General features: G+C 65.9%; 124 protein-coding genes, 1 tRNA gene and 2 pseudogenes (1 of these 127 running past the window's edge). 58 read left to right on the top strand and 69 right to left on the bottom strand.

Translation table 11 applies throughout. From position 1 onward, the window contains the following. The 4 genes in view from ectA to thpD are tightly spaced (at most 22 nt apart) and all read left to right on the top strand, a layout consistent with a single transcriptional unit that may run on beyond the window. Positions 1-445 carry the 3' portion of a diaminobutyrate acetyltransferase gene (ectA, locus tag AB0N05_RS07645; RefSeq protein ID WP_364688747.1) on the top strand. Its footprint begins 89 nt before the window's first position, so 445 of the gene's 534 nt are visible here — the last part of the coding sequence; its start codon lies off the left edge, out of view; the stop codon is at positions 443-445. Further along, positions 442-1,716, top strand: coding sequence for a diaminobutyrate--2-oxoglutarate transaminase (gene ectB / locus AB0N05_RS07640; protein WP_364688745.1), 1,275 nt, complete (start codon positions 442-444; stop codon positions 1,714-1,716). The genes ectA and ectB overlap by 4 nt, the downstream gene beginning before the upstream one ends. A 1-nt stretch (position 1,717) precedes the next feature. Continuing rightward, entirely contained in the window at positions 1,718-2,113 is a 396-nt protein-coding gene (locus AB0N05_RS07635; RefSeq protein WP_364688742.1) for an ectoine synthase, read from the top strand. Positions 2,114-2,135: 22 nt separating this feature from the next. Beyond that, positions 2,136-3,020: an ectoine hydroxylase gene (gene thpD, locus AB0N05_RS07630; protein ID WP_364688739.1), complete on the top strand. Its 885-nt coding sequence runs from the start codon at positions 2,136-2,138 to the stop codon at positions 3,018-3,020. A gap of 204 nt (positions 3,021-3,224) precedes the next feature. On the opposite strand, the gene AB0N05_RS07625 is transcribed toward thpD, so the two are convergent. Continuing rightward, the gene (locus tag AB0N05_RS07625) at positions 3,225-3,401 is read right to left on the bottom strand and encodes a hypothetical protein (RefSeq protein WP_364689640.1); all 177 of its coding nucleotides are present in this window, start codon (positions 3,399-3,401) and stop codon (positions 3,225-3,227) included. Here AB0N05_RS07625 and AB0N05_RS07620 point away from each other — a divergent pair. Together AB0N05_RS07620 and AB0N05_RS07615 are read left to right on the top strand one after the other, a co-directional pair. Further along, positions 3,322-3,966 (top strand): STAS domain-containing protein, encoded by a 645-nt coding sequence (locus AB0N05_RS07620; RefSeq protein WP_364688736.1) that lies wholly within the window; start codon positions 3,322-3,324, stop codon positions 3,964-3,966. The genes AB0N05_RS07625 and AB0N05_RS07620 overlap by 80 nt on opposite strands. Positions 3,967-4,058: 92 nt before the next feature. Next, the gene (locus tag AB0N05_RS07615) at positions 4,059-4,352 is read left to right on the top strand and encodes a hypothetical protein (protein ID WP_364688733.1); all 294 of its coding nucleotides are present in this window, start codon (positions 4,059-4,061) and stop codon (positions 4,350-4,352) included. A gap of 19 nt (positions 4,353-4,371) precedes the next feature. On the opposite strand, the gene AB0N05_RS07610 is transcribed toward AB0N05_RS07615, so the two are convergent. Then, positions 4,372-5,229 (bottom strand): LysR family transcriptional regulator, encoded by an 858-nt coding sequence (locus AB0N05_RS07610; protein ID WP_364688730.1) that lies wholly within the window; start codon positions 5,227-5,229, stop codon positions 4,372-4,374. Between the two features lie 83 nt (positions 5,230-5,312). Here AB0N05_RS07610 and AB0N05_RS07605 point away from each other — a divergent pair, with 83 nt between their 5' ends. From AB0N05_RS07605 to AB0N05_RS07575, 7 genes are all read left to right on the top strand, one after another. Then, positions 5,313-6,311: a bile acid:sodium symporter family protein gene (locus AB0N05_RS07605; protein ID WP_364688727.1), complete on the top strand. Its 999-nt coding sequence runs from the start codon at positions 5,313-5,315 to the stop codon at positions 6,309-6,311. 117 nt (positions 6,312-6,428) lie between these two features. Beyond that, positions 6,429-7,574: a TDT family transporter gene (locus AB0N05_RS07600; RefSeq protein ID WP_364688723.1), complete on the top strand. Its 1,146-nt coding sequence runs from the start codon at positions 6,429-6,431 to the stop codon at positions 7,572-7,574. A gap of 298 nt (positions 7,575-7,872) precedes the next feature. Continuing rightward, complete coding sequence (locus tag AB0N05_RS07595; protein ID WP_364688720.1) at positions 7,873-8,448, top strand: RNA polymerase sigma factor; 576 nt, start codon at positions 7,873-7,875, stop codon at positions 8,446-8,448. Further along, positions 8,445-9,143 carry a Rieske (2Fe-2S) protein gene (locus AB0N05_RS07590; protein WP_364688717.1) on the top strand — a complete coding sequence of 233 codons (699 nt, stop codon included), beginning with the start codon at positions 8,445-8,447 and terminating at the stop codon, positions 9,141-9,143. Before AB0N05_RS07595 ends, AB0N05_RS07590 begins: the two co-directional genes overlap by 4 nt. 113 nt (positions 9,144-9,256) lie before the next feature. Then, complete coding sequence (locus AB0N05_RS07585) at positions 9,257-9,751, top strand: cupredoxin family copper-binding protein (RefSeq protein WP_364688715.1); 495 nt, start codon at positions 9,257-9,259, stop codon at positions 9,749-9,751. Positions 9,752-9,765: 14 nt separating this feature from the next. Next, entirely contained in the window at positions 9,766-10,713 is a 948-nt protein-coding gene (locus tag AB0N05_RS07580) for a metallophosphoesterase (RefSeq protein WP_364689602.1), read from the top strand. Between the two features lie 169 nt (positions 10,714-10,882). After that, positions 10,883-12,106, top strand: coding sequence for an Ig-like domain-containing protein (locus AB0N05_RS07575; RefSeq protein WP_364688712.1), 1,224 nt, complete (start codon positions 10,883-10,885; stop codon positions 12,104-12,106). A 19-nt stretch (positions 12,107-12,125) separates the two neighbouring features. Here AB0N05_RS07575 and AB0N05_RS07570 read toward each other — a convergent pair whose 3' ends face one another. Next, positions 12,126-13,109, bottom strand: a complete 984-nt coding sequence (locus tag AB0N05_RS07570) for an oxygenase MpaB family protein (protein ID WP_364688709.1) — start codon at positions 13,107-13,109, stop codon at positions 12,126-12,128. A gap of 111 nt (positions 13,110-13,220) precedes the next feature. Here AB0N05_RS07570 and AB0N05_RS07565 point away from each other — a divergent pair, with 111 nt between their 5' ends. Together AB0N05_RS07565 and AB0N05_RS07560 are read left to right on the top strand one after the other, a co-directional pair. After that, complete coding sequence (locus AB0N05_RS07565; RefSeq protein ID WP_364688706.1) at positions 13,221-13,871, top strand: TetR/AcrR family transcriptional regulator; 651 nt, start codon at positions 13,221-13,223, stop codon at positions 13,869-13,871. A 152-nt stretch (positions 13,872-14,023) separates the two neighbouring features. Continuing rightward, positions 14,024-15,037, top strand: a complete 1,014-nt coding sequence (locus tag AB0N05_RS07560; RefSeq protein WP_364688704.1) for an NADP-dependent oxidoreductase — start codon at positions 14,024-14,026, stop codon at positions 15,035-15,037. An 85-nt stretch (positions 15,038-15,122) separates the two neighbouring features. Here the strand turns inward: AB0N05_RS07560 and AB0N05_RS07555 are convergent, their stop codons facing one another. The 3 genes from AB0N05_RS07555 to AB0N05_RS07545 form a co-directional block, all read right to left on the bottom strand. Further along, positions 15,123-15,755: a hypothetical protein gene (locus AB0N05_RS07555; RefSeq protein ID WP_364688701.1), complete on the bottom strand. Its 633-nt coding sequence runs from the start codon at positions 15,753-15,755 to the stop codon at positions 15,123-15,125. Positions 15,756-15,790: 35 nt separating this feature from the next. Then, a complete protein-coding gene (locus tag AB0N05_RS07550; RefSeq protein ID WP_364688699.1) occupies positions 15,791-16,447 on the bottom strand; it encodes a hypothetical protein in 657 nt (218 codons plus the stop codon). 71 nt (positions 16,448-16,518) lie between these two features. Beyond that, positions 16,519-17,037, bottom strand: coding sequence for a hypothetical protein (locus AB0N05_RS07545; protein ID WP_364688696.1), 519 nt, complete (start codon positions 17,035-17,037; stop codon positions 16,519-16,521). A 261-nt stretch (positions 17,038-17,298) separates the two neighbouring features. Between AB0N05_RS07545 and AB0N05_RS07540 the strand changes: the two genes are divergently transcribed. Beyond that, on the top strand, positions 17,299-17,700 hold the full coding sequence (locus AB0N05_RS07540; protein ID WP_364688693.1) for a hypothetical protein: 402 nt from the start codon (positions 17,299-17,301) through the stop codon (positions 17,698-17,700). Between the two features lie 45 nt (positions 17,701-17,745). Beyond that, complete coding sequence (locus AB0N05_RS07535) at positions 17,746-17,868, top strand: hypothetical protein (protein ID WP_364688690.1); 123 nt, start codon at positions 17,746-17,748, stop codon at positions 17,866-17,868. Positions 17,869-17,889: 21 nt separating this feature from the next. Here the strand turns inward: AB0N05_RS07535 and AB0N05_RS07530 are convergent, their stop codons facing one another. Beyond that, a complete protein-coding gene (locus AB0N05_RS07530; protein WP_364688687.1) occupies positions 17,890-18,387 on the bottom strand; it encodes a hypothetical protein in 498 nt (165 codons plus the stop codon). A gap of 250 nt (positions 18,388-18,637) precedes the next feature. On the opposite strand from AB0N05_RS07530, the gene AB0N05_RS07525 reads away from it, so the two are divergent. Then, on the top strand, positions 18,638-19,591 hold the full coding sequence (locus AB0N05_RS07525) for a serine hydrolase (RefSeq protein WP_364688684.1): 954 nt from the start codon (positions 18,638-18,640) through the stop codon (positions 19,589-19,591). Here the strand turns inward: AB0N05_RS07525 and AB0N05_RS07520 are convergent. From AB0N05_RS07520 to AB0N05_RS07510, 3 genes are read right to left on the bottom strand one after another with little or no spacing between them, the layout of a single operon-like run. Beyond that, positions 19,581-20,189 (bottom strand): TetR/AcrR family transcriptional regulator, encoded by a 609-nt coding sequence (locus AB0N05_RS07520; RefSeq protein WP_364688681.1) that lies wholly within the window; start codon positions 20,187-20,189, stop codon positions 19,581-19,583. The two genes, AB0N05_RS07525 and AB0N05_RS07520, sit on opposite strands and share 11 nt — an antisense overlap. Beyond that, positions 20,179-20,598, bottom strand: coding sequence for a hypothetical protein (locus AB0N05_RS07515; RefSeq protein ID WP_364688677.1), 420 nt, complete (start codon positions 20,596-20,598; stop codon positions 20,179-20,181). The genes AB0N05_RS07520 and AB0N05_RS07515 overlap by 11 nt, the downstream gene beginning before the upstream one ends. Then, entirely contained in the window at positions 20,595-20,897 is a 303-nt protein-coding gene (locus AB0N05_RS07510; protein WP_364688674.1) for a hypothetical protein, read from the bottom strand. The genes AB0N05_RS07515 and AB0N05_RS07510 overlap by 4 nt, the downstream gene beginning before the upstream one ends. Positions 20,898-21,162: 265 nt before the next feature. Here AB0N05_RS07510 and aguA point away from each other — a divergent pair, with 265 nt between their 5' ends. Together aguA and AB0N05_RS07500 are read left to right on the top strand one after the other, a co-directional pair. Beyond that, complete coding sequence (gene aguA, locus AB0N05_RS07505; protein ID WP_364688671.1) at positions 21,163-22,257, top strand: agmatine deiminase; 1,095 nt, start codon at positions 21,163-21,165, stop codon at positions 22,255-22,257. Further along, on the top strand, positions 22,254-22,904 hold the full coding sequence (locus AB0N05_RS07500; RefSeq protein WP_364688669.1) for a VC0807 family protein: 651 nt from the start codon (positions 22,254-22,256) through the stop codon (positions 22,902-22,904). Before aguA ends, AB0N05_RS07500 begins: the two co-directional genes overlap by 4 nt. Here AB0N05_RS07500 and AB0N05_RS07495 read toward each other — a convergent pair. The 3 genes from AB0N05_RS07495 to AB0N05_RS07485 all read right to left on the bottom strand — a co-directional run bounded on the left by AB0N05_RS07495 (position 22,883) and on the right by AB0N05_RS07485 (position 25,734). Beyond that, positions 22,883-24,643, bottom strand: a complete 1,761-nt coding sequence (locus AB0N05_RS07495; RefSeq protein WP_364688666.1) for a glycoside hydrolase family 9 protein — start codon at positions 24,641-24,643, stop codon at positions 22,883-22,885. The genes AB0N05_RS07500 and AB0N05_RS07495 overlap by 22 nt on opposite strands. A gap of 42 nt (positions 24,644-24,685) precedes the next feature. Continuing rightward, the gene (locus tag AB0N05_RS07490) at positions 24,686-25,036 is read right to left on the bottom strand and encodes a nitroreductase/quinone reductase family protein (protein ID WP_364688663.1); all 351 of its coding nucleotides are present in this window, start codon (positions 25,034-25,036) and stop codon (positions 24,686-24,688) included. 362 nt (positions 25,037-25,398) lie between these two features. Next, positions 25,399-25,734: a hypothetical protein gene (locus AB0N05_RS07485; protein WP_364688660.1), complete on the bottom strand. Its 336-nt coding sequence runs from the start codon at positions 25,732-25,734 to the stop codon at positions 25,399-25,401. Between the two features lie 272 nt (positions 25,735-26,006). On the opposite strand from AB0N05_RS07485, the gene AB0N05_RS07480 reads away from it, so the two are divergent. After that, positions 26,007-27,164, top strand: coding sequence for an acyl-CoA dehydrogenase family protein (locus tag AB0N05_RS07480; protein WP_364688657.1), 1,158 nt, complete (start codon positions 26,007-26,009; stop codon positions 27,162-27,164). A 56-nt stretch (positions 27,165-27,220) separates the two neighbouring features. Here AB0N05_RS07480 and AB0N05_RS07475 read toward each other — a convergent pair whose 3' ends face one another. The 3 genes from AB0N05_RS07475 to AB0N05_RS07465 are packed head-to-tail and all read right to left on the bottom strand — an operon-like array spanning position 27,221 to position 30,623. Beyond that, the gene (locus tag AB0N05_RS07475; RefSeq protein WP_364688654.1) at positions 27,221-28,528 is read right to left on the bottom strand and encodes an NAD(P)-binding protein; all 1,308 of its coding nucleotides are present in this window, start codon (positions 28,526-28,528) and stop codon (positions 27,221-27,223) included. Between the two features lie 30 nt (positions 28,529-28,558). Next, the gene (locus tag AB0N05_RS07470) at positions 28,559-29,422 is read right to left on the bottom strand and encodes an SDR family NAD(P)-dependent oxidoreductase (protein WP_364688651.1); all 864 of its coding nucleotides are present in this window, start codon (positions 29,420-29,422) and stop codon (positions 28,559-28,561) included. Positions 29,423-29,462: 40 nt separating this feature from the next. Further along, positions 29,463-30,623, bottom strand: a complete 1,161-nt coding sequence (locus AB0N05_RS07465) for an acyl-CoA dehydrogenase family protein (protein WP_364688648.1) — start codon at positions 30,621-30,623, stop codon at positions 29,463-29,465. A gap of 136 nt (positions 30,624-30,759) precedes the next feature. Here AB0N05_RS07465 and AB0N05_RS07460 point away from each other — a divergent pair, with 136 nt between their 5' ends. Then, entirely contained in the window at positions 30,760-31,623 is an 864-nt protein-coding gene (locus AB0N05_RS07460; RefSeq protein ID WP_364688645.1) for a hypothetical protein, read from the top strand. A 115-nt stretch (positions 31,624-31,738) separates the two neighbouring features. After that, positions 31,739-33,238, top strand: coding sequence for a DUF222 domain-containing protein (locus AB0N05_RS07455; RefSeq protein WP_364688642.1), 1,500 nt, complete (start codon positions 31,739-31,741; stop codon positions 33,236-33,238). A 79-nt stretch (positions 33,239-33,317) separates the two neighbouring features. Here AB0N05_RS07455 and AB0N05_RS07450 read toward each other — a convergent pair whose 3' ends face one another. The 14 genes from AB0N05_RS07450 to AB0N05_RS07385 all read right to left on the bottom strand — a co-directional run bounded on the left by AB0N05_RS07450 (position 33,318) and on the right by AB0N05_RS07385 (position 45,989). Next, positions 33,318-34,511 carry an acetyl-CoA acetyltransferase gene (locus AB0N05_RS07450; protein ID WP_364688639.1) on the bottom strand — a complete coding sequence of 398 codons (1,194 nt, stop codon included), beginning with the start codon at positions 34,509-34,511 and terminating at the stop codon, positions 33,318-33,320. Further along, positions 34,508-35,965: an OB-fold domain-containing protein gene (locus AB0N05_RS07445; protein WP_364688636.1), complete on the bottom strand. Its 1,458-nt coding sequence runs from the start codon at positions 35,963-35,965 to the stop codon at positions 34,508-34,510. The genes AB0N05_RS07450 and AB0N05_RS07445 overlap by 4 nt, the downstream gene beginning before the upstream one ends. Then, on the bottom strand, positions 35,965-37,161 hold the full coding sequence (locus AB0N05_RS07440; RefSeq protein WP_364689599.1) for an acetyl-CoA C-acetyltransferase: 1,197 nt from the start codon (positions 37,159-37,161) through the stop codon (positions 35,965-35,967). Before AB0N05_RS07440 ends, AB0N05_RS07445 begins: the two co-directional genes overlap by 1 nt. A gap of 138 nt (positions 37,162-37,299) precedes the next feature. Then, positions 37,300-38,550: an acetyl-CoA hydrolase/transferase C-terminal domain-containing protein gene (locus AB0N05_RS07435; protein ID WP_364688633.1), complete on the bottom strand. Its 1,251-nt coding sequence runs from the start codon at positions 38,548-38,550 to the stop codon at positions 37,300-37,302. 1 nt (position 38,551) lies between these two features. Further along, positions 38,552-38,758 (bottom strand): hypothetical protein, encoded by a 207-nt coding sequence (locus AB0N05_RS07430; protein WP_364689596.1) that lies wholly within the window; start codon positions 38,756-38,758, stop codon positions 38,552-38,554. 10 nt (positions 38,759-38,768) lie between these two features. Beyond that, a complete protein-coding gene (locus AB0N05_RS07425) occupies positions 38,769-39,254 on the bottom strand; it encodes an aromatic-ring-hydroxylating dioxygenase subunit beta (RefSeq protein WP_364688630.1) in 486 nt (161 codons plus the stop codon). After that, entirely contained in the window at positions 39,251-40,504 is a 1,254-nt protein-coding gene (locus tag AB0N05_RS07420) for an aromatic ring-hydroxylating dioxygenase subunit alpha (RefSeq protein ID WP_364689593.1), read from the bottom strand. Before AB0N05_RS07420 ends, AB0N05_RS07425 begins: the two co-directional genes overlap by 4 nt. 26 nt (positions 40,505-40,530) lie before the next feature. After that, positions 40,531-42,228 (bottom strand): AMP-binding protein, encoded by a 1,698-nt coding sequence (locus tag AB0N05_RS07415; protein WP_364688627.1) that lies wholly within the window; start codon positions 42,226-42,228, stop codon positions 40,531-40,533. A gap of 5 nt (positions 42,229-42,233) precedes the next feature. Next, positions 42,234-42,362 carry a hypothetical protein gene (locus AB0N05_RS07410; protein WP_364688625.1) on the bottom strand — a complete coding sequence of 43 codons (129 nt, stop codon included), beginning with the start codon at positions 42,360-42,362 and terminating at the stop codon, positions 42,234-42,236. 14 nt (positions 42,363-42,376) lie between these two features. Continuing rightward, complete coding sequence (locus tag AB0N05_RS07405; protein ID WP_364689590.1) at positions 42,377-43,159, bottom strand: enoyl-CoA hydratase-related protein; 783 nt, start codon at positions 43,157-43,159, stop codon at positions 42,377-42,379. Between the two features lie 17 nt (positions 43,160-43,176). Then, positions 43,177-43,968 (bottom strand): enoyl-CoA hydratase-related protein, encoded by a 792-nt coding sequence (locus AB0N05_RS07400; protein WP_364688622.1) that lies wholly within the window; start codon positions 43,966-43,968, stop codon positions 43,177-43,179. Next, positions 43,968-44,735 carry an enoyl-CoA hydratase/isomerase family protein gene (locus AB0N05_RS07395; protein WP_364688619.1) on the bottom strand — a complete coding sequence of 256 codons (768 nt, stop codon included), beginning with the start codon at positions 44,733-44,735 and terminating at the stop codon, positions 43,968-43,970. The genes AB0N05_RS07400 and AB0N05_RS07395 overlap by 1 nt, the downstream gene beginning before the upstream one ends. A 64-nt stretch (positions 44,736-44,799) precedes the next feature. Next, positions 44,800-45,540, bottom strand: a complete 741-nt coding sequence (gene fabG / locus AB0N05_RS07390; RefSeq protein WP_364688616.1) for a 3-oxoacyl-ACP reductase FabG — start codon at positions 45,538-45,540, stop codon at positions 44,800-44,802. After that, positions 45,537-45,989 carry a MaoC family dehydratase gene (locus AB0N05_RS07385; protein ID WP_364688613.1) on the bottom strand — a complete coding sequence of 151 codons (453 nt, stop codon included), beginning with the start codon at positions 45,987-45,989 and terminating at the stop codon, positions 45,537-45,539. The genes fabG and AB0N05_RS07385 overlap by 4 nt, the downstream gene beginning before the upstream one ends. 125 nt (positions 45,990-46,114) lie before the next feature. On the opposite strand from AB0N05_RS07385, the gene AB0N05_RS07380 reads away from it, so the two are divergent. Beyond that, on the top strand, positions 46,115-46,756 hold the full coding sequence (locus tag AB0N05_RS07380; RefSeq protein WP_364688610.1) for a TetR/AcrR family transcriptional regulator: 642 nt from the start codon (positions 46,115-46,117) through the stop codon (positions 46,754-46,756). A 26-nt stretch (positions 46,757-46,782) separates the two neighbouring features. Here the strand turns inward: AB0N05_RS07380 and AB0N05_RS07375 are convergent, their stop codons facing one another. After that, positions 46,783-47,592 carry an enoyl-CoA hydratase-related protein gene (locus tag AB0N05_RS07375; RefSeq protein ID WP_364688608.1) on the bottom strand — a complete coding sequence of 270 codons (810 nt, stop codon included), beginning with the start codon at positions 47,590-47,592 and terminating at the stop codon, positions 46,783-46,785. Positions 47,593-47,679: 87 nt separating this feature from the next. On the opposite strand from AB0N05_RS07375, the gene AB0N05_RS07370 reads away from it, so the two are divergent. The 4 genes from AB0N05_RS07370 to AB0N05_RS07355 all read left to right on the top strand — a co-directional run bounded on the left by AB0N05_RS07370 (position 47,680) and on the right by AB0N05_RS07355 (position 50,767). Further along, entirely contained in the window at positions 47,680-48,477 is a 798-nt protein-coding gene (locus tag AB0N05_RS07370) for an SDR family oxidoreductase (RefSeq protein ID WP_364688605.1), read from the top strand. A gap of 4 nt (positions 48,478-48,481) precedes the next feature. Then, positions 48,482-49,084 (top strand): TetR/AcrR family transcriptional regulator, encoded by a 603-nt coding sequence (locus AB0N05_RS07365; RefSeq protein WP_364688601.1) that lies wholly within the window; start codon positions 48,482-48,484, stop codon positions 49,082-49,084. Positions 49,085-49,218: 134 nt separating this feature from the next. Beyond that, a complete protein-coding gene (locus tag AB0N05_RS07360; protein ID WP_364688598.1) occupies positions 49,219-50,382 on the top strand; it encodes an acyl-CoA dehydrogenase family protein in 1,164 nt (387 codons plus the stop codon). Then, positions 50,375-50,767 carry a nuclear transport factor 2 family protein gene (locus AB0N05_RS07355; RefSeq protein ID WP_364688595.1) on the top strand — a complete coding sequence of 131 codons (393 nt, stop codon included), beginning with the start codon at positions 50,375-50,377 and terminating at the stop codon, positions 50,765-50,767. Before AB0N05_RS07360 ends, AB0N05_RS07355 begins: the two co-directional genes overlap by 8 nt. A gap of 97 nt (positions 50,768-50,864) precedes the next feature. On the opposite strand, the gene AB0N05_RS07350 is transcribed toward AB0N05_RS07355, so the two are convergent. The 7 genes from AB0N05_RS07350 to AB0N05_RS07320 form a co-directional block, all read right to left on the bottom strand. Then, a complete protein-coding gene (locus tag AB0N05_RS07350; RefSeq protein WP_364688592.1) occupies positions 50,865-52,010 on the bottom strand; it encodes an acyl-CoA dehydrogenase family protein in 1,146 nt (381 codons plus the stop codon). Between the two features lie 165 nt (positions 52,011-52,175). After that, on the bottom strand, positions 52,176-53,063 hold the full coding sequence (locus AB0N05_RS07345) for a lysophospholipid acyltransferase family protein (protein ID WP_364688589.1): 888 nt from the start codon (positions 53,061-53,063) through the stop codon (positions 52,176-52,178). Positions 53,064-53,135: 72 nt separating this feature from the next. Further along, the gene (hflX, locus tag AB0N05_RS07340) at positions 53,136-54,632 is read right to left on the bottom strand and encodes a GTPase HflX (RefSeq protein ID WP_364688586.1); all 1,497 of its coding nucleotides are present in this window, start codon (positions 54,630-54,632) and stop codon (positions 53,136-53,138) included. A 188-nt stretch (positions 54,633-54,820) separates the two neighbouring features. Then, positions 54,821-55,738 (bottom strand): diaminopimelate epimerase, encoded by a 918-nt coding sequence (gene dapF / locus AB0N05_RS07335; protein ID WP_364688583.1) that lies wholly within the window; start codon positions 55,736-55,738, stop codon positions 54,821-54,823. 5 nt (positions 55,739-55,743) lie between these two features. Further along, positions 55,744-56,565, bottom strand: a complete 822-nt coding sequence (locus AB0N05_RS07330; protein ID WP_364688579.1) for a TrmH family RNA methyltransferase — start codon at positions 56,563-56,565, stop codon at positions 55,744-55,746. A gap of 10 nt (positions 56,566-56,575) precedes the next feature. Then, positions 56,576-57,493: a tRNA (adenosine(37)-N6)-dimethylallyltransferase MiaA gene (gene miaA, locus AB0N05_RS07325; RefSeq protein WP_364688577.1), complete on the bottom strand. Its 918-nt coding sequence runs from the start codon at positions 57,491-57,493 to the stop codon at positions 56,576-56,578. Then, complete coding sequence (locus AB0N05_RS07320) at positions 57,490-58,233, bottom strand: hypothetical protein (RefSeq protein ID WP_364688574.1); 744 nt, start codon at positions 58,231-58,233, stop codon at positions 57,490-57,492. The genes miaA and AB0N05_RS07320 overlap by 4 nt, the downstream gene beginning before the upstream one ends. A 175-nt stretch (positions 58,234-58,408) precedes the next feature. Between AB0N05_RS07320 and AB0N05_RS07315 the strand changes: the two genes are divergently transcribed. Together AB0N05_RS07315 and AB0N05_RS07310 are read left to right on the top strand one after the other, a co-directional pair. Next, the gene (locus AB0N05_RS07315) at positions 58,409-59,833 is read left to right on the top strand and encodes a DUF349 domain-containing protein (protein ID WP_364688571.1); all 1,425 of its coding nucleotides are present in this window, start codon (positions 58,409-58,411) and stop codon (positions 59,831-59,833) included. 314 nt (positions 59,834-60,147) lie between these two features. Next, positions 60,148-60,933, top strand: a complete 786-nt coding sequence (locus AB0N05_RS07310; RefSeq protein WP_364688568.1) for a phosphatase — start codon at positions 60,148-60,150, stop codon at positions 60,931-60,933. Positions 60,934-61,647: 714 nt separating this feature from the next. Here AB0N05_RS07310 and AB0N05_RS07305 read toward each other — a convergent pair. Next, positions 61,648-62,229, bottom strand: a complete 582-nt coding sequence (locus tag AB0N05_RS07305; protein WP_364689588.1) for a hypothetical protein — start codon at positions 62,227-62,229, stop codon at positions 61,648-61,650. A gap of 427 nt (positions 62,230-62,656) precedes the next feature. Next, complete coding sequence (gene miaB, locus AB0N05_RS07300) at positions 62,657-64,228, bottom strand: tRNA (N6-isopentenyl adenosine(37)-C2)-methylthiotransferase MiaB (protein ID WP_364689585.1); 1,572 nt, start codon at positions 64,226-64,228, stop codon at positions 62,657-62,659. A gap of 252 nt (positions 64,229-64,480) precedes the next feature. Here miaB and AB0N05_RS07295 point away from each other — a divergent pair, with 252 nt between their 5' ends. The 5 genes from AB0N05_RS07295 to AB0N05_RS07275 all read left to right on the top strand — a co-directional run bounded on the left by AB0N05_RS07295 (position 64,481) and on the right by AB0N05_RS07275 (position 68,147). Beyond that, positions 64,481-65,209: an amino acid ABC transporter ATP-binding protein gene (locus AB0N05_RS07295; protein WP_364689582.1), complete on the top strand. Its 729-nt coding sequence runs from the start codon at positions 64,481-64,483 to the stop codon at positions 65,207-65,209. A gap of 40 nt (positions 65,210-65,249) precedes the next feature. Then, positions 65,250-66,083: a glutamate ABC transporter substrate-binding protein gene (locus AB0N05_RS07290; RefSeq protein WP_364688565.1), complete on the top strand. Its 834-nt coding sequence runs from the start codon at positions 65,250-65,252 to the stop codon at positions 66,081-66,083. 71 nt (positions 66,084-66,154) lie between these two features. Beyond that, positions 66,155-66,835, top strand: a complete 681-nt coding sequence (locus AB0N05_RS07285; protein WP_364688562.1) for an amino acid ABC transporter permease — start codon at positions 66,155-66,157, stop codon at positions 66,833-66,835. Beyond that, entirely contained in the window at positions 66,832-67,722 is an 891-nt protein-coding gene (locus AB0N05_RS07280) for an amino acid ABC transporter permease (RefSeq protein WP_364688559.1), read from the top strand. Before AB0N05_RS07285 ends, AB0N05_RS07280 begins: the two co-directional genes overlap by 4 nt. Before the next feature lie 125 nt (positions 67,723-67,847). After that, entirely contained in the window at positions 67,848-68,147 is a 300-nt protein-coding gene (locus AB0N05_RS07275) for a hypothetical protein (RefSeq protein ID WP_364688556.1), read from the top strand. Here the strand turns inward: AB0N05_RS07275 and AB0N05_RS07270 are convergent. The 5 genes and pseudogenes from AB0N05_RS07270 to AB0N05_RS07250 all read right to left on the bottom strand — a co-directional run bounded on the left by AB0N05_RS07270 (position 68,123) and on the right by AB0N05_RS07250 (position 73,509). Further along, a complete protein-coding gene (locus tag AB0N05_RS07270) occupies positions 68,123-68,767 on the bottom strand; it encodes a hypothetical protein (protein ID WP_364688554.1) in 645 nt (214 codons plus the stop codon). The genes AB0N05_RS07275 and AB0N05_RS07270 overlap by 25 nt on opposite strands. A gap of 114 nt (positions 68,768-68,881) precedes the next feature. Further along, a complete protein-coding gene (locus tag AB0N05_RS07265; RefSeq protein WP_364688551.1) occupies positions 68,882-69,646 on the bottom strand; it encodes an LLM class flavin-dependent oxidoreductase in 765 nt (254 codons plus the stop codon). Between the two features lie 301 nt (positions 69,647-69,947). After that, positions 69,948-70,433: pseudogene (gene recX, locus AB0N05_RS07260) on the bottom strand (recombination regulator RecX); the annotation flags it as partial. 842 nt (positions 70,434-71,275) lie between these two features. Beyond that, the gene (gene recA, locus AB0N05_RS07255; RefSeq protein WP_364688548.1) at positions 71,276-72,316 is read right to left on the bottom strand and encodes a recombinase RecA; all 1,041 of its coding nucleotides are present in this window, start codon (positions 72,314-72,316) and stop codon (positions 71,276-71,278) included. A 170-nt stretch (positions 72,317-72,486) separates the two neighbouring features. Next, positions 72,487-73,509: an AsnC family transcriptional regulator gene (locus AB0N05_RS07250; RefSeq protein ID WP_364688546.1), complete on the bottom strand. Its 1,023-nt coding sequence runs from the start codon at positions 73,507-73,509 to the stop codon at positions 72,487-72,489. Between the two features lie 94 nt (positions 73,510-73,603). Here AB0N05_RS07250 and AB0N05_RS07245 point away from each other — a divergent pair, with 94 nt between their 5' ends. Then, positions 73,604-75,010, top strand: a complete 1,407-nt coding sequence (locus tag AB0N05_RS07245; protein ID WP_364688544.1) for an MFS transporter — start codon at positions 73,604-73,606, stop codon at positions 75,008-75,010. 221 nt (positions 75,011-75,231) lie between these two features. Here the strand turns inward: AB0N05_RS07245 and AB0N05_RS07240 are convergent, their stop codons facing one another. Next, positions 75,232-75,684 (bottom strand): nuclear transport factor 2 family protein, encoded by a 453-nt coding sequence (locus tag AB0N05_RS07240; RefSeq protein WP_364688542.1) that lies wholly within the window; start codon positions 75,682-75,684, stop codon positions 75,232-75,234. Positions 75,685-75,858: 174 nt separating this feature from the next. On the opposite strand from AB0N05_RS07240, the gene AB0N05_RS07235 reads away from it, so the two are divergent. Continuing rightward, positions 75,859-76,380 carry a CGNR zinc finger domain-containing protein gene (locus tag AB0N05_RS07235; RefSeq protein ID WP_364689579.1) on the top strand — a complete coding sequence of 174 codons (522 nt, stop codon included), beginning with the start codon at positions 75,859-75,861 and terminating at the stop codon, positions 76,378-76,380. A gap of 91 nt (positions 76,381-76,471) precedes the next feature. Here AB0N05_RS07235 and AB0N05_RS07230 read toward each other — a convergent pair whose 3' ends face one another. From AB0N05_RS07230 to pgsA, 14 genes are all read right to left on the bottom strand, one after another. Next, the gene (locus AB0N05_RS07230; RefSeq protein WP_364688540.1) at positions 76,472-76,663 is read right to left on the bottom strand and encodes a DUF3046 domain-containing protein; all 192 of its coding nucleotides are present in this window, start codon (positions 76,661-76,663) and stop codon (positions 76,472-76,474) included. A gap of 355 nt (positions 76,664-77,018) precedes the next feature. Continuing rightward, positions 77,019-78,182: a nucleotide disphospho-sugar-binding domain-containing protein gene (locus AB0N05_RS07225; protein ID WP_364688538.1), complete on the bottom strand. Its 1,164-nt coding sequence runs from the start codon at positions 78,180-78,182 to the stop codon at positions 77,019-77,021. A gap of 138 nt (positions 78,183-78,320) precedes the next feature. Continuing rightward, positions 78,321-79,031: a PIG-L deacetylase family protein gene (locus tag AB0N05_RS07220; protein ID WP_364688536.1), complete on the bottom strand. Its 711-nt coding sequence runs from the start codon at positions 79,029-79,031 to the stop codon at positions 78,321-78,323. A 52-nt stretch (positions 79,032-79,083) separates the two neighbouring features. Further along, a complete protein-coding gene (locus AB0N05_RS07215; RefSeq protein ID WP_364688534.1) occupies positions 79,084-80,235 on the bottom strand; it encodes an ROK family protein in 1,152 nt (383 codons plus the stop codon). A 25-nt stretch (positions 80,236-80,260) separates the two neighbouring features. Further along, positions 80,261-81,691 (bottom strand): ABC transporter permease, encoded by a 1,431-nt coding sequence (locus AB0N05_RS07210; protein ID WP_364688532.1) that lies wholly within the window; start codon positions 81,689-81,691, stop codon positions 80,261-80,263. A 53-nt stretch (positions 81,692-81,744) separates the two neighbouring features. Further along, positions 81,745-82,518 carry an ATP-binding cassette domain-containing protein gene (locus tag AB0N05_RS07205; RefSeq protein ID WP_364688530.1) on the bottom strand — a complete coding sequence of 258 codons (774 nt, stop codon included), beginning with the start codon at positions 82,516-82,518 and terminating at the stop codon, positions 81,745-81,747. A gap of 13 nt (positions 82,519-82,531) precedes the next feature. After that, the gene (locus AB0N05_RS07200) at positions 82,532-83,701 is read right to left on the bottom strand and encodes a substrate-binding domain-containing protein (protein ID WP_364688528.1); all 1,170 of its coding nucleotides are present in this window, start codon (positions 83,699-83,701) and stop codon (positions 82,532-82,534) included. A gap of 138 nt (positions 83,702-83,839) precedes the next feature. After that, positions 83,840-84,784 (bottom strand): NADP-dependent oxidoreductase, encoded by a 945-nt coding sequence (locus AB0N05_RS07195; RefSeq protein ID WP_364688526.1) that lies wholly within the window; start codon positions 84,782-84,784, stop codon positions 83,840-83,842. Between the two features lie 119 nt (positions 84,785-84,903). Continuing rightward, positions 84,904-85,077: a hypothetical protein gene (locus AB0N05_RS07190; RefSeq protein ID WP_364688524.1), complete on the bottom strand. Its 174-nt coding sequence runs from the start codon at positions 85,075-85,077 to the stop codon at positions 84,904-84,906. Positions 85,078-85,396: 319 nt separating this feature from the next. Beyond that, positions 85,397-86,218, bottom strand: a complete 822-nt coding sequence (locus AB0N05_RS07185; RefSeq protein ID WP_364688522.1) for a hypothetical protein — start codon at positions 86,216-86,218, stop codon at positions 85,397-85,399. Positions 86,219-87,051: 833 nt separating this feature from the next. Further along, on the bottom strand, positions 87,052-87,867 hold the full coding sequence (locus tag AB0N05_RS07180; RefSeq protein ID WP_364688520.1) for a PspA/IM30 family protein: 816 nt from the start codon (positions 87,865-87,867) through the stop codon (positions 87,052-87,054). Between the two features lie 218 nt (positions 87,868-88,085). Continuing rightward, a complete protein-coding gene (locus AB0N05_RS07175; RefSeq protein WP_364688518.1) occupies positions 88,086-88,553 on the bottom strand; it encodes a helix-turn-helix transcriptional regulator in 468 nt (155 codons plus the stop codon). A gap of 81 nt (positions 88,554-88,634) precedes the next feature. Then, a complete protein-coding gene (locus AB0N05_RS07170) occupies positions 88,635-89,123 on the bottom strand; it encodes a CinA family protein (RefSeq protein ID WP_364688516.1) in 489 nt (162 codons plus the stop codon). Between the two features lie 85 nt (positions 89,124-89,208). Further along, entirely contained in the window at positions 89,209-89,766 is a 558-nt protein-coding gene (pgsA, locus tag AB0N05_RS07165) for a CDP-diacylglycerol--glycerol-3-phosphate 3-phosphatidyltransferase (RefSeq protein WP_364689576.1), read from the bottom strand. 240 nt (positions 89,767-90,006) lie between these two features. Between pgsA and AB0N05_RS07160 the strand changes: the two genes are divergently transcribed. Together AB0N05_RS07160 and AB0N05_RS07155 are read left to right on the top strand one after the other, a co-directional pair. Beyond that, positions 90,007-90,549 carry an amino-acid N-acetyltransferase gene (locus tag AB0N05_RS07160; RefSeq protein WP_364688514.1) on the top strand — a complete coding sequence of 181 codons (543 nt, stop codon included), beginning with the start codon at positions 90,007-90,009 and terminating at the stop codon, positions 90,547-90,549. Between the two features lie 40 nt (positions 90,550-90,589). Then, positions 90,590-90,874, top strand: coding sequence for a YciI family protein (locus tag AB0N05_RS07155; protein ID WP_364688512.1), 285 nt, complete (start codon positions 90,590-90,592; stop codon positions 90,872-90,874). 35 nt (positions 90,875-90,909) lie between these two features. Here the strand turns inward: AB0N05_RS07155 and AB0N05_RS07150 are convergent, their stop codons facing one another. Continuing rightward, on the bottom strand, positions 90,910-92,112 hold the full coding sequence (locus AB0N05_RS07150; protein ID WP_364688510.1) for a Gfo/Idh/MocA family oxidoreductase: 1,203 nt from the start codon (positions 92,110-92,112) through the stop codon (positions 90,910-90,912). A 92-nt stretch (positions 92,113-92,204) separates the two neighbouring features. On the opposite strand from AB0N05_RS07150, the gene AB0N05_RS07145 reads away from it, so the two are divergent. Genes AB0N05_RS07145 through AB0N05_RS07135 form a run of 3 tightly spaced genes read left to right on the top strand, consistent with a single transcriptional unit; the run spans position 92,205 to position 93,771 of the window. Next, on the top strand, positions 92,205-92,798 hold the full coding sequence (locus AB0N05_RS07145) for a TetR/AcrR family transcriptional regulator (protein WP_364688508.1): 594 nt from the start codon (positions 92,205-92,207) through the stop codon (positions 92,796-92,798). Between the two features lie 26 nt (positions 92,799-92,824). After that, on the top strand, positions 92,825-93,256 hold the full coding sequence (locus AB0N05_RS07140; RefSeq protein WP_364688506.1) for a TIGR03668 family PPOX class F420-dependent oxidoreductase: 432 nt from the start codon (positions 92,825-92,827) through the stop codon (positions 93,254-93,256). 53 nt (positions 93,257-93,309) lie between these two features. Then, positions 93,310-93,771 (top strand): MarR family transcriptional regulator, encoded by a 462-nt coding sequence (locus AB0N05_RS07135; protein WP_364688504.1) that lies wholly within the window; start codon positions 93,310-93,312, stop codon positions 93,769-93,771. Positions 93,772-93,901: 130 nt separating this feature from the next. On the opposite strand, the gene AB0N05_RS07130 is transcribed toward AB0N05_RS07135, so the two are convergent. From AB0N05_RS07130 to prpD, 3 genes are read right to left on the bottom strand one after another with little or no spacing between them, the layout of a single operon-like run. Then, the gene (locus tag AB0N05_RS07130; protein WP_364688502.1) at positions 93,902-95,002 is read right to left on the bottom strand and encodes a bifunctional 2-methylcitrate synthase/citrate synthase; all 1,101 of its coding nucleotides are present in this window, start codon (positions 95,000-95,002) and stop codon (positions 93,902-93,904) included. Next, positions 94,999-95,913, bottom strand: a complete 915-nt coding sequence (gene prpB / locus AB0N05_RS07125) for a methylisocitrate lyase (RefSeq protein ID WP_364688500.1) — start codon at positions 95,911-95,913, stop codon at positions 94,999-95,001. Before prpB ends, AB0N05_RS07130 begins: the two co-directional genes overlap by 4 nt. Continuing rightward, positions 95,913-97,415 (bottom strand): 2-methylcitrate dehydratase PrpD, encoded by a 1,503-nt coding sequence (gene prpD / locus AB0N05_RS07120; RefSeq protein WP_364688498.1) that lies wholly within the window; start codon positions 97,413-97,415, stop codon positions 95,913-95,915. The genes prpB and prpD overlap by 1 nt, the downstream gene beginning before the upstream one ends. A gap of 206 nt (positions 97,416-97,621) precedes the next feature. Here prpD and AB0N05_RS07115 point away from each other — a divergent pair. From AB0N05_RS07115 to AB0N05_RS07105, 3 genes and pseudogenes are all read left to right on the top strand, one after another. Then, a pseudogene (locus AB0N05_RS07115) lies at positions 97,622-98,539 on the top strand (sigma factor); the annotation flags it as partial. 79 nt (positions 98,540-98,618) lie between these two features. Further along, complete coding sequence (locus AB0N05_RS07110; RefSeq protein WP_364689573.1) at positions 98,619-98,990, top strand: nuclear transport factor 2 family protein; 372 nt, start codon at positions 98,619-98,621, stop codon at positions 98,988-98,990. 418 nt (positions 98,991-99,408) lie between these two features. Continuing rightward, positions 99,409-99,765 (top strand): hypothetical protein, encoded by a 357-nt coding sequence (locus AB0N05_RS07105; RefSeq protein WP_364688496.1) that lies wholly within the window; start codon positions 99,409-99,411, stop codon positions 99,763-99,765. Between the two features lie 70 nt (positions 99,766-99,835). Here AB0N05_RS07105 and AB0N05_RS07100 read toward each other — a convergent pair whose 3' ends face one another. From AB0N05_RS07100 to AB0N05_RS07090, 3 genes are all read right to left on the bottom strand, one after another. After that, positions 99,836-100,642 (bottom strand): HEAT repeat domain-containing protein, encoded by an 807-nt coding sequence (locus AB0N05_RS07100; protein ID WP_364688494.1) that lies wholly within the window; start codon positions 100,640-100,642, stop codon positions 99,836-99,838. A 24-nt stretch (positions 100,643-100,666) separates the two neighbouring features. Continuing rightward, positions 100,667-101,242, bottom strand: a complete 576-nt coding sequence (locus AB0N05_RS07095; RefSeq protein WP_364688491.1) for a TetR/AcrR family transcriptional regulator — start codon at positions 101,240-101,242, stop codon at positions 100,667-100,669. Between the two features lie 115 nt (positions 101,243-101,357). Then, positions 101,358-102,029 carry a molybdopterin-dependent oxidoreductase gene (locus tag AB0N05_RS07090; protein WP_364688489.1) on the bottom strand — a complete coding sequence of 224 codons (672 nt, stop codon included), beginning with the start codon at positions 102,027-102,029 and terminating at the stop codon, positions 101,358-101,360. A gap of 145 nt (positions 102,030-102,174) precedes the next feature. Here AB0N05_RS07090 and AB0N05_RS07085 point away from each other — a divergent pair, with 145 nt between their 5' ends. The 6 genes from AB0N05_RS07085 to AB0N05_RS07060 all read left to right on the top strand — a co-directional run bounded on the left by AB0N05_RS07085 (position 102,175) and on the right by AB0N05_RS07060 (position 106,057). Further along, entirely contained in the window at positions 102,175-102,639 is a 465-nt protein-coding gene (locus AB0N05_RS07085) for a hypothetical protein (protein WP_364688487.1), read from the top strand. Next, complete coding sequence (locus tag AB0N05_RS07080) at positions 102,636-102,953, top strand: transcriptional regulator (RefSeq protein WP_364688485.1); 318 nt, start codon at positions 102,636-102,638, stop codon at positions 102,951-102,953. Before AB0N05_RS07085 ends, AB0N05_RS07080 begins: the two co-directional genes overlap by 4 nt. 69 nt (positions 102,954-103,022) lie before the next feature. After that, entirely contained in the window at positions 103,023-103,175 is a 153-nt protein-coding gene (locus AB0N05_RS07075) for a hypothetical protein (protein WP_364688483.1), read from the top strand. Between the two features lie 28 nt (positions 103,176-103,203). Next, complete coding sequence (locus AB0N05_RS07070) at positions 103,204-103,410, top strand: hypothetical protein (protein WP_364688481.1); 207 nt, start codon at positions 103,204-103,206, stop codon at positions 103,408-103,410. Between the two features lie 207 nt (positions 103,411-103,617). Continuing rightward, positions 103,618-104,715 carry a ferredoxin reductase gene (locus AB0N05_RS07065; RefSeq protein WP_364688479.1) on the top strand — a complete coding sequence of 366 codons (1,098 nt, stop codon included), beginning with the start codon at positions 103,618-103,620 and terminating at the stop codon, positions 104,713-104,715. A 10-nt stretch (positions 104,716-104,725) separates the two neighbouring features. Beyond that, positions 104,726-106,057, top strand: coding sequence for an acyl-CoA desaturase (locus tag AB0N05_RS07060; RefSeq protein ID WP_364688477.1), 1,332 nt, complete (start codon positions 104,726-104,728; stop codon positions 106,055-106,057). A gap of 122 nt (positions 106,058-106,179) precedes the next feature. On the opposite strand, the gene AB0N05_RS07055 is transcribed toward AB0N05_RS07060, so the two are convergent. Continuing rightward, positions 106,180-106,332 (bottom strand): hypothetical protein, encoded by a 153-nt coding sequence (locus AB0N05_RS07055; protein WP_364688475.1) that lies wholly within the window; start codon positions 106,330-106,332, stop codon positions 106,180-106,182. A gap of 541 nt (positions 106,333-106,873) precedes the next feature. Between AB0N05_RS07055 and AB0N05_RS07050 the strand changes: the two genes are divergently transcribed. The 3 genes from AB0N05_RS07050 to AB0N05_RS07040 all read left to right on the top strand — a co-directional run bounded on the left by AB0N05_RS07050 (position 106,874) and on the right by AB0N05_RS07040 (position 108,697). Next, a tRNA-Arg gene (locus AB0N05_RS07050) sits at positions 106,874-106,947 on the top strand. 659 nt (positions 106,948-107,606) lie between these two features. Continuing rightward, positions 107,607-108,494: a helix-turn-helix transcriptional regulator gene (locus AB0N05_RS07045; RefSeq protein ID WP_364688473.1), complete on the top strand. Its 888-nt coding sequence runs from the start codon at positions 107,607-107,609 to the stop codon at positions 108,492-108,494. Then, positions 108,491-108,697, top strand: coding sequence for a DUF397 domain-containing protein (locus AB0N05_RS07040; protein ID WP_364688471.1), 207 nt, complete (start codon positions 108,491-108,493; stop codon positions 108,695-108,697). Before AB0N05_RS07045 ends, AB0N05_RS07040 begins: the two co-directional genes overlap by 4 nt. Positions 108,698-108,820: 123 nt before the next feature. Here the strand turns inward: AB0N05_RS07040 and AB0N05_RS07035 are convergent, their stop codons facing one another. Then, complete coding sequence (locus AB0N05_RS07035; RefSeq protein ID WP_364688469.1) at positions 108,821-109,552, bottom strand: hypothetical protein; 732 nt, start codon at positions 109,550-109,552, stop codon at positions 108,821-108,823. A 487-nt stretch (positions 109,553-110,039) separates the two neighbouring features. On the opposite strand from AB0N05_RS07035, the gene AB0N05_RS07030 reads away from it, so the two are divergent. From AB0N05_RS07030 to AB0N05_RS07015, 4 genes are all read left to right on the top strand, one after another. Beyond that, positions 110,040-110,348, top strand: coding sequence for a PadR family transcriptional regulator (locus AB0N05_RS07030; RefSeq protein WP_364688467.1), 309 nt, complete (start codon positions 110,040-110,042; stop codon positions 110,346-110,348). Then, on the top strand, positions 110,345-110,701 hold the full coding sequence (locus AB0N05_RS07025) for a DUF1048 domain-containing protein (protein ID WP_364688465.1): 357 nt from the start codon (positions 110,345-110,347) through the stop codon (positions 110,699-110,701). The genes AB0N05_RS07030 and AB0N05_RS07025 overlap by 4 nt, the downstream gene beginning before the upstream one ends. A 2-nt stretch (positions 110,702-110,703) precedes the next feature. Further along, a complete protein-coding gene (locus AB0N05_RS07020) occupies positions 110,704-111,030 on the top strand; it encodes a DUF1048 domain-containing protein (protein ID WP_364688463.1) in 327 nt (108 codons plus the stop codon). A 78-nt stretch (positions 111,031-111,108) separates the two neighbouring features. Then, on the top strand, positions 111,109-111,317 hold a 209-nt coding region (locus tag AB0N05_RS07015; protein WP_364688461.1), incomplete at its 3' end, for a hypothetical protein.

Here is a 111,317-nt window from a genome sequence, read left to right as displayed (position 1 = left end):
GATAGCCAAGGACTCCCAGGTCCTCGACGCCAATTCCAGCTATGCCTACCTGTTGTGGTGTCGGGATTTTGCCGATACCTCGATGGTCGCCGAAATCGACGGCGAGGTAGCCGGATTCGTCATCGGATACACCAGACCGCAAGCACCGCAGACACTTTTCGTCTGGCAGGTAGCGGTGGATCACGCCCATCGCGGGCGCGGTCTGGGCGTGGCCATGCTCGACGCACTGCTGGAATACGGCGCCGAACAGGATATTTCCCTGCTGGAGACCACGATCTCGCCGGACAATCCGGCGTCGATCGCCATGTTCTCCGCACTGGCCCGCCGCCGGGGCGCGCAGATGACGCGCTCCGAACTGTTCGCCGCCGGCCAGTTCCCCGACGGGCATGAGCCCGAAGACCTCTACCGCATCGCACCAGTCACCCCCCAGGAGGAATGGCGATGAACATGCCCGATATGACGGTATTCGCGGAAACCGAATCGAATGTGCGCGGCTACTGCCGCTCCTGGCCCACGGTGTTCGACACCGCGTCGGGCTCATGGCTGCGCGACGAATCCGGACGGGAATACCTGGACTTCTTCGCGGGCGCGGGCGCGCTCAACTACGGGCACAACAATCCGGTGCTCAAGCAGTCGCTGCTGGACTACATCGGCGGGGACGGCATCACGCACGCCCTGGACATGTCCACCGTCGCCAAGCGCGACCTGCTGGAAACCCTGCGCGATACCGTCCTGCGGCCGCGCGGGCTGGATTACAAGGTGCAGTTCCCCGGACCGACCGGCGCCAATGCCGTCGAGGCGGCGCTCAAGCTGGCGCGCAAGGTGACCGGGCGCACCGAGATCCTCAACTTCACCAATGCCTTTCACGGTATGACGCTGGGCGCGCTGTCGGTCACCGGCAATGCCGCCAAGCGGGCGGGCGCGGGCGTGCCGCTGCAACATGCCACGTCCATGCCGTATGACGGCTACCTGTCCGATATCGAGGCGGACTCGTTCACCTGGATGGAACGCGTCCTGGACGACGCCTCCTCGGGGCTGGATCAGCCCGCGGCCGTCATCGTGGAGACGGTGCAGGGCGAGGGCGGCGTGAATATCGCGAGCGCGCAATGGCTGCGCCAGCTGGCCGAATTGTGCTCCGCGCGTGAGATTCTGCTGATCGTCGATGATGTGCAGATGGGTTGCGGGCGCACCGGGCCGTTCTTCTCCTTCGAGGTGGCGGGCATCACACCGGATATCGTGACGCTATCCAAATCCATTGGCGGGTATGGTCTTCCGATGGCTCTGGTGCTGTTCAAGCCGGAACTGGATGTCTGGGCTCCGGGTGAGCACAATGGCACCTTCCGCGGCAATAACCCCGCGTTCGTGACGGCTCGCGTTGCGCTGGAACACTATTGGTCCGATGACGCGCTGGAAACGGCCACGCTGGCGAAGGGGGAGCGAATCGAACGCGCCCTGACCGGCATGGTCGCCACGTTCGACGGCCTGTCGACCCGCGGCCGCGGCCTCGTGCACGGCGTGGTCTTCGACGACGCCTCGCTTGCCAGCAAGGTGTGCGAAACCGCCTTCGACCGCGGCCTGCTGGTGGAGACCTCCGGCCCCGAGGACGAGGTGGTGAAACTGCTTCCGGCACTGACGATCACGGAAGCGGAGCTGGATCACGGACTGGAACTGCTCGCCGGATCCATGGATGCGGTGTGCAGCGGACGGGGCCGCTGACATGATCGTGCGCACCACCTCCGAAATCACCGGCACCGACCGCGATGTCGAGGGCCCCGGCTGGCGCAGCAAGCGCATTGTGCTGGCCGGGGACGGCGTCGGATTCTCCTTCCACGAGACCACCATCGAGGCCTCGACGGTCCACGAGTTCCACTACCAGAACCACATCGAGGCCGTCTGGCTGATCGAAGGCGACGGCACCCTGGCCGACCTCGACAATGGCGTCACCTACGAGCTCGCCCCCGGCTCGATGTACCTGCTCGACGGCAATGAGCGGCACCGCCTGTTCGCCCGCACCCGGATGCGCATGATGTGCGTGTTCAATCCGCCGGTGACCGGGCAGGAGGTCCACGACGAGAACGGCGTCTATCCCGCACTCGCGGTGGCCGCCGACTAGCGAGAATCAGGAGCTTCACCGAATGTCGTTGTCCGACAACACCAGAATCGATCGCTACCGGACACGCACCACCGTGGGCACCCCGCACCTGGAGCGCAGCGACCCCACCGTGTGGGGCGAGATCGGCACCCCGTCCCTCAGCAATTTCGATTCCGATGGATTCGCGGTCGTGGACGCCCTCCTCGACCCCTTCGAGGTGAGCGACTTCGCCACCGAAATCGACCGTCTGACAGCCGATCCCGAACTCCTGCTCGATGAGCGGGTGATCGTCGAGCGCGCCTCCAACCAGGTTCGCTCGATCTTCGAGGTCCACCGCATCAGCCATATGATCGCCGAGCTGGTGCGGGAATCCCGCATTGCGGGCCTGGCCCGCCAAATCCTCGGATCGGACGTCTACCTGCATCAGTCCCGGGTGAACCTGATGCCCGGCTTCCAGGGCACCGGCTTCTACTGGCACTCGGACTTCGAAACCTGGCACGCCGAAGACGGCATGCCCACCCCCCGAGCGGTCAGCCTCTCCATCGCCCTGACCGACAACTATCCCTTCAACGGCAGCCTCATGCTCATGCCCGGCTCGCACCGCACCTTCGTCCCCTGCCAGGGCGAAACCCCCGCCGAGCATTACCGAGACTCCTTGCAGGACCAGCAGATCGGCGTCCCCACCCAGGCGGACATCACCGAACTGGCGAGCAAGTACGGCATCACCCAGTTCACCGCCCCGGCCGGGTCGGCCCTGCTGTTCGACTCGAACATCATGCACGGCTCCTCCGCCAACATCACCCCGTTCCCTCGCTCGAACATCTTCCTGGTGTTCAACAGCGTCGAGAACACCCTGGGCACCCCCTTCGCCGCCCAACAGCCCCGCCCGGAGTACATCGCCAGCCGCGACTTCACCCCGGTCCACTGAGATGTGGCGCATCGAGGACCGGACCCGAGAGGTCAAGCGAGAGAAGAAGAAACTGTCCGGAGCAGAAGAGAACAAAAAGGAAACCCGAGACACCTCGGTACTGCGCCGCAGTAGGTGAGGGAGCACTGGTGGCGGGAATTCACCCGATTTCCCGCCACCACAGCTCCCTCGGGGATGAGGGTCGCGCTATTCGAGTGCGGCCGATCAGAATCCGATCAAGGCCGTGGCGAGGTCGGGAACCTGTAAGGCCTGGATGGCCGACTCACGGACCTCTGGGCAGGTCTCGCGGGTGACCTTGTCGATGACGGCGCGGTCGCGCATGACCGCGACATTCACGCCATTCTTGGCAGCCCAGTTCTGCACGGTGCCGTTGAAGCTCAACTTCCCCGCTCCGGCCCGTCATCACATGAGAATTCCTGTGACCTGGGAGAAGTGTGCCTACCTTCCGGCATTGCCGGTGTACAGACGGCCAAACCTGGCCGGTGGAAGGTTTCGGCATGGTCACGATGGGTACCCGAAGGAGAGGTTGAGACTACAGCCGAGCGGTCCGAATTCCTGCGACCACACGGTGCGTGCGCGGATTCGGGCGATCCCTCCTGGAGGTCCTCGAATGTCAGCAATAGCCGTTGTACGAAATCGCGTCGACCACTTGGTAATTCGTCTGGATTGCGAACTGGACGCGGTCGTACTGCCGGAGTTCCGGCGAACCCTCACCCGGGCGGTGACCGGCGATTCCGACACGGTGGTGCTCGATTTCCGGCATACCCCATTCCTGAGCATCGGCAATGCCGCGGTGCTGGCCTGCGCGGCCGGTGCGGCATCCACGGCAGGCGTCGATCTACGCGTCGTCCTGGGCAACCGGGCGGTCGAGCGCACGCTCGACGTGACCGGCGTGCGCGGACTACTGCGCTGCTATCCGACCTTGCAGGCCGCGCTGGCGGAATGAGCGCGACACGCCCGGCCCCGGTTTCGATGCGGGCCACAACGGGAATCCCTCACAAGCATGCAAGCGCACCGCGCGGAGGAGGCATGGCCCCAATGAGTTCGACGAAAACTCTGCCGATCGATCCGGAATCACTGCAGCCGGAGTCATTGCACGCGGAGTCATTGCACGAAGCTGTCTACACCGAACCCACTCCCCCACCGAAATCCATTCTCGACAGCGTCGATTGGCCGGGTCTCGCACTATTGTTCGTCGGCATCGTCACGCTCGGGCTGGCCATCACCCTCGGCGGCAGCGGATCGATCATCTGGTCGGTGATCGGCGTCGGCGCCATGTGCGCGGGCGCGGCCGAGGTGCTCCTGGAGTGCCGCCGCCATCTGACGGACTGAGGCGCACCCCATTGATTATCTAGCGCCCGTGCCCGTGCAGGCGGTGCGCGTTGGCGAGAATCGCATCGCGCAGCGCCTGTTCGGGAGCGGACAGCGCGCTGCGGCGATGCATGAGGACGAATTCGAGTTCACCGAGGTCGGGCAGGTGCGGGTCGTCGATCACGACCAGCCCGTCCGGCAGCAGGCTTTCCGCATGGACGATATAGCCCAGACCTGCGAGCGAGGCGGCACGCAGGCCCAGTTGGCTGTCGCTGACACAGGTGGTGCGGCAGATTCGCCCCTCACGTTTCAAGGCGCGCAAGGCGATTCGGCGAGTGAGGCTGGGGGCCGGGTAGGTCACCAACGGCACCGGTCCGTCGGAGACGAGGCTTCCGGGCGGGCCCGCCCACACGAGGCGATCGCGCCAGACGACTTCGCCGTGCCGCTCGCCGGGCAGGCGCTTGCCGAACACCAGGTCCAGATCACCGGCCTCCATACCGGTTTTGAGGGTCTCGCTCAGACCGACGGTGAGCTGTAGATCGACGCCCGGATGACTGCGGCGGAACTCCAGCAGCACCTCGGGCAGATCATTGGCCGCCAGATCCTCCGAGACACCGAGCCGGAGCAGCCCGGTGAGCGTCGAGTTCGAGAAGAACTGTTCGGCCTGTCCATTGGCCGCCAGAATGCTCCGCGCGAAGCCGACCATGGCCACGCCATCCGCGGTGAGCGCGAGATTGCGGGTATCGCGGCGCAGCAGACTGCGCCCGGCGGCCTTCTCCAGCCGGGCGATATGACCGCTGATCGTGGATTGCCGCAGGCCGAGCAGCTTGCCCGCCGCGGTGAACCCACCGGCCCGCTCGACGGCCAGAAACGTGCGCAGGAGCTCGGGATCGAACACGGCTCAAATTATCACGGTATACGTTTACAGATATCCGATTGAGCGCCTATCGCGATCAACCCCGCGCCCATAGCGTTGACCGCATGAAGTACCTGAACAGGATCTACATCGACGGCTTCATGCTCTCCATCGTGGGCAGCGCCGCCTTGGCCAGCCTCTTCCCGGCGCAGGGTGCGATGGCGGACGTGGTGGACAAGGGCACGAAGGTCGCCATCGCGCTGCTGTTCTTCCTCTACGGCGCGCGCCTCGAGCCCCGGGAAGCGATTGCGGGACTGCGTCATTGGCGTCTGCACACCGCGGTCCTGGCGACCACCTTCGTGGTGTTCCCCCTGCTCGGCTTCGCCTTGCGGGTGCTCGCCCCCTCCGTGCTCACCGAGGATCTCTATATCGGCGTCCTGTTCCTCTGCCTGGTCCCGTCCACCGTGCAATCCTCGATCGCGTTCACCTCGATCGCCCGGGGCAATGTCGCGGGCGCGGTCGTGAGCGCCTCCCTCTCGAACCTGATCGGCGTCTTCGCGACCCCGCTGCTGGTGGTCCTGCTCATGGACACCACGGGCAAGGCCGAGGTGAAGGCCTCGACGGTACTGGTCATCATGGCGCAATTGCTGTTGCCATTCCTGCTCGGACAGGTGCTGCGCTCGCGCCTGACCTGGCTGCTCGAACGTCCGGCACCCTTGAAGGCCGTCGACCGCGGTTCGGTCCTGCTGGTCGTGTACGCGGCGTTCAGTGCCGGTATGGCCGAACACATTTGGACCGGACTGTCCCCGCTCCGAGTGTTCGCCACCGCCGCGGTCTGCGCCTGCCTGCTCGCGACCGTGCTGACCTTCACCAGCGTGCTCGGCAGACTCGTCGGCTTCTCGACCCCGGACCGGATCGTCCTGGTCTTCTGCGGTTCGAAGAAGGCCCTGTCCACGGGCCTGCCCATGGCCTCGGTCCTGTTCGCCGGTCACCAGGTCGGCCTGATCGTCTTGCCGCTCATGATCTTTCACCAGATCCAGCTCTTCACCTGCGCGGTGCTCGCCCAGCGCTACGCCCGCAAGACCGCGGCCGAACCCCGGCTCGCCGCCGCCGCATCCGCCTAGTACCGAGAGAACGCACAGCCGCGGTGTAAGTCCAGTGAGCTGGTCATAGAACTGTTCTATGCATGCATCGGTTCATGGCCGGTACCGGGGGATCCTCCAGGAACCGATGCTGGATTCATGACCACATTGATGTCCCGAAACACCGCAGAGGAATCGCAGTCGCGTACCGAAGCCGGGACCTCTGCGGTCCCGAAACGCCACGAGCCCAGCGAGCCCCTGCGGCACCTGGCCCCCAACTGGTTCGCCGCCGTAATGGGCACCGGCATTGTCGCCAATGCCGCCGCCACCCTCCCCTTGCAGTTCCCCGGCCTGCACGATGCCGCCACCGTGGTGTGGGGCCTGGCCTCCGCCCTGCTGATCGTGCTCGCCGGTGTGTGGGTGGCCCATTGGAAGCGCTACCCCGACGCCGCCCGCGCGCACGGCGCGAATCCCGTCATGATGCAGTTCTATGGCGCTCCCCCCATGGCCCTGCTGACCGTCGGCGCGGGCACCCTGATTCTGGGCAAGGACGTGATCGGCCTGTCCGCCGCCCTGACCATCGACTGGATGCTCTGGTCGGCCGGCACCGTGCTCGGACTGCTGAGCGCCGCCGTCATCCCCTACCGGATGATCACCCGGCACAGCTTCGATGCCGATTCAGCCTTCGGCGGCTGGCTCATGCCCGTGGTGCCTCCCATGGTCTCGGCCGCCACCGGCGCGCTGCTGATCCCCTATGCCGCCGCCGGTCAGGTCCGGATGACCATGATGTTCGCCTGTCTGGCCATGTTCGGGCTGAGCCTGATCGCCGCCATCGTCACCATCACCATGATCTGGTCGAAGCTGCTGCACCACGGGTTGCCCGCCGCCGGGATGGTGGCCACCGTGTGGATCGTGCTCGGCCCCCTGGGCCAGTCGGTGACCGCCGCCGGGCAGCTGGCCAATGCCGCTCCCAGCGCCCTGCCCGCCCAGGATGCCGCCGGATTGAAGGTCTTCGCCCTGGTATTCGGTGTTCCCACTTGGGGATTCGCCATGCTGTGGCTGGCCCTGGCCATTGCCGTGACCTATCACGCCCGCAAGTCGATGAAGTTCAATATGACCTGGTGGGGCTTCACCTTCCCCGTCGGCACCTGCGTCACCGGGAGCACCGTGCTCTACGCCCACACCGGAGCCGTGCTGTTCGCAGTGGTCGCGGTGGCCATGTTCGCCCTGCTGGTGACCGCCTGGGCCGTGGTGGCCGGGCGGACCATCCGTGGTGTGCTGCACGGAGAGCTGTTGCCCCGCTAGCTCGAATACGAACAATCGAATAGCCGAACAAAGCTGGAGCGTGCCGATGAGGGTGACACGCTCCAGCTTTTTCGGTCCGTCACCCCGAGCGGTGACGCCCGCGCCGAGGTGGTCACTCGGCGCAAGTATTTGATCTACTATCTACGTCCGTAGATAGTAGATAAGTCATTTGCTCCGTGCAACACCGGAGGTCAGAACCCCGAAAACCCCACGCTGAAAACCCCACGCTGTAACCCCGCTCGCTATCTACTTACAGGCGTGAACACGCGTCGGCGATGGCATCGGGAAGCGGCGGTTCATGGTTCGACGTGCGGAATCCGGGCTCCGGCCCGGGACGAACGCGGAATCCGGCTCTGGTCGGGAGCTGCGGCTGGTGTCCGGTGACAGATATCCCGGCTGGGAAGCGGTGTACCGGGACAATGCCGGGTGGGTGTACGCGCTGATGTTCGGCAAGGTCGGAAACCGGCCCGACGCAGAGGATCTCACGGCCGAGGTGTTCACGGCCGCGCTCGAACCGATGCGCCTGTCGGCCAGCATCCCGGAGGTGCGCGCCTATCTGCGCGCCACCGCGCGCACGGCCCTGGCCGGGTACTGGCGCGTGCGCATGGGACGCGAGATCACCACCATCGACGACGATATCGCCGATGATCCCCCGGAAGCGGCGGACGAAAATCCACTGGCCGCCGCGCGGGCGCGAGCCGTACTGGCCCGGCTGCCCGAACGCTATCGGCAGATCCTGGAACTGCGCTTCCTGCAAGGATTATCGGTGAAGGACGCGGCGCAGGAACTGGGTGTGAGTGTGGCGAACGCGAAGGTATTGCAGCATCGGGCCTTACAGGCGGCGGCCCGGATCAATGAGCGGGGTGCGCGGTGAGCGGGCGGGAAGTACGGCGCTATGTCGAGGAGCTGCTCACCGGGCGGCGGCCACAGGGCTTCCGGCCGGACGAGGCGGATGCCGAGGAAATGCGCACGGCCATCGAATTGCGGGCCGCACGGCTCGGAAGTGATACGCCCAGTGAGGAATTCCTGACCGGGCTGCATCAGCGGCTCGCGGCGCAGAGGGCGGGCGAGAGCCCCGAACCCGCACACGGCGGCGGGACCAATCGCCGCCGGATCCTGCTCGGCACGTCCGCCGCCGCAGCGGCCGCCGCTGCCGCCACCGTCGGCGCGGCCGTCGATCGCACGATCCTGCACGGGACACACGGCGAGACCCCGGCCGCGGAGCCCACCCTGGAGCCGAACAATGGCGTCTGGCGGGCCGTCGCCGCATCCACCGACCTTCCCGAGGGTGCGACCGTATCCTTCGATGTCGGCACTCTGAATGGATTCGTGCGGCGCGACAAGGGAATTCCGGTCGCGGTCTCGGGCGTGTGCACCCACCAGGGTTGCAAACTCTGGCTGGACGCACCCGCCGACCGATTGCGCTGCCCCTGCCATTCGACCTCGTTCGCCACGGACGGTGTGGTGGTGACCCATCAGCTGCCCATCGCGCCCGCGCCGCTGCCCCATCTTCAGGTCCGCGAGCACAATGGCATGATCGAGGTTTTCGCGCCGACCGAGCCAGCGTGAGCCGAATCGACGGTGGTACACGGCTTTTCGGCGATCGTGTAACCCGGGGCGCTACCTCTTGGTGACCGATCCGCAGCAGCGGACCGACTCACCCGGATGGAGGACCCGGACCCATGAGAGCTATTCGAAGCCGACGGCGAGCGAGCGCCACGCTCATCGCTGCCGCGGCCACGCTGCTGACGCTCAGCGCGTGCGGCGGCGGCAGCCCGGGGAACAAGGCCCCGGACACTGCCGCGCCCACCCCCGTCTTCGCCTCCGGCACCGAGACGCCCGGCCTGGTGCCGGACGGTGGATCGGCCATGCCCGGAATGCCGAATATGTCCACATCAGTCTCGGCCGCCGCGGCCGCACCGACCGGTCCGAATGCCATCGATATCAATAACTTCGCCTTCTCCCCCGCCACCCTCACCGTCAAGGTCGGCACCACCGTGACCTGGACCAATCGCGATGAGGAACCGCACACCGTCGCCGCCGACAATGACGGGCCCCGCTCCTCCGGCCTGGGCACCGGCGCGACCTACACCTTCACCTTCAGCAAGGCGGGCACCTTCGCGTATGTATGCACGATCCACCCGTTCATGCACGGCACCGTGGTGGTGACCCAGTGAGCGCCCGGCATCCCATGAACGACGGCGACCAAGTCCCGCACGATCCGCAGACCATGAGCCGACGTCAGCTCATGCGGCACAGCGCCTGGTTCGGCGCGGCCGTCGGATTGGCCGTGGTGGGCGGCGAGGTGGTCTCGCAGATCGCGGGCACCGCACCGGCCCTGGCCGACGACACCCGGCCGACCCTGCGATTCGCGCAGGTCAGCGATAGCCACATCGGTTTCACCGGTACCGCGAACGCGAGCGTGACCGACACCTTCACCGAGGCCATCGGCCAGGTGAACGCGCTCGGCTACACTCCCGACTTCATCATCCACACCGGCGATCTCACGCACCTGGCCACTCAGGAGCAGTTCGATCAGGTCAAGCAGATGATGATGGGCTTCAAGACCCCGCACGTGTTCACCGTTCCGGGCGAACATGATTCGACCGATGACGCCGGGCAGCGCTACCGCTCGGTCTTCGGCAAGGGCACCCGCGGCGACGGCTGGTACTCCTTCGATATCGCGGGCGTGCACGTGATCGGGCTGGTCAATACGCTGAATCTGAGGAGTCTCGGCCACCTCGGGCAGGATCAGCTGGATTTCGTCAAGAACGATGTGGCCGGATTGTCCAGCGACACACCGATCATCGTGTTCAGCCATATCCCCCTGTTCGCCATGTACCCCCAATGGGGCTGGGGCACAGACGATGCCACCGAGGCGCTCGGCTATCTGCGCCGCTTCTCCTCGGTGACCTGCCTCAATGGCCATGTGCACCAGCTGTTCACGAAGACCGAAGGCAATATCACCTTCTACAGCGGCACCACCACCGCCTATCCACTGCCGAAACCCGGTGACGGTCCCGCCCCGAAATCCGTGACCCTGCCTGCCGGAAAACTGCATGACGCGCTCGGAATTCGGGAGGTGAGCTTTCAGCGGGGACAGCAGATGTTGGCAATCAAGGATCAGCCGCTGAAGTGACCGATCTACCAGTGGTATCCGTAACGAATTGGTCGCAACTGCGAGGCTCGGTGAGCGCCTCGCAGGCGCGCGGGTAAAGATCGGAACCAGCAGGTAATCTACTAGGTTGAGCAGTAACAAGAGGCTGTGCAGCAGTGCGGCGCATGGCGATTATGGGGAGGGAGGGCCTATGCAACCCCGCCGTTTTCGATCGAAAGCCGCCGCCGGTTGGTTAGTGGCATTGATCTTCGTGCTGGTGGCGTGCTCGTCGTCACCGTCGCTGAGCGGGGATCCCGCCTCCCCCACGCCCGCCGCCCCGGTCATCACCATCACGCCGCAGCAGGGCACGGATGGGGTGGATCCGGCGGCACCGGTCAAGGTGAGCACCTCCAGCGGCATTCTCACCACGGTGACCCTCACCAATGAGGACGGCCGGGTCATCGAGGGCACGCTGACGCCGGACAAGACGGCGTGGAAGCCGAACGAGCAGCTCGGCTACGGCCGCACCTACACGATCAAGGCCGAGGGCCTGGCCGTCACGGGCGCGACCGGGCCGGTCACCTCCACGTTCACCACCATCTCCCCGAAGAATCAGACCAAGGTGTACCTGAACACCACGGGTGGTCAATCGCTCGCGGACGGCGGCACCTACGGGGTCGGCACGGTGATCGTCGCGCACTTCGACGAGATCATCGCGAATCGGGCCGCCGCGGAGAAGCGCCTGGTCGTCACCACCGATCCGAAGGTGGACGGGGCCTGGTACTGGATGGACGGCCAGAACGCGCACTGGCGGCCGAAGGAGTACTACAAGCCGGGCACCAAGGTCAGCGTGGCGGCCAGCATCTACGGCGTCGAGCTGGGGAATGGGCTGTTCGGGCAGGAGGACAGCAAGACCTCCTTCGTCATCGGCAATTCGCATGTGTCCATCGCCGATGACAACACCCATCAGGTCGAGGTCTACGAGAACGGCACGCTCATCCGCACCATGCCCACCTCCATGGGCCGCGGCGGCAGCGAAACCATTGCGGGCCGGACGATTACGTTCTGGACCCAGCCGGGCGTGTACACCGTCATGGACAAGGCGAATCCGGTGATCATGGACTCCTCCACCTATGGGCTGCCGATCAATTCGCGGCTCGGGTACAAGGAGGCCATCGGCTGGGCCACCCGGATCAGCAGCGACGGCATTTATCTGCACGCGCTGGACTCCACCATCTGGGCGCAGGGCAGCCAGGACGTCTCGCACGGCTGCCTCAACCTCAGCTCCGAAAACGCGCGCTGGTTCTTCGATTTCTCGGTGTCGGGGGATGTGGTGGAGGTGCGGAACACCGGCGGTGCGCCGCTCGAGGTGTGGCAGAACGGCGATTGGGGGATGCCGTGGGATCAGTGGGTGGCGGGGAGCGCCGTGCACTGAGTTCTGCGCTGAGTCCTCGCTATGCGGCGCTCGCCTGAAGTCGGCGGGCGTGCGCGGCCAGCGCCAACGCGTCCGGTCCGCCGATGCCGCGTTCGACCGCATCGGCGAAGCGATGCACGTTGAAGGCCAGCATGATCGGCCGCGTCATCCGCAGCGACAGGTTCAGCAGCGGATCGAAAAGCGCTGGCACGCCGAGGTTTCGGCGTGCGGGGCGCGGCAGCATGGCCATCATCTGCGGAGTGAACAGGCCGGATAGCGCAAGCGGCGCGAGCTCATGCACTTGCGCGAATTCGAATCCGCGGGCCATTGCCACGAAGGGCGCTACCGCGAGGTCGGTGCCGAAGTTCTCGGCCACCCCGTAGCGATGAGCGATGCCCGCGTAGTACTGCGCCACTTCTCGGCACGTGGTGGGGATTTCCTCGGGCGTAGCGCCCATGAGCAGGCCGAATTGCTTGGCCTCCAACCAGAATTGGTCCCGATCCCGGGGTTCGAGTCGGCGCGGGCGACGCAGGCCCTCGTAGGCGAAATTCTCATAGACCAGCAGGGCCGCCTGCATGATCGTGACGTGCGCGAAGAGCACGAGTTCGGGGCCCTGCGCGGCATAGGGCTCGTCGGTGCCGGGAATCGTTCCCGTCATCGGCGAATGGTATTTGCGCAGGTGGGCGGCGATGCGATCCGCGGTTTCCTTATCGCCCAGGATGATCGGGACCGGGACGCCGACCGTGCGCTGGGCGCGGCGCACCGCCATGATCGGGCTCATGCTGCGGCGTTTGCGCGCGACGACCGCGAGCGGGTCGTGATCGACGAGCACGGATTGCAGGGGAATATGCGGGAGTTCCAGGAGCGCGGTCACCGGGGCGATGAATGGCGTCACCACCGGATGCAGCAGGACTCGCCAGACTTGCGATCCCGGACCGAAATACCCGTAGTCGGGAGTGTCGCCCGATCCGGCGGGTGTGGGGGCCGGACCGCGTCGCCAGATCCGGACATCATTGCTGGCCATGGATGATCACCTCGTCGTGCTCCATATCGGCTGTGTACCAAGCGTATTGACCAGTCGGATGACTTTACAAGTCTTATGACTTGTTCGTTGCGGGACCGGTATCGTGGGCGAGTGTCGGTCACGACGGGAGAACCCAGACGAAGCGGGCCGGAAGCCAAGCGCAGCAGGGCCGAACAACGCGAGGACACCCGCACCGCGATACTCGACGCCACCATCGCGAGCCTGGTCGAGAACGGGCATGCCGCCACGACCACGCGCGGGGTCGCCGAACTCGCCGGATTGAGTCAGGGCGCGGTGCAGCACTATTACCCCACCCGGGCGGCGCTGCTCGATGCGGCGATCCGGCGGCTGGCCGATATCACCGCGCAGGCGGTTGTCGAAACCTATTCCTCCGTAACAGGAACCGATCGCGAGCGGGTGGGGGTGCTGGTCGACGAGCTGTGGACGCTCGCGCACGTGGCACCCGTGAGCGTGGGATTCGAATTCCTGGCCGCCGCCCGCACCGATCCCGAGATGGCCGTCACCGTGGCGCATCTCGTCGAGCACATCGAATCCACCGTGTTCACCGTGGCTCGGCGGGTGCTCGGCGAACTGGCCGACCGGCCCGGCGCGCGGGATTGGATGCAGATCACCGTCATCACCGTCGCGGGTGTCCTGCTCACCGCCTCGGTGCCCGCGGCCTCGAGCCTGGTCCCGGACTGGAGCGTCGTGCGCCGCCACATCATGACCAGCTTCGACACCTGGCGTGGCGAACACCGCTGAGTGGGCTGTGTTTATGGAAAGGTTCGCCGGAGGGACCGGGAAGCGCGGGCGGCCATCGACACCGCTGAGTGGGACACGCCGGGAGAACCGGGTATAGCGGGACGGCCGTGTTCCACAATGGGACCGTCGCCCATCGAAAGGTCGTGCCGCCGATGAAGACCACCAGAATCGTCCTGGCCTCCCGCCCGACGGGTATGCCGGAAGACGAGAACTTCCGCACCGAGACCGTCGAATTGGAAGGCCCCGGCCCCGGCCAGGCCCTGCTCCAAACCCTGTATCTCTCGCTCGACCCGTACATGCGCGGGCGCATGAGCGATGCCCCGTCCTACGCCCCGCCCGTCGAAGTCGGCGAAACCATGTGCGGCGCGACCGTCTCCCGCGTCCTCGAATCCACCGATCCCGCCCTGCAACCCGGCGATATCGTGCTCGGCTACGGCGGCTGGCAGACCCATTCGGTCGAGGCCATCGGCTACCTCCGCAAGCTCGACCCGTCGACCGCGCCCGTGACCACGGCCCTCGGCGTACTCGGCATGCCCGGCTTCACCGCGTACTCCGGCCTGCTCACCATCGGCCGCCCCCAGGAGGGCGAAACCGTCGTGGTCGCCGCCGCCACCGGCCCGGTCGGCGCAACCGTCGGCCAGATCGCCAAGATCAAAGGTGCCCGCGCGGTAGGCATTGCGGGCGGCCCCAAGAAGGTGGCCCTGCTCCGTGATTACTTCGGCTTCGATGCCGCCCTCGACCACCGAGCCCCCGACTTCGCCGACCAACTGGCCGCCGCCACCCCGGACGGCATCGACGTCTACTTCGAAAACGTAGGCGGCCCAGTCTTCGACGCCGTCCTCCCCCGCCTCAATAAATTCGCCCGAATCCCCGTCTGCGGCCTCATCGCCAACTACAACGACACCGAACTCCCGCCCGGCCCCGACCGCCTCCCCCTCCTGACCTCCCTGATCCTCCGCAAAAGCCTCACCCTCCGAGGCTTCATCCAAACCGAATTCCAGAACCAAGCAGGCGAGTTCTACCCCGCAGCCGCCGAATGGCTTTCGGAGGGCCGCCTGAAGTACTTGGAAGACATAGTCGAAGGCCTCGACAACGCCGTCGAAGCCTTCCAGGGCCTCCTGACCGGCAAGAACCTCGGCAAACTAGTCATCAAGATCGCCGACTGAACCAGCGTCATCGCATCAACAAGGGGTGAGGGAGCTGTGGTGGTGGGAATTCGAATGATTTCCCACCACCACAGCTCCCTCGGTCCTACTTCTCTTGCGATGCCAGGCGCATGCCCTCGGTGAAGAAGTCGAGTACCGCTGCGGCGGTGGATAGTTCGGTGAGCGGGCGGGCCGCGCCGAAGGACTGGTTCCAGAAGGGGCCGGTGCGTGGGGTCCAGGGGCCGACGTAAGCGTAGGGCTCGGGGATCGAGGAGTCGCCGGGAGAGACGCCGTAGTTGACCTCATCTACGACGATGGCCAAGTCGAAGTGCTCCGGCCAGAGTGCGGGGGTTTGGTCGGGAGCCAGTTCCTTCAGGGCGTGGTTACCCATTTCGAAGGCCCGGGCGAGGGTTGCGGCGTGGGTGGGGTCTATGCGAAGGATTTCGTCGGGGGTGATGACGGTGGCCTGGGGGTAAACGCCTTCGGGAGCACCGGGGGTGAAGCCCGCCGCCTTGGCCAGGCCGGAAATTGTTGCGCCATCCAGGTTTCCGACCGGGAGACCGTCGACGAGCAGTTGGCCCCCGCGCACCGCGATCCGCGGCTCGCCGATGGTGGCGAAGCCGGACTCGGAGGGCTTCAAGCGGATGGTGCCGCTGGCTCGGAATTGCGGCCCGGCCAGCAGTTGTTCCGCGATGGCATGCAGGGCGAGGCGGGTTCGGATGTACGCGGAGGAATCCATGGGTCCATCCTGGCCGCATTCCGTTGGCGGAGTGGCTATTTCATGACCGAGGTGTAGGGGCGCAGGCCCAGTGCGATATCCGTGCATGCGCCGAGGAGGACGTCGCGCTCGACCGGGTCGAGTTGGTGGTGGGTGATCAGGCGGGTACCGAGAATGGGGACGGGCATGGGCTGACCCGCTTGGTCCCACCAGATGTAGGTCTCGTACAGGTCATTGGCCACGCGACCGAGGGTCCAGCCGCCGGTTCGGCGGACCACGTCGAGGCGGCCGGTCTCCTGCCCCATGCGGTCGAGGATGATGAGGCGGAAGAGTTCGGGGGATTTCGGCTCGTCCGGATCGGGGACGAAATGGAAGAGAGTTCCGGCCGTGGAGCCCACGGCGGTCGAGGTATCGGCGCGATTGATGGTGGCGATGGAGGTGCCGTCGCCGCGGCTGAGGGTGGTGGGGGCGGCGTCCTTGGATTCGACCCAGACGATCGAACCGTCGGCATAGGTGAGGCGGTGTTTGCCGGTGCCGCCGTTCTTGAAGCCGAACAGGATCGCGGCCTTCGCGCCCATTCCGTTCCCGGCGCCCTGCACTCCGACCGCGAGTGGGTCGCCGGGGCCATTGCGGAAGGTGATGCGCAGAGCGTTGGACACCTTGTGAACTACCCGGCCCTCGATCATCAGCGAGCCGTCCTGCGGGCCTGACATCCACTGAGGATAGGCGCGAGGTCAGTGACGCATTGGCGGTTTCTCCGAGGTGCGCCGGGGCGACACGGCGGTCACTTGCCGTCCGGGTGGCCGACGGTGGCGAGGGCGACGGTCCAATCGGTGGCTATGGCGGACTGCGCGTCGGACAGCGCGACCTTGCCATTGCAGATCAGGGAATGCAGCTTGCTCTCGATGCCGTCCTTCGGATTGTTCACCCCTTCTCCGGCCTTGTGGCCCGGTGAGGGTGGTTCCACCCACAGGTTGCGCGCGTCGTTCGGATCGCCGCCGAGTTCGAGGGAGATGAGGTGGTCGTATTCGGCGTCGCTCGGGTCTCCGGTGAAGTCGTAGGACTTGATATTGGCCTTCTTCTCCGGGCCGGTAATGCTCTGGTTGGGCCGAATCGACTGTGTGTAACCGGATTTGCAGATGGTGGAGGCCAGATTGGCCGAGGTCACCTTGGGATTCACGGCTCCGGGGGTGCAGGTCGTATCGGGGAGCGGCTGACCGTCCGCGGCTTTGCGATAGTGGCAGCTGCCCGCGGCGGGCTGGGGCTGCACGGTGTACTCCACCGGTCCCGGACCGACCGGCACGTTCGATTGTTGTTTGGCCGGTGGCTGCGAAACCTCGTGTGCCACAGTGTTCGCGGGGTGAGCCGAGCAACCCGCCGTGAAACCAATGGCCAGCAGGGCTATCGCAAGCCCTTTGTGCGCCTTCATAACAATCCCCACTCGAGCCCGATAGCACCCCAATTGTGCGCTATCCCTTGGCGATCGGCCATCGGTGCGGCGCGTCGCTATTCGGGCCTGTCACCCATACCGGACAGCTACCGCCCGCCCGGTTATGCTGCGGGAATGACAGAAGACGTGTCGCTCTCTCGCAGCACGACAACCCGGACCCCGGCGAAGGCCCTCGCCGCCCTCCTCTTCGGCGCGGGCACGATGCACTTCGTCGTACCCAAGCAATTCGATGCCATTGTCCCGCCCCAACTTCCGGGCGAACCCCGCACCTACACCACCGTCTCCGGCGCGGCCGAACTGACGATCGCGACCCTGCTGCTCGCGCCCCGCACCCGCCGCCTCGGCGGCCGCCTCGCCCTGCTGCTGTTCCTCATCGTCTGGCCCGGCAATTTCCAAATGGCCTACAACTGGGTGCGCAGCGATCGCCCCATACCGCTCAAGGCAGGCGCGATTGCCCGCCTGCCACTTCAAATCCCCCTGATCACCGCGGCCCGCAAGGTGTATCGCAACTCGTAACCCCTTCGCGGGCAACGTGGCCAATCGAGTTTCGGCACCACAGACGTGGGCGTCGGCACGCGGCGTCGGCACCCCGCCGATACCGCCTCGGCCGCCCTGCGGGCCATCGCCAACTCATTCCTCACCGGCACCACATTGCACGTCGACGGCGGCGGCCGACTGGCGTGAAACCTCGTGTCGTGTTGCGGCTCAGGCGAGTATGAAGCTCAGCATCTGGTTCGCCCCGCCGCCCTCACGCCACCAGGAGTAGCCGAACCAGACGCCCGGGGTGACCTCGCGGATCTCGTCGTAGACCTGTGGGAACGGCGAGGGTGCGTAGTCGAGGGCCCAGGTAGGGCCGCCGTCCATGATCGCGGGGGCGGTATAGACGTCGGCGCGAATGCCTTCTATCCCGGCGGGGGTGAGGCGGTTCATCAGGAATCCGCCTTCGGGGCCGGTATAGAAGGTCTTGCCGATCCACAGCGCCGGGGCGATGGCCACCATATTCGGCGGGCTGGCGACCCAGCCGTTCTTGACGCCCATCGGTATCGCGCCGCGCGAAGCATCACGAAAGATGCCGTCCAGTTGCTCTGGACCGCATCGGAAGCGGAGCGAATCCACCGTCGCGGCACGGTCATTGGTGTAGAGGACGCATCCGCCGCCATAACCCGCGTCGGCGTTCGCGGACGACAGACCGAGCGGGCTCACTGCAAATACCGCGCTCAGGCCGCTCAGGGCGAGCAATCGCCCGAGAGTTCTTCGGAGATTTTCACGGTTTGTGTGCATCACTGTCTCCACCGGGGGATGAGCCCCGACCCACCTGTGATGCTAGTTCGCTATCAGTTAGCCACACCCGAGTGACGCCAAAACGAGACAAAGGACAACAAAACGACACAGTTAACAGGCAATTGACAGCAAGGGTTGTATTGCATCACAGGTTCATGGCGATGCTTTGTTCATGACCCAGTTTCAGGCTCGTACACCGCGGTCGCGGTGGTTGTGGGTCGCCACCGGATGCCTTGTCGCTCTGATCTTCGCGGCGCTCGGCACTGCGCCGCACGCGGTGGCCACCGGCCATCGGCAAATCGGCGTGGCACAGCGGCCGAGCCCGGTCGCGCCCACGGACGGGAATCGGGCGCACGGCGCCGTCGCGACCACGCCCGCCCCGCCGCCGCAACTCTCGGCGATCACCCTCGCCCAGCAGATGCAGGCGGCGATTCAGCTCGCCTCACCCGGCACCACCGTCGGTATCGATGTCGTCGACACCAGTACGGGCGGCACGCTCGCCAGCCTGAACTCCGATCAGCAGTTCTACACCGCTTCCGTGGTCAAGCTGCTCATCGCCCTCGACGAGCTCAGAACCACTGGCTGGCAAGCCGATTCGGATACCGCGGAGGATCTCACCGAGATGCTGTCGACCAGCGATGACGAGGTCGCCGACGTCCTCTGGGACGAGGGCGGCGCGGAGGCGATCGTGTCCCGGATGGCGGACCTGATCGGCCTCACCGACACCGTGCCACCGGAAGACCCGGCCCAGTGGGGCGAAACGCTCATGTCACCGCGCGATGTGGTCAAGGTATTCGAGTTCCTCGGCACCGCGGTACCCGAACCGGCCCGCACCCTGGTCATGAACGCGCTGCGCGGCACCACTCGGATCTCGGCCGACGGCACCGATCAGTACTTCGGCATTCCCGATGGATTATCCGGCCTCGATTGGGCGGTCAAACAGGGCTGGATGGCCCTGGACGACTCCATCACGCTGGACTCCACCGGCATGGTCGGAGCGGGTCCGGGGCTTCCCCTGCATTACGCGGTGGTGGTGCTGACCGCACAGCCCGCCGACACCAGCTGGGCCGCGGGCGGTTCCGCGCTGACGGCGGGAATCAGCCTGCTGCACACCGTCATCGGGTAGCGGGGGCGTCCTCGCCGAGCCAGCGCCGCACCCAGGCGCGCGCGAGCCGCCGGGCCCGTTCGGGCGAGACCCGGTCGGGTTCGGTCACGACAGCGATCGACAACCCATCCAGGAGCCCGAGCAATTCGGTTGCGGCGTCCCGGGATTCGTCCGTGCGCGCCGGATTCGCGTTGGTGAGTACCCGAGCCAGTGTGTCCTCGGTGTCCTGCCACTGCTCCCGGTGCAACTCGGCGATCCGCGGATCGTGCGCCGCCCGGGCCACCAGCGCCAGCCACATGCGCGAGAGCCGATGCTCGGGAGTGGGAGTGACCAGCAGTTCGGTGAAGCCGAGCAGCAGTTCACCGGGCGGCAACTCGTCGATTCCGGACTGATGGAAGCGCGCGATGGCCTGATCCCGCACGTGATACCAGGCGGCAATGAGCAGATCCGTCTTGGTCGAGAAGTAGTACTGCACCGTGCCGATCGAGACGCCTGCCCGCGCGGCCAGATCGCGAATGCTCACGCCCTCGATGCCGTTCTCGGCGATCGCGTCGGCCAGCCGCTCCATCAGCTGATGACGGCGGTCGGTGCCATCGCTGACCGTCTTGCTAGCGGCCATATCTCCCCCTCTGATCGCGGCTGTTGTAGTAGCGCCAGGCCTCGCCGAGCACCCGCCGGGCCAGCACCCCCGGCTCGGGACGCTGATCCTCGCGCGGGGCGCGGTCGGCCACCGCCGCGAAGAACAACAGCAGTATGCCGATACCGCCGACCCCGAAATACACCGCCTCGCCGAGCATCGTGACGAGCACGCGCGCGAAGTCGTGCTCCTCCCCCTCCACCCGGGGCATGATCACCTCGGCCTGAATCCAGTGCGCGCCTTCGGCAATCAACCACGCCGCCGCGCCCGCGACCGCCGCCCAGCCCGCGCCGGGATGGCGGCGGGCCAATCGCACACCAAAGGCCATGGTGCCGACCGCCAGTGCGACGATGGCGACCTCGCTCGCCTCGAACAAGATCGGCGCGCTCACTGCGGCACCCCGCTATTCCGGGACCGGCCGATGGCCACCAGCAGAAGAACCCAGGCCCCGATCAGAAACACATTGCGCAGGCCGGAACCGATTTCCATGTGCTCGACGATGCCCTCGGAGTCACCGCCGAACCAGCGCACATGGTCGGAGACCACGGCCACCCCCGACCCGATCAGCGCGAGCGCGGCGGCCGCCATCGCATAGGGGAACGCTCCGCCCAGACGCCGCCGGTAGTACAGCGCCAGCCCCGCCCCGACGAGCGGGGCACACAACCCCAGCAGCTCGAGTACTCGAAACATCTCCACCACCGTTCATACAGATGTATTTCAGTGAACGTTCTCCAGTGCTCACAGCCTAATACGTTCGTATGGTCGTGCGCCAGTACCGGCCCACTCGACCCGAGTCATGCACGATCGGCATATTTCCGGCGTGGAAATGCCCGCGATCCTGCGATCGCGGGCGTTTTTTCGTGCCGGAGCCGCTGCGACCAGGTCGGATCCAGCTCTCATACGATCGTATTATTTTCTATTGTTTTATGCGCTCGATCAGTCATACACTCGTATGGTGAACGCAGAACTCCGCACCATCCCGGCCACCGACGGATATCGAATGCCCGCCGAGTGGGAGCCACACGGCGGCTGCTACCTGGCCTGGCCCGAGAACACCTACTTCTGGAGGCAGGGCGCGAAGCCCGTCCAGCACACCGTGGTGGCCATCGCCGATGCGATCGCGGCGACCGGCGAGCAGGTGACGGTGACCGTGTCGAGCAGCCAGTACCTGCACGCGCGACTGCTGCTGCCCGACGCGGTCCGGGTCGTGGAGATCTCGACCTTCAATGCCTGGGCGCGCGATATCGCGCCCAGCTTCCTGGTGGATGATCACGGTGGGCTGCGCGGCGTGGACTGGCGGTTCGACGGCTACGGAAACCGGTCCCCGTACTGGCATCTCGATAATGGCTATGCCGCGCGGATCCTCGACCTGGAACGCCTCGACCGCTATGCGGGACCGATCGTCTTCGAAGGCGGCATGATCGATGTCGACGGACTGGGTACCGGAATCGTGGCGGCGGAATGCCTGCTCGACCCGGTGCGGTACCGAAACCCCAACCGCGACACCATTATCGACGCCGTCCGCGACTACCTCGGCGTGCGCAAGTTGATTTGGCTGCCCTTCGGCCTGGTCGACGACGACACCGCCGGGCATATGGACAATATGGCGCGCTTCGTCTCCCCCGGCACGGTGGCGCTCGCCTGGACCGGCAATGAACGCGACCCACAGTTCGAACGCAGTGCCGCCGCATGGGAACTACTCACCGCCGAGACCGATGCGGACGGAAAACCCTTGACCGTCCACAAGATTCCCATCCCCGGCCCGCTGCATATGACGGCCGAGGAGAGCCTCGGCACCGATATCGGCGCACGGATCGACCGGACCGGGCAGCGGCTCGCCGGTTCCTACCTCAACTTCTATATCTCCAATGGCGCGGTCCTGATCCCCGCCCTGGACCCGGCCACCGACGATGAAGCGGCCGCCATTCTCAGCGGCTTACTCCCCGGACGTGAGCCGATCCAGCTCCCGAGCCGGGAACTGCTCCTGGGCGGCGGCAATATCCATTGCGCGACAAGACAAATCCCCGCGACCACCCGGAGGCAGTCATGACTCCCGCACCCCGCAAGTGGACCCGATTGTTCTGGCTGGCTTGCGATATCGGAATCTCCCCCGCCACCTTCTTCCTCTCCCAGGCCGTGGGCGTCGGCACGGTCCGCGCGCTGGTGTTCGCGACTGTGGTTGCCGCAATATGGTTCGCCCTCAGCATGATTCGACGCCGCCAACTGGATGGCCTGTCTCTCACCATGCTCGCCACGTACGCCGTCATGCTCGCCATGGCGCTGACCATCCACGATCCGCGCCTGATGCTATTGCGCGATCCGGTCGTCAGCGCCATCGCCGGTCTGCTGTTCCTCGTCAGCTGCCTGACCGCGCTCCCGGCCACCGCGGACCTGGCCGAACGCTTCCACGGCACCGCGCCGACTCCCGAACTACTCCCCGTCTACCGCGTCAGCTCCCTGGTCTGGGGCATCGCCCTCACCGCCGAGGCGGCGGGGCGCGCCGCCCTGGTCTTCGTGCTCCCCATCTCGATGACCGTTGCCTTCTCCTCGGTCGCCGAGCTGGTCATCGTCGCCATGCTGATCGCGTGGACGATGTGGTACCGAAAGCGGCGGTCCGTGGCGAAATCCTTTTCAGAAGAGTTGATTTCATCACCACCGATGCCCTCCCGATCGGACTACTTCGCCAATGCGAAATAGAGCAGCGCGATGGCAGTGAAGTCATCGGCGGGTTCGACGGTCTGCCACGCACCGACATCGTCGACGTACCGCGCTCCTTGTCCGTCGAAGGATTCGAAACCTGGTGTCGCACAGGAGCGCATCGTCGGAAACCGATTGAGCTCCTCGAGCTTGTCCGCCCCGTTCGGGCCATTCACCACCGCGCCCGTGAGGATCTGCCCGGACAGATTGGCGATCTGATGCTCCGGGCAGCGCGGGAACACCGATCCGACACCGATGACGAACGACGAACCCCAGGCATTCGCCCCGAGCACCCAATTCCGCTGCCGAGTGGCGAACGCATCATAGGTGCCCTCGCCGGTCACACTCCGATACAGCAGAGCGGTGACGGCAAGTCCGAATGTATGTGGCACAGAATCGAACTCGGTGTACTCCGCACCGGCGCCGAAGGGATCCGCCGCAGCGCGCGACACACCGTCATCGAGCTGCCGGGCAAGATCACCGACAAGTTCGGCGCGGCTCACCCCACCGGAATCCATTCCGGCATCGATCAGCCGAACGAGGTCAGCATGCGCCAGCGCACTGACATCCCCGAGACCGAGGGTGCCGCGCGCGTCCGAACGCAGATACGCCGCTGCCCACTCCCCCGCATCCCGCGCGAACTCCGCCGCCCGCGAATCACCCAAAGCCCGTGCCGCAAGCGATAGTTCGGCCGCAGCGAACTCCATATCGTCCTGCCACGAGGCTTCCGGATAGAAGGCGTGCGGGTACGCAGTAACCAACTCCCCGACGGGCCGCCGCTCCGCCTGCCGGTACAGCACCACAGCCTTATCGAACTTCCGCCGAGCCGACTCTCCCGAATCCACCTGCGCGGCAAGCGCAAAGGCCGCCGTCACCTTCCCCGCCAGATTAGGGCTGATCGGCTTCCCAGGATCAGCAGCCCGAAACACCGGCCGCCGAGCCAGCGCGGCATCACTCCCCCGCGCCTCATCCGCTTCCGGCAGCCTCCACGAATCATGGTCGGAGACAGTGGATTCATTCCCGATCCCAATCCCGACCTGCGCATACAGCGTGCCGGACCGGTCATCCCACATGCGCTCCAGCCACTCCATCCCCCACTTCGCCTCGGCCGCAACCCCTACCCCCGAGTCCCGCTGCGCCACCAGCATGGCCCCCACCGAATACGCGGCCGTATGCGTGAACTTCAAATAGTCCCCCGCATCGGCCCATCCCCCCGAAACATCCACCGGCCCACCATCCGCGATCAGATTCTCCCCGGCAATCCCGGCCTCTCCATAAACCGGCGGCCGATACACGGTGGCCTGCCTGTCATTGCGATGCGCGGTATCGCGCTGCATATGAAAGAACCCGGCATTAGCCGAGATCAAGGGCGCGAAGATATCGCTGCCAACCCAGAACGGAGCCGAAGCCGCAGCCCCCGCCACCTCGATCCGATAAGTCCCCGCCTGAGTAACCGCCGACAAATCAAGCACCCGAACGTCGCGAAACTCATCGTTCCAAGCCCCGGTCCGCCCCCCAGCAGTCCCGACAAACGCGGTCCGCCCCGAACCATCGACAACCCGAAACTCGACACTCCCGCGATCCCTAGCAGACATCAAATACGCCAGCTTGGCCTCGGACGGCAAGAATCCGACCTGATCAACCCGCACATAGGCGGCATCCGACCGAGTCTGCGCCCCGCTCGCACATCCACCGGCGACCAGCGCACCACACAACACGAAACCCACGACCTTCTTCACAAGGCCCGAGTCTCACCGATCGACCATGAGTGTTCGATTAGGTCAGTTCGGCTCATCCAGGCGAACCTTGACGGTGACCCTTCCTCGATCATCCCGCCGAGCAGTGGCGTGGCCGGTCCGGTCAACTCCCCCGAACCGAATCGAAATAGCCCCACCCTCATCCAAAAAGTTCCGCCACCACGCCTTCTTATCCGGCATCGCAACCCCGATCAAAATGCCGTCCCCCGACCGCCGATAGTTGACCGGCGTACTGAAGCTCTTGCCGGACCGCCGCCCCGTATACGTGATCACCGCAAACCCCCGCCCCATAAGCCCCCCAAGCAAACTCGACTCCGTCAGAGCCACCACCCCCGCATTGAGCCCCCGCACAATCGTTCCCGCAAACCCAGCCATAACCCACATCCTCCAGCCGACGTACCAAGATCACTCCAACCCTAACGCCGAAGTACGATCCATGCGCTCGGCGCCATCGGCCGAGCGCTGAGTTCCTTCTGGGGGTATCGACCGGTCGACATGAGAGCATGGCCGACGGCAAACCCGCGATCACAGCCCGTCTGGCCTGGAGAACCGGATCGCAGCCGACCGCAAGAAGGCCGCGGCGGTCATGTGGGCCGAACGGCAGGCGGACATCTTGGCCGACCGGCTCGCCCAACGGCAAGTGGCGGTCGAATTCACTGACAGCTGAGTCGAATCGGCCCCAGGTCGGTGGCCTGGGGCTGATTCGGGTCCGAGATCGGGGGCCCGGGTAGCTCGATTTATCGGGGTGGCTCCCAGCAGGCCAGTGGGGGGCCTGGCGGGTAGAGGAGGGACCAGCCGATCAATGCGCCGATGCCCGCGCCGATCGCCGCGCCGGGGAGGGCGCTCAAGGTGCCGCCGATGAGGCCGCCGGCGAGTGCGCCGAGGATGGCGTTGCACTGGTGCATCGTCACGTCCGGGTCGGGGTCGGCGACGGGGGCGGGAGATTCAGATTCCTGGACGGTGATCCCCGATGGTTCCGGCCCGGTGGTCGTGTCCGCACCGGCCGTGCCTGCCGCGAGCACCGTGACTCCGATCGAGATCACTGCGGTGGCTATTAGCCGTTTGATTTTCATCGCGCCTTCTTCCCGTGCTGGTAGAAGCGGCTGTACGAATCAATTTCGGCAACTGGATAGCTCACACATGCGTACCAGGTCAGATCTGGTCTTTACGTCGTTTCGGAGATTTTGTAACCGCCAAGCTATTCGGCTGTGATCGGCGAGTCACCGGCACATTCGGCGCTCTGCGTGCTAAAGGAGTCCGCCACCGGCGCGTGAGATGGCCGGGTATCCTCGGTTCAGATTTTAATCTATATTAAAGTAAACAGATACGGCCCTGGAGGACAGCGATGTCAAGGCTTTCCGATGACGAGCAGATCGTCGTCAAGACCGTTCAGGAATTCGTCGACCGCGAGGTCCGGCCCGTCGCGCACGATCTCGAGAAGAACGACACCTACCCCGAGGCGCTCATCGAGCAGATGAAACAGCTCGGTATCTACGGCCTCGCCGTGCCCGAATCCTTTGGTGGATCACCGGTTTCGATGCCGTGCTACGTCGGTGTCACCGAGGAACTCGCCCGGGGCTGGATGAGTCTCGCGGGTGCGATGGGCGGGCATACCGTAGTCGCCAAGCTGATCCTCACCTTCGGAACCGAGGAGCAGCGGCAGCGCTACCTGCCCGCGATGGCGACCGGGGAGATCCGGGCGACCATGGCGCTGACCGAACCCGGCGGTGGATCCGACCTCCAAGCCATGACCACGGTGGCGCGCAAGGAGAGCGACGAGTACATCGTCTCCGGCGCGAAGACCTGGATCAGCAATGCGCGGCATTCGAAACTGATTGCGCTGCTGTGCAAGACCGATCCCAAGGCGGAACCCCGGCACGAAGGCGTCAGCATTCTGCTGATCGAGCACGGGCCCGGCCTCACCGTGTCGCGCGATCTGCCGAAGCTGGGTTACAAGGGTGTCGAGAGCTGCGAGCTGTCGTTCGACGGCTACCGCACACCCTCGGATTCGGTGCTCGGCGGCGTCGAGGGCAAGGGTTTCGCGCAGATGATGAAAGGCCTGGAAACCGGTCGCATCCAAGTCGCCTCGCGCGCACTCGGTGTCGCCCAGGCCGCATTCGACGACGCCCTCCGGTACGCCCAGGACCGGCAGTCGTTCGGCAAGCCGATCTGGAAGCATCAATCGATCGGCAACTACCTCGCGAATATGGCCACCAAGCTCACAGCCGCAAGGCAATTGGTGCTGCACGCGGCGGACCGCTTCGAGTCCGGTGAGCGCTGCGATATGGAGGCGGGGATGGCCAAGCTGTATGCCTCCGAGGTCGCCATGGAGATCGCGCTCGATGCCGTGCGCATCCACGGCGGCTACGGCTATTCCACCGAATACGACGTCGAGCGCTACTTCCGCGACGCGCCCCTGATGATCGTCGGCGAGGGAACCAACGAGATTCAGCGCAATGTGATCGTCAATCAGCTCATCAGCCGCGGCGGACTGTCCCGCTGACCAATTGCGAATCGCCCCTGGCCCGTTCGGACCAGGGGCGATTCGCACGAGAAAGGTCAGCGGCCGTCGGGCGGGTAAGCCTCGCGGATCTTGTCCACGACGATCTTCGCGGTCTCCGCGCAGGCGGTGGTGCCGCCATTGGCGTATTCCTTCACCGCGTCACCCACGTTCCACAGGTTCGTGATGGGGGTGTCGTGTGGCAGGTCGAAACCGGCCACAGCGCGCTGGGGCGGCCAGGCGTCCCGGGTGACGTTGATCGAGAGGATGCGGGCCTCATCGAAGCCCTCGACCTCATTGCGCAGATCTTGGAGCAGGAGTGCGGTTTCGGACTTCTCGTCGAAATCGCCGACCGCCGGTTTCGGTACCGCGGTGCCCTGGTAGAGGTACCAGCCCTCGGGGGACATTTCGGGGCACAGTTCGCTGAAATTCGCGATATAGCAGAGTCTTTGGGTCTGGGCGAAGCTGAGCAATCCCGGTGCCGCCACCAGTTTGCGCTGAGAGGCGAAGTTGACCGAGATCATGCCGCAGGGCTTATTCGCCTGATCCACACCGGTCACGTACTCGACGGGCAGGTGGTCGCGGCCGACGAGATCGAGGGTGGCGAAGGGGCCGATGTCACTCACGGTGAAACGGCTGGCGATCTCCACGGTTTCACCACCGCGTTCGATGACCGCGCCGCTGATCACACCGTCGGTGAGGGTCAGCGCCTTGACCTCGCTGTCGAGCCAGACTGCGCCGCCATTGTTTTCGATCACATCGGCGAGGGACTTCCATACCCCGATCGTGCCGTCCGGGCTGAATCCGAACTTCTTGAACGCGCTCTTGCGGGTGAAGTAGGTGAGGAAGACGCGGGCCGGAAGTTCCTCCGAGCCGACAGCGAACACCGACCCGCACATATTGCGGAAGATGCCATGTACGGATTCGTTTTTCGTGTACTTGGCGACCCAGTCGGCGGTGGACAGTTCGCCCTCCGGCAGGCCGCTGTCATTGCGCGCAGCACCGAGGCCCTGCACCAGTTTCGCGCCCTGGCGGGTGAGCTTGGACAGCAGGAATCCCCAACCGCCACCGGTGACGTCGACGTCCTTGCCACTGATGCGGTACAGGATCGGCGGCTCGGGGCGGCGGATATCGAACTTCGCGCCGACCTCGTCGAAGGTGTCCTCGGTGATGCCGCCGAGTTCGATCACGATGGCACCGTTATTGACCTTGAATCCATCGATATCGTCGGTCGAGGCCCGGCCGCCGACCTTGTCCAGCCGTTCGACCACCAGCGTCTTGTAGCCCAGATGCGATAGCCGCGCCGCGGCGAAGAGGCCGCCCGCGCCCGCACCGATAACCAGTGCATCCCAGGTGTTTTCGGTCATGTCAGTCCTCGCGTCCTTGATTTCTCGCCGTCAGCCGAGCGGATTTGCGCCGAGCTCCGCGCTCGACAGGTCGGTGATCCGGTCCCATTGCGCGGCAACCTCGTCGATGCTCGGTGGCGTCACGAAGACCGCGCCCTTGTTCTGGAACTGGGCAACCCGATACACGCGCCCGGCCCCGGCGACGACAACCGTTGCGGTGTCGGCGCATTCATCGCTCATCAGGTAGCCGACAACCCCGGCGACGTGAGCGGGCGGCATGGCGTCGAGCACTTCCTGCGGCGCGATGTCCGAGGTCATGCGGGTCGCGGCCAGCGGCGCAACGGCATTGGCGAGAATATTGTTCCTGGCCCCTTCGATGGCCAGGGTATTGATCATGCCGACCAGGCCGAGCTTGGCCGCACCGTAGTTGACCTGGCCGAAATTGCCGAAGATGCCGCTGGTGGAGGTGGCCACGACCACACGGCCGTGGTTCTGTTCGCGGAAGTACGGCCACGCGGCGCGGCTGACGAAGTACCCGCCCCACAGGTGCACGCGCTGCACCGATTCCCAGTTGTCGGCAGTCATCTTGGCAAAGGAGCCGTCCCGCAGAATTCCGGCATTGTTGACCACACCGTGCACCGTGCCGAACTCGTCGACCGCGGTCTTGATCAGGGCGGCCGCACCCTCTTCGGTCGCGATGCTGTCGTAGTTGGCGATGGCGATGCCACCCGCGTCGCGGATCTCCTGGACGACGGCGTCGGCCATCGAATGACCGGCCCCCGAGCCGTCGCGGGCCCCGCCGAGGTCGTTCACCACCACCAGTGCACCCTCGCGGGCCAGCAGCAGCGCGTATTCGCGGCCGAGTCCGCCACCGGCTCCCGTGACGACGATGACACGATCGGTAACTCCGGGCATTGTGTTGTCTCCCTTGATGAATCAGTAGGCCGCGGTCGAATCAGTACGAGGCGGGCAGACCCAGGCTGGTCTGAGCGACGAAGTTGAGCACCATCTCCCGACTGACCGGGGCGGTCTTGAGCAGGCGCGCGGAGAACCAGAGTTCGGCCAGGCCGTATTCCTTGGACAGACCGTTGCCGCCATGCGTCTGAATGGACTGGTCCAGCGCCTTCAGCGAGGCATCGGCGGCGGCGAGCTTGGCCATATTCGCCGCTTCGGCCGCAGGCTGACCCGCATCGAACAGCTCTGCCGCGCGGTAGGTGGCCAGGCGCGCCAACTCGACGGCGATATGAGCTTCGGCCAGCGGGTGCGAAATGCCTTGGTGCGCACCGATCGGCGTATTCCACACCTTCCGGTCGCGGGCATATTCGACCGCCTTCGCGATGGCGTAGCGGCCGATGCCGTTGCTGATACCCGCGGCGAGAATGCGTTCCGGATTGAGTCCCGCGAACACCTGCCGTAAACCATTGCCCGCCAACCCGATCAGCGCTTCTGGACCTACCCGGACCTGGTCCAGGAATACCGTGAACTGGCCGTCCGGTGAAACCACCGCCGTGGGTAGCGGTTGCAGAGTCAGGCCCGGGGAATCGGTGGGCACCACGAACATCGACAGCGGCGAGCGCGAAGTGCCGACGAATTCCTGGTCACGCGCCACGATCAACACGGCATCGGCTTCGTCGATCGCCGAGATGAAGTACTTGCCGCCGCTGATCACCCAGCCGTCGCCGTCGCGGCGCGCGGTGGTGCTCACATTGTGGCTATTGGAACCCGCATCCGGCTCGGTGAGGCCGAAGGCCATCTTCTTACTGCCGTCGGCAATGCCGGGCAGCCAGGCGGCCTGCATCTCTTCCGAACCGTGCTCGGCCAGGATCGACCCGCAGATCGCGGGCGAGATGACCGTCAGTAGCAAGGGAATGCCGTGCGCGGCAAGCTCTTCGACGACGATCAACAGCTCCGACATGCCCGCGCCGCCACCGCCGTGGGTCTCGGGTAGGTGCACGCCGAGCAGCCCGGCGCGGCCGAGTTCGGACCAAAGTTCGTCGACCTTCGCCTCCGCGCGCGAGCGCTCCAGAAAGTACCGCTGACCGTACTTGTCGGCAATCTTGCCCACGCTCTCGCGAAGCAGCTTGTGCTCGTCGGTGTCTACGACGTATGCGGACACGGGTGTGCTCACTTTCCGGTGAAGATCGGCTGCCGCTTTGCGAGGAAGCTTTCGATCAACCTCGCACCTCACTTTCGAATTTAATATAAATTAAGTAGATTGGCACGGTCAAGGTATCGAGCCACGATGGAGCGTGATGAGCGACTTGGAGAGCTACCTCGCGGGCTGGCGACCGGACCCCGTCGTCGAGTCCGACGAGATGTCCGCGGTCCCTGCCGCACGCTTCGCCGCGCTGCTGAACCAGCCGGAACCGCCCGGCGCGGGCAGCCCCCTCCCCCCGCTGTGGCACTGGTTCCACTTCCTGGACTGGCCCGCCCAGCATGTCCTGCACGCGGACGGCCATCCCGCGAATCATCGCTTCCTGCCGCCGATTCCGGACCGCCGCCGCATGTTCGCCGGTGGCCGCGTCGAGATCACCCGGCCCCTCGACATCGGCACACCGGCCCAGCGATCCTCACGAGTATCCGCGGCCACCGTGAAGCAGGGGCAATCCGGCGAACTGGCCTTCGTCACGGTCCGCAGCGAGTACCGGCAAGCCGATACCTTGCGACTGATCGAAGAGCAGGATCTCGTCTATCGCAGCGGTCCCGGCACGCCCCGCACGTACACCGCTCCACCGGATTCGCAACCAGCAACGGCAGCATGGCAATTCGAGCCGCACTTCTCGCCGACGCTGCTGTTCCGCTTCAGCGCGCTCACCGCCAACGCGCACCGAATCCACTACGACGAGCCGTATACCCGTGAGATCGAGGGCTATCCAGCGCTCGTCGTCCATGGACCGCTGCTGACCCTGCTGCTACTCGAGCTGCTGCGCGAACACCAGCCGGGCCGACAGGTCGAGGCGGTGACATACCGGCTCCAGCATCCGGTCTTCCTCACCGACCGAGTGCTGATCACCGGCGACACCACAGGCCCCGACACCGCCACCCTGGCCGCCGTCACACCAGGCGGCACTCGCAATGCCATTGCCACCGTGCGGTTCGCGACAGACCGCCCCTGATCTTGCCCCGCGCGGAGAGCGCCGTCGAATTGCGACTTACCGGATGTTCTGAATATCCGCAGTTCACAATGCATTTCGGGTTACACAGGCGGACTGCGGGCTATAGAATTAGCACATGCGTTCGAACAGTGGGCCGTTCATCACAATGGAGACCAGACAACTGGCCGCCACGGTGACCGAGCTGCTCGACGCACCCCTTGCCCCGCTCTCCGATGATGAGGTCATCGAGGTGATGCGTGAGGTCGAAAGCAGCACACGACAGTTGGCGGCGGTTTTTCACCGGCTGATCGTGGCCGTCGTGGAACGCTCCATCCCTGCCCGCGCGGGGGCGAAGGATGCGGTGCGGTTCCTGGAGGAGGCCTTGCGCCTGGCTCATGGAGACGCCTATGCGCGGGTGAAGGCCGCGAAACTGCTGGGTGTGTGGCACGACATGAGCGGGAACGATCTCGAACCGCCATTGCCCCGGACCGCGCAAGGGCAACGGAACGGGGAGATTTCGGTCGAGCACGCCCGCGCGATCGCGAAGGTCATGGACGACCTCCCGCACGGTGTGCCGATGAAGGCTCGCGAGCAGGCCGAACACCTCCTGGCCGAGCACGCATGTGGCGGTTCTCCTGATGATCTGCCCAGGATCCGTGAGCAACTGGTGGCGCATCTGGACCCCGACGGGACACTGACCGATGACATCGACCGTCAGCGCAGGCGTGGGGTGACGATCAGCCGCCAGGGCGTGGATGGCATGTCCGCGATCACGGGCGCGCTCACCCCGACCCTGCGGGCCCTGTTCGATCCAATACTCGCCAAGCTCGCGCGGCCTGGCATGTGCAACCCCGCCGACCCCGAAAGCCCATGGGCAGCTGACGATTCAGTGATCCGCGAGGTGGTAGACGCGGCCGCCGCACGCGATACCCGCACCCCCGCACAACGCAATCACGATGCGCTGCTGGCATTTCTGCGTCCCGAACTCGGCCCCGCCAAACTCGGTTCCCATCGTGGCCTGCCGGTCGCGGTGATCTTCACAATGAGCGTCACCGAGCTGGAGCAGGCCGCTGGAGTGGTGACCACGGCGTCCGGTGGAACAGTGCCGATTCCGGAGGCATTGAAGCTGGCGGAGCACGCCCGCCCATTCCTCGCACTGTTCGACCATGCGGGAATGCCCCTGCACCTCGGCCGCTCTCACCGATTGGCGAGCCCCGCGCAACGCCTGGCACTGATCGCCGCCGAACGTGGCTGCACTCGTCCCGGGTGTAATGCACCAGCGACTTTGGCTGCGGTGCATCACATCACCGAGTACGCCAAGGGCGGAAATACCGACATCTCGAATTTGACCTTGGCATGTGATCACTGCCATGCCCTGGTGCACGACGGCCCCGGCGGCTGGAAGACCGTTGTCCTCGGAAATGACTCGGAGTTCCCGGGCCGGACCGGGTGGATCGCGCCGCCGCATATCGATCCGAGGGGGACACCGCGGGTCAACAACCGTCACCATCCCGGAGAGTTACTGGCGCAGGCCCGGTCACGGATCCGTGCCCGCGATGAGCATGAGGCGCAACGGCATCAGGAGTGGCTCGCGAAACGAGCCACCGCCTCCGGCTCCGCCACCGCACACCCGTGAATGTCACTGCCCGTGACGCCGACGACCCACACCGTCGGCGTCACAGGGATGCGCTTCTCCACCCACGGCAGGCTCGTAATCAATCTAGTTCGCGGCCGACTACCGCGACGAAGGATACGCATGCGCCGGGGCGGCCACCCAGGTTGTGGGTGAGCGCTGTGTGCGGGTCGGAGAGCTGACGTTGCCCGGCCTCGCCTCGGAATTGGAGCCAGCACTCGTAGAGCATGCGGAGTCCGCTGGCTCCTACCGGGTGGCCGAAGGATTTCAGCCCGCCGTCCGGGTTGATGGGTAGGCGGCCGGTGAGGTCGAAATCGCCTGCGAGGCTGTCTTTCCAGGCGTGGCCGCGGGGGGTGAAGCCGAGGTCTTCCATCAGGATCAGTTCGGTGGGGGTGAAGCAGTCGTGGACTTCGGCGAAGGAGAGTTCCGTGCGGGGGTCGGTGATGCCCGCTTGGGCGTAGGCGTCTGTGGCGGAGGCGACCACTTCGGGGAAGGTGGTGTAGTCGTAGGCCGGATCGACTGCACCGAGACCTGCGCCGGCGGTGAGGGACAGGCCCTTTACGTAGAGCGGGGTGTCGGTGTAGTTCAGTGCATCTTCCGCGCGGACGAGCATCGCGCATGCGGCGCCGTCGGAGACGCCTGAGCAGTCGAAGACGCCGAGTCGGCCCGCGACCAGTGGGGCATTGGCGATCTTCCCCTTGGCGACTTCGGAGCGGAACTGTGCCTTGGGGTTTCGGGCACCGTTGTAGTGGTTCTTCCAGGCGACATGTGTCATGGCGTCCCGCATCGCGGCGGGATCTACTCCGTAATTCGCGCAATAGGCGGGGTCGAGCAGGGAGAAGGCGGCGGGGGCCGTGAGGGACAGTTCCGACGCGGTGCCGTCGCTGGGTGGGTCGCCGCGCAGGAGACCGGAGAAGCCCGAGTCCTTCAGTTTCTCGACACCGATCGCGACCACCCGGTCGTACGCTCCGGATGCCACGGCATAACAGGCATTGCGGAAAGCATCGGAGCCACTGGCGCAATAGTTTTCGACACGGGTGACAGGGATGTTGGCGAGACCGAGCGGCTTGCTGACCGTGAGACCGCTCTGGCCGGTGCCGAGTGTGCCGAGCCAGTAGGCGTCGATGTCGGTGCGGTCCAGGTTCGGGTTCGTGTCGAAGCAGTCGGCCATGGCGTCCACGAGCAGATCGTCCGCGGAGCTGTCCCAGCGTTCCCCGAATCGGGTACAGCCCATGCCGACAATGGCGACCTTGTCCCGGATTCCATTGCTGCTCATATCAATCGCGCTTTCCAGAAGTAGTTGTGCACTCCCCCGGCACTGTGCAGGCGGCGAAAGGTGGTTTCCACTCGCGATCCGACGGCCAGCCGGTCGGCGGCACCGTCTGCGACTTCGAGGGTGTAGCGCCCGCCACCCGCGAAGTCGACCACCGCCTCTACTACCGGGGGTGCCAGTGAGAACGCCAGGCGGTCTACGGTGAAAGTGGCGACGGTTGCTTGCCGGTGCGCCATGGACACATCCGTCATCGAATCACGAGAACCACAGCGCTTACAGACCCGAGCGGGTGGTAGATGCACCAGCCTGCAAGCCGTACAACGACTTCCGGTGAAGGAGAACTTCCAGCGAGCGGCGCGCGCCGACGGCGGTGCGGCCACACGATCGGGTTCCGGCCGCCGTGGCGGTTCCCGGTCGAGGATTCCGCGCCAGCCGAGATAGGTCGCATACGACACCGGATGTCCGGCCGCGAGCTGCGCGCTGACCGGAATCGACTGTCTGCCTTCCACAATGCGGTCGGTCGTGCGCAGGACGAATGCATCGCACCCGTCCGCGGCCGACATCACGAACACCGTCTCCCCCGGCTCCGCGATATCCAGGACCGCCGCCAGCGCGACACCTACATCGGCAGCTCCTGCATGACCGATGACGGAAGTCCTGGTGCTGAGCTTGCCGGTCACCTGATGAGCCGCGCGCTTTGCCACGGCCGAATTCGGTGAAATCAGCACAACATGATCGGCCTCCGCGATCCCGGCCTGCGCCAATGCCGCAGCGACGGCCCGATCGATCAGCGGCTGGTACTGCTCGACGCCGAAACGCTCCTCCCACTGGCTGCCGGTCACCGACGCCGGATCCCGCCAGCGATCCAGAAACTCTGCCGTGCAACTCGATTCGGCAATAATCTCGGCAATCGGATCGCCGCCGAACAGAAACGCCGCCGCACCATCCCCGCCGCCACGCTCATCCGCCGAGCCTGGGCGGCCCACGCGCACGTCAGCCAGTATCGCGAGCCCACTCGAACGAGCGGCCGCGCGTAATGCGGCGATGCCGCTGCGGGCCGAACCTGCCAGGTCCGCGACGAAGACGGACTCGGGGAGGTCCAATGCGGCATGGATTGCTGTCGCATTGGTTTTGTCCGCATAGGCCGGACTGGTGGTTGCGAAGTACACGGCGCTCGGATGACGTCGGGCGGACGGGGGTAGCTTCGCGCCGTCGATAGGAACGGTCGGGTCCGGATGCGGAGGTGTGCCTGAGGGCTCGCTGCCGCTGACGGCCAGTGCGCGGGCTGCCGCCACGACGCCCATGGTTGTGCTGTCCTCGTCGAAGGACGCGACGACTCGAGTGCCCTTGCCTGCGTTGGTTCCCAGAGTGGCACCGATCTCGGCTAGCGACAGCCGGTGTGCGGGCAGGTAGGTGCCGTAGGCGGCGATGCCGTATCCCGTCGCGGCGGTGCCCATCAGGGGGCCTCGAACAGGGCGGCCATGCCTTGGCCGCCGCCGATGCACATGGATTCGAGGGCGTAATGGCCTCCGCGCCTGCGTAGTTCGTGCAGCATGGTGGTAAGGATGCGGACTCCGGTCGCGCCGATGGGGTGGCCGAGGGAGATGCCGGAGCCGTTCACATTCAGGCGGTCGGCGTCGTCCAGGCCCCAGCCCTTCATGACGGCGAGTACCTGGACCGCGAAGGCTTCGTTGAGTTCGATCAGGTCGATATCGTCGAAGCGGTGGCCGGTGCGCGCGAAGAGGCGCTGCACGGCGGGCACCGGGCCGATCCCCATTTCCGATGGTTCGCATCCGGCGGCGGCCCAGCCGACCAGATACCCGAGGGGCTCGAGGCCGAGTTCGTTCAGCTTGTCCTCGGCGACTACCAGGCAGGCTGCGGCGGCATCGTTCTGCTGGCTCGAATTGCCGGCGGTGACAGTGCCGCCGGGCATGATCATGCGCAAACCGGCGAGCGTCTCCACCGTCGTATCCGGGCGTATCCCTTCGTCCTTCGCGAATTCGATCGGTGCGCCCTTGCGCTGTGGCACCTCCACCGGGATCACCTCGTCGTCGAAGCGGCCCGATTCCCAGGCCGCAGCGGCTCGCTGATGGCTCCGGACCGCGAACTCATCTGCCGCCGACCGGCTGATGCCGTAACGCACCGCCAGGTTCTCGGCGGTCTCGATCATGCCGCTGATCTTTCCGAAGCGGCCTTCGGGCTGTGATCGCTCCCGGCCCCGGTCCAGCCGGTCGTAGAACGCGACATTGCCCGCGCGGGCACCCCAGCGCATGTCCTGCGTGTAGTACTCGATATTGCTCATGCTCTCGACGCCGCCCGCGAGCACCACGTCGGCCGCGCCGGTCTGCACCATCATGGCCGCCGTGACGACCGCCTGAAGTCCGCCGCCGCAGCGACGGTCGGTCTGGAAACCGGGCACCGCTACCGGGAGTCCGGCCCGCAATGCTGCCCACCGGCCGATGCAGGGTGCCTCAGAGTTGGTGTAGGACTGAGCGAACGAGACGTCGTCGATGCGGGCGGGGTCGATGCCGGAGCGGTCCACCACCGCTTTGATGACCAAGGCGGCCAGTTCCTCGGCGGGCACCGGGCGCAGGGTGCCGCCGAAGGTTCCCACCGGGGTGCGCAGCGGGCTGACGATTGCCGCTCTTCTCAACATTGAAACTCCTTGTACCGCACGGCTGCTCGATGACTATGACGCGGCGGGTAGCAGAATCGGCTCGCGTTCAGCATGGGAACTCGGTGGCTTGAAAGGCACTCGATGACCGTGGTGCGGCCGCGAACATCCGCATGCTCAGCATTGCCACTCACTCCCCCGCAGGGCCTCTCGGTGGTCGGGGTGCGTGATCGCGAGCATGGCCTCTCGGCGTTCGGGCAGGGTCAGCCCGCGCAGGTCGGCGTGGCCGAATTCGGTGACGATCACGCCCGCATCGCTGCGCGCGGTGCTCACCGGCCCGGACAGCCGCGCGACGATGCGGCTGCGCGCCCCGGCCGTCGCGGGCAGGGCGATGATCGGAATGCCGCCCGCCGAACGTGCCGCCCCGCGCAGGAACTCCGCGCCGCCGCCGACCGCGCCTACATACCGGCCGCCCGCGACCTCCGCATTCACCTGGCCGCTCAGATCGACCTCGATCGCGGAGTTGACGGCCACCAACCGGTGTTGCGCCGCCAGCCTTTCCGGGTCGTGGGTGTAGCCGATCGGCCGCAGCGATACGGCCGGATTTCGGTGCGCGTGATCGAACAATCGTTGCGAGCCGATCAACACCGCGGCCACCGACACACCTCGATCGGTGGTCTTGCGCGTATTGGTCACCACGCCCTTGTCGATGAGCTCGACGGCGGCGTCGGTGAGGATCCCGGAGTGGATGCCCAGATCGCGGTGGCTGCCGAGCGCCCCGAGGACGGCCTCGGGAACGGAGCCGATCCCGAACTGAAGAGTGGCCCCATCGGGAATCAGGTGCGCGACATGCCCGCCGATCGCCGTCAGGTCCGGGGTTGCCGGGGGCGTGAGACTCTGTGCCACCGGCCGCGAGGTGTGCACTGCGATATCGATGTCGTGCTCGGTGAGATACCGCGACCCGGGAGTGGCCGGTGCTCGAGCATTGACCTCGGCGATGACGATGCGCGCGGAATCGATTGCCGCGCTGAGATAGTCGTCGGCCAATGCCAGGCTGTAGCGGCCCTGCTCGTCCGGTGGCGCGCAGTGCACCAGCACCACATTCGCGCGCGACACGAAAGCGGGCAAGGTCGAATAGTGCCCGGGGTACACCTCGAGCACACCCGCAGCCGCGAGCGCACGATTGTTGCCGGACCCGCAGTAGCTGATGAACCGGATATGGTCCGCGTGGTCGGGTCGCACGGTGTCGGCCACCGGAATGCCGAGGAAGCAGGTAATCCCGCCGAGTCCTGCCCGCTGTGCGAGGAGGCGCTCCGTCAGCGGCACCGGTTCCGCACACGCCTGACCCCACACCACGAAGTCGCCGGCGCGGATGAAGTCCCGGAAGTCGATGTCCTCGAGGGTCACCCGATCGATCCGTTCCGCCATATCAGTCCTCGCGCCAGCGGTCCGCCGAAGGATCCAGTAGCTGTTGCAGATGCCCCTCCGGAAGCCACACGATGGTTTCCAATTCCAAGGCATCCAGATAGCGGATCCGCCCGGACTTCAGATCCGTCAACCGCAGTCGCGGTCCATTGCCCTCGTGGTCGATATCGACTCGTACAGAGGCGAATTCACTGCTGACGACCTCCTCCATCGCGGTCACGTCAGATCAGGAATCCGAGGGTGGGGATGGCCTCGGCATTGTTCACCAGCAGGACCGTCTTGGCGGCCAGTTTGATCTCGTTGTCCACCTCGCGCAGCCGGTAGAGGTAGCGGCCCGCCCAGGTGACCAATCCGCGCGGCTTCGATTCCAGCAGTACGAAGTTCGCGCCGACGAGGGTGTCGCCGTCCTCGACACCGAGCAGTTCGACATTGGAGATGGTGCGGCGCAGGTTCGACGGTGGCGATTGCGCATAGCGTTTCCCGGTGCGCAGCTGTGCCAGCCGGGTGGCGATGCGCCGCCGATTGTCGTACATCACCGACACCTTGTGTTCGGGATCGGTCAGCGAACCCGCCACCGGCACCCAGTACAGCGCGTCATCGGTCCACAGCGCTTCCCACGCGTCGTAGTCGTGCTCGTCGGCGAAGCGCGCCTCGCGGAACAGGAACTCCTCCACCGCGCGAATCTCCAGCAGCGCAGTCGATGTCATCGCTTCTCCATCAGGCTCTTGTAGTGCTCCCAGAACGCTCGCATCGCGGTCTCGTCGGTCGCGCCCCCGACGCGGAAGCCGTCGGCGTCGTCGTATTCGCGGTGCACGCCGCGGCTGATGTCGAGCCACTCGGGCAGTAATTGCTCGACACCGCTCTGATTGCGCTCATACATTTCGGTGTCGTCGGCCAGCAGCATGCCCGCCGGGCCGACCGATCCGATCGACTGCGACAGCATCCGCTTGTTCAATTCCGGTGCGCCGTCCAGCTGTACGGCGGTTGAGAACTGGATGCATTCCCGCTCGGAGATCGGCTGGATATTGAACACCTGAATCTCGGCGATGAACAGGTTCGGGAAGATCATGACGTGCGGTGCGCCCTCGATCAGGATCTCTTCCGCTGCGCCACCGTGCTTTTCGCGCATCCTCGCGACATACTCCGGCACTCGGTCGGCGGTGGTGCCGAACCAGCGCATCGGCTCGGCGAATTTGCGGAACTCCGGGCGCAGATCGTTCTCGCTGTGCCCATTGCCGAGGGCCCGGGTCACCGCGGTGGAGTTGTCGCTGTAGAGCGGGCCGATGGTGGAACCGGTCACCGCGAAGATCGAGCTGTGCACGAATTGCGGGTGATAGCCATCGGTTTCGTTCTCCGCCAGGAGCTTCCAGTTGGCGTGCGTGCGGTGTGCGAGCCAGCCCGCGTCGAGCGAGACCTTGCCTACCGGCGAGAGTCGCGCCAGGCGGTCGAGCTCGCCCGCCGCCGCGCCGAGGTGCTCGGCCAGCGGTGGGACATCCGGGTTGAAGCTGCCGAAGAGGAACCCGTGATAGGACTCGACCTTAGGCACGGAACCCAATTTCAAATCCAGGGTGCCCCTCCCGCCGTACCCCTTGTTGTACGGATAGCCCAGCAGCTCACCGGTATTCCGGTAGGTCCAGCCGTGATACGGGCAGCGGAACGAGCTCGCATTGCCACTCGGCGCGTCGCACACCAGATTGCCGCGATGCGCGCAGCGGTTCACCAGCAGATGCACCTCGCCCGTGCGGTCGCGGGTCATGATGATGTCCTGCGGGCCGATCTTCTTGCGGACATAATCGCCCGATTGCGGCACCTCACTGGTGTGGCCGACGAAAACCCAGCCGCCGTACCAGATCCGCTCCAGTTCGTCGGCGAATACGGCGGGGTCGGTGTAGAGCGAGCCGTGTACCCGCTCCGGTTGGATGAGCGCCGAATAGTCGACTCCGGGTGCGGCTGCCATCCCGGCCGATAGGTCTGCCGCGACCGTCATACCTGCTCCAATCTCTGCTTCACCTGGGCGATAAGTCGGTACTTCTGGACCTTGCCGGTCGGCGTCGCCGGGAGTTCCGAAGCCTCCAGGAAGACAACATGTTTGGGAACCTTGAACCGGGCCAGGTGTTGTTTGCACAGGGCGATCACGGCGTCGGCGTCGATCGTGCTGCCGGGTGAGCGCACGATGCACGCGCAACCGACCTCACCCCAGCGCTCATCAGGAATGCCGACGGCATAGGCCTGGCTGATCTCGGGTTGCGCGGTGAGCAGCTCCTCGATCTCCTTGGGCATCACCAGTTCACCGCCGCTCTTGTAGAGCTCCTTGCTGCGACCGGTGATTTCCAGGTAGCCGTCGGGACGGACCCGGCCGAGGTCGCCGGAGTACACCCAGCCGTCGCGCAGGCCGCGCGCGGTCTCCTCGGGCTTGTCCCAGAAGCCGAGCATGCTGGTCGGGCCGCGGGAAACCAGTTCGCCCTCTTCGCCATCGGCGTGCGACTCACCGGTCAGCGGGTCGACGGTGCGATAGGCCACCAGCGCGCCGTCCGGGAGCCCGGCCACCCCGGCCGTTTTCGGCTTGCCGACCGTGGTCGCGGTGAGTTCGAACGAATCCTCGGGCCGGGTCAGCGTCATGGCACCACCGCATTCGGTCATGCCGTAACCGGTGACGATCTCGGTGGCACCGAGCTCATTGCGCACTCGCTCCCACAGCCATACCGGCGCGGGCGCGGCCCCGGACAGCACCGCCGTCAGCGAGGACAGGTCGTACCGGTGCCGGTCGGGGTGTTCGAGCAGGGCGACAGTCATCGTCGGCACGCACAGGATGTCATCGGCTCGATGCCGTTGGATTCCGGCGAGGTAGTTCCCCGGATCGAAGGCGGGCTGCATGATCACGGCACCGCCCACCATCGTCGCCGCGATCAGGCCCTCGACGTAGCCGAACATGTGATAGCAGGGCAGCGAGAACAGGATTCGCCTGCCGTCACCGAAGGCGCGGGTGAGCGCGGACGCGTAGCCGGTGCGCAGGACGGCGTCGTGGGTGATCAAGACGCCCTTGGGTGATCCGGTGGTGCCGGAGGTGTAGAGAATGTCACCCACTCCGGCCGGATCGGGCGAGATGCCCTCGGCAGCACCCTTGTTCGCGACGCCGAGCGCATCGAGCTCGGCCAGGGTCCGCACGCCCGCGCGCACGGAATCCGCGGTCGGCACCTGGATCACCGTGCGCAGCAATGGCAGTGCCGCGGTCGACCCGGACTCCCAGCCGGGCGCGACGGCATCGAGCATGCCGAGGTAGTCGAGACCGGCGAATCCCGTCATCGTGATCAGCACCCGGGCCTTCGATTGCGCCAGCACGTAGGCCAATTCGTCGGTGCGGTAGAGGTAATTCAGCGGTATCGCCACCGCACCGGCGAGGGCGACGGCGAACTTCACCGGGACGAACTCGGGGTAGTTGGCCATCAGAATGCCTACGTGGTCCCCGGGCCGGACGCCCAGCGCGACCAGTCCGTCGGACAGCCGCGCGGCCCAGTCCGCGGTCTCGCGGTAGGTGAGGGTTCGATCGTCGGTGATGACGAGCGGGCGGTAACCGTACTCGGCGGCGCACACCCCGAGCCAGTCGCCCAGAGCTACGGGACGCCAACTGGAGAACCGCTCCGACAGCAGCTTCCGGCGAGTATCGAGATCACTGATGGTCATGTCGCTCAACCGATCTCGTCCACGGAGCGATCCAGGTCGGCCAGCAAGGACCCGACGGTGCGCTCCGATAGCGGCACGCTGTCGTCGCACGCCCAGTCGGACTCGGTGAGGTTGCGTTCTGCCACAAATGTCATGGGCGAGCTTCCATCTACTTACCGCGCTGTGATGTAGAACCGAACGCGGGAGTTCTCTTCTCATGGAACGCCGAGACACCCTCGGCGAAGTCTTCGGTGCCGAACAACCGGACCTGCGCGTCGACCTCGTGCTCCAGCACCGCCAGGGGGTCACTCGGCCAGCGGGCCAGCAGCGATTTCAGGGCGGCGACCGCGAGCGGCGGGGCGGCGGCGATGCGTTCGGCATCGGCGAGCGCGTGTTCCAGCGCCGTACCCGGTGCGACCGCCACATCGGCCAGTCCGAGTGCGGCGGCTTCGGTTCCGGACAACCGAGTCGGAAGCAGCATCAACTGCCGGGCCTTCGCCGGTCCGACCCGGGCCGGTAGTGAGGCGAATATCCCCATGTCTCCGGCCAATCCGACGCCGGTGAAGGCGGTGCTGAAGATCGCGTCGGCCGCGGCGACTATGCGGTCGCAGGCCAATGCCAAGGAGGTTCCGGCACCGAATGCCGCGCCTTCCACGGCCGCGATCACCGGTGTTCCGCCCTGCCAGATCGCCCGGATGACCCGCTGTGCCGCCTGGGCGCGGGGACGCGCTTCCACCTCGTCCATGCGGCGCATCGTCGAAATATCCCCGCCCGCACAGAATCCCGCGCCCGCACCGGTCAGCACGATCGCTCGCACCTGTGGATCAGCCATGGCCTCTTCGAGCCGCTCGGCGAGTGCCACACGCAAGGGGATGTCGATGGCATTGCGTCGCTCCGGCCGATTGAGCGTGATGATCCGGGTCGCGCCCTTATCCTCGGTGAGTACGGGCATCTCGTTGTCGGACACCGTCATTCACCTCGAAACTTCGGGTCACGCCGCTCGATGACGGCGGCCAGGCCCTCTCGGGAGTCGGCGGAGCCGGACAGTTCCGAGACGGTGCGGGCTTCTTCCGGCAGCCGGTCGGCCAGCGAGGCTCCGATTCCGCCCCACAGTAGGCGCTTCGTGGCGGCGATCGCCTTCGGCGCGGTGCCGGTGAACTGCCGGGCGTAGGCCAATGCTTCCGTGCCGAGTTCTTGCGCCGGAACAACTTTCGTCAGCAACCCGATCTCGAGCGCCTCTTCGGCGTCGAGCACCGGGTTGGTGAGCAGGATGTGCATGGCCCGGCGCAGCCCGACCAGCTGGGTGAGCGTCACCGAGACGCCGCCGTCCGGTGCCATGCCGACCCTCACCGCACCCGACATGAATTTCGCAGTATCAGCGGCAATGACGAAGTCCGAGGCACACACCAGTCCGAATCCGCCCCCACCGGCGGCGAATCCGTGCACGGCGGCGATCACCGGAACGTTCAGCTGGGTGAGCGCAGCCACCGCGATCTGCAACCAGGCCGTGGCCTCGCGCAGATAGTCCGGCAGCTCTTCCCCTTTGGAGGCGAACACCTTGATATTGCCGCCCGCACAGAAGTTCTTCCCGGCCCCGGACAGCACCACGGCCCGCACGCGGGGATCGCCGTGCACACGCAGGATGCCCTCGTGCAGCGCTCGAAGAAACGGCACGTCCATGCCGTTGGACGTCTCGGGACTGTTCAGCAGCAGGCGGGCGATGCCGTCGCCGTCCACGTCCAGCCGGACCAGATCGGACATTATTTGCTCCCGTGATCGGTGGTGAAGGCGGCGATTCCCGCACCCGTCGTGGCACCGGACAGGTGGTCGAGCACGGCCTCGAATTCCAGGTCCAGACCCTGGACAAGCGGTAGGCGCTGACCGGCGTGCACGAGCTGCTTGATTTTCGCCAGCGCGGCACGGTCCTTGGCGGCCAGTCGGCGTGCGAAATCCGCTACACCGGTGTCGAATTCGACCGCCGCGAACTTGCGGTAGGCCAGACCCCAGGACACCGCCTCGTCGGCCGAGAGCCGGTCGCCGGTGAGGATGTGCGCCAGTGCCCGCTGCCTGCCGACCAGGCGCGGTAGGCGTTGACTGCCCCCGCCACCGGGAATCTGACCGAAGCGCGAATGCGTGTCCGCGACCACCGCGCTTTCGTGGATCAGCACAATATCGGCGGCCTGCATGAGTTCGAACCCACCGGCCATGGCGTACCCCTCGACCGCGCAGATCACCGGCACCGGCAGTGTCGCGATGACATCGCAGGCGGCGCGGAAGTTCGCGAACAGCGGTGCCATGGCAGCCCGGCCCTGTGCTCGCAGCGATTCCAGCTCGCGGAAATCACCACCGGCACAGAAGTTTCCGCCGCTCCCCCGAATCACGATGACATCGGCCCGCTCGGCCGCGGCCCTCAACGCATCGTGCAGTCGCGCGCCCAGCTCCACCGAAATGGCGTTCATCTGGTCGGGCCGATTGAGCGTGATCGTCGCAATATTCTCGGCGATGGCGGATAGCACCACCTCACTCATGACGGCACCTCGCCGGTACTCGGCTCCCGCGTGCGCGCGGCGCTTTGTCTCTCACTGCGTTCGGTCACATCAATCGCCCTCCGCCCACTTCGAGCACGGCGCCGGTCATATAACCCGACAGCTCGGAAGCGAGAAACAGTGCGGCACCGGCGACTTCGCCCGGCGTACCGGCCCGCTTCATCGGGATGGCGGCCTCGCGTTCGGCGAAGACCTCCGGCGGCATGGCCTCGGTCATGGCGGTGCGGATCAGGCCGGGCTGGATCGCATTGACCCGGATGCCCTTGTGCGCCAGTTCCTTCGCGCTCGCCTTGGTCAGGCCGACGATTCCGGCCTTGGCCGCGCTGTAGTTGGTCTGCCCCGGGTTGCCGGATTTCCCGGACAGCGACGACATATTGATGATCGAGCCGCCGCCGGATACCCGCATGACCGCGGACGCGGCGCGCACCCCGAGCCAGGTGCCGCGCAGGTGCACGGCGATCACGGTGTCGAAGTCGGCGACGGTCATCTTGCGCAGCGACGCATCGCGGGTGACCCCGGCATTGTTGACGAACACATCGAGGCGGCCCGACCAGCGCACCGCCTCGTCGACCAGTGCCTGTACCGAATCCTCGTCGGTCACATCGCATCCCACGCCGATCGCCCGCGCGCCGACCGACTCGGCCGCGGCGCGCACACCCGCCTCGTCGATATCGGCGAGTACGACGCTGCCGCCGTGCTCATGGAAGAGCCGAGCGATCGCCAGGCCGATCCCGCCGGCCGCACCGGTGACGACCGCGGTCTTCCCGGCGAGCAGGCCCGGCGTCACGCGACGAACCTGGCGATGGATTCGGCGACGCATGCGGGCTTCGCGGCGCCTTCGATCTCGATGGTCGTGACGAACTTCGCCTGGATGCCGCCGGATACCTCGGTCACCGAATCGATCAGCGTCGTGGCGCGAACCCGGGTGCCCACCGGAACCGGGGAAATGAAGCGCACCTTGTCGAATCCGTAGTTGACGGCCATCGACAGCTTTTCGAGTCGATAGAGCTCGTGATTGAGCACCGGCAGCAATGAGAGCGTCAGCAGTCCGTGCGCGATGGTGGATCCGAACGGCCCGTGGGCGGCGCGTTCCGGATCGGTGTGGATCCACTGGTGATCCCCGGTCGCGTCGGCGAACGTGTCGATGCGGCCCTGATTGATGTCGAACCACTCGGTGGTGCCCAGTGATGTCCCCGCCGCAGCGGCGAACTCGTGAATGTCGGCGAAAACCCGCACGTCACACTCCTGAATCGATTTGAATTTAATATAGATTAGAAGATATGAGTGGTCAACGCCACACCGGGAAGCCCCTGCGGGCTCGGGATGACAGCCCCGGTCGGACCTGCCCCTATAGTCGATCCGTGGCCAGGAAAACAGCTCCAGCACCGAGCGAGGACAGCACCGAACCCAGCGCGGAACCGAAGGCCGCGCGCACCCGGCAGCGGATCCTGGACGCGGCCGCACATGTGCTCAGCCGCAAGGGATATGCCGGAACCCGGCTGTCGGAGGTCGCCGAGATCGCCGAACTACAGGCCCCGGCGATCTACTATTACTTCCCCTCGCGGGACGACCTCGTCGAAGAAGTCATGTGGGCGGGCATCGCCGATATGAATGTCCATGTGGGCGAAGTCCTCGACCGACTGCCGCCCGATATGCGCCCACTCGACCGGATCCTGGTGGCGGTCGAAGCCCATATGCGCCACGAGCTCGAGATCTCCGACTACACGACGGCATCGATCCGCAATGCCGGTCAGGTGCCGGAGAAGATCCGGACCCGGCAGCTGGCCGAGGAGGCCAAGTACGGCGCGATGTGGCGGGCGCTGTTCGAAGCGGCCGCCGAAGCGGGCGAATTGCGCCCGGAACTCGACCCGGTCATCGCGCGCATGCTCGTGCTCGGCGCGTTGAACTGGGCGGCCGAGTGGTGGACTCCGGCCCGCGGATCACTGGACACGGTGGTGGCGACGGCGCAGGCGATCGTGCGGAACGGGCTCAGCGCCGGCTGACTGGGCCCGCCTGGAACTCTTCCCGGCTAACGCCCTTCGAATGTCGGGCGTCGTTTCGCGGCGAAGCACTCGATGGCGTGCGCCGCATCGGCCGAATTGCCGGTCGCCGCAAGCGCTTCGGATTCCTCGACGAACTGTTCGGACAGCGTGTTGTCCCATGAGGCCCGCAGCAGGGCGCGCATCTGCCCGAGCGCTTTCGTCGGCCCGGCCGCGAGTTCTCGTACCAGCGCATCGGCGCGAACGGCGAGTTCTCCGGGCGTGACCACCTCGGTGATCAGCCCCCAGTCGGCGGCCTCGTGCGCGTCGAGAACCCGGTTCCGCAAATACATTTGGGCCGCCCGGCGCGGCCCGACAAGACGTGGCAGGAACCAGGTTCCGCCACCATCACCGGACAGCCCGATGGCCGCGAACCCAGTGGCGAACTTGGTGCCCTCGGCCGCCAGGACGAAGTCGGCGATGTAGACGAACCCGAGCCCCCCACCCGCCACCGACCCGTGTGCTGCGGTGACGATCGGAACCTCGAGCCTGCTCAGAATGCGGAAGGCTTCGTGGAACGGACCGGTCATGCGCCGGAACAATTCTCCGTACGCGGCGGACGACTCGGTGAAGTATTCGATGTCCCCGCCGACGGTCAGTGCGGGGCCATTGCCGGTGATCAGCACCGCGCGAATGTTGCGGTCGCCCGCGCACCGGCGCGCGACGATCAGCAGTTCCTCGGCCAATCGGAGGTCGATGGCATTGCGCGCTGCCGGCCGGTTCAGGCAGAGGGTGGCGATGCCGTCGGCGACCGAGTATTCAATGGTGTCGAGCGGGCCGTCGTCGTCGAACCCCAGCATCGCGCCTCCTTTTCGTGGCTCCATCTTGCCAATTGAATTGAATATAGATTAAATAAATGCCAGAGGACAACGAAGGAGTACGTCGGCATGGATCTCCAGCTGCGCAATGCCCGGGTGCTCGTCACCGGCGGCGGCTCCAATATCGGCCGGGGCATCGTGCATGGTTTCGCCCGGGAAGGGGCGCGCATCATCATCGTTGATATCGACGGTCCGCAGGCGGAGAAGGTGCGCGCCGAGGCCCTCGAACTCGGTGCGGCGGCAGTCGAAGTCGCCACCGGAGATCTCACGCTCGACGGGGTCGCACAGGACGCGGTCGATCGAGCGGCGCGACGGTGGGGCGGGCTCGATGTCCTGGTCAACAATGCCGGATGGAGTGTGCCCGGCTTCATCGCCGAGGACACCGATCGCGCGAAATGGCAACGCACCATTGAAATCAACCTCTATACCGCCATCGCCGCCATCCAGGCCGCCATCCCCGTTATGCGGGAAGCCGGTCGCGGCGCGATCGTGTGCATCGCCAGCGATGCGGCCTTCGGGCAGATTCGGCAGGGCATATACGGCGCGACCAAGGCCGGGCTGATCGCGTTGGCGCGCACCACCGCTCGCGAACACGGCCGCCATGGCATCCGATCCAATGTGGTCTGCCCAGGTCTGGTCATTCCCGACGGCCCGGACGCGGTCGGGCCGAGCAGCCTGTGGGCGGTGGGTCAGGACGCGGTGTTCAACGAGAAGCAGATCGAGTTCCTGCGCAAGGACATTCCGCTGCGCCGGCTCACCAATGCCGAGGACATCGCGAACGCGGTGGTCTGGGTGTCCTCCGACAGCGCCGCTCGCCAAGTCACCGGTCAGGTGTTCTCGGTCAGCGGCGGATACACGATGCCGTAGCGCCATGGCCCGACCAGCGAAGAACCCCGGCAATGGAAGTCGCGACCGCATTCTCGCGGCGGCGGCGGCCGTACTGTCCGAAAGAGGTTATTCGGCAACGCGACTCACCGATATCGCCGAGGTCGCGCAGTTGCGCGCCCCGGCCGTCTACTACTACTTCGCGTCCCGGGAGGCCCTGGTCGCCGAGGTGATGATCGTCGGGCAGCAATGGGTGCGCCGACATGTCACCGAGGCGCTCGAGGCATTGCCGCCGACGACCTCGGCGCTCGACCGGCTGTGCGCCGCCGTCGACGCCCACCTGCGGGTCGAACTCGAACTGTCGGACTTCGCCACTGCGGTCACGCGCAATGCCGGTCAGCTACCCGCAGAGCTCCGCGCACAGGTCGGCCGCGAAAGCGCCGAGTACCACGCGATCTGGCGGACTCTCATTACCGACGGCCAGGCCGACGGCTCCATTCGTACCGATATCGATCCGAGGTCGGCGCGCATGCTGATCATCGGCGCTCTGAACTGGGCACCCGAATGGTGGCATGCGACAACGCAATCCATCGATGTGCTGATCGCCACGGCGCAATCGTTCATCCGCGCCGGTCTGGCCGCGCACTGAAGCTACCGAACTACACCATCATTGGAGGAACACCATGCCCGAGGCATACATTGTCGATGTCAAGCTCACTGCGAACGGCGGCGCGATCGGCCTCGGGCACCCGCTCGGCACCATTATCGAACGGCTCTGAGACCGTGGACCGCGACTTCTATACCGAGGACCACGAGCTCTACCGGCAGACGGTGCGGGAGTTCCTCACCCGCGAGGTGGTCCCCCACCGGGAACGCTGGGACGAAGAGCGCTGGATCGATCGCCGTGTGTTCGCCGCCGCCGCGACCAGCGGTATCTACGCGCTTCAGGTCCCCGAACAATACGGCGGCGCAGGCGAACTCGATTACCGGTATCGGATGATCGTGTGCGAGGAGGTTTCCCGCGCGCACGCACTGTCCTTCGCGCTGACCTTGGGATTGCAGGACGACCTCGTGCTGCACTACCTGCTCGACCTGACCACCGATGAGCAGAAGCAGCGCTGGCTGCCCGGCTTCGCCACCGGCGAGATCATCGGGGCGCTGGCCATGACCGAGCCCGGCGCGGGCAGCGATTTGCGGGGCATCCGCACCGAGGCGAAACAGGACGGCGAGGACTGGATCCTCAACGGGCAGAAGACCTTCATCTCCAGCGGCATCATGGCCGATCTGGTGATCGTCGCCGCGCGCACCAACCCCGGCGGCGGCAGCAAGGCTTTCACGCTGTTCGTAGTCGAGAGCGATTGGCCGGGCTTCACCCGTGGCCGCAAGCTACAAAAGATCGGCCTCCCCGGACAGGACACCGCCGAACTGTTCTTCGACAATGTCCGAGTTCCGAGCGAGAACGTGCTCGGCGGCATCGGACGCGGGCTGCACAACCTGATGAGCCATCTGCCCCGCGAACGTCTCGGCATCAGCGCGGGCGCGATCGCCCTGTCCCGGACCATCTTCGACGTGACGCGCGAATACTGCTTCACCCGAACCGCATTCGGCAAACCGATCGGCGACAACCAGCACGTTCGCTTCGAACTCGCCGAAATGGCCACCGAACTCGACGTCGCCGAGGCATACGTCGACAAATCGGTACTGGCCTACAACGAAGGCAAGCTGACCCCGGTCGACGCCGCAAAAGGCAAGTGGTACACCAGCGAACTCCAGAAACGAATAGTCGACCGCTGCCTGCAACTACACGGCGGCTACGGCTACATGTCCGAATACCCGGTAGGCCGTGCGTACATCGACACCCGGATCCAGACGATCTACGCCGGAACCACCGAGATCATGAAAGAGATCATCGGACGCGACTTGGCCCGAGGGCACAGCCATGAGTAACCACGAAGCACTGGCCGCCGAACTGTACCGAGCCTTGGCCGCAGGCGACCGCACCACACTCACCGAGATACTGCATCCCGACTTCACCGGACAGATCACCGCCGGAATGCCACTCGATCTCGGCGGCACCTATACCGGCGCCGACGATATGCGGCGAAACTTCTGGGGCACTCTCGCCCGCCACTTCCACGCCCGCGCCGAACCGGAATCCATGCACCCACTCGTCGACGGCGGCCTCTTGGTAATCGGCCGATACACCGGAACAGCCCGCACCGGAGGCGAACTCGACGCCGCCTTCGCCCACCTGCTGCGCTTCGACGGCGAGCGCGTAATCATGCTGCGACAGTTCACCGATACCCTCCGCTGGGCGCGCGCGCTCGAATAGTCGAGACGCGGCGTTCACGCTCGCGGTTCGGCCGACGTGATGGAGGCGGGATACAAACGGGACAGCGGCCCGCCTCCTGCGTCGAAATCGCTTCCTGTCAGGCCAGTTTCAGGCTGCGGCCGATGATTTCCTTCATGATTTCGGTGGTGCCGCCGTAGATGGTTTGCACTCGGGCGTCGGTGTAGGCCTTGGCGATGGGGTATTCGCGCATGTAGCCGTAGCCGCCGTGGAGTTGCAGGCACTTGGTGATGAGGTCGAGCTGTTCCTCGGTGCTCCACCACTTGGCCTTGGCGGCGTCTTCCACGGAGAGCTTTTCCTTGTTGAGGAGCTCGATGCAGTGGTCGGTGAAGACTCGGACCGCGGTGGTCTTGGTCGCCAGCTCGGCCAGGACGAAGCGGGTGTTCTGTTGCGCGCCAATGGGTTTGCCGAAGGCCTTGCGGTCCCGGACGTACTGGATGGTGAGATCCAGGCACGCTTCCATGCCCGCGGCGGCCATGACGGCGATGGACAGGCGCTCCTGCGGGAGGTTCTGCATCAAGTGGATGAAGCCCGAACCCTCGGTGCCGAGGAGGTTCTTGGCGGGGACGCGGACGTCGCTGAAGGACAGTTCGGCGGTGTCCTGTGCCTTGAGGCCGATCTTGTCGAGATTGCGGCCGCGCTCGAAACCGGGCATACCGCGCTCGACCACGAGGAGGGAGAAGCCCATCGCGCCCTTTTCGGGGTTGGTTTGGGCGACCACGATCACGATGTCGGCATTGATGCCATTGGTGATGAAGGTCTTGGAGCCATTGAGAACCCAGTCATCGCCGTCACGGACCGCGCGGGTCTTGATGCCCTGCAGGTCGGAACCCGTGCCGGGCTCGGTCATGGCAATGGCGGTGATGATCTCACCGGAACAGAAGCCGGGTAGCCAGCGCTGCTTCTGCTCCTCGTTCGCCAGATCCAGCAGATAGGGCGCGATCACGTCATTGTGCAGACCGAAACCCAGGCCCGAGTACATGCCGCGCGCGGACTCCTCGGTAATGACCGCGTTGTAGCGGAAATCCTTCACCCCGCCGCCGCCGTACTCCTCCGGCACCGCCATGCCTAGGTAGCCCTGCTTGCCCGCCTCGAGCCAGACCGCCCGATCGACGATGCCGTCGTGCTCCCACTGCTCATGGTGGGGCGCCACATGCTGCTCGAGAAACTTACGGAACGACTCCCGGAACAAGTCATGTTCGGGTTCGAAAAGGGTGCGTTCCACGCCAACCTCCTGTGTGACCACATCGGCACATCGCCTATGCCCCATACGGTACTCGAAAGTCGAATCAGCGTTAACTTCGCACCCTGAAAAAGTTGCCCGAACTGCGACTGTCGCCATTGACATCGCAGAACAGTGCAGATGAACCCCCGTAAACCTACGGAAGGGTCAGAGGCCGATCGCAGACAAGGTCCGGCCGAACAGGCTGCGACCCCGGTCACGGTCGCGCTCGGCGAGCAGGAAGTCGAGCTCGCCTTCGAGAGCCTTCTTCACGATGCCCTGAAGGTCGGTCGCGGCGGCCTGCGGATCCGCGTCGTCGCGCCATGGAGTGGTGTCGATCGGCGTGCCGAGGGAGAAGTAGAAACGCTCCGGCTTGGGCAGCAGCGTGGGACCGACACCGCGAATCAGCGGCGGCGTCAGATTCTCGCGCAGGCCCAGGCCCTTCACGGCCGCGCGCAGCGGAGCCATCACCGGGTGATCACCGTCGAAGACGATGTCGTAGATATCGTCGCCACCCACCATGGCGATGGGCACGATCGGCGCGCCGGTCTCGATCGCCATGCGGGCGAAGCCGGTCCGGCCCTCCCACAGCAGCTTGTACTTCTGCCCCTTATTGCGCATGGCCTCGCGACCGCCGCCGGGGAACACCGCGACGGCCTCCCCCTGCTCGAGCAGCGTGGTGCAGTTGTGCCGGTTGCCGCGCACAACCCCCAAGCGGTGCAACGCATCTCGCAGCCCGGGCACATCGATGAGCACATTCTCGGCCAGTCCCCGAACCAGCCGATCGTGCTTCGCCAGAATCTCGTGCGCCAGCATCGGCGTATCGGTCCCACCGGCGAGGGTGTGGTTGCCGACCAGCAGCACCGGACCTTCCAGCGGGAAATTGTCCAAGCCCCAGAACCGCGGGCTGAACCACGCGCGCGAGGGCGCGGTAATCAGATCGATGATCCGCCGATCATTGTCGGTCAGATCCACATGCAAGGGTGCACCGTCGGTCAGCCCCTGCACTCTTTCGGACAACTCAGTTTCGGACAATTCGATGTCATTACGAGACAAGACAACCCTCCCTGCAGAACTTTCGATAACGGCATCGTAACGAAAGTCACTGCAGGGCATCGACCGCGGGGATCAGCCGACTTCGAGACCCTCGTCACTCGAATCGGTTCCGGCGTGGGCGAATTCGGTCAAAGCACCCGCCAGTGCCTGCGGGACACGGGCACGCACCCGAGTTCCCGCCTCCTCATGCTCGGAGCTGATAATGCGGCCATCGGCGTGAATGCGGGCGAGCAGATCGCCACGCGTGTACGGCAACAGCACGCTGATCTCGACATCGAGCCCGCCGAGAATCTTGTCCAGCCGATCACGCAGATCCTCGAGACCCTGCCCGGTGGCAGCGGAGACGAAGACCGCGTCCGGGAGCCAGCCGCGCAGCTGAGTCAGCTCCATCGGATCGAGGGCGTCGATCTTATTGACCACCAGCAGTTCCTGCGGAGCAGGGGTTTTGGTCTCGCGCAGCACATCGGTGATGACCTCGCGGACCGCCTTGATCTGCCCATCCGGCAGCGGATCGGACCCGTCCACCACATGCAGCAGCAGGTCCGCGCCGGTCACCTCTTCCAAGGTGGAGCGGAAGGCCTCGACCAACTGGGTGGGCAGATGCCGCACGAAACCGACGGTGTCGGTGAACACGACCTCGCGACCGTCCTCCAGGGCGGCCTTGCGGGTGGTCGGATCCAGGGTGGCGAAAAGCGCGTCCTGCACCAGGAGTCCCGCGCCGGTCAGCGCGTTCATCAGGCTGGACTTGCCCGCATTGGTGTAGCCGACGATGGCGACCTGCGGGATGCCGCTGGAGGTGCGTCTGGCCCGCTTGGTGTCGCGCGCCGTCTTCATCTCGCGAATCTCGCGGCGCAGCTTGGCCATACGCTCGCGAATGCGGCGGCGGTCGGTCTCGATCTTGGTTTCACCGGGACCACGCGTACCCACACCACCACCGGCACCACCCGCGCGACCACCGGCCTGACGGGACATGGACTCACCCCAACCGCGCAGACGCGGCATCATGTATTCCATCTGCGCGAGCGAGACCTGCGCCTTGCCCTCACGCGAGGTGGCGTGCTGGGCGAAGATGTCCAGGATCAGGGCCGTACGGTCGATGACCTTGACCTTGACGACCTTCTCCAGCGCGGTCAGCTGCGCGGGGCTGAGCTCACCATCACAGACGACGGTGTCGGCGGCGTGCTCGAGCACGATCCCCCGCAACTCCTCGGCCTTACCGGAACCGATGTAGGTGGCCTTGTCCGGTTTATCGCGACGCTGAATCATCGCGTCCAGGACTTCCGAACCGGCGGTCTCGGCGAGCGCCTTGAGCTCGGCCATGCTCGCCTCGACCTGCTCGGTCGTGCCTTCGGTCCAGACGCCGACCAGCACCACACGCTCCAGGCGCAGCTGCCGGTATTCGACTTCGGTGACATCTTCGAGTTCGGTGGACAGACCGGCGACGCGACGCAGAGCGGCGCGCTCGTCCAGCTGCAATTCACCGACGGTAGGTGCGGCGGTCCAACCGTCGCGCTCGTCGTCGGCGATCTCCTCGGCGGGAGTGAACTCGTACGTTTCTTGTTTACTCATACCCCTCCATGGTCCCACGGACCAACGGGAAGGCGCATTCGGTTATTTCCAGGCGATTCGGCCTGGCCGAAAAGGGGAGTCCTGACGGACGGTCGTGCGGGCTTCGCCCCCACACCCCTGACGAGATTCGGAGGTCAGCCCCCGGACCCAATTGTGTGGCCTTGGCCTCACAATTTCGGTGCCTCGGATCAGGCGTCCTGCCACCATTTGGCGGCGATCCGACCAGAGGCCACCAGGACGGAGGGGCCGCGGAGGGTGGCTGCGCCGTTTTCGATACCTACGGTGACTCGGCCGCCGGGGACGCGGACCTCTACGTGACCGGAATCGGTGGCGAGGTCGAAGCCGTCGGAGGTCAGGGCGGCGGCTGCTGCGGCTACGGTTCCGGTTCCGCAGGAACGGGTTTCGCCTACGCCGCGTTCGTAGACTCGCATGTCTACGCCCTTTTGGCCGTCGGAGCCGACGGTCAGGGGGGTGAGGATTTCGATGTTCACGCCGTGGGGGAAGAGGGCGTGGTCGAAGCCGGGCATGTGGGTGAGGTCTAGCTCGGCCAGGGCTTGGGGGGTGAGGCCGGGGGTGACGCAGGCCAGGTGGGGGTTGCCGACGTCGATGCCGAGGCCGGTGAACTCGCGACCGTCGAGGGCGGCGGTGGATTCACCGAGGGTTTTGACCTTGCCCATGGCCACCGTGACTTCGCCGTGGACGGGGTCGGCGTGGTGGACGATTACCGGGCGAGCGCCTGCGCGGCTGCCGACCACGAATTCCGTGCGCTGTTCCAGGCCGGTCGCGACCAGGTAGTGGGCGAAGACCCGGGTGCCATTGCCGCACATTTCGGCGATGGAGCCGTCGGCATTGCGGTAGTCCATGAACCAGTCGTCGGCGCTGACGCCCTCGGGGAGGGTGGTCAGGGTGCCGTTCTCGTAGAGCGCACCCGCGCGGGCCACGCGCAGGACGCCGTCCGCGCCGAGGCCGCGCTGGCGGTCGCACAATGCCGCGACCCGGGACTCGGTCAGTTCGAGCCACGCATCCGGATCTGGCAGCACCACGAAATCGTTCTGGGTGCCGTGCCCTTTGCTGAATTCGATGTCAGCCGCGCTGTTCTCGCTCATAGTCCTCACCGCAACGCCCGGCGCTGCCGGGAGATTTCATACAGGGCCACCGCAGCCGATGACGGCGCACCTAGCGTGCCGTCGGTCGGAATGCACACCAGCTCGTCGCACACCTGCATCCAGGCGGGGGCGAGCTTTTCACTCTCATCACCTATGACCAGGACGGTCGCGCCATCGAATTCGAGGTCATCGAGGGCGATACCGCCATGATCGTCACTGCCGACGATACGGGTGCCGATACCGCGCGCATCCTGCCGGTCCCGGAAAGCGCGCACCTGTGCGGGACCCGAGGCGCGCAGCACCGGAACGGCGAAGAGCGCACCGTCGGAGGCGCGCACGCTCTGCGGGTCGTACTGGTCGGCACCCGCGCCCGTAATGATCACGCCGCCCGCGCCATAAGCCACCGACGAGCGGATCAGCGCGCCCAATCGAGTGGCGGAGGCGGGCCGGTCGATGACCACGACCGGAGCCGGAGTCTCGGGCGTGCCGGGCGCGAAATCATCGAGCTCCATGCGACGCGAAACAGCCACGGCGACAAGCTCCGGCACCGACTCCGACGGCTCGGAGAGTTCGGCCATCACCTCCGGCACCAACCCGACACTCGGCACTCCACTGGAATCGAGCACACCTCGCGCCCATTCCGACAACTCCGGGGCCCCCAGCCGATACACGAGAGTCTCGATCGGCCAACGGTATTCGAGCGCCCGGCTGATCGGCCGCATGCCGTGCACCAGAAACCGATTGTCGCGAAGACGGCTGGCCCGATTGTTCAGATAGGCCTGCCACATCTGAACCGAGGCATTGCGGGCACTCGCACGGCGGGTCACTGCTTACTGTTCATCCCTTGTCGAAAGAGGATTCGATGAGAGCCAGTGCCGTCTCGGCCAATTCGGGGTCGGCGCCATCCACCCATCGCACCCGCTGATCCCGGCGGAACCACGAGCGCTGTCGTCGAACATAGCGCCGGGTGCCGATGAAGGTTCGCTCCTGCGCTTCGTTCAGGTCGTATTCGTTATCGAGGTAGTCCAGGACTTGTGCGTAGCCGATGGCGCGGCGGGCGGTCTGGCCGTCCCGCAGCCCCTGCTCGAGCAGGGTGCGCACCTCGTCGAGCAGCCCGGAGTCGAACATCTTCGCGGTGCGCAGCTGGATGCGGGCGTCCAGCTCGGCGGTCTCGCGGTCGACGCCGATAATGACCGTGCCCCAACGGGGTTCACCGATCTGCGGGGCCGAGGCGGCGAAGGGGCGACCGGTCAGCTCGACCACTTCGAGGGCGCGCACCATGCGACGGCCGTCGGTGGGGAGAATGGTGGCGGCGGCGACCGGATCGGCCTGTTTCAGCGCCTCATGCACGATGACGACGCCGCGCTCGGCCAGCACCGCCTCCCACTTCGCGCGAATGTCCGGGTCGGTCTCCGGGAAGTCCCAATCGTCCAGCAGGGCTTGCACGTACATCATCGAGCCGCCGACGATGACCGGCGTGTGGCCGCGCGCCATGATGGCTTCCACATCCGCGCGAGCCGCGGTCTGGTAGGCGGCGACGGTGGCGGTTTCGGTGACATCCAGGACGTCGAGTTGGTGATGCGGGATGCCGCGGCGTTCGGGGATGGTCAGTTTCGCGGTGCCGATATCCATGCCGCGGTAGAGCTGCATGGCGTCGATATTCACGATCTCGCCGTGTAGTCGCTGTGCCAGATCCAGGGCGAGGTCGGACTTGCCGGTGGCGGTGGGTCCGACGACCGCGATCGGGCGGGTCATGCGTCGCTGCCCGGACGCCACACGCTCACCTGATAGGCGACACCGAAAGGAGCTGCGGCATAGAGAGTTTCGACCTTCGGACCGATGTCGTCGGTATCGAAGAGACCGGCCAGGACCTGGTAGGCCGGGCGGCCCGCGACATCCAATTCGGCACAGAGTCGCTGGTCGAGGGCTGCCAGGGCGGCCCTGTCCCCCGCTGCCAAGGCCCGGTCGATTTCCGCCTGCACGCCTTCCGCGCGCTCATCGAAATAGCGGGGCGCTTTCAGCGACAGCGTCGCCGCGCCATCGCCGATCACGAGCACTCCATACGGCTCGGTCTCGGCATCGAGTTCCGCGCGCAAGCGTGCGCCGAATGCCACACACTCCGCCGCCGAGGACTCGGCATCGATCAGGCGGGCCTCCGCAACCGCATCCGGAGCCACTTGCGCACGCAGCCATCCTGCGATCAACACAGGCAATGGCAGTTCGGGATCCGGCTTGCCAACCACCCCAGACAAACCGACCCGTACGTCCACTCCGTATCCCCGGAATGTGCCGACCGCATCCGCCCCGATCACCCGATTCGCATGGTCGGAACCGACTACGATCCAGCGAGATGCCCGGCTCGCCAGCTCCGCCGCGGCGGTCAAAACCGCAGTACGCAGCACCGCCACGTCGCCATCGTTCGCCGCGCCTGCCGCACCCCCGAGCTCGGGTACCAACGCGGGTGGAGAAGGGATCAGCGACGCAACACAGAACACGCCGTCAACCGTAGCGCTACCGTGCCTCACCAGCCCCACCCCGCCCGGGTCGCCGCGCCGCCGAGGTGGCCTCAAAGACAGCATTTCCCATCTCAGCCTGGTTGAATGGGAAGAGCTAGACGGATGAGCTAGAGCGTAACCAGGCAGCCGTGACGCGCGGCAGGGACGAGGAGCGATGACCGAGAACAGCGGAAACGAAAAGGCTACCCACCCGGAGTCGAGCCCGACGCCTACTCCCGGCGCCGCTGCGCGACCGTCTCCGGCCACTGCCGCCGGCCCTCGCCCGGGCCCCCCGGCCCACAAACCGGAAGCCCCGAAACCCCACGCCATCAAGCCCAGTCCCGGCCCGGCGCACCCGCACCCGCATCCGGTGGTCGTCCCCGCCGCGAGCGACCCCAGCCAGTGGGGACGGGTCGACGAAGACGGCACCGCCTGGGTCAAGACCGCCGCCGGCGAGCGCGAGATCGGCTCCTGGCAGGCCGGTGACGCCGCCGAGGGGCTGGCCCACTTCGGCCGCCGCTTCGACGACCTGGCCACCGAGGTGGCGCTGCTCGAGGCCCGCCTGGCCGCCGGAACCGACGCCCGCAAGACCAAGGCCGCCGCCACCGCGCTTGCCGAAACGTTGCCAACCGCCTCCGTAATCGGCGATCTGGACGGGCTCACCCAGCGCCTGCAGGCCATCATCGAACACTCCGACGAGGCGGCCGCGCACGCCAAGGAGGAGAAGGAACGCTCCCGCCACGAGCAAACCGAGCGCAAAGAAACCCTCGCCGCCGAGGCCGAGCAGATCGCCTCCGAATCCACCCAGTGGAAGGTCGCCGGCGATCGCCTGCGCGAAATCCTCGACGAGTGGAAGACCATCCGCGGCGTGGACCGCAAGGTCGACGACGCCCTGTGGCGACGCTTCTCCAAGGCCCGCGAGGCCTTCAATCGCCGCCGCGGCGCGCACTTCGCCGAACTCGACCGGGAACGTGCTTCCGCCAAGACCAGCAAGGAAGACCTCTGCGTGCGCGCCGAGGAGCTGTCCGCCTCCACCGACTGGTCCGGCACCGCCGCCGTCTTCCGCGACCTGCTCGCCGAATGGAAGGCCGCGGGCCGCGCCCCCCGCGAGGCCGACGAACAGCTCTGGAAGCGCTTCAAGGCCGCGCAGGATGTCTTCTTCGCGGCCCGCAACTCGGCCGCCTCCGAACGCGACCACGAGTTCGAGGCGAACGCCACCGCCAAGGAAGAGCTGCTCACCCACTACGAGAACATCGACCCCGAGGCAGGCCTCGACGCGGCCCGAGCCGCTCTGCGAGACCTGCAGGAAAAGTGGGACGCCCTCGGCAAGGTCCCCCGCGAGCGCATGCACGACCTGGAGGCCCGCCTCCGCGCCGTCGAAAAGCGGGTCCGCGACGCGGTGGACGCCCAATGGCGTCGCTCCGACCCCGAAGCCATGGCCCGCGCCGCCCAATTCCGCGAGCGTGTAGCCCAATTCGAGGAACAAGCCGCCAAGGCCCAAGCCGCAGGCAAGACCCGCGACGCCGAAAAGGCCCTGGAACAAGCCAAGCAGTGGCGCGAATGGGCCGAAGCCGCCGAAGGCGCAGTCAGCCAGCGCTGAGCAGGTCCACCGAGGGAGCACTGGTGGCGGAATTTCCCCCATTTCCCCGCCACCAGTGCTCCCTCAGCGCTATCTGGTCCGTGATGTCGGGACGCTCAGTGGCTCAGCATCGCCCTACTGGATGCCGCAACTGGTGAGGGAGCACTGGTGGTGCGAATCCGGCGTTTTCGCCGCTATGAGAGCTCCCTCGGCGACCTTGTTGGCTGTCGCATATTGCGGAATCCGTAGTGCCGCAGTGGGTGCTGGTGGGCTTGGGGGCGGGCGGGGTGGAATTGCGGGCGACTTCGGGGTGCCGCCCTCAGTAATGTCGATGCATGGCACCAAACCGGGAAACGCTCATCTCTCATCTGCTGGCGACCGGAATGGCGGGGCAGGTGGCCACGCCACGGGAGAACAACCGGCTGCACTATCAGCTGATGGCGGAACGGGATCCGCACTACATGTTCGGGCTGGACCTCGGGCATGAGTGGACCGCGGACCTGGTGCTCGACCTGATGGCGCGCAAGGTGGGCGTCGACCCCCGGCTCAACTTCCGGCATGGCGTCGACACCATCGATCCCGAACTCACAGTGGACGCCCTCGACCGCTACGCCACACGCTTCGGCAAGGCCCTCCGAGAACGCCAACGCGTCCTCTTCGCCACCGGCCACCCACGCACCCTGGCCCGCCTCTACCAGCAGTTGGCCGCAGCCCTGGAACAAGCAGGCGGCACCATAGTCGAGCCTCCCCCCGGCCTGGCCTACGACGGCCACACCCGAAAAGGCCCCCAGCGCTTGACAATCGACTACTCCCTCCGAGTAGCAACCCTGGCGGCCCCCAGCGGCCCCATCCACACCCACTCCGACAAACCAATCCGCCTGGTACTCGAAGCCCTGACCCACACCGGCCAACCCCTGCCCGATCTGGTTGTGGCCGACCACGGTTGGTGCGGCGGTGCGGCCCAAGCCGGTCTGGACGCCATCGGCTTCGCCGACTGCAACGACCCAGCCCTGTTCGTCGGCGAAGAGGAAGGCACAGTATCCGTAGCCGTCCCTCTAGACGACGGCATCGACGCCGAACAGTACGACCTCCTAGCCGAATACATCCTCACCCGCCCGTAATAACCAAAAACCGCCCGGACAAGAACCCAAAACCAAACGAGCACCCGCAAATGCCCCCACGCTGAAACACGCCGAGTGGGACATGAGCCTGGCGTATCCGGACAAATCCCCGGCTCATGTCCCCCTCAACGAACAGGCCAACCCGACACCGGCCCGGCCCGCGCGTGTTGGTGCCCGGTTCGTCTGATTCCCTTGCCAAGCAAGCCTTCGAGTGGCCCCGGGCCGGGCTACCCGGCGTGTCACCAGCGGGAAGTCCCCCGCGCCTGCGCATCCCAGGGATGGAACACGTTCAGAGGGGACATGAGGCTGGCGTATCCGGACAAATCCCCGGCTCATGTCCCCCCTCAACGAACAGGCCAACCCGACACGCCACGAGCCAGCCTCGGCTCGGGCGCGCTACGCGCTCGAATCGCCGGATTCCCTTGCCGGGCACACGTTTCGACGACTTCCACGGCGACGGGTTGTCTCGAGTCTTGTGTCTTTGGGTTTTGTTTTTTGGGGTTGGTCCCGGAACGGGACCACAACCTTCCAGCCAGGCTGGGACGAGAGGGGACGGGTCCTGGCTGGGGAGCCAAAGCCGGGTACGGCAGGCGAAGCGACCACGCTATATCCGTACTGCCGTGCGCTTGGGGCACGAGCGACCGAGTCGGTGTTTTTGACCGGTGCGGTTAATGAAAGCGATGGCCGAAGGCCGAGCCGTGCCAGGTGGTGCGATCAGTTGTCGCCGAACAACTTGCGGCGGTCGGCCTCCTCGGCCGCCGCAGCGGCAATGCGGCGCTGCTCCTCAGCGGCGAGATGGACGGTGGTGCGGCTCCAGACCACGCGAATCCAGTGGAAGGTCAGGACCATGACCGCGACGGTGGCCAGGATCAGGCCAATGCCCGGACCCGCGCCCTGATAGTTGCCGAGGCCCGGTGTATTGCGATGCCAGATGGAGAGCACGCCGAAGACGCTGGCGATGGCGGACCCGGCGACGGCGATCCAAGCCAACACCCAGCGGCGAGTGATCAGAGCCAGCAGCGAGAAGCCGATGCCGAAAACGACGACGAACCATTCGAAGACGCGGGACGGCAGGCCGATGTGCTCGGTCTGGGCGGCCACGTCGTAGAGGATGACATCGAAGCCGCGCGCCTTACCCGCATGCGGGAGCACGAGCGAGAACAGCAGCGCGAAGACCGAAACCGCCACGACCATGGCCCGCACACCCGGGTCGATCTCACCGGCGATCTTGCGTTCGACCGCCTCGAGGTCGTCCCGGAATTGGTCGAAATCCTGGCTGTTCTCGGCCGCCTTCATGGTCTCCTCGTTCGCATCGTTCGTCTCGGCTGCCGGTTCGGCCGCCGAATCGGATTGTGCTGCTTCGTTTTCCGGATTCTCCGGCCGATCACGAGCGTCGTCCGGTCCGGTGGGCTGCTGCTCGGTCATTCGCGATGGTCTCCGGTCGTGCGCGGGTGGCGCGCCTTCGCCGCCCGGCGATCGGCCGGGCCTCGCAGCGCAGTCTCGCGACCCATCATGCTCCGCGCCCGAATTCGGCCAGGAGGCGCATACGAAACCGGCCACACAACCCGCTCGGAACTGCCCTCGGGCCGACAGTCTCCCCAGTCATTCCGGTGTGGTCTTGGCCGGAAATCCTCCGAGTGTCGTGGATCCCGACCAAAGGCACGCCAAGATGACCGGCTGGACCTCCGTAGGAGCGTTCAGTCTTGCGCGGCACCGGAAACCGTCACGCTCCGCATTCGGAACCACAGCCGGATGCCACCGTTTCCACGACAACGGGTGCGCCGATGCGCGGGAGCCCGAGGCCGATGCCGATGGGCGGGGTCTTCGGGGTGACGCCACGCTCGTGCGCATCACCGGCGCGGGTGCGGCGGTGCGAGCGGACCGGACCGTCGGCGATCAAGTAGTGCGGGGCCGCACCGGTGACGTCGACGGTGACGACATCGCCCGGGCGGATCTCGCTGCCCGCGGGCAGGTCGGCGGTCGGGCGGAAGTGCACGAGGCGTCCGTCGCGGGCGCGGCCGCTCATGCGGGCGGTGGCGGCGTTCTTCTTGCCCGCGCCCTCGGCGACCAGCAGTTCGACCTCGGTGCCGATGAGCGCCTGGTTGCCTTCGAGGGAGACCTGCTCCTGCAATTCGATCAGCCGGTCGTAGCGATCCTGGACCACGGCCTTGGGCAGCTGGTCGGGCATGGTCGCGGCCGGGGTGCCCGGTCGGATCGAGTACTGGAAGGTGAAGGCGCTGGTGAATCGCGCCTGCCGCACCACATCCAGGGTCGCCTGGAAGTCCTCCTCGGTCTCGCCAGGGAAGCCGACGATGATGTCGGTGGTGATGGCGGCGTGCGGCATGGCCGCGCGGACCTTCTCGATAATGCCGAGGAACTTGGCGCTGCGGTACGACCGGCGCATGGCCTTGAGCACGCGGTCCGAGCCGGACTGCAACGGCATGTGCAGCTGCGGGCAGACGTTCGGCGTCTCGGCCATGGCCTCGATGACGTCATCGGTGAATTCGGCCGGGTGCGGGGAGGTGAAGCGGACGCGCTCCAAGCCCTCGATAGTGCCGCAGGCGCGCAGCAGCTTGGCGAATGCGCCGCGGTCGCGCTCCTCGGTCGGGTCGGCGAAGGAGACGCCGTAGGAGTTGACGTTCTGTCCGAGCAGTGTCACCTCGGTGACGCCCTGATCGACCAGCGCCTGCACCTCGGCGAGCACATCGCCCGGGCGGCGGTCGACCTCCTTGCCGCGCAGCGCGGGCACGATGCAGAAAGTGCAGGTGTTGTTGCAGCCCACCGAGATCGACACCCAGCCCGCGTAGGCGGATTCGCGCTTGGCGGGCAGCGTGGACGGGAACGCTTCCAGGGCCTCGATAATCTCGACCTGGGCTTCCTCATTGTGGCGGGCCCGCTCCAGCAGCACCGGTAGCGAGCCGATGTTGTGCGTGCCGAACACCACGTCGACCCAGGGGGCCTTCTTCACGACCGTGTCGCGGTCCTTCTGCGCAAGGCAGCCGCCGACCGCGATCTGCATGCCCGGGCGGTCGGCCTTGATCGGCGCGAGGTGGCCGAGGGTGCCGTACAGCTTGTTGTCGGCGTTCTCGCGGACCGCGCAGGTATTGAAGACGACCAGGTCGGCGGTATCGCCGTGGGTGGCCTTCACGTAGCCCGCATCCTCGAGCAGACCGGACAGCCGCTCGGAGTCATGCACGTTCATCTGGCAGCCGAAGGTGCGGACCTCGTAGGTCCGTGCCTCGTCCGCAACAACATCGTGCTCGTCAACCGCGCTACGTGCTGAAACCTGCCCCAACGAATTCACTCAACCAGGGTAATGGCTGCACGAGAGAGCCCCTAAACCCCATCCTCGTGGGCAGTTCTCTTTCCGGCCCGAAAGTGACTCCCGTCTCACGAGCCACTCCCCTGTCAACCCAGGGTTACAGACGGGTGTCGAGTGGCGGCACAAGCGTGCTCGGCAAGACCAAAGACGAGCATTTCGGGCACGATCCCTCTAAGGTCACTGGTCATGACCGACGCTGCCGTATCCATGACTAGTTCCGCGCCGATGATCTCGATGCGGAATGTGGACAAGCACTTCGGCTCGCTGCACGTTTTGCGTGACATCAATCTCGAAGTGCCCAAGGGGCAGGTCGTGATCGTGGTGGGACCCTCCGGATCCGGCAAGTCGACACTGTGCCGCACCATCAATCGGCTGGAGACCATCGATTCCGGGGAAGTCGCGATCGACGGGGTGAAACTGCCCGACGAGGGCAAGCTCCTCGCCAAGCTGCGCGCCGACGTGGGCATGGTGTTCCAGTCCTTCAACCTGTTCGCGCACAAGACCATCATCGAGAACGTGATGCTGGCTCCCGTGAAGGTCCGCAAGGTCGGCAAGGCCGAGGCCCGCAAGCACGCCATGGAACTGCTGGATCGGGTCGGCATCGGCAATCAGGCCGACAAGTATCCGGCCCAGCTCTCCGGCGGCCAGCAGCAGCGCGTGGCCATCGCCCGCGCGCTGGCAATGAACCCGAAGGTCATGCTGTTCGACGAGCCGACCTCCGCGCTGGACCCGGAAATGGTGTCCGAGGTGCTCGAGGTGATGGTGCAGCTGGCCAAGGACGGCATGACCATGGTCGTGGTCACCCACGAAATGGGGTTCGCGCGCCGGGCGGGCAATCGGGTGCTGTTCATGGCGGATGGGCTGATCGTCGAGGACACCGATCCCAACTCCTTCTTCACCGCGCCGAAATCCGAGCGCGCCAAGGACTTCCTGGGCAAGATTCTCAGTCACTGACCTCCTTCAACGAATTCTGTATGAGAGAAAAGGACTTCCGATGAGGTTCAACCACGTGCTCCGTTTCGCGGCCGGAGCGGTCGCCCTCGCGGTGGTCGCCACCGGGTGCGGCGGCGGCAGCGATAAGACCGCCAGCCAGCATGCCGCCGACGGCAAGCTGACCATCGGCATCAAGTACGACCAGCCGGGCCTGGGCCTACGCAATAAGGACGGCTCCTTCAGCGGTTTCGACGTCGATGTCGCCAAGTATGTGGCCGACAAGCTGGGCGTGAAGCCGGAGAACATCACCTTCAAGGAAGCGCCGACACCGCAGCGCGAGACGCTGATCCAGAACGGGCAGGTCGACTACATTGTCGGCACCTACTCGATCACCGATAAGCGCAAGGAGAAGGTCGACTTCGCCGGGCCGTACTACCAGACCGGGCAGTCGCTGCTGGTGCGCTCCGACAACACCGATATCACCGGTGTGGAGTCGCTCAATGGCAATAAGAAGCTGTGCTCGGTGAAGGGCTCCACCCCGGCGCAGAACGTGAAGGACAAGTACGCCAAGGACGTTCAGCTTCAGGAGTACGACACCTACTCGCTGTGCGTGGAGGCGCTCAAGTCCGGCTCCGTGGACGCGGTCACCACCGATGACACCATCCTGCGCGGTTTCGCGGCGCAGTCGCCGGGCGCCATGAAGGTGGTCGGCGCGCCGTTCACCGTCGAGAAGTACGGCATCGGCGTGAAGAAGGGCGACACCGAATCGCGCAAGAAGATCAATGACGCGATCGAGGCCATGATCACCAGCGGCGCGTGGAAGGCCGCACTGGAGAAGAACTTCGCCGGAACCGGATTCGAGATCCCGGCACCGCCGACGGTCGACCGCTACTGAGTTGATATCGCGGGCCGGGTGAGGAATTCGCCCGGCCCGCATCATATTTCGATCGGAGGGACGCGGACGCCGTGTTCGACTTGATCTCGACCTATCACACCCGGCTACTCGACGCGTTCTGGGTGACCATCAAGCTCACGCTGTATTCGGGCTTCTTCGCGTTGATTCTCGGCACCATTGTGGCGGGTATGCGAGTTTCGCCGGTGCCCATCGCGCGGTGGCTCGGCACGTCGTACGTCACCATCTTCCGCAATACGCCGCTGACATTGATCATCGTATTCTGCTCGGCAGGCCTGTATTTCAATCTGGGCATCAAGCTCGCGGGCGCGGGGCCAACCGAATTGGTGGACAACAACTTCCGCTACGCAGTTCTCGGATTGAGTATTTACACAGCCGCTTTCGTCTGCGAATCGCTGCGCTCCGGTATCAATACGGTGCCGCTCGGCCAGTCGGAAGCCGGTCGCTCCCTGGGCTTCTCATTCCTGCAAAACCTGCGATTGGTGGTGTTGCCGCAGGCCTTCCGCGCGGTCATCGCCCCACTGGGCAGCGTGTTCATCGCCTTGACCAAGAACTCCACCATCGCCTCGGCGATCGGTGTCGGTGAGGCGGCGCTGCTGATGGCCGAGATGAACGAGAACGAGGCGGCGGTGCTGGCCATCGGCGCCATCTTCGCGCTCGGCTTCGTGATCTTGACCCTGCCCACCGGCCTGCTGTTCGGCTGGCTGGCACGACGATTCGAGGTGGCGCGATGAGCACGGCGTCCGTTCTCTACGACGCGCCCGGACCCCGCGCGAAGCTCCGCTACCGCCTCTACTCGGTGCTGGTGGTGGCGGTATTCGCGGTGGTGCTGTGGTTCCTCTACTCCGGCCTCGACAGCAAGGGACAGTTCGCTGCCGAGAAGTGGAAGCCCTTCACGGAATCGCAGATCTGGACCACGTATCTGCTGCCGGGCCTGAAGGGCACCGTTGTCGCGGCGGTGCTGTCGATCGCGCTCGCGCTCGTGATCGGCATGATCTTCGGCATCCTGCGGATGTCCGATCATCGGTGGGTGCGAATCGTCGCCGGAACCATCGTGGAATTCGCGCGCGCCATCCCCGTGCTGATTCTGATGATCTTCCTGTACGCCTTGTACGCGCAGAACAACATCTTCCCGTCCGACCAGCTCTCGCTGGCGGCGGTGGTGACGGCGCTGACCATCTACAACGGCTCGGTCATCGCGGAGATCGTGCGGTCCGGCATTCGGTCGCTGCCCAAGGGACAGACCGAGGCCGCGGTCGCGCTCGGTATGCGCAAGAGCCAGATGATGATCACCATCCTGCTGCCGCAGGCGATCACCGCCATGCTGCCCGCGCTGGTGTCGCAGATGGTGGTGGCATTGAAGGACTCCGCGCTCGGCTACCAGATCAGCTACCTGGAGGTCGTACGCTCCGGCGCGCAATTGGGTGCGGCGGAAAGCAACCCCATCCAGTCCCTGGTCGTGATCGCCATGATCATGATCGCGCTCAACTACACGCTGACCGTGGTCGCGACGCGCCTGGAACGCTGGCTGCGCACCCGCAAACGCGGTTCGCGCACGGTAGTGTCCGCTACCAACCTGACCGCCCCGCCCGGTATGGACCTCACGCTCGGCGCGAAGTGACCCAGCCGTAACAGTTCCCCCCGGCCCTGGAGAAATTCTTCTCCAGGGCCGGAATTGTTTTTCCGCAACGCCGAATGTCGGCAGACCAGCGGACAATTCGCTGATCGACTCGCATACTGGCGTTCATGAGCGAGTACGACAGGGGCCGAAAGCAATTCACACTGGGCCTCGGCCTGGTCGCCATCATCACTCCCCTCGCCGCCATCATCATGGCGATCGCCGCGGCCGTGGGTGCGTTGCTGGCGGTCGAGGGCCGAAAACGCATGGCCGCGGCACCCAATCCCAACACCCCGACCACTGCCCAGTCCCCACCCCGCCTAGCCACCCAGCGCCCACTATCCCGAGGCGAAAACCGCGGCCCGCGCCGCAACCACGGCAGCCGCCGCCCCGGCGGCATAGCTCACATCAGACACACCAGGTCATAGGCATAAACGAACTCATCCGCCCACGCGGCCGAATGATCACGCTCGTACGCGTGGAACAGTCGCCGCCGCACCACATCCCGCTGTAGCCACGCCGTGACAGCGTCGCCACCGCGGGCGAAAAGGGCCCCGTGCACCAAGAGCGCGAGATGCCGGTCCGGGGCAGATCCCACGAGGACGTCCCACGCGTCCAGAAATCTGTCCGGAACGATGCCTGCGGCCGCGATAGCCCGAAGGAATTCGCTCACATCTGTGAACCCCCCTGTCCGCGGCGGGAACTCGGCCAATAGCGCGCCCCACACCGCATCCAGGTAGTCGTCAATCGCCCGCTGCTCATCCGACGGCCAGTCGCGCCACTCGAATTGCGGCAGCTTCGCCAGAACGATCTCAGGGTTCAGTTCCTCGGAGACGACCAGGCGCTCGAGGAGAAGCGGGAGCAGCGCTTTCACATCATTGCGGTCCCCCACCGTATTCCCGAGCTTGATAGCGAGCGAAAACAGACCCAGCTCATCAACCCGAACCGGTGGACCACAGTGCGGACAACGGTCGAGCACAGCACGCCTCGGATACGGCTCGAAGGCCCGGGCAAGCCCCGCTACAGCACTGACGATGTCATCCCCCACGTCACCATTCTTCCATCGCCCCGAACCACGGGTGCTGGCGGCTCACGAGGCTGGCGGGTGCCGCCGTCGGCTCACAACACTGGCGGGTGCCTCGCTTCGTCCCTCGCCACTCGGCTAATGTCCGGCCAGCTCGGCGACGACCGGCGCGAACCTTTCGGCGAAGTCGGCGCCGATGATGAAATAGGAGAAGCCGAGTTCCTCGCGTCGCCGCAGGATTTCCTCGACAGCAGCCGCCTGATCATCCGGAAGGTAGGCCAGTGCGTCCGCCGCGCGGAACGCGGCAGTATCGGTGTCGGGAGGTGCCATGTGCGCCCCGACCTTGTCGCCGATCACCGACACGGCGAGCGCGAGCTCGACGTCCCCGGCCGTACGGAACTCGCGTGTCAGCTCCTCGACCTCACCCCGAGACTGTTTCCCCAGCGCGAAGGTGACCGTGTCCGCGACCTCGGCCGCCAGCGCCCGGGCCTTCGGACCAAGTACGGCCATCGCCACCGGCGTGTGCAGGTCGGGGCCATCGAGATCCCGCAACGTCTTGACGGTCTCACGTACCTGAGCCAGCCGCTCGCTCGGCGGTTGCACGGGCAATCCCTTGTCGCGCAACTCATCCTCGATGCCCGGCCTGCCGGTGCCGATGCCCATCTCGAAGCGCCCCTCGGTCAACAGCGACAACGAGTGCGCCTCCCACGCCGTCATCCACGCCGGACGAAATGGGGAGGCATACACCCACGTGCCCACGCGCAGGTCGGTCAGCGCCGCAACGGTGGCCAGCATGGGCCCGGGCGCAGGCTGCGTCAGCGGAAAATCGGGCACAAGCAACGTCGAGTACCCACAGTCCCCAATGCGGCGCACGCGATCCCGCCACGTCGGCAGGTCGGTCATGAGCGGGGCAACAACCCCGAACCGAATCGGCTTCGTCATACCTGAACTCCTGTCATTCGATCTACCCAGAGCTATCGACGACGGACCCACCCAAAACTAATCGGCGCACCCGAACTCGGGTAGCACACGCGTCGCAGCGGTGAGGGAGCCGTGGTGGAAGGAAATCGGGCGAAATCCCGCCACCACCGCTCCCTCACCAATCCACGATCTAGGCCATGAGCCTCTTCCCCTACTTTGCACTCTCTTCACCCACGCAATAGCCCGCAATTCGGTGGGTGGAGCGGAGGGAATGTGGGTGAAGTCAGGTGAGGTCTTGTTCTGCCAGCGCGGATTTGACGACTGTGTAGGCGGTGGAGGGGTTGTAGCCTCGGCGGGCGAGCATGGCGACCAGGCGGCGGATGGCTTTCTCGCGGTCCAGGTCTTGGGGGAGGGTGCGGAGTTTGCGGCGGACCAGCTCGGTGGCTCGGGATTCCTCATCGTCCGAGGTGATGGTGGAGAGGGCCTCTTCGGCGTCTTCCTGGGGGACGCCCTTGCGGCGGAGCTCCATTGCCAGAGCTTTTTTGCCTTTACCGGAGTAGGTGTGGCGGGAGTGGACCCACTGTTGGGCGAAGGCGGCATCGTCGATCAGGCCGACTTCGGTCAGGCGATTCAGGGCACGTTCGGCTACCTCGGGAGAGAAACCCTTGGTGGCGAGGCGGTCGGCCAGTTCATGGCGGCTGCGTGCGCGGTCGGTGAGCAGGCGGAGGCAGACGTCCTTGGCTTGCGCCTCGGTGCCGCCGCCGGGGAGGCCGGATTCCGCTGTGTCATCGCCTGATTCGGGGCGGCGCGAGCGGCCGCGGCCACCTCGACGGCGCGAGTTTCGATCGCCGAAGGACGACTCCTCGGCTTCGGGTTCGGCACCGGCACTGTCAGACGACCGTTCGCCGTCACCGGGGGCGGTGGGCGCTTCCTCTCGCCACCGCCCCGGCGAGCGGCGCCGCCCGGAGGGCGAACGACCTTGGGTACGGCCGAGTCTCGATGCCGGGGCGTCGAGATCGTCTTCCGTTGGGTTGAAGTCGGTCGAGTCGTGGCCGGGGAGATCCGCTGGGGCCGAGTAGCGACGACCACGTGAGCGACGACCTGTCGGTTCGCCGGTCTCCGGGTCGCGGTCGGTGGAATCGTCTGGCGCCGAATCGCGATCACGGAAGTCGTCGTCGGATCGAGTGGGTGACGAACCCTGGGTCGAGTCGTAGGGCGGTGAGTCATGACCGAACATGTTGTCGCTGGACGCGTCTCGGCCGAATAGATCGTGGTCGGCGGAGCTGCCACCGAACATGTCGTGGCTCGACGAGTCACCGCCGAACATGTCGTGGTCGGCTGAGCCACTGTTGGACCGATGATGATCAGCGGTGCTCTCACCGAACATGCTGTGGCTGGACGGGTTTTCGCCGCCGAACAGGTCGTGATTGGACGATTCTCGGCCCGCTGAGCGGCGGGTGGGAGCGGTGCGGCGCTTGGTGGAGCGGGACTCCAGGGCGTCGAGTTGACGGCGGAGTCGTTCGACTGCGTCCAAGCGGGGGCCGGTGGGCCCCGGCGAATCTTGCCGGGGCCCAGGGCTCTCGTTGGGCGTGACAGCCCGATCAGTCATCGTCAGAAGTCGGCCGGGGCCTCGGCTTCGACGGCGGTGAGGTCTGCGCCGATGCCGAGCTTCTCCTTGATCTTCTTCTCGATCTCGTCGCGGACATCGGGGTTCTCGAGGAGGAACTTACGGGCGTTCTCCTTGCCCTGGCCGAGCTGGTCGCCCTCGTAGGTGTACCAGGAGCCGGACTTGCGAATGAAGCCCTGATCGACACCCATGTCGATGATCGAGCCCTCCTTGGAGATGCCGACGCCGTAGAGGATGTCGAACTCGGCCTGCTTGAACGGCGGGGCGACCTTGTTCTTGACGACCTTCACGCGGGTGCGGTTACCGACCGCGTCGGAACCGTCCTTGAGGGTCTCGATGCGGCGGACGTCCAGACGGACCGAGGCGTAGAACTTCAGCGCCTTACCACCGGTGGTGGTTTCGGGAGAGCCGAACATGACGCCGATCTTCTCGCGCAGCTGGTTGATGAAGATGGCGGTGGTGCCGGAGTTGTTCAGCGCACCGGTCATCTTGCGCAGCGCCTGGCTCATCAGGCGGGCCTGCAAGCCGACGTGGCTGTCACCCATCTCGCCCTCGATCTCGGCGCGCGGCACCAGGGCGGCCACCGAGTCGATGACGATAATGTCGATCGCACCGGAACGCACCAGCATGTCGGCGATTTCGAGCGCCTGCTCACCGGTATCGGGCTGCGACACCAGCAGGGCGTCGGTATCGACACCGAGCTTGCGGGCGTACTCGGGATCGAGCGCGTGCTCGGCGTCGATGAAGGCGGCGACACCGCCCGCGGCCTGCGCATTGGCGACGGCATGCAGGGCGACGGTCGTCTTACCCGAGGATTCCGGGCCGTAGATCTCGACGACGCGGCCGCGCGGCAGACCGCCGATGCCGAGCGCCACGTCCAGCGCGATGGACCCGGTGGGGATCACGGAGATCGGCTGGCGCTGTTCCTCGCCCAGACGCATCACGGCGCCCTTACCGAAGCTCTTCTCGACCTGGGCCATCGCCAGTTCGAGCGCCTTGTCACGGTCGAAAGCCTGTGGTGCCATCGTCTGGTCCCCTTCTCAACGGGTTGTCTCATGCTGTGGTTGGCGCCCACGTTAGAGGGCGGCACCGACAAGTTCCGACGACGAGCTTAGACGAACAGATGTTCGATGCAAGCGACGCGCGGGGCGACACGCAAAACACCGCCGGGCAACCTGCCGCAATCGGACATCGCTCAGGGGACGACCGCGATCTTCTCGGCGTCGAGCAGCGTCTGCGACTGCTTGAACAGCCGCAGCGCGGGCGTCACCTCGACATCGTTGATGCCCGCCAGCGGCCCGAGCCGTTCGGTCACATAGCGGTAGAGATGGGAATTGTCGCGGCACACCACCGAGGCCAGCAGATTGGACGTACCGGTGATCGCCGCCAGATACGCGACCTCCCGATGGGTGGCGACAGCCCGCCCCGCGGCTTCCAGATCCCCGGGCCGAACCCGCATCCACAGCATGGCGCGCGCGGTGTAACCCATTCCCTCCAAAGCGAAGTCGAGGTCGTAGTAGAGCACGCCGGAGTCGATGAGCTCGGACATCCGCCGGGCCACCCGGGTGGCGCTCCACCCGGTGGCTGTGGCCAGCTGCGCATAGGGCGCGCGGCCGTCCCTGGCCAGAATGGCCAGCATCGCCTCATCCTCCCGCGACAAGGTGACCGGTGCTTCCGGGCCGCGAGGTTCCCACATGGCCGGGCGCGGACCGAGCTCACGCAGCTGCTCGGCGGTGAACAGATGGCTGTAGCGCGGCCACTCCTCCTCGAACGGGAACTGCCGAATCACCTCGTGCGCACTGAGTTCCAGCACCTGACTGACGCGCGGCAGCAGACGCAGCAGTAGCTCGTCTCGCCGTTCTGCGGATCGCGGGCGGCAGACGCACGTCACCTCGAATCCGGTGGCCAGCACCCCCACCCAACTCAATTCCGGTACCCGGGCCAGGGATTCGGCCAGGGCCATTGCCCGGCTCGGCGTCGTCTTGATCCGCAGTATCCATCGCGTGTGCCCGAGCGGCACCACGTTGACCTGGCCCGAGACGTGGATGATGCCGCGCGCACGCAGCGATCGATAGCGGCGCGCCACCGTCTGCTCCGAGACGCCGAGCAACCCCCCGAGCTTGGCGAACGGGATGCGGGCGTCGACGACCAGACCGTGCACGATCTGCTTGTCGAGAGTATCGAGGACAGAGGATTCATCGATGATGTCGTGATCCATTGGAGGAATCTAGCGCATCTGGGCCGGTGGCTATGTGGATACAAGCGTTGAGCGGATTGTTTATGACGAAATCGCTCACTCCCTGGAGGTTCTCATGCGGAAGTGGCTCCCACTTTTCGCCGCGTGCCTGGGCACGCTGATGTTGCTCATAGACGTCACCATCGTGAATGTGGCCCTGCCCGATATGGCGGCGGACCTGGATACCGGACTGTCCGGGCTGCAGTGGATCGTGGACGGGTACGCGCTGGCACTGGCCGCACTGCTGCTCGTGCTCGGGTCGCTGGCCGATCGAATCGGCGCGAAGCCGGTGTATCTGGCCGGGCTCGGACTGTTCACGATCGCCTCGCTGGCATGCGGATTGGCCGGGGACGCACCGGTTCTCGTGGCCGCCCGGGTGTTCCAGGGCATCGGCGGCGCGGCCATGTTCGCGACCACGCTGTCCTTGCTGCACGCCACCTACACCGGGCGCGATCGCGGAATCGCCTTCGGCACTTGGGGTGCGGTGGCGGGTGCGGCCGCCGGGCTCGGTGTGGTGCTCGGCGGCGTGCTGACCGATCTGCTGTCCTGGCGGTGGATCTTCTTCGTGAACCTGCCCATCGCGGCGGTCACGATCACCTTGTCCGCCATGGTGTTCCAGGCCTCGCGACGGCAGCCGGGACGCACCGTGGATGTGCCGGGCATGCTCGCGTTCACGGTGGTAGCGACCGGGGTGACCTTCGGCATCATTCGCGGCGGCGAGCACGGCTGGAGCGATGGCGGCGCACTACTCGCACTGGCCGCGGGCGCATTGGCGGCGGTGTCCTTTATTGTGATCGAATCACGCAGCGCCGCACCGATGTTCCCGCTCGCACTGCTGCGCAATGGCATGTTCGGCGGCACCCTGCTGAGCGCATCCGGGCAGGCGTTCGCGGCCTTCGCAGCGGCTCCGCTGCTCTCACTGTGGTTGCAGCAGCAACTGGGGTTGAGCCCGCTGCGCGCCGGGCTGGCCATGCTGCCGCTGGCCGTGGCCGCATTCCTGACCTCCGGCCTGGCCGGGCGTGTCCTGCACGACGTTTCGGCGGAATGGACGGTCGGCGCGGGAGTGATCGCGATCGGCGCGGGCTCGGGCCTACTGACCCTCATCGATGCCGGATCCTCTTGGACGGCAATCGTTCCAGGATTCGTGGTGATCGGCATCGGCGTCGGCATCAGCGCCCCGGCCTTGGTGTCGACGGGCATGGCGGCCGTCGCGCCGCAGCAGTCCGGAACAGCCGCCGGGGCGGTGAACACCGCGCGGCAACTCGGGCTCGCGCTCGGAGTCGCGGTGCTGGGCACGGTCTTCCGGAATACGGCAGGCGATGAGCGCAGGCTTGCCACCGCGGACTTCGTGCACGGACTCGATGCGGCCGTGACGGTGGCGGGGGCGGTCGGCGTGATCTTCGGCGCGGTGGCGTTCGTGCTATTACGTCGTGCCCGGACCGCGTCTGCCACAGCGACCGAGAGCCCGGTGCTCGTCGCCTGAGCGGCCGACCCGGAATTCCCGGTGCTCAGCGGACCAATATGAGAACGCCTGCCAGGATTCGATTCCCCGGCAGGCGTTTTCGCGTCCCGTCTGGCCACACACGCGGTCACCGCCGAACCGCAGCCTCCGCCGGACGTTCTCGCCCGATCTAGATACCGGGCGTGGTCACCGTCGAACCGCGGCATCAGGCAATTGCGATGGGTGTCCAATTGCGATGGGTGTCATCGAATAGGGAGCACCGCGTCCTGTTCGTCCTCGCCACGCGGGCCGAAGATGCGGCGTTCGGATTCGTCGATGGTGGTGTCGTTGATGCTGGCTTCGCGGCGGGACATCAGGCCTTCGGGGGTGAACTCCCACAGTTCGTTGCCGTAGCTGCGGTGCCATTGGCCGGATTCGTCGTGCCATTCGTATTGGAAGCGGACGGCGATGTGGTTGTCGTTGAAGCTCCAGAGTTCCTTGCGGAGGGCGTAGCCGTTCTCGGTGGACCATTTGCGCTTCAGGAAGTCGACGATTTCGGCTCGGCCGGTGAGGAACTCGTCGCGATTGCGCCAGACGGAGTCCTCGGTGTATGCCTGGGCGACGGTTTCGGGATCGCGGGTGTTCCAGGCGTTTTCGGCGGCGCGGACCTTGACCTTGGCCGATTCCAGGTCGAACGGGGGCAGCGGAGGGCGCATGGCGGGTCCTTTCGGGGAGTCTTGGTGACCTCCGGAAGCTCTAACCTGTGTAGATTGTTTGGCGGGTTAGAGGCTAATGGGGGCGGGATTACTCCGTCAACCTCCATAGTCGACTTGATCAGTTAGAGAGGAGGCGTTACGCCGATGACGACCGCTCGACAGTTACCCTCAGGCGTGCCCAATCCGCGCCCCCACCTCGGTGAACCGCTCGCCCTGGACCTGCTCAATACCCGCTGGATCGCCGCGGAAGGCCCCCAGGATCTGCTCACCGACGTGTCCGGACTGCGTCAATGGCTGACCGACAACGAACTCACGGCCGCCGCCGACGACAAAACCCTGAAGACCGTGCTGACCGCGCGCGAGGCCATCCTGCACACGGCCCGCGGCGAATCCACCGCCGACCTGAACACCGTCCTCGACCACGGCCGCATCCGCCGCACCCTCACCCCCACCGGCCCCGCCGACATCCCCGAAACCCGGCACCCCGAATGGTTCCCAGCCTGGCTGGCCGCCGACAACCTCCTGCACCTGCTCGCGGCCGCCCCCGACCGAATCAAACAGTGCGCCCACCCCGACTGCGTCCTCTGGTTCTACGACACCTCGAAAAACGGCACCCGCCGCTGGCATTCCATGCTCACCTGCGGCAATCGAGCCAAGGCCACCCGCCACTACGCCCGCAAAACCCACCCGCGCTAGTTGCCGCAGGCCTTCTCGACAGTTGCAGGCGTTGCAAGGCCTGCAACCGTAGAGAAGGTCTGCAAGTATGTTCGCCCTGGCGGACGGCGCTTCACCAACGGACCGGCGGTACATCGAATTCTGAGCACAAGGCACGCCACACATCGCGCGGGTCCACCCCCGACTCGATGGCCGCGGCCCCCGTCCTCCCCATCGACGGCAAAACGTGGTCGGTCAACAGCGCATCACCACGCGCCGTACCGAATTCGGTATGCAACAGCTCCTGAAACTCCGTCAATCGCACGGCCGGGAGCCTACGCCACACCTTCCGCCCCGAGCACAACCACCGCTTAGCCCAGGACGCCCCACAGTTTGGTGGCCCAATTCGCGCTGCTCGACAGACTGACAACTCACCAATCAAGATCAGGGAGCTCTGATGGCGCTCTGCGGTCCTCTTTTCCTCCACCAGCGCTCCCTGATCTTGAAAGACAAGGGGTGACGCCGCAGGTCCGCGCGAGGTCAGCTGGTTCGGGCGGACTCCCGAATGCGTCGCAGATCCGTACGGGTCGGGAGTCACGGCAGCAACCGGCGTACCCCCGGGCGCAGGACAGATCCGCGCAAAGTCCGAGGCCACCACGGCGCCGACCGCAGCGATCGGGTCAGCTTGCTCGGGCGGATTCGCGGGCGGCGTGGCAGATCTGTACCGGGTCGGAGGCCACGGCGGCATCGGCTGCGGCTGAGCGGGCGGCCTCGGTGAAGGCCGGGTCCACCAGGATCCGCTGGACTGCTTCGCGGACGGATTCGGGGGTGAGGGGGCGGATCAGGAGTGAGCTGCCTTGGCGGACGGCGCGATTCGCGAGTTCCCATTGGTCGCCGCCGCCGGGGATGGTGACGACGGGGACGCCTGCGAGGAGGGATTTCGCCAGGAGGCCGTGGCCGCCGCCGCCGATTACGACGGAGGCGTGGCGGAGGAGTTCGTCCTGGCGGCCCAAACCTGCTGTGGCCCAGGGCGGAAGGTCGGTGGGCACGGTGTCGAGGGTGGAGACGGCTACTCGGACACCCGCGCCGTCCAGGGCTTGCAACACCAGGTCGACCATTCCGGTGACGCCGGTGTGCGCCGTCGAGGGGGCGACCATGACCAGCGGCTCGTCGCCGGGAGGCAATTCCAGGACGTGGTCGGTCGGCTCCCACAGCAGCGGGCCGATCAGGTGCGCGTTCTCCGGCCAGTCCGGGCGCGGCACTTCCAGGGCGGGCAGTGTGGCGACCAGTCGGACTGTCGGCCCGGGGTCCTCCGCGGGCAGGCCGACACCCACCCGAGCCAGCTCCCGCTGCGCTTCGCCGCGCCGAATATCGCGTCCGGTGAACGTGCGCAGCACCGCATCCCGAGCCCGCCCGCGCACACCCTCCCCCGGCGCGAGCCCACTCCCGATGGGCGGCAACCCCTTGGACGGCAGATACAGCGGATGCGGCGAAAGCTCGGCCCACGGCACCTTCAACCGCTCGGCCGCCATCCCCCCACCCGCGGTCAACACATCGGATACCACCAGCTCAGGCAGCATGGCACTCAAATCCGGCAGAATCTCGGTCGAAATATGCGCCGCCCGTTGATGAATCCGCGCCCCCGCATCCTCATCATCGTCCTCGGCCCGAGGCGCGAGCCCCTTCAACCGCCGCACCGAGATCCCCGCATCCCGAGCCGCATCGAACCACCGCGGACTCGTGAACAGCACCGGCTCATCCCCCGCAGCCAAAAACCGCAGGCACAACGCGATCGCCGGAAACGCATGTCCCGGATCAGGCCCAGCCACCACCGCTACTCGCACGCGCACAGACTACTGCCGTCCCGCCTCCCCGGAACTTCAGCGCCCGGCTAAGAGCCGTAGAAACTTGTGCACGCGTCATGGCAGTCGCGGGCTGCTGCCATGAGGATGCAATGGCTGAGGGGCTTCGTGGGTGGGGGCTCAGCTGAAGTAGTAGAGCTCGAAGGAGATTGCGTGGGGGGCGGGGAAGCCTTCCTTGGGGCCTGCGGTCATGTTGATGACGTCTCGGGCCTGGTCCGGTACCGGGGTGGGGCTCAGGGCTTCGAGGTAGCGGTGGTGGGCTGTGAGGGAATCTATTGCGGGGGCGAGGGTGTCGGTGACGTCTACCGCGTGGCTGCCGTTGGGGACGCCGTAGACGGCTGCCCAGCGGGGGGACCAGGCGGGGAGGTCGGACAGTTCGGGGTGGATCCACTCGTTTCCGGCGTCGGAGACGGCGTCCAGGGCGGCTCGGCCCAGGGCTCGGTGGTCGGGGCTGTTGGCGTAGCCGCGGGCCCAGGAGTCGCCGAAGTTGAAGAGGATGACCATTTCCGGGCGGTGGCGGCGGATGGCGGCGGCCAGGTCTCGGCGGAGGGGGATGGATTCCTCGAGGCGGCCGTCGGGGTAGCCGAGGAATTCGATTTCGGTGACGCCTACGTGTTTGGCGCCGGCGCGTTCCTCGGCTTCGCGGAGGGGGCCGGATTCGGCGGGCGGGAGGCCCGCGATGCCTGCCTCGCCGCTGGTGGCGAGGATGTAGCGAATGTCCTTGCCCTGCCTGGTCCAGCGTGCGACGGCGGCGGCCGCACCGTATTCGATGTCGTCGGGGTGCGCGACGATGACAATGCCGCGGTCCCAGTCCTCGGGGAGCTGTTCCATGGGGTTATTCAACCTCACGCTCTTCGGCTCACAGCACCCCGAGTACGCCGACTCACAGCACCCCGAGTACGCCTTCGAACGCGGCCTCGGCGGCACCCACGAGTTTGAGATCGGCCCCCAGGCTGGACTTTTCGATGCGCACCCCGCCCAGCGCCCGGCTCACCATGCTGCGCCGCTGCACCTGTTCGCGGACACGGGCTACGGCGGCGTCCGGCAATGCGGTGAACAGGTCACCCAGCACGATCAACTCCGGGCCGAGGATATTGACCACATTCACCAGGCCCAGGGTCAGCCAATCCAGGTACTCGCCGAGCTTTTCGAGGCAATCGTCCTGCCGGGCACGCAGTTCCGCGACGATTCCACCGCGCGGCCCGTACTCGGGCAGTCCCAATGCCCGGCACAGCGCGGCCTCCCCCACTTCGGTCTCCCAGCAGCCTTCATTACCGCAGTGACAGGGGCGACCGCCGGGCCGCACCGTCATATGCCCGACCTCGCCGAGGTATCCGGCCGATCCGCGCAGCAACGCCCCCTGCGCGATCATCCCACCTCCGACACCCACATCCGCGGAGACGAACACCGCGTCGCCCGCCCCACGCCCTACTCCGCGCAAATGCTCTGCCAGCGCACCGAATTCGGCATCATTGCCGACGGTGACCGGCACTTCCAGCACGGCCGTCATGCGCTGCCCGAGCGCGACTTCACCCCAGCTCAGGTTGACCGCATTGTGCACATGCCCGTCGACGCGCCGCACCACACCCGGTACCGAGATGCCCGCCGCGACGGGGCACAGTCCCAGATCGGCGGCCAGCAGTGCCGCCGATTCCGCCACATGGGTGATGACCTCGTCCGGTTCCCGTTGCCGCCCATGCAGATTCCAGCTGTTGCGCCCCAAGATGTGCCCGCCGAACCCGACCAGCGCGATCCCGGCGTGTTCGGCCTGCACATCCACCGCCAGCACCACCGCCGCCTGCGGTTGCGGCAACACCAGCAAGGATGGCCGTCCCGCGCCGCGCGATAGGCGCGGGACTCGCTCCTCCACCAGTCCGGCCTCGGCCAGACCGTCGACCAGCATTTTGATGGTGGACCGGTTCAGCCCGAGCTCAATGGCCAGCGCCGCGCGGGTGGTGGGGCCTCCGGTGTGCAGTAGCCGCAGGAGGCTCGACCGGTTGAACCGGCGTACCTCGTCCGGTCGGGCGACGGTCATGGACTCAGCAATACCACTGCGGCGCTCACCGCAGCGCCACCGCCGCGCGGCGACGCGACAATGCGTCCACGCTCGCGGCGAGCAGTAGGACGAGCCCGGTCACGATGGAGACCACGGCGGCCGGTTGCTGAAGCAGCCCAAGTCCGTTGGAGACCACCGCCAGTACGGCACCACCGATCACCGCATCGGCGACCCGCCCGCGCCCGCCGAACAGCGAGGTGCCGCCGATCACCGCCGCGCCCACCGCGAACAGCAGCGTATTGAGCCCGCCCGCTTGCGGATCCACGGAACCGACCTTGGACGAGTACACGATCGCGCCGATCGCCGCACACGAGGAACTGATGACGAAAACGCTTGCCCGCAACTGGGTTACATTGATGCCCGCCCGTCGAGCGGCCTCGGCATTACCGCCGACCGCGTAGATGTGACGACCATAGGTGGTGCGCCGCAACACATAGGTCCCGGCCACCAGCAGTGCCAGCACGATCGGCACCACATACGGCACACCGGAGATCTGAATCAGCTTGCTCGGCGACCGGTTCACGGTGAGCAGCGCCGTCACCAGCACCGCAAAACCACAGAGCGCCACCACTTTCGCCACTACCAGCGGGGTCGGCGAGATGACCAGTCCGCGTCGGCGGCGCATGAAATGACCGCCCAGCGTGACCGCCGCATACCCTCCGGCCGCCACCACGCACAGCAGCCAGCTACCCACCGTGGACAGGTTCCCATTGGCGACCTCATCCAGCACATGCGAGGAGCTGATGCCGAGCACGCCGCCCTCGCCGATGAGTTGCAGGATCACGCCCTGCCAGGCCAGGAACAGCGCCAAAGTCACGACGAACGAAGGCATTCCGATCTTCGCGATGAGGAATCCGGTGATGCATCCGATGGCCGCGCCGACACAGACCGCCAGCAGCATCTCGACCCACGGATTCGCCTTGAACCCGATGACCGTGATCAGCACTCCGGCCAGGGAGAACACCACCCCGGGCCAGATCCGCAGCAATGCCGCCAGCAGCGCGGCCAGCAGTAGCAGGGCGTTGAAGATGTAGAACACCGTGGACCCCATGCCCGACAGCAGGTTTCCGTTCTCGACGTAATGCAGTGCCAGCACCGCACCGGCCACACCGGAGGCGGTCCCCGCGGAGAGATCGATCTCCCCCGTCAACAGCACGAACACGATGCCGATCGCGATAATGGTCTGCCCCGCGCCCTGTGCCAACAGGTTCGCGATGTTGTTGAGCGAGAAGAACACATCCGACATCAGCGAGAACAGCACGACGAGTGCGATCAACCCGAGTATGGCCGGTAGCGAACCGATTTCACCGGCTCGCAGCCGAGCCACATAGTCCCGCACGGCTTCTCGCGTGGACAGTGTCGCCGTATCGATCCCGAAGTCGGTGATCGCGGTCGCAGGGTCGGCGGGCTGCGCCGAATCCGAAACCTTGTTCATGTCAGTGCTTGCCTGTTCTGGATCAGAGATCTGCTTACCCACGACGTCCTCGCTCACAGCACGACCGCCTCGGGCCGAGCCAATCCCAGATCGCCGGAGCGTCCGGCGGTGATCAGTTCCACCACCTGCCCATGCGTGACGTCCGCGGTGCGCACCTGGGCCGCCATCCGCCCGAGGTACAGCACCGCGATCCGGTCCGCGACCTCGAACACATCGGCCAGGTTATGACTGATCAACACCACTCCCAGCCCCTGTTCGGCCAAGCGCCGCACCAGATCCAGCACCTGCCGGGTCTGCGCCACGCCGAGCGCCGCGGTGGGTTCGTCCAGCAGCACCAGATTGCTGTTCCACAGCACGGCCTTGGCAATGGCCACGGTCTGGCGCTGCCCGCCCGAGAGCGAGGCCACGGGCGTGCGCACCGATTTCACGGTGCGCACGCCGAGTGAGGCCAGCGTGCGCCGCGCGGCTTCCTCCATGCTCGCCTCGTCCAGCCGCCATGACCGGCCGCGTTCGCGCCCGAGGAACATATTGGCCACGATGTCGAGATTGTCGGCGAGGGCGAGGTCTTGGTAGACCACCTCGATGCCGAGCTCCGCCGCATCCTTCGGCCCGCGTAGATGCACGGGTTCACCCCGGAATCTCACTTCGCCGGAATCCGAAGGATGAATTCCGGCAACGCATTTCACCAGGGTGGACTTGCCCGCGCCATTATCGCCGACCAGCGCGGTGACCTCGCCCGCCGGCACGGTGAGGTCGACATCATGCAGGACATGCACCGGCCCGAAACTCTTGTTCAGGCCGGTGATCCGGAGCAGCGGCTCACTCATTCGAAAGGACCCTTCAGGAGATGCCGAGTTCGGTGCACGCGGCCTTGACGTCACCGGTGCACAGGTCGGAGGCCTTCACGAAGCCCGCGTCCGTCACCTTCTTCACGTCGGCGCGCAGCACCGTCTGCGGCTGCAGCAGAACCGATTTCACATCCCGCTTACCCTTGGGATCCTGACTCACGCCCTGCGCCAGCGCATCCGCGGCGGCGGTATCGCCCTTGGCCAGTGCGACAGCGAGTTTCGCGGCGTTCTCGGCCTCTTCCTTGATGGGCTTGAACACGGTCATGAACTGATCGCCGCGCAGTACGGCCTTTAGACCGTCGGCGGTGGCGTCCTGGCCGGTGACGGGCACCTTGCCATTGAGGCCGTTCTTCTTGAGCACGGTGATCACGGCACCGGCCAGGCCGTCATTGGCCGCGACCACGCCGTCGACCTTGCCGCCATTGCCGGTGAGGATCTGCTCGAAGGTGGTGCCGCCCTTCTGATTGTTCCAGTCGTCGATGGCCTGGCTGCGAACCAGCTTCAAAGCACCGGAATCATAAAGGGGCTGAAGCACTTTCAACTGACCCTGATGGAACAGGGTGGCGTTGTTGTCGGTGGGCGCGCCCTCGATCTCGACGACCTCCGCGCCCTGTTTGTCCTTGAGCGCACCGGCCAGCGCCGTGCCCTGGAGTTCGCCGACCTTCACATTGTCGAAGGACACGTAGTAGTCCGACGAGCCGCCGAGATTCAGACGGTCGTAGTCGATGGTGGGGATGCCCGCCTTCTTGGCCTTGGCCGCGACCGCGCCACCGACCTCGCTATTGATGGAGGCGATGACGAGCACCTTCACGCCCTTGGCGATCATGCCGTCGGCGAGCGAGCTGAACTTCTGGACATCGCCCTGCGCGTTCTGCACGTCGGCGTCGAATCCGGCCGAGCGCAAGGCATTCTGCAGCAGGGGCTTGTCGAAGGATTCCCAGCGGGCCGAGGTGGCGGTCTCGGGCAGGATGACGCCGACGGTGCCATTGCCGCCCCCGCCCCCGCCGCCGCCCGAGGTCGTGGACGAGTCATTGCTGCTGGAATTCGATCCGCAGGCCGTCAGGGCCAGTAGGCCGGACATGGCCACGGCGGCCGCGGCCAATCCTGGCCGGATCCGGCGGCGAGTGGAATTCGCAGGCGGGAGCGGGCTTTTCGTCCTCATCACGGTGACCTTCCGAGCTTCGGCCACACCTCATACACGGAGGGGTGATGGCCGTCACATCAATATGTTGTGGGCAACAACATATGTCAGGAGGTCACCGTGAAGGGGACATTTCGACAAATCGCTTCGACTACTCCGCTAGGGCAGCAGCACGATCTTTCCGCCCGGGTGTCCGCCGATCACCAGTCGATGCGCGTCCGCGGCCTCGAGCAGCGGGAAGGTCCGGCCGATGACCACTTCGAGCTTCCCGGCGGCCGCCGGATCGAGCAGCTCTCGCCAGGCATTGCCGCGAATCTCCGTGCCGGGATCGGCTCCTGGTCCGGCGCCGAGGATCTTGAATCCGTCGGTGGCGGCCCGGCCGAACGCGACAATGCTCGCGATCCGGTCGCGATCGGCGACCAATTCCAGGGAGACATCCACGGCCTCATCGGTGCCGACGGTATCGATGGCCACATCGACGCCATCCGGTGCGAGCGCCCGCACCCGATCCGCCAGGCCCGGGCCATACGCAACAGGGTCGACGCCGTAGCGCGCCAACTGCTCATGCCGCGACGGCCCCGCCGTGCCGATCACGCGTGCGCCACGCGCCACCGCCAACTGCGCGACCAGCGATCCCACACTGCCCGACGCCCCGTGCACGAGCACGGTGTCACCCGACTGCACACCGGTGGCCGCGTGCAGATGCACGGCGGTGCCGCCGGTCGAGAGCACGCCCGCGGCCTTCTCCCAGCTCAGCGCGGCAGGCTTGGGCACCACTTTCTCGGCACGGAGGGTCAAGGCGGTCGCGTACCCGCCCTCGGTGCGGGCGATGACCTCGTCGCCGACCCGGACCGGACCGGCAGGGCCGATCGCATCCGGACCCACCGCGGTCACCACACCGGATGCCTCCAGCCCCAGCCGGATCGGCAGGGCCTTCGGATCGGTGCCGAACGCACCGCTGTAGCGCTTGGCGTCGAAGGGATTCACGCCCGCGGCGCGGATTTCGATGGTGACCTCACCCGGTCCGGGAGCGGGAACCTCGACCTCGATGGGAGACAGCACCTCGGGTCCGCCGTATGCGGCGGCAACAATCGCAGTAGCCATGCCCCGGCGAACGGACGGTGGCGGCCGATAATTCCCGCTGCTCGGCGTGGCAGCCCACAACGGCGAAAAGCCGCCCGGCGTCCCTCAGGACCCCGAACGGCTCGCTGCGAAAGTCGCTGCTACAACTTGCTGATCGGCGACTTGTCCTTGCCGGACACCGCCTTGTACAGCAGGTAGAAACCGAAGACGACAAGGCTGATCATCAGGATCGGGAAAAGACCCTTGATCAGCCAGCCGATGACCGCGAACGCGATCCACACGACCGCGACAATTCCGATGATCTTCCAAAGCATTCCGTGCCTCCCGTAGCTCTCGGAACGCTGTCAGCGCGATCCGACTCCTCCATACTGGCCGCTGCGCGAAGGAAAATCACCTGGTCAGCGCCAATATCGGGGTAAGTTCAGGGTTGTCCCCTACCCCGCCCGCACCGATCGAGATGCCCGCAACACCGCCGCGTCACCTCAGCGCACACCCACCGGGACCTCCCGAACCCACAGCGCGCGCCACCCGATCCGAGGCCCGCATCAGTGCCGACCCGGTGAGCGCCGATGCCACCAATGGTGTTGTCGCGCAATGACACAACCGATCGGAGCCAGGTAAGAGGTTCTCTACCTACGGGTTTGCCCGATACCGGCTATCGGCGAGATCGGTGAGCGCCTGCGCCCACCCGTCCAATCGGTCGGCGGCGTCGCGCAAATGCACCATCGCCCAACCGAGATCATCGGCCACCGCAGCACTCTCCGGCACCGCCAGCACCCGAGCCGCGGCCCCCACCATGCCCTCGAACTCCACGACCCCACCATCGAGCCGCACCGACACTGCCCGGACATGCTCGGTCAGCGGCGAATTCGCCGCCCCCATCGCGCCCGCGGCTTGTTCCATGGCAACCAGATCGGCCGCCAGCGCATGCAGCGCCGCCGCACCCGAAGTGGCCGTGGCCAGTGTGTCCGCCAACTCATCGGCAGGCAGCCGACCCGACCGCGCAATCTGCGCCCCGAGCCCATGCAATGCTCGCTCGGCCCGAACCAATCGGGCAATCGAAGCCCGTGCCGCCGACCGCAAAGGCGGCAACTTCCGCGGCACGAACGCCGCCTGCGGCAAGGGCTCCCGCCGCTGCTGCAAATACCTGCGCGTAGTCACGGCGGTCCCGGTAACCAGCGCCACCGCGCCACCTCCGACCACCACAACCGCCCACGCCGGAGCCGAAATCAAAACCAGCCCAACAGTTCCCGCGGTAGTCAGCCCCGAGGCCGTCCCCAACCGCACACTCCTGCGCCGAATCCGCCGCCGCTTACGCAACTCCCGCTCCCGCGGATCAGCCCACTTCCGCACGGCGACCAGCGCATGCTCCCCCACCACCCGCAAGGTATCCGGCAGCCGCTGCGCCAACTCCTCCGGCTCAACCCCAGCCGGAGCCAACGCTTCCCGCACCACCCGAGCAGCCTTCCCCCGCTTCCCCCGCCGCGTGGTTTTGCCCTCGGGAACAGCTCCCGCACTGAACTCTGGCCCAGCCCCGCCGGGGAAACCCGCGTCGAACCCGAACCGCGGAGCACCGCCCGACCCCGAAGCATCGAATGTCGCCCCGGAGGTTCCTTGCCTGGCGTCGGCACCGAAAGCCGCCACCGGATCCCATACACCACGCGATCCAGCTGGACCCGCGCCCGAGGGCGATCCACCGAATTCCGAAGCGGCGGGACCGGTCCCGGCATAACGCTGCCCATTCGGCGGTGAGGCAGGAAATCCGGGCGGAGTCGCACCGGGAGGCGCCTGCGCGCCACCGTCGTTCGAAGGCTCGGCGAATCCTGCTGGGGCACGCCCTTTCCCCTTGCGGGGTGCTGCCTTCGGCTGCGGTGAGGGAGCTTGATAGCCCGGCTGGGTCGAACCAGGAGCAGGCATGTGGGCGGTGCCGCCGTGTGACAACGTGCCCGGGGTGTACGACGCGGTTGCCTCACCCGGCGACGCGTCCGGGGGTTGGAGACCGGCCACCGGCTCCCCCTGCGGTGGCGCGGCTTGGGTGTGTGGCTGCCCGCTGGGCGAGGTTGTGGGCGTCGGCTGGCCCTGCGGCGCAGCGGCACTCCCGCCGGGCTGCGCGGAATCCGGCTCGGGCGAGCCGGATTCGGGGGCGGGCTGGGTGAGGAACGGTGAGGGGAAGCCCGGGACAGGTTCGGGCGCGGAGCGCGAACGAAGGCGGAAACGCGCAGGGGAGGTCGCGGAACGGTCTTCAGCCCGCGATCTCCCCATCGTGCAATGCCTTTCGGGTACTGCTCTTACTGCTGCTGAGCCTGGCCCTTGTTCATCTGGGGCTGGGCCGGGTTCGGGACGGCCTGCTGCTGGGCGTTGCCGCCGGCGGGCAGGGCGTCGCCGCGCATGGAGGCGCGGATCTGCTCGAGACGGTTGTGACCGGCCATTTGGACGCTGGCCTGCTGGACATCCATCATGCGGCCCTGGACCGTGTTCTGGGCCAGTTCGGCGGCACCGAGGGCATTGGCGTAGCGGCGTTCGATCTTCTCGCGCACCGCATCCAGGCTCGGGGTGGTGCCGGGGGCGGACAGGGTGGAGTCCATCTGCTGTAGCGAGGCCGAGACCTGCTCCTGCATCTTGGCCTGCTCCAGCTGCGAGAGCAGCTTGGTGCGCTCGGCGACCTTCTGCTGCAGCAGCATGGCGTTCTGCTCGACGGCCTTCTTGGCCTGCGAGGCGGCCTGCAGCGACTGGTCGTGCAGCACCTTCAGGTCTTCCACCGACTGCTCGGCGGTCACCAGCTGCGCCGCGAAAGCCTCGGCGGCATTGGTGTACTGGATCGCCTTCTCGGTGTCCCCCGCGCCCGCCGCCTGATCGGCCAGCATGACCGCCTGGCGCGCATTGGCATTCAGCTTCTCGACCTCGTCGAGCTGCCGGTTCAGCTTCATCTCCAGCTGACGCTGGTTCCCGATCACCGACGCGGCCTGCTGCGACAGGGCCTGATGCTGCCGCTGGGCTTCCTCGATGGCCTGCTGGATCTGAACCTTCGGATCCGCGTGCTCTTCGATCTTGGAATCGAAGAGGGCCATCATGTACTTCCAGGCCTTGACGAACGGATTAGCCATCGATTGATCCCGCCTCCATATGACGTGTCGCGCGCGCCCGCGCGACATAGTGCGCGACCGTCACGCACCCCATGTTTCCCTGTCTCCACTATGCGGCAGCCGTGCCAGAGACCGTGCTGTCACGAGCGACCTACAAGCAGTCGCTAGCGGCAGCCGCACGACGTCTCAGGCAGGAAGCCTACAGAGAATTTATCCCTTTCGGCTCCACCGCACAGCGTTCACTTGGCGGCCACCAGCACCAGCCGATCCGACCGCGGGGCCGGAATGACAATGCGGGGGCCGAAAGCTCCATCTCCACGACGAGGCAGGTCCCCGTCGCCGCCTCGCGGAGTGACGCCGGTCGCGGCGGCCGCGAGGGCGGTATTCGCCTTCCCGGCGGGCACCTTCACGGCGGGCTTGGTACCGGTCACGGCGCTCGTGGTCAGCTTCTCCGTCTTGCGCGCGGCCACCTTGTCGGCGTCGGCCATTGCCGCGCTCACATCGAAAAGCACCTGCGCCAGTGGCACATCCAGGGCCTGGCAGATGGCCGCCAGCAGCTCGCTGGAGGCCTCCTTCCGGCCGCGTTCCACTTCCGACAGGTACCCCAGGCTGACTCGTGCCGAGGTCGAGACCTCACGCAGTGTCCGGCTCTGGGCGACCCGAGCACGCCGCAAGCTCTCCCCGATGGCTTCTCGCAGCAGCGTCATCTCGTTCTCCTCACACTCGTGTCGCCGGACCCAGCGTTTGACTGGACAACGTCCGGCGTCGGCCGCGCGTTCCCGGCTCTCTCACCCGCCCCTGATACTCCGGACGAGCTCGGTGACCGCGGCACGGACCGCACCCACCCTGATCGTCCACCGGTCTCCCGACAGTTTCAACCGGATGACCTCCGTGCCCTCCGGACCGGCTATTCCCAGGAATACCGTGCCGACGGGCCTGCCGTCCTGTGGTTCGGGTCCGGCGACGCCGGTCAAACCGATTCCCCAGTCCGCTCCGCAACGCTGCCGAGCGCCGACAGCCAGCTGCTCAGCGGTGGTTGCGGCGACCGGACCGTCGGTGCCGAGGGTGTCCGCGCTCACACCGGCGAGGGACTGCTTCAGATCGGTGGCATAGACGATCAGTCCACCCCGCAACACCGCCGAGGCACCCGGAATTCCCGCGATGGTGGCGGAGAGCAGGCCCGCTGTCAGCGATTCCGCGGTCGCGACGGTCTGCTGGGCGGCATTCAGCGCCCGGACCAGGTCGGCGGCGGGAATCGTAGCGGTCAGCGGATCCATCGATACGGATGAGGCGAGTTCGGACGCTGCAGGTTCGGACGCTGCGGGTTCGGACGCTGCGGGTTCGGACGACATGGCCCGAACTTCAGGCGGCACGGCTGCCACTCGGCGAACCGAACCACATGCGGGCCGCCTGCACGACGTACTCCAGGCCGGTGACCACGGTCAGCGCGACGGCCAGGTACATCAATGCCATTCCGGCCGTGGCGAATCCGCCAGAAACGGGCAGCAACAACACAGCGATCGCCACCGACTGCACCAGGGTCTTCAGCTTGCCGCCGCGGCCCGCCGGGATCACGCCGCGGCGCACCACGGCCAGGCGCAGCAGGGTCACGCCCAGTTCGCGGGCCACGATCACGATGGTCATCCACCAGGGCAGATCGCCCAGCATCGACAATCCGATCAGCGCGGCACCGATCAGCGCCTTGTCCGCGATCGGATCGGCCAGCTTGCCGAAGTCGGTGACCAGGCCGTATTTACGGGCCAGCTGCCCGTCGATGCGATCGGTGATGGCCGCGACGCCGAACAACGCCGCCGCGCCCCAACGCCAGTTCGTCTCGTGCCCACCGGCCGCGAACAGGACCATCAGGAACAGCGGCACAATGACTATGCGCAGCACGGTCAGCACGTTCGCGATATTCATCAGCGGCACCGCCGCGGTCTCGACCGGGTTCCCTTCGGATCGGGAAGTGGCTGCGAATCCGGATCGCGCGGGACCGGCATCCGCCCAGCGACCCTCTACCTCATCACGCTGCACCGTCACCAGAGCCCCCACCGGCCGTGGCACCGGCCATGGTTTCCGGACCATTCCGGTATGCGGGGGGACTGGATGTACGACACACCACCAAGCCTATCGGTACCGGGGCCGACTACTGTGCACCCCATGACAACACGGGTACCTCACAGCGGTTCGGTCGGCGGCGAAACGGCTACTCAGCCGGTCGTGCGCCGCGCCCGAACCTCTGACGTGCCCGATATCAAGCGACTCATCGACATCTACGCCGGCAAGATCCTCCTGGAAAAGAACCTGGTCACGCTGTATGAGGCGGTCCAGGAGTTCTGGGTGGTCGAATATCAGGGGCGGCTGGTCGGGTGCGGGGCGCTGCATGTGCTGTGGGCCGATCTGGGTGAGGTGCGCACGGTCGCGGTGCATCCGGACGTCAAGGGCACCGGGGCGGGGCGGCTGCTGGTGGAGCAGCTGATCTCCGTGGCGCGCGAGATCGAGCTGCGGCGGCTGTTCGTACTCACCTTCGAGGTGGAGTTCTTCGCGCGGCACGGGTTCGCGGAAATCGAGGGCACGCCGGTGACCGCCGAGGTCTACGCCGAGATGTGCCGCTCCTACGACACCGGCGTCGCCGAATTCCTCGACCTCAGCTACGTCAAACCGAATACGCTCGGCAACACTCGAATGCTGCTGACGCTCTGACATTTTCACTCTCCCCATCCCAAGTCTGGAAAGCACTCACATGCCGATCTTCGCCGTGCACTACACCTACTCCACCACCACCGCCGATGACCGCCTCGCGAACCGTCCCGAGCACCGCGGCTTCCTCAACAACCTGGTCGACGAGGGCATCTGCCTCACCAGCGGCCCCTACCCCGACGGCACCGGCGCCCTCATCCTGGTGCGTTCCGAGGACGGCGACACCGTCGCCAAGCTGTTCGACGAGGACCCGTTCGCCAAGCTGGGCTTCGTCGAGGCCCGCCGCATCGTCGAATGGCTGCCAGTAATGGGCGCTTTCTCCGACTAGCGCGGACCGCGAGCGCTCAGCGAGATAGCAGGGGCTCAGCGAGATAGCGCGGGCTCCTCGGTCCGACCCAGTTGGGGCTGTTCGGTCCGACCCGGCGGAAGCTGTTCGGTCCGACCCGGCTGAGGCTGTGAGGTTATCGGCAGCCGAGTGCCGGTCGAATTCGATCGGCGGATGGTGTCGAGCAATCGGTGCATGTGCAGACCTCGCTGGAAGCTCGGTGCGGTGTGTTGTCCGGTCCGAATGTCCTCGGCCACACGGCGGTAGAGCCGCGCCACATTGCGGGCTTCGCCGGGCAGCTGCTGGGCGGGGTGGTGATCGGCTTCGGTTATGTCGCGCCAGAGGCCGCCCGGGCCTTGGGCGCCCAGTAGGCGCAGGTCGCACATCTGGATGCCGCCGGGGGCGAGAGGTCCATCGGAGATGATGGCCAGATCGCCTTCGGTACCGGAGATTTCGATTCGGGTGCGGCCATTGGCGAGCTTGGCGTCGTGGATATGCGCCGAGACCACGGCCCCGCTCGCCAGCCGCGCATTGAGCAATAGCTGGTCGGGGCTCGTGACCGGCACCCGCTCCCCCGTTTCCTCGATAATGTTGTGCGGGTTGCGGATCGACAATTCCGCTGAGACTTCGACAATGCCGCCGAGCAGGTATTCCAATGGGTCGAGGGTGTGTCCGCCCGCGACCTCCAGCAGCCCCGCACCATTGCCCGCATCGAGCGTGTACGCGGCCCAGGCGGGGATTCTCCGGCCCGCGCCCTTGCCCCGCGCGGAATAGACTGTCGCCGAAAGCACCTCTCCCACATACCCTTCGGCAATCAACCGCCGTGCCTGTTCGATGGCGGGCGCGAAGCGCGCCTGTAGTCCGACGATATGGTGAACGCCCGCGGACGCGGCGTGCCCGGCCAGCGCTTCGGCCTCTTGGGTGGTCTGCGTGAGCGGCCATTCCGAATAGACGTGCTTGCCCGCGGCCAGCGCCGCGCGAATCAGTTCGGCATGCGCCGGGACCTTCACGGTGATCACCACCAGGTCGACCTCCGGATGCTCGGCCAGTTGCCGGGCATCGGTGAACGCGTGTGCAGCGCCGAATAGCCGCGCCGCCTCCCACGCGCTCTCGCTCCGGCTGGTCCCGACCGCCGTGAGCTCGAACTCCGGCAACGCACGCAAGGCCGGAATATGCGCCCGCGCCGCCCATCCGCGTTCCGGGCTGGCCCCGAGGATTCCCACCCGAATCGTGTCCGACATCCGCCACTCCCTTCGCTAAACGGACTCTCTTGGTCCGGTTTCGACGATAGTCAACCGGACTCGCGAAGTCCACTTATTGCTAAACTTCGCGCATGAGCGCTGTCGACCGCCTGCTGTCCCGCGAACCGGGCACGCCTCCCCGAGCCGACGCCCGCCGCAATCTCGAACGGCTGGTCACGGCAACGCGCTCCGCCGTCGCCGACACCGGAGTGACGGTCACCGCCCAGGAGATCGCCCAGCGCGCGGGCGTCGGCAAAGGCACCTTCTACCGCCGCGTCCCCTCCCTGGAGATCCTCTTGCAGGTGGTGCTGGAGGAGGTCCTGGAAGAGGCAGTCGCCGCCGCCGACAACGCCCTGGACAACCCCGACCCCTGGCTAGGTTTCACCGATTTCGCCACGATCTACGTCCGCCTCCGCGCCGAAAGCTGCGGCGTCAACGAGGCTTTGGGCGACATCGGCGCCTACGACCTGGACGAATTCATCACCGCCCTGCAAGACCGCCTCCGCCGCCTCGTCGAACGCGCCCAGACCGTGGGCGCCATGCGCGCCGACATCTCCTGGCAGGACACGGCTTTCGTGCTCGCGGGCGCCGCCACCGACCCCCGCACCATCGGCGTGCAGGCCACCCCCGACCAATGGAACCGCAACCTACGCCTGATCCTCGACGGCCTCGCCACCCATCGCTGAGCACCATCGGGGGCTAGCCTCGACCGGTGCGATTGAATGAACGGGAGTCCCTGAAGCGATTCCGCGCGGCCCGCGTCGCCCGGCTCGCCACGGTGAGTGCCGCCGGGGAACCTCACATCGCGCCGGTGACCTTCGCCGTCGGACCCGACCCGGCGAATCCGGTGGTGGTCATCGCGATCGATCACAAACCCAAGACGACCATGAATCTTCAGCGGCTCCGAAACATCGCGGCCACCGGCAGGGCGTCGATACTGGCGGATGTCTACGACGATGACTGGACACAGCTCTGGTGGGTGCGACTGGACGGTTCCGCCCGGGTCCTCACCGAAGAGACCGAGCGTGCGGAGCCGGTCACCCTTCTCCGCACGAAATACCCTCAGTACCAGCAGGATCCGCCCACCGGACCGGTTATCCGGATCGACGTGGAATCGATTACCGGCTGGTCCTACTCCGGCTGACGCGCGGGTCTGCACCGATCGAGACAAACAGTTGCCATGTAAAGTTTCACGGCGTGGCGGATACCGAGAGCGAAGTCGGCAACAATGTGGGCTACCTGGTCTGGCGGCTGTCCATGCGCTGGCGCGCCTCCGTGGACCGGGCGCTGGAGCCACATGGGCTCACGCAAGCCCAATACTCTCTACTGGCACCGCTTTACGGCATGACCCGGGATGGAAGTCGGCCAAGTCAGCGACAGCTGGCCGACCTCACCGGGCTCGACGCGGTCTATGTCTCCAAACTGGCCCGCGCGCTCGAACGCCTCGGCCTCGTCACCCGGGCCACCAGCTCGACCGATCCACGGGCCGTCGAGCTGTCACTCACCGAGAGTGGTGTGACAACCGCCCGGCAGACCATCGACCTGGTCTACGGCCTGCGCGAGGAGCTGACCGCGCCGCTCGGCGGCAATGACGGCGCTCGCACGACAGAGCTCGCGGCCATGCTCCGCGAACTGCTCGGCACATCCGAGGGTCAATAGGCCCGCACCGCAACACATCCGAAGAGTCTCACCAGAACTCCGATTGCTCTGGAACTAATAATCGAATGGGTTGGTTGCCGCCGAACTGGTCACGTTTCTACGCTGACCGAGGTCTCGCGCACCGGCAGGGTCAGGCGACTACGGAACGTTGTGGGACGCCGATGTATTCGCTGAGGGGGCGGATGAGGGCGTTGGATTCGCCCTGTTCGATGATGTGGGCGGTCCAGCCGGTAATGCGGGACATCACGAAGATGGGGGTGAAGGCTTCTATATCGAAGCCGAGGAGGTAATAGGCTGGGCCGGTGGGGAAGTCGAGGTTGGGTTTGATACCGGTGGCCTCGGTCATGGTGTGTTCGAGGATGTCGTACATTTGGACCCATTTGGCACCGTCGGTGGCGGCGGCGATGTTCAGGAAAGCCTGCTTCATTGTCGGGACCCGGGAGTCACCGTTCTTGTAGACGCGGTGGCCGAAGCCCATCACTTTTTCCTTGTGCGCCAGCTTGTTTCGCATCCACTGCTCGGCCAGCGCGGGATCGCCGATCTTGAGCATGTCGTGCATGACGGCTTCGTTCGCACCGCCGTGCAACGGGCCCTTGAGCGCGCCGATGGCGGCGGTGACTGCGCTGTAGATGTCCGAGAGGGTGGAGGTGACCACGCGGGCGGCGAAGGTGGAGGCATTAAAACTGTGCTCGGCGTACAGGATGAGGGAGACTTCGAATGCTTTGACCAGCCCGGGGGCGGGAACCTTGCCGAAGCACATGTTCAGGAAGTTCTCGGCGAAGCCGAGATGTGAGTGCGGTGGGATGGGATCCAGGCCGTGGCGGCGGCGGTGGTCGGCGGCGACGATGGTTGGTAGGACTGCCATCATGCGGAGTGCCTTGGCGCGGTTGGCTTTCGGGGAGTTGTCGTCTTCGAGTGGGTCTTCCGCGCCTAAGTAGCTGATCGCGGTGCGGACCACGTCCATCGGGTGGCAGTTGTCGGGGAGTTTGGTTACCAGGGATAGCAGCGAGCGGTCTGCGCGACGGGAGGCGCGCTCCTGCTGGGTGAACCGTTCGAGCTCGGCATTGGAGGGTAGTTCGCCGTACCACAGGAGGTAGGCGACCTGTTCGAAGCTACAGTTGGCCGCTAGATCCTGGACCGCGTAGCCCCGGTAGGTCAGCGAGTTGGTTTCCGGTACCACCTTGGAGATCGAGGTGGTGTCGACGACGACGCCTGCGAGACCTTTGTTCATTGATTCCCTCGCAATGTGAAATTGAAGATGTCGGAATCGAATTCGTTGTATCGCTCGTATTGGAGGAGTTCGTAGAGGCGGCTGCGATGCTGCATGCGGTCAAGCAGCCCGGATTGTGTTCCCGTCTCGAAGATTTCGCGCAGCCCGACCTCGGCGGCGTACATCGCCAGGCGCAGTGTCGATACCGGGTAGATGACCGCGTTGTAGCCGATCGACTCGAGCGTCTCGGCTCTCAGCAGCTCAGACTTGCCGAACTCGGTCATATTGGCCAGCAAGGGAATTGAAACGGCGGACCGGAACTTCTCGAACTCCGCGGCGGTGTTCAGCGCCTCCGTGAAGATCAGGTCCGCGCCCGCGTCGGCATACGCCTTCGCGCGTTCGACGGCCGCGTCGATGCCCTCGATCCCGGCGGCGTCGGTGCGGGCGCAGATCACGAAATTCGGGTCGCGCCTGGCGGATACGGCGGCGCGCAGGCGGCGCACCATCTCGTCGGCGGGCACCACGGCCTTACCGTCGAGATGGCCGCAGCGCTTGGGATTCACCTGGTCCTCGAGATGACAGCCCGCAATGCCCGCGTCCTCGAGGACGGTGATGGTGCGGGCCGCGCTCATGGGCTCACCGAATCCGGTGTCGGCGTCGATGAGCACCGGCAGGTCGGTGACGCGGGCGATCTGCTGACCACGCCCGGCCACTTCGGTGAGGGTGGTGAGCCCGATATCGGGCAGTGCGAGATCGGCGGACAGCACGGCACCGGAGACGTATACGCCTTCGAAGCCGATCTCCTGAATCAGCTTGGCCACCAAGGGATTGAAGGCACCCGGGAGGCGTTGGATCGTGTCCGACGCCAGTCCGGCGCGGAAGGCGATGCGCTTGTCGGCCGCCGAGGTGGTGGCGGCGAGTAGCCCGGTCATCAGAAGATCCCCCTCGGCGACTTCGGCGAACGCGAGAGAACCTCATCGGAGACGGTGAATGTCAGCTGCGACAGCTCGGCGGCCGACAGTTCCGGAGTGCGTTGCGCGACATCGAGGAACCGATCCTGCTCGGACGGTGCGATGACGCCCTCGGCGAGTGTGCGGAACTTGGCGATGTACTGCTCGCGGGCAAAGGGCCGCGCGCCCAGCGGATGCGCATCGGCGACCGCGAGCTCGTCGACAATCACTTCACCACTCTTCAGCGTGACCTCGGCGCGCGCGCCGAATGCCTTCTCGTTCGGGTCGGTCGAGTGGTAGCGGCGCGTCCACTCCGGATCCTCGGCGGTGGAGATCGTGTTCCACAGCGCGATGGTGTCCGACCGCTGGGCGCGCTCGGGCGCGTAGGAGCGTTCGTGATGCCAGGTGCCGTCCTGCAATGCGACCGCGAAGATGTACATGACCGAGTGGTCGAGGGTTTCGCGAGAAGCCTTGGGGTCGAACTTCTGTGGATCGCCCGAGCCGGTGCCGATCACATAGTGGGTGTGATGGCTGGTGTGCAGCACGATGGACGCGATCTGGTCCAGATCACCGATCCGGTCACGCATGCGCCGCGCCAGGTCGATCGGGGCCTGGCTCTGGTATTCGGCCGAATGCTCTTTGGTGTAGGTGTCGAGGATGCCGCGCTTGGGTTCGCCCGGGCCGGGCAGCGGCACCGAGTACTCCGCGTCCGGACCGCGCAGCAGCCAAGCGATTACGCCGTCCTCGCCCTCCCAGATCGGCGAGGGTGCACCCTCGCCACGCAGGGCGCGATCGACGGCCTCGACGGCCATCTTGCCCGCGAACGCCGGGGCGTAGGCCTTCCAGCTGGAGATCTCGCCCTTGCGGGACTGGCGGGTCGCGGTCGTGGTGTGCAGGGCCTGGCCGACGGCCTGATAGATCGTCTCGGTGTCCAAGCCGAGCAGGGTGCCGATACCGGCGGCGGCCGACGGGCCGAGGTGAGCCACGTGGTCGATCTTGTGCTCATGCAGGCAGATTGCGCGCACCAGATCGACCTGGATCTCGTAACCCGTTGCCAGACCACGGATCAGGTCGCGCCCGGAGCGCCCGGCATGCTGGGCGACGGCGAGGATCGACGGAATATTGTCCCCCGGATGCGAGTACTCCGCGGCCAGAAACGTGTCGTGGAAGTCGAGTTCGCGCACCGCGACACCATTGGCCCACGCCGCCCACTCCGGCGAATAGCTGCCGCCTACGCCGAACACGGTCGCACCCGGCTCATACGGGTGGGTCAGCGCCTGGGCCCGCGCATTGGCGACCGGGCGGCGAGTGACGGACGCGGCGGCGACCGCGGCATTGTCGATGATCCGGTTGACGATCATCTCCTCGGTCTCCGGCGCGACTTCCACCGGATCCGCCGCGACCTCGGCGACCCGCCACGCGAGGTGCTCCTCGCGGGGGAAATGCTCGGCGGAGCGGTGGGTGCGGACAAGGTGGTTCTTCACGGTCAGGGTCCTCCAGGGCTCGTTTCACCGGTACTCTTCGCACGCTACGCAGCCTGGTTGTCAGCCGAAATACCTCGCAAATGCCTATTTTTGCGGAAGCAGACCTGCGAATTTGCGAACCTTGCGACACCTCCCCCCGCGGCGGCCTGAGAGCACCGATGACTTTCGCGGTGCGATCGCCTCTGTATATGTAGGAGGTGGTCGCGATGACCAGAGCGGTCGCAGTACAGGACCAGGCAACAAACGATCTACTCGCGAGCGCGATTGCCGCGCACGGTGGTTCGGACCGGTGGAACCGGATCCGGACGATCCGCGTCGACGCCGCCATTACCGGGGCCTTCTGGCAGGTCAAGGGACAGGGTGAGGCGCTGAAGGACATCCGCTTCGAGGTGGATACCACGCGGGAACGGCTGACCATGGACTTTCTCGGCCGAAATCGGCGCTCGCTCTTCGAGCCCGACCGGGTCGTCCTGCAACACTCCGACGGCACGATCATCGACGCGCGTGACGATCCGGAGCGGTCGTTCGACGGCCACCAATTCCAAACGCCTTGGGACGACCTGCATCTCGCGTACTTCACCGGGGAAGCACTCTGGACGTACTTGAATACGCCGTTCCTCTTCGCCCAGCCAGGTTTCGCCTGCGAGGAGATCGAGCCCATCGAATCCGACGGTGAAACCTGGCGGCGCCTGCACGTGACCTTCCCCGACCACATCAAGACCCACACTCGCAAGCAGGTGTTCTGCTTCGTCTATCTCGACGCCTGGCGGGCATACGACGGGTTCGAGGGCCGGTCGTCCTTGCGCACCTGGCTCTACCGCATCGCGACCCGGGCGTGTTTCAAAGCGCTGAAGAAAAGCAGGCGCAGGCCGCTACCCGCCGATCTCGGTGGCCCCGAGGCGAACCCGGAGGCCAGGCTGGTCGAGCGAACGCCGGAGGTGTTGTGGCTCCAGCCGATACCCGACTTCCTGTTCACCGCCACACCGGCCGACCCGGCGACCATCGTGATGCAACGACAGACCATGCGGCTCGCCCTGATGGGGGCACTCCAGCAATTGCCACCGCGACAACGAGCTGTGCTGATCCTGCGCGACGTACTGCAATGGCGGACAACCGAAGTCGCGAAACTCCTGGAGATGACGACAGCAGCCGTCAACAGCGCGCTGCAACGAGCGCGAACCCAAGTCCCTCTCAGCGAGCAGCCTGACCGACCCGGCCGAACCACGGCAGCGAGCCCTGCTCGACCGCTACGTCACCGCATTCGAAACCGCCGATGTCGATCAACTCGTCGCGGTATTGACCGAGGACGCACGCTGGGAAATGCCTCCGATAGCAACCTGGTTCGAGGGCCGCGACACCATCCTCGCCTTCCTGGCCAAACAGATGCGGGTGATCGGACCGGCCCAACTGATCCCCACCTCCGCCAACGGACAACCCGCTTTCGCGATGTACATCCGCGACCCCGACGGTGCACGCCGCCCCCACGCATTGCACGTCCTGACGATCACCCCCGCGGGCGTCAGCGGAATCGTCGCGTTCCACGGGTCCGCGCTGTTCCCCCTATTCGGACTCTGATCGCCTCCGGCGAAGGCCCGCGTTTTGTGTGCCTGTGGCCCATTGCAGCTCGGCTGGGCGGGCGTCCAGTCCGTGCACCGGGTCGGCAATAATCAACTGCTGCTTGAATTTCGGCGATGTGGGGGTAATGAACACTTTCGGATGCGATCGGTGAAACCTGACGAGCGGACCATAGGGAATAATCGCCAGCTCGCGCGGTCCGGTAATGTCATCGCAGTTCATGTTGTGCTCCAGCGCTTCACTCCCTGGTCTACCTCGATCGAAGGAGAAGATGCTCACAATGAAAACGAATCGGCACATCGCGGCTATTGCTTGCGCAGCCGCCACGGCAATGATCCCCGTGGTGTTCCTGCCGCCCTCCGCACATGCTGAATCGTGCAGCGGTGGACAATTGCACTTCGCGAGTTCACCTATCGGAATGAACTCAGCCCCCGTGAACGGAACCTTCAATGGCACCGTGAACGGCTGCGGTATCAAGAACTTCCAAGGCGACTTCACCGGCACCGCCAGCTGCTGGGATACCCAGGTCAATATCAATGGCCTACTGACCTGGGACGACGGCCAGACCAGCACGGTGGCCGGCCCGTGGCATGTCCCCGGCGGTATGGCGCCTCCCCCGGCCAGCAACACCGTGCCCATCACTGGCGGCAAGGACGCGGGCGGGACGATCACGGCCACCCAGGCCGGTATCGACGCCGGCGCGGTCGCGGGACCGTGCATGGGCGGCGCCGCCCGTGATATCACCGTCCAGCTCACCAGCCTGCAGACGAACTAGATCGACCACGCGCGGGGCCCGTTCCATGGAACGGGCCCCGCGTCAGGTCTTCAGTTGAAGGAAGAGCAGGCTATTCCGATTCACGGGCCGCGATGGCGGTTTGGATTCGTCGCAGCGTGCGGAGGGCCTTCTTCGCGGCGACGCTGACCACGCCATCGAAGACTGTTTGGCCGCGGTCGTTGGCCATCAGCCGTTCCAATGTCGGCACGGCGCGATCGTCACCGGTCGAGCCGAGTGCGACGGCCGCCCAGTAGCGCTGATCCGCGTCGCCGTTCTCGGCCGCCTCAACCAACCTCGGGATGATGTCGGGCGTGAATCTGGATAGCGCGCTGGCGATATAGCCGATGCGGAAGTACTTGCGGTTCTCGAATTCGTCCCAGAGCGCCGCGAGGGCCGCATCGCCGCCGATCATGCCGAGGGCTTCGGCGGCGCGTTCACGCATCCCGGAGATCGAATCGCGCAATAGGGGCGCGAGCTCCGGCACCACCGACTCGTCGCCGAGTACGCCCAGTGCGATCACCGCTTGATCCCGGGCCATGTCCTGCGGATGGTCCAGCATGGCGACCAAGCCGGGAACGGCCTCGCGGAAGCCGAGCGCCGCGCATCCCATCGCGGCCCAGGCCTGGCAGTTGTATCGAGTGTCGGCGAGTGCCGCCAGCAGTGGAGCCCGCAGCGAATCGTCTCCGAACACCGCCGCGCGATTCAATGCCCGGCTGTACAGCGCCCGGTGGTAGTCGGGATAGTCGCGGACGAGCGCTCGCAGCGCTTCCCCTGCCGACGCGTCTCCTTCGGCGGCTCGATCCAGCAGCGCCCGCAGATTCTCCTCGCGGGTGTCGAGGTCGCCGTCTTTGAGGGATCGCGTATCAGCTGGGTTCACCGCCCAACGGTACCTGGCTCATGATCACGAACCCGGCGGCGGAAGGACCGGGGGGCGATCGAGGATGATGGCCGAGGCGCGGGCGCGGACTTCGTCTCGGGTCCGGCCCTGGTGGTCGACGGTGATCAGCCGATTGCCGATGGCCATGCAGAATGCGAGGAGGCTGCGGGCCTCGACCTCGTCCGGGTCGGAGCAGAAGGTGCCGATCATGGTGCGCAGCAGGTCCATTCGCACCTCATCCACCCGGAGCAATCGCGCGGCCACCGACTCGTCTCGCCGCGCCCAGTCGCGAATCGCCAGGTCGATCGCCAGCATGCGGTCGTTGGAGAGGGTCAGCCGCCCGGCCAGCACGACCTTGTCCCGCGGATCGGCCTCCTGCTCGACCTGTTCGAGCACCTCGTCGACGCTCTCGCGCTCCCACTCGGCCAGCATCGCTTCCAACAGCGCGTCGCGATCGGCGAAGTAGCCGTAGAAGCCGCCCTTGGTCACGCCGAGCGCCTTGGCCAGCACCTCGACGCGCACCGCGTCCACGCCACTGGCGGCAAGGGTTTGCAATCCCTGCTCGATCCACGCCTGACGTGGAGTGCGGGGCACGCCCACCGGTGACTCCTCTCGCCCGAAACCCGTCGATACGGTGCCGTCGACACGGTATATCAGAGCGTCGCTGGACCGGGACCACGCACTCCAGGCCCGAAACCGCTGGGCCGCACTTCGATCAGAGCGGGGATTTGACGCTGCCCCGGGCGCTCAAGGCGCGGATCGGTGCGACCAGCCAGTGGTAGACGGGCCGCACTATCCGGCCGGGAAGGTAGCGATTGCGCTCCTCGTGCCACACCCGGGCCCTGGGGTGGCCCGAAATGGGTGACAGGCGGTCGGCGGCCGGGGGTTCGGAGGTATGAAATTCGATGTGGCACAGGTGTTTTGTGCTGATGAACCCATATTGGCTGGGGCTGACCAGTCGCAGCGGTGCGCCATGGTTGCCATCGAGCGGGCGTCCCTCGAGACGGTCGGCAATGAGCACGTCCTCGGCCAGCGCGTCCTCGAGCACCACGATCGACTTGAATCCGTCGAGCCCTTCGAACACCACATGACTGATGCTCGCGCCCGGCTCGATCAGGGGCTCGACCCGCGTGCGGTAGAGCACCTCGAATGACGTTCCCTCCCACAGCAAATCGGTGGCCGACCACCCCGCGACACAGTGAAAGTCGGCCTTACGTTCCTGCCGCGGCAGCTGCGCGAGATCCTCCAACGACAAGGTAATGCTCTCGGTGAGCGCCCCGCCGATCTCGATCACCGGATCGGCAGGCACGGCCGGAGGTGGATGGTGCAGATGCGTCCCGAACCGCGGAAATCCCTCGGCGGCGCGCTGACCTGGGGGAAGAGTCATAACAATCCTCCTGTTATACGGTGCCGTATAACAGGGAACCTACTCCGAGCCCACCTCGGCGTCCAGCCCCGGATTCACAGCTCGCCCTTGACTTTCCTGGCAGGAAAGTGGAGTCTTACTTTCCAAGTAGGAAAGTGGGGAGACCATGGAAAATGTCGAACCGGACCAGGCACGAGCCGCATTGGACGCGGTTGAGCAGGCACGCCGCCGAGTCGCCGAGGAGGTTGGGCTGCCGCGCGGATACTGGTGGGCGATGGCCACCGCCTGGGTAGTACTCGGCGCGATCGGGGATCTCGGGCCGGGATGGCTGGTACTCGCCGCGACGCTGATCTTCGGGGCCGGGCACTCGTACGTCGCCTCGCGGCTTCTCGACGGTCGTCGCCGCACCGATCAGGTGCGGGTCAGCGCGGCCGTGGCCGGACACCGCACCCCAATTGTGGTGGTGGGCATGCTGATCGCGCTCGTCGCCCTCACCGTCGGCGTGGCGATGGCCCTGGACGCGGACGGCGACCGCAGCCCCGGAATCTGGGCGGGCATTCTGGTGGCCGCGATCATAGGATTCGGCGGCCCGGAAATCCTTCGCGTCCTGCGGCATTGGTTCCGCGCGTGACCCAGCCCCGCTTCGACGAACTCATCCACCCGAGCACTCGACTAACCCTGGTCGCAACCCTCGCAGCCGCCGACTGGGCCGAGTTCGCCTACCTCAAAGACCGCCTGGCCCTATCGGATTCGGCCCTCTCCAAACAGCTCGCCACCCTAGAGGACGCCGGCTACATAACCACCGAACGCCGCCTCGAAGGCAGCCGCCGCAAGGTCCGGGCCCAACTGACCAACCGCGGCCGCGAAGCCTTCACCGGCCACATAGCCGCCCTACAGGAAATCGTCGCCACCGCAACACCGGCCAACCCACCCACCCCATCCTGATCCGAACCCCTTGCCGGAGACCGGGATCCACAACCGATCACTTCGAATCACACAGAACAGGAGCTCGACATGGGCATCTTCCGCAAAACGAAGCGCGACCCCGAACCCCCGCCCGCCCAGCAGCCCCCACCAGCACAGCCCACCCCCGACCAGGAAGCCAAGCGCCGCCGGCGGCGCCGCCTACTGGGCGGTGCGTACACGGGCGGGTGGAGCGGAAGCTGAAGTCTCGCAACGCGAGGCGGGGAGCCGAGTGTCGTTCGTCATCGACCAACAGGTTTCCTTGGAGCCATACGTGATTCGCGGCATCGAAGTACGCGGCACCGCCGAAGCGCTCGACGACGAGGAGCCCCCGTTCGAACCCCAGGAGCGCGCGATCATCCGAATTCACCCCGACCGAGTCATCTCCTGGGGCATCGACGGCGACTCCTTCGACTTCGCCAGCCGCACCCCCGAGTAGTCAGGCCACGAGCCACCCGACACTCAACGGTTCGAACGCGCGGGTTGCAGGTGGACGAGTCCCCTTGCCATGCCACGCCGCCGCACTCACCGAAGCACCAACGCGAGTGAACAAACGTTCTGCCACTTGCATTGAAATCATCAGCGTTCAGTGATGAGATCTCACAGCTGGTGTTTATTTCAGTGCACGAGTGTTACGCCTCAGGACATGGCGGAACGGGGTGCTCGACCGAAGGTATCGCGTGGGAGGCTGCTGCTCCTGCGGGCTCTCAGACATCTGTTCACCCCGCTGCGGCCCGACGACTACCTCGAGATGATCAATCCGCTGTGGACGACGCGGGAGTTGCGCGGGCGGGTCGAGAAGGTGGTCCCGGAGGGTGCGCAGGCGGCGTCGGTGTTCATCCGGCCCGGGTACGAGTGGGGTGGGCATCGGCCGGGACAGTATGTTCGGCTCGGGGTGCTCATCGATGGCGTTTTCCATTGGCGCGCATACTCTTTGACCTCGGATCCGGACGCGGCCGACGGGCTGATATCGGTGACGCCGAAGGTCGTGGAAGACGGCGTCGTATCGCCCTACCTGGTGCGGGAGATCCAGCCGGGCGAGGTGGTCCGGCTCGGTGAGGTCGAGGGTGTGTTCACCCTGCCCGAACCGACACCCGCAAAGCTGCTGTTCCTCAGCGCCGGAAGCGGCATCACACCGATCGCGAGCATACTGCGCAGCCTCGATCGGCGCGGGGCGCTCGGCGACATGGTCGTCGCGCATTCCGCGCGCAAGGCCGAGCAGGTGATGTTCGATGCGCTGCTGCGGGATCTGGACCGCCGCCATCGGAGTCTGCGGCTCGACATCCGGCTGACCGGCGAACGCGGCAGGCTCACACCCGGCGATCTGGACACCTTATGTCCGGATTGGCGTGAACGCGAGGCATTCTGCTCCGGCCCGCCGGGGATGCTCGACGCTCTCACCGAGCATTGGAACGCTCACGGCAACCCCGACAAACTGCACATGGAACGGTTCCAGCCGCTCATCGGCGGCACGGAGCACGGCGGGCAGGGCGGGCTCGTGCACTTCCAGCGCAGCGGCATCGACGCCGAATGCGACGGCGGCACACCGATTCTCGTCGCCGGAGAACAGGCGGGACTGGACCTGCGCCACGGCTGCCGCATCGGCATCTGCCACACCTGCATCGGTGTCCTGCGCTTGGGCAAGCTGCGCGACCTGCGCACCGGAGAGGTCAGCGAACCCACCGGTCAGGCCGTGCGGATCTGCGTAAACACCGCCGAGGGCGACATCGACATCGAACTCTGAAAGGACCGACATGAAGACGGCATCCAATCCCCTTGCGCACCTCAGCGATCGGCAACTGCAACAGCTCGCCGAGGAATGCGACGCCATCCACGCCGAGGTCTACGCCGACCTCGGCGACCGCGACCGCCGCTACATCAAATCCGTGATCACCACCCAGCGCCAGCTCGCCGTCGCGGGCCGGGCACTGCTGCTGGGTTCCGTCTCTCCCCCGGCATGGCTGGTCGGCACCGCCTGCCTGGGGATGGCGAAGATCCTGGAGAACATGGAGATCGGCCACAACATCATGCACGGCCAATGGGATTGGATGAACGACCCCGACATCCACTCGACGGTCTGGGATTGGGACACCGCCTCCACCGCGGAGGCATGGAAACACTCCCACAACTACATTCACCACACCTTCACCAATATTCGCGGCAAGGACAAGGACCTCGGGTACGAGATCATGCGGATCGACCCGAACCAGAAGTGGAGTGCCTTCTACCTCGCCCAGCCGTTCTACAACGTGCTGCTCATGGCCTTCTTCGAATGGGGAGTGGCCTTCCACGACATGGATATCGAGGCCATCCGCGCCGGAGACAAGCCGATGCCGGAAGTCTGGCAGGATCTCAAAGGCATCGCGGGCAAGGCACGAGCGCAGATCACCAAGGACTATCTCGGCTGGCCGCTGGTGAGCGCGGCGGCGTTCGGCGCGGCACAGCTCGTACTCCGCAACCGATTGCCGCAATCCTCGACCTCACGAATCAGCAAGGGACTGAGGAAAATCGGCGGTGGCCGCCGCACCGGCACGGTCACGAACCTGCTCGATCGGCTGCTCCCTGGGATGGAACGCGCCTTCCTGGCCACCGTCGCCGCGAACTTCACCGCCAACATCATTCGCAATGTCTGGGCGCACGCCATCATCTTCTGCGGCCACTTCCCCGACCAGACCTACACTTTCAGCCAGGACGAGGTCGCAAGCGAGAGCCGCGGTGGCTGGTACGCCCGGCAACTGGTCGCCGCCGCCAACATCGAGGGCAGCCCGCTTTTCCACATCATCAGCGGCAACCTCGGCTACCAGGTGGAACACCACCTGTTCCCCGACATGCCGAGCAGCCGCTACGCCGAAATCGCGCCCCGGGTCAAAGATCTCTGCGAACGCTACCAACTCCCGTACAACTCCGGATCCTTCTCCCGCCAGTGGGCCATGGTCCACCGCACCATCGTCCGTCTCGCCTTCCCCGGCGGCGAACCCCGCCCGAAACCCGGCCCCTACCACCGCGAAACCGACCCATTCACCCCGAACGGCCACAGCGAATCCGACCGCTTCCGCAACCGGATACCGGCCGGTGACAAAGCCTGAGAACGGTCGGACGATCAACTGGCTGAAATGGTCGAACAATGACGGACCATGAACCGACCGAACTGAATCTCGAAATCGCTCGCAAGATCTACCCGATCGGCCACCACGTTACGGGCACGGTCTCACAGATCCCTCGACCGGGAACCATCGGCTTGTTCGTCGACCTGGGCCAGCCACCATGGGGATTCGTGGACGTACTCCACCTTCCAGACTCTCCGGATCAGTGGCCGGCCCTCGGCACCATCACCGAGTTCGAGGTCGTTCACCACACTCATCACGGCTACCAGGTCAGGCTCGTTCCACTCGACCCCGCCTACCGCGCACGTCCTCGAGCACCGATAGACGAGCAACGGCTACGCGAGGTGAAGCGCCTCCTTTCGGGCGATCAGACGTAGCCACCCCACGGTCGCGAAACTGTTCAATTCTGCAGTGCACGACGTACGGCTCGGCCTCGGATCGACACGGCCAGTTGACCTTCCGCCGCGCCGTGCCGGCCGATTCAGTCAGCACGGTCAGCGGCTAGTAAGGGACTGGTGTCAGGATGTCGCGTTCGGAAAGCACAGCAGCGATCACGTCCGGCCTGAACATGCACTTAGACCCATGAACAGTCAGAAAACTGACCGGCAACAGAGGTTAGTGCATGAATAGGCCGGTAATCCGGAACTTGGCATTACCGCGCACTTGAGTCCACTGGAGCCAGCAACTACGGTGACCGCCGACTAACACGACGAACTATCGACATATCGGCGGAAATTCGCAGCTCATGACGGGTTTGCATTGTTGTAGATGCTGTACGTGCCGCCCCGAGGGAACCACATGCCCGTAGCTCAACCGGATAGAGCAACTCCCTTCGAAGGAGAAGGTTGGGGGTTCAATTCCTCCCGGGCATAACACCTTTCGATGAAGCGTGGCGTAACGGCAGCACGGCGGTATGCTTCCTGGGCGACCACGGGAGTCCGGCTCGATGCCTGCCACGATGAAATCGGCCTGCCGACCCGATAGCGCGGACATATAAGCAACTGTCTGCACCAATGGAGCCGAGTCTGAGATATCGGATCTCGCCTTCACTCCGGTGATCAGCAAATCCCCAAACCGTCACAAGCAGACAGCCAATGGCCAAGGCCATGAGCACCCATGTTTCCCAGGCCATTTCCTCAACTCCCCACGTGTGGGAAATCCGCGGGGATCAGGTGTCTGGCTTCTACGAGCCTCAGTTTGGCTTGGCGTTTACGGTCGCACACGGAGACCAGACAGTCGAGGTGCTGCTCCTGCATCACCAGGTGAGTTTCGGCGACCGTCATCACCGGTAGCGCGTGATGGTGCCGGGGTGGAAGGCCGTACATCGTTGACTCCCCTTCCATTTCAGATTCGGAAGTATCCGGCGAGTCGTGCCCCTGGTCGCCCGATACCCGTCCATTGCACACCCGCGCGGGCTACCGTTGGAGAATCCAGAACGGATAACACGGGGCAAGTCAGCCACTCTCCTTCTCGGGCCGCCCCGCAACGAAGCTCTCCATAGTCCGCAGTACCGGATAGTGAGGCTGACGAGATGGCGACCGGATCTACGCTCGCGCGACGCGCGCTGGGACGACAGTTGAAGCGAATTCGAGAGCGGCACAACATCAGCCAGTCAGCGGCCGGACGAGTGATCGGCGTATCCCAGCAGACGATCGGGCGTATGGAAGACGGCCAACCCACGAAAGTGTCCGATCTGTACATCAATACGCTGTGCGATGCGTATCAGACTTCCGGCGAGGAACGCGGAATGCTGTTGGGGCTGGCATTGGAAGTCCGCACCGCACAGAAGTCCGAGGGCGGGTGGTGGCGCGCGTACGCCGACGAGATTCGGCCGGGCGTGAACCACTACATGGGCCTCGAAGAGGCGGCGCGCAAGCTCGCCATTTGGAAGGTCACCATCGTCCCGGGGGTCCTCCAAACACCGGAATATCGCCGCGCCATGGTGTGGATGGAGCGCCCCGAAATGCCGTCGGAGCAAGTCGAAAAGCTCGTGGAAGTAACCATGCGCAGACAGGAACGGCTGGCCGAACCCGACTTCGCCGTCGACGCCATTCTCAGCGAGATGGTGCTCCGTGATCAGGTCGGCGGGCGCGGAGTCATATCCGCACAGCTGCAACACCTTGCCGAAGTCGGCCTACGGGAGAATGTTTCGGTCCGCGTGGTCCCATACGACGCCCCGACACACCTCGGTTCACGGGTGGGATCCTTCGTGCTGCTGGAGTTCCCCAAGCTCCCCGCGACCGGGCTCATCGAGCCACCGGTGATCTACGTCGAGGAGTACGCGGGCGATCTGTACCTGGAACGTGACACCGAAGTTTGCCGCTACCGCGACGCCTTCGCCGAGATCAGCCGTGTAGCGTTGGACCAGGACTCGACCAGGGAAATCATCCTGAAGATCGCAGAGGAGCACGCCGCGTGAACGTCGATCTGTCCAAGGCCCGTTGGTTCAAGAGCAGCCGAAGCAGTGGTCAAGGCGAATGTGTGGAGGCCGCTCACCTCGTGGACGGTTCGGTAGGAATCCGCGATTCGAAGCTCGGGTACGACAGTCCTGTGCTCGTGTTCGAACCGGCAGCCTGGGACACCTTCAATCGCGCGGTGCAGATCGGCCGATTCGATCTCTGACCCTCACACTCTCCCCGCCCGTAGCGTGAGCTGAGTGGAACTTCTCCCCCAGCGCCGGGCAGATCGGCTGACATACTGTGGTGCGGTGACCGAGCTTTCGGTCACCGCCACGGTGCGCGAGGATCAGGCGGTGGGGACCGGCGGGTTGGCCAGTTCGGTGGCGAACTGAAGCAGGGCGACGGTCGCGACCGGGCCACCGACGAAGATCGTGCCGGCCACCGCGCCGATGGCGCCGAGCGCCGCACCGGTGACCAGACAGCCGCCGATGCCGGCGGGTACGGCGAGGGTTCCGATGGTTACCGCGCCCGCGCCGGCGCCGACCAGGAGGCCACCCGCGATACAACCGATGGTCGCGCCGATGGCGGTGCCGATCAGGCTGCCGATCGCCACGCCGACGCCTACCTCGTTGGTGAGGTTGCTCAGCGCCTGGTTGAAGTTCGGGTTCGCGGTGGCGTCGATTTCCTTGGCGGTTGCGGTATTCGGGACGGCGGGGGTGGCGGTGGCCGGATCGGTGCTCGGGGTCAGGGTGACGGTGTTGCCGTCGATCGCGGCGGCGATCGGGAAGGACTTCCCGGCCAGTTCGTAGCTCAGCGGCAGCGAGACAACGGGCTTACCCGCACCGTCGATGATCTCGAACCGATTATCCTTGGCCGCAAACGAACCCCGGTCGGTGGAGACGACCACGGAATGATCGGCAAGGCTCGCCTGGTAGTGAATTCCAGGTGCGATTTCGGCGGTCACCGGGGTGTCGATCGATGGCACCGGCTGCGCGTACGCCATATTCGCGGTGACGGAGGTGACGGACAGGGCAGCGGCGGCGAAGACAGCGGTCGCCGCAATAGAACGGAACTTCATCAGATTCTTTCTTCGTGAGCTTGTTTCGGAATTGAGCGCACAGCGACGCCGAAGCGAATGCGGCAGTCGCACAGCATGTTTCATGCTGCAGTGGGCATCTCCATGCAATGCCGGATGCTTTCCGACGCCAATCATGAGCGCCCGACTCCAGCAATGTCAATCCGCGCTGAGCAATAGTGACGCGCACCGCAGAACGCCTCCGCGGCACGAAAACCATTGGGCCGTAAAAACAAAACGCAAAGGCGTAAAGGATTCATATGAATGGGCCAGCCAGCGTGAGCGAACTGATTGCTCCACGCCGCCGGTCGAGTGCGGGCGCACGAATCGCACACCGGAGCTGCAGCGTTCGCCACGTCGGCGCCCCCGTAGTAACCACCTTTCCGCTGTGGACCGCCCCCCTCTACTGTGTGATACAGTCTAGTGGTACTCGGTACCACCGAGTAGCGTGATCCGACAAAAGGAGGACGCCACGGAAAACTTGACGGAGATGCTGAAGGGCACGCTCGAAGGCTGCGTCCTCGAGATCATCGGCACCGATGCGACATACGGCTACGCGATTACGCGCCGGCTGAACGAACTCGGCTTCGCGGACGTCATCGAGGGGACGGTCTACACGATCCTGGTGCGTCTGGAGAAAAACGGGCTGGTCGATGTGTCGAAACGACCGTCGGAAGTCGGCCCGCCACGCAAGTTCTACGCGCTCAACGACGCGGGGCGTGAAGAACTCTCCACCTTCTGGACGAAATGGGAATACGTCTCGTCGCGCATCAACGAGCTGAAGGAAAACCATAAATGAGCTTCTGGGAGAAAATCACCGGCAGCGACCTCACCAAGGAATACAAGGCATTCGAGGCGCGCGCCGAAGCCCTTCCGGCCGAACACCTAGCGGCATGGGAGCAGATCAAGGTCCGGCTGTCGCCCTACTCGGACATCACTGGCCGTAACTTGATGCCGATCCTCGACGGGGCGCTCGGCCTGCTCGAAGAGGCCGCGGCGGACGGTCAGAGCGTGCACGAGGCATTGGGTGATGACGTCCAGGGCTTCTGCGCGGCGATCGCCGGCGAAGAGGGAGCCAAGGACTTCCGCGACAAGTGGCGCGAACAATTGAACAAGAACATCGCCCGGAAACTGAGCCGGTCAGGAGGATAACGATGGGCATCCGCGACATCATCGAAGGCAAACGCGAATGGCGAGCGCACGTGGCGCGAGTCAAGGCGCTCCCGCCCGACTATCAGATCGTCTACAAGGAGATCCAGAAGTACTACTTCAAAATCGGCCCGGTCGGCCTGGTCGATGGCACCCTACTCCCGGGAATTCTCGACTTCTTCGAGGAGGGCGCCGCGGAAGGCAAAGGCGTCCTGGACCGCATCGGCGACGACGTCGCGGCCTTCTGCGATGACCTGATCAAGGACTCGCCCACCCACGCCGACATCTATCAAGAGTCGATCAACAAGAAGATCAGCAAGAAATCGCAATAGTCCCCGTTGCCCGCACGAGTACCGAGCGTCGCGAATTGAACCCCAGCGCGACCGGATTCGACAGAGCGCCAGGCGCGGGTGACGAGCGAGACCGCTACGACGCCGCAGTCATGGTTCCGACTCGGGTTCCAGCTCAGACTCAGGTTCCGGCTCAGGCTCGGGTTCCGGCTCAGGCTCGGGTTCCGGCTCGGGCTCGGGTTCCGGCTCGGGCTCGGGTTCCGGCTCGGGCTCGGGTTCCGGCTCGGGCTCGGGTTCCGGCTCGGGCTCGGGTTCCGGCTCGGGCTCGG

It is taken from the genome of Nocardia sp. NPDC051030, from assembly GCF_040683015.1.
Lineage (GTDB): Bacteria > Actinomycetota > Actinomycetes > Mycobacteriales > Mycobacteriaceae > Nocardia.
The sequence above is the reverse complement of the archived record's forward strand: the minus strand, read 5'-3'. Positions and strand labels throughout refer to the sequence as shown.

Coding starts and splice junctions, on each gene's coding strand:
- ectB (WP_364688745.1), top strand. CDS start 442: ATGAACATGCCCGATATGACGGTATTCGCGGAAACCGAATCGAATGTG.
- AB0N05_RS07635 (WP_364688742.1), top strand. CDS start 1,718: ATGATCGTGCGCACCACCTCCGAAATCACCGGCACCGACCGCGATGTC.
- thpD (WP_364688739.1), top strand. CDS start 2,136: ATGTCGTTGTCCGACAACACCAGAATCGATCGCTACCGGACACGCACC.
- AB0N05_RS07620 (WP_364688736.1), top strand. CDS start 3,322: ATGACGGCGCGGTCGCGCATGACCGCGACATTCACGCCATTCTTGGCA.
- AB0N05_RS07615 (WP_364688733.1), top strand. CDS start 4,059: ATGAGTTCGACGAAAACTCTGCCGATCGATCCGGAATCACTGCAGCCG.
- AB0N05_RS07605 (WP_364688727.1), top strand. CDS start 5,313: ATGAAGTACCTGAACAGGATCTACATCGACGGCTTCATGCTCTCCATC.
- AB0N05_RS07600 (WP_364688723.1), top strand. CDS start 6,429: ATGACCACATTGATGTCCCGAAACACCGCAGAGGAATCGCAGTCGCGT.
- AB0N05_RS07595 (WP_364688720.1), top strand. CDS start 7,873: ATGGTTCGACGTGCGGAATCCGGGCTCCGGCCCGGGACGAACGCGGAA.
- AB0N05_RS07585 (WP_364688715.1), top strand. CDS start 9,257: ATGAGAGCTATTCGAAGCCGACGGCGAGCGAGCGCCACGCTCATCGCT.
- AB0N05_RS07580 (WP_364689602.1), top strand. CDS start 9,766: ATGAACGACGGCGACCAAGTCCCGCACGATCCGCAGACCATGAGCCGA.
- AB0N05_RS07575 (WP_364688712.1), top strand. CDS start 10,883: ATGCAACCCCGCCGTTTTCGATCGAAAGCCGCCGCCGGTTGGTTAGTG.
- AB0N05_RS07570 (WP_364688709.1), bottom strand. CDS start 13,109: ATGGCCAGCAATGATGTCCGGATCTGGCGACGCGGTCCGGCCCCCACA.
- AB0N05_RS07560 (WP_364688704.1), top strand. CDS start 14,024: ATGAAGACCACCAGAATCGTCCTGGCCTCCCGCCCGACGGGTATGCCG.
- AB0N05_RS07555 (WP_364688701.1), bottom strand. CDS start 15,755: ATGGATTCCTCCGCGTACATCCGAACCCGCCTCGCCCTGCATGCCATC.
- AB0N05_RS07550 (WP_364688699.1), bottom strand. CDS start 16,447: ATGTCAGGCCCGCAGGACGGCTCGCTGATGATCGAGGGCCGGGTAGTT.
- AB0N05_RS07540 (WP_364688693.1), top strand. CDS start 17,299: ATGACAGAAGACGTGTCGCTCTCTCGCAGCACGACAACCCGGACCCCG.
- AB0N05_RS07525 (WP_364688684.1), top strand. CDS start 18,638: ATGACCCAGTTTCAGGCTCGTACACCGCGGTCGCGGTGGTTGTGGGTC.
- AB0N05_RS07520 (WP_364688681.1), bottom strand. CDS start 20,189: ATGGCCGCTAGCAAGACGGTCAGCGATGGCACCGACCGCCGTCATCAG.
- AB0N05_RS07510 (WP_364688674.1), bottom strand. CDS start 20,897: ATGTTTCGAGTACTCGAGCTGCTGGGGTTGTGTGCCCCGCTCGTCGGG.
- AB0N05_RS07500 (WP_364688669.1), top strand. CDS start 22,254: ATGACTCCCGCACCCCGCAAGTGGACCCGATTGTTCTGGCTGGCTTGC.
- AB0N05_RS07490 (WP_364688663.1), bottom strand. CDS start 25,036: ATGGCTGGGTTTGCGGGAACGATTGTGCGGGGGCTCAATGCGGGGGTG.
- AB0N05_RS07485 (WP_364688660.1), bottom strand. CDS start 25,734: ATGAAAATCAAACGGCTAATAGCCACCGCAGTGATCTCGATCGGAGTC.
- AB0N05_RS07480 (WP_364688657.1), top strand. CDS start 26,007: ATGTCAAGGCTTTCCGATGACGAGCAGATCGTCGTCAAGACCGTTCAG.
- AB0N05_RS07475 (WP_364688654.1), bottom strand. CDS start 28,528: ATGACCGAAAACACCTGGGATGCACTGGTTATCGGTGCGGGCGCGGGC.
- AB0N05_RS07470 (WP_364688651.1), bottom strand. CDS start 29,422: ATGCCCGGAGTTACCGATCGTGTCATCGTCGTCACGGGAGCCGGTGGC.
- AB0N05_RS07460 (WP_364688645.1), top strand. CDS start 30,760: ATGAGCGACTTGGAGAGCTACCTCGCGGGCTGGCGACCGGACCCCGTC.
- AB0N05_RS07455 (WP_364688642.1), top strand. CDS start 31,739: ATGCGTTCGAACAGTGGGCCGTTCATCACAATGGAGACCAGACAACTG.
- AB0N05_RS07450 (WP_364688639.1), bottom strand. CDS start 34,511: ATGAGCAGCAATGGAATCCGGGACAAGGTCGCCATTGTCGGCATGGGC.
- AB0N05_RS07445 (WP_364688636.1), bottom strand. CDS start 35,965: ATGGGCACCGCCGCGACGGGATACGGCATCGCCGCCTACGGCACCTAC.
- AB0N05_RS07435 (WP_364688633.1), bottom strand. CDS start 38,550: ATGGCGGAACGGATCGATCGGGTGACCCTCGAGGACATCGACTTCCGG.
- AB0N05_RS07430 (WP_364689596.1), bottom strand. CDS start 38,758: ATGGAGGAGGTCGTCAGCAGTGAATTCGCCTCTGTACGAGTCGATATC.
- AB0N05_RS07425 (WP_364688630.1), bottom strand. CDS start 39,254: ATGACATCGACTGCGCTGCTGGAGATTCGCGCGGTGGAGGAGTTCCTG.
- AB0N05_RS07420 (WP_364689593.1), bottom strand. CDS start 40,504: ATGGCAGCCGCACCCGGAGTCGACTATTCGGCGCTCATCCAACCGGAG.
- AB0N05_RS07415 (WP_364688627.1), bottom strand. CDS start 42,228: ATGACCATCAGTGATCTCGATACTCGCCGGAAGCTGCTGTCGGAGCGG.
- AB0N05_RS07410 (WP_364688625.1), bottom strand. CDS start 42,362: ATGACATTTGTGGCAGAACGCAACCTCACCGAGTCCGACTGGGCGTGC.
- AB0N05_RS07405 (WP_364689590.1), bottom strand. CDS start 43,159: ATGCCCGTACTCACCGAGGATAAGGGCGCGACCCGGATCATCACGCTC.
- AB0N05_RS07400 (WP_364688622.1), bottom strand. CDS start 43,968: ATGTCCGATCTGGTCCGGCTGGACGTGGACGGCGACGGCATCGCCCGC.
- AB0N05_RS07395 (WP_364688619.1), bottom strand. CDS start 44,735: ATGAGTGAGGTGGTGCTATCCGCCATCGCCGAGAATATTGCGACGATC.
- AB0N05_RS07375 (WP_364688608.1), bottom strand. CDS start 47,592: ATGCTGGGGTTCGACGACGACGGCCCGCTCGACACCATTGAATACTCG.
- AB0N05_RS07370 (WP_364688605.1), top strand. CDS start 47,680: ATGGATCTCCAGCTGCGCAATGCCCGGGTGCTCGTCACCGGCGGCGGC.
- AB0N05_RS07365 (WP_364688601.1), top strand. CDS start 48,482: ATGGCCCGACCAGCGAAGAACCCCGGCAATGGAAGTCGCGACCGCATT.
- AB0N05_RS07355 (WP_364688595.1), top strand. CDS start 50,375: ATGAGTAACCACGAAGCACTGGCCGCCGAACTGTACCGAGCCTTGGCC.
- hflX (WP_364688586.1), bottom strand. CDS start 54,632: ATGAGTAAACAAGAAACGTACGAGTTCACTCCCGCCGAGGAGATCGCC.
- dapF (WP_364688583.1), bottom strand. CDS start 55,738: ATGAGCGAGAACAGCGCGGCTGACATCGAATTCAGCAAAGGGCACGGC.
- miaA (WP_364688577.1), bottom strand. CDS start 57,493: ATGACCCGCCCGATCGCGGTCGTCGGACCCACCGCCACCGGCAAGTCC.
- AB0N05_RS07315 (WP_364688571.1), top strand. CDS start 58,409: ATGACCGAGAACAGCGGAAACGAAAAGGCTACCCACCCGGAGTCGAGC.
- AB0N05_RS07310 (WP_364688568.1), top strand. CDS start 60,148: ATGGCACCAAACCGGGAAACGCTCATCTCTCATCTGCTGGCGACCGGA.
- AB0N05_RS07305 (WP_364689588.1), bottom strand. CDS start 62,229: ATGAAGGCGGCCGAGAACAGCCAGGATTTCGACCAATTCCGGGACGAC.
- AB0N05_RS07295 (WP_364689582.1), top strand. CDS start 64,481: ATGATCTCGATGCGGAATGTGGACAAGCACTTCGGCTCGCTGCACGTT.
- AB0N05_RS07290 (WP_364688565.1), top strand. CDS start 65,250: ATGAGGTTCAACCACGTGCTCCGTTTCGCGGCCGGAGCGGTCGCCCTC.
- AB0N05_RS07280 (WP_364688559.1), top strand. CDS start 66,832: ATGAGCACGGCGTCCGTTCTCTACGACGCGCCCGGACCCCGCGCGAAG.
- AB0N05_RS07275 (WP_364688556.1), top strand. CDS start 67,848: ATGAGCGAGTACGACAGGGGCCGAAAGCAATTCACACTGGGCCTCGGC.
- AB0N05_RS07265 (WP_364688551.1), bottom strand. CDS start 69,646: ATGACCGACCTGCCGACGTGGCGGGATCGCGTGCGCCGCATTGGGGAC.
- recA (WP_364688548.1), bottom strand. CDS start 72,316: ATGGCACCACAGGCTTTCGACCGTGACAAGGCGCTCGAACTGGCGATG.
- AB0N05_RS07250 (WP_364688546.1), bottom strand. CDS start 73,509: ATGGATCACGACATCATCGATGAATCCTCTGTCCTCGATACTCTCGAC.
- AB0N05_RS07245 (WP_364688544.1), top strand. CDS start 73,604: ATGCGGAAGTGGCTCCCACTTTTCGCCGCGTGCCTGGGCACGCTGATG.
- AB0N05_RS07240 (WP_364688542.1), bottom strand. CDS start 75,684: ATGCGCCCTCCGCTGCCCCCGTTCGACCTGGAATCGGCCAAGGTCAAG.
- AB0N05_RS07220 (WP_364688536.1), bottom strand. CDS start 79,031: ATGGAACAGCTCCCCGAGGACTGGGACCGCGGCATTGTCATCGTCGCG.
- AB0N05_RS07215 (WP_364688534.1), bottom strand. CDS start 80,235: ATGACCGTCGCCCGACCGGACGAGGTACGCCGGTTCAACCGGTCGAGC.
- AB0N05_RS07210 (WP_364688532.1), bottom strand. CDS start 81,691: ATGAACAAGGTTTCGGATTCGGCGCAGCCCGCCGACCCTGCGACCGCG.
- AB0N05_RS07205 (WP_364688530.1), bottom strand. CDS start 82,518: ATGAGTGAGCCGCTGCTCCGGATCACCGGCCTGAACAAGAGTTTCGGG.
- AB0N05_RS07200 (WP_364688528.1), bottom strand. CDS start 83,701: ATGAGGACGAAAAGCCCGCTCCCGCCTGCGAATTCCACTCGCCGCCGG.
- AB0N05_RS07195 (WP_364688526.1), bottom strand. CDS start 84,784: ATGGCTACTGCGATTGTTGCCGCCGCATACGGCGGACCCGAGGTGCTG.
- AB0N05_RS07190 (WP_364688524.1), bottom strand. CDS start 85,077: ATGCTTTGGAAGATCATCGGAATTGTCGCGGTCGTGTGGATCGCGTTC.
- AB0N05_RS07180 (WP_364688520.1), bottom strand. CDS start 87,867: ATGGCTAATCCGTTCGTCAAGGCCTGGAAGTACATGATGGCCCTCTTC.
- AB0N05_RS07175 (WP_364688518.1), bottom strand. CDS start 88,553: ATGACGCTGCTGCGAGAAGCCATCGGGGAGAGCTTGCGGCGTGCTCGG.
- AB0N05_RS07170 (WP_364688516.1), bottom strand. CDS start 89,123: ATGGATCCGCTGACCGCTACGATTCCCGCCGCCGACCTGGTCCGGGCG.
- pgsA (WP_364689576.1), bottom strand. CDS start 89,766: ATGAATATCGCGAACGTGCTGACCGTGCTGCGCATAGTCATTGTGCCG.
- AB0N05_RS07160 (WP_364688514.1), top strand. CDS start 90,007: ATGACAACACGGGTACCTCACAGCGGTTCGGTCGGCGGCGAAACGGCT.
- AB0N05_RS07155 (WP_364688512.1), top strand. CDS start 90,590: ATGCCGATCTTCGCCGTGCACTACACCTACTCCACCACCACCGCCGAT.
- AB0N05_RS07150 (WP_364688510.1), bottom strand. CDS start 92,112: ATGTCGGACACGATTCGGGTGGGAATCCTCGGGGCCAGCCCGGAACGC.
- AB0N05_RS07145 (WP_364688508.1), top strand. CDS start 92,205: ATGAGCGCTGTCGACCGCCTGCTGTCCCGCGAACCGGGCACGCCTCCC.
- AB0N05_RS07130 (WP_364688502.1), bottom strand. CDS start 95,002: ATGAACAAAGGTCTCGCAGGCGTCGTCGTCGACACCACCTCGATCTCC.
- prpB (WP_364688500.1), bottom strand. CDS start 95,913: ATGACCGGGCTACTCGCCGCCACCACCTCGGCGGCCGACAAGCGCATC.
- AB0N05_RS07105 (WP_364688496.1), top strand. CDS start 99,409: ATGAACTCAGCCCCCGTGAACGGAACCTTCAATGGCACCGTGAACGGC.
- AB0N05_RS07090 (WP_364688489.1), bottom strand. CDS start 102,029: ATGACTCTTCCCCCAGGTCAGCGCGCCGCCGAGGGATTTCCGCGGTTC.
- AB0N05_RS07085 (WP_364688487.1), top strand. CDS start 102,175: ATGGAAAATGTCGAACCGGACCAGGCACGAGCCGCATTGGACGCGGTT.
- AB0N05_RS07075 (WP_364688483.1), top strand. CDS start 103,023: ATGGGCATCTTCCGCAAAACGAAGCGCGACCCCGAACCCCCGCCCGCC.
- AB0N05_RS07065 (WP_364688479.1), top strand. CDS start 103,618: ATGGCGGAACGGGGTGCTCGACCGAAGGTATCGCGTGGGAGGCTGCTG.
- AB0N05_RS07060 (WP_364688477.1), top strand. CDS start 104,726: ATGAAGACGGCATCCAATCCCCTTGCGCACCTCAGCGATCGGCAACTG.
- AB0N05_RS07055 (WP_364688475.1), bottom strand. CDS start 106,332: ATGAGTGTGGTGAACGACCTCGAACTCGGTGATGGTGCCGAGGGCCGG.
- AB0N05_RS07045 (WP_364688473.1), top strand. CDS start 107,607: ATGGCGACCGGATCTACGCTCGCGCGACGCGCGCTGGGACGACAGTTG.
- AB0N05_RS07035 (WP_364688469.1), bottom strand. CDS start 109,552: ATGAAGTTCCGTTCTATTGCGGCGACCGCTGTCTTCGCCGCCGCTGCC.
- AB0N05_RS07030 (WP_364688467.1), top strand. CDS start 110,040: ATGCTGAAGGGCACGCTCGAAGGCTGCGTCCTCGAGATCATCGGCACC.
- AB0N05_RS07025 (WP_364688465.1), top strand. CDS start 110,345: ATGAGCTTCTGGGAGAAAATCACCGGCAGCGACCTCACCAAGGAATAC.
- AB0N05_RS07020 (WP_364688463.1), top strand. CDS start 110,704: ATGGGCATCCGCGACATCATCGAAGGCAAACGCGAATGGCGAGCGCAC.